The organism is Halarchaeum rubridurum, assembly GCF_014647115.1.
Classification (GTDB): domain Archaea; phylum Halobacteriota; class Halobacteria; order Halobacteriales; family Halobacteriaceae; genus Halarchaeum; species Halarchaeum rubridurum.
Genome location: NZ_BMOO01000002.1, coordinates 170,258 through 285,600, shown reverse-complemented (window position 1 = coordinate 285,600; position 115,343 = coordinate 170,258). Strand labels below are relative to the sequence as shown.

Genomic DNA, 115,343 nt, shown 5'->3' with positions numbered 1-115,343 from the left:
CCGCGAGGGGGTCCTCCGCGTCGCCCGCCAGGGGGCGCGGTGGCTCTCCACGGGCCCCGACGGGGGCTATCGGGACGCCGACGCCGCCTACAACGTCTCCGTCCCCGAGGGGTGGACCGAGACCGACCTCGACGCGTACGTCGCCGACCGCCGCGAGCGCGCGCGGTTCGACGCGCCCGGGCCCGCTCTCCTCACCGGCGTCGACCTCGCGCACTGCCGGGGCGCGCGCAGCGACCCCGTCATCGCCTACGCGACCGCCGGCGTCTCCAATCCGGCCGCGCTCCCCGTGGACGCGGGCGACGCCGACGCCGGCGTCCCCGAGACGGCCGAGGCGCACCCCGGGACGGTCAACGTCCTCCTCGTGACGACGCGCTCGCTCGACCGCGGCGCGCTCGCCGGCCTCCTCGCCACCGCCGTCGAGGCGAAGACCGCGACGCTCCTCGCCGAGACCGGCTTCCCCGGCACCACGACGGACGCGGTCGTCGCCGGCACCGACCCCGACGGGGAGCCCGCGCGGTTCGCCGGCAGCGCGACCGCCGTCGGCGCGGCCGCGCGGGCGTGCGTCCGCGACGCCGTCCGAGCGAGCCTCGCCTCGCGGTACGCCGAACGCGCCCCGCCCGACTCCGTGGCCGACGCCGAACACGGCGTGGCGACGACGCGCCGTACCGAGGTGTTCGCGCCGTGACCGGGGTCGTCCCCGGCGGTACGGCCTCCGGGCCGGACGAGACCGCCGCGACCCTCGCGGTCCGTCGCGCGCTCGCCGCCTGCCGACCCCGCGCGGCCGCGCTCGACGCCGCCTGCCGACCCCGCGCGGCCGCGCTCGACGCCGCCACCGCGCGCGACCCCCTCCGAGAACACGCGACGCTCGCGACGCACTGCCACGCCTCTACTGCGAGCGGCCCGTTCGACACCTTCATCGACCTATGAGCCACGACGATCACGACGACCACGACGACGGGGCAGCGAGCGAACGGACAGCGGACGGCACTGACGACGGCCCGGCCGCCCGCCCGACCGACGCGTCGCGCGACGACGACGGCTCCGCGGACGCGCCGCGTCGCCCGACGCCCGGCAAGGGCCGACGGCCGGACGCGCGCGCCATCGAACCCACGGCCCCCGAGGAGTTCGGCCTCGTGCAGGTCTGGTGGGGCGACGGGAAGGGCAAGACGACGGCCGCGATGGGGATGGGCCTCCGCGCGGCCGGCCACGGCTACCGCGTCCACATGCTCCAGTTCATGAAGGGCGGCGCGGACAGCGTCGAGGACACCCGCGGCGAGTACAACGCCATCGCCGCCCTCCCCGGGTTCACGTACGAGAACGCCGGCCACTACGGCTGGCACGGCCTCCGCGATGGGTCCGACGAGGACGAGCACGCCGCCGAGGCCCGCGCTGCGTTCCGCCGCGCGCGCGAACTCGTCGACGCCGCCCGTGACGTCGACGGCGCGCTCCCGCTCGACGCGCCCGCGGACCGCGGCGTCCACATGCTCGTCCTCGACGAGGTGCTCTACGCCGTCTCGCGCGGTCTCGTCGCCGAAGCCGACCTCGTCGACCTCGTGACCTCGAAGCCCGACGACCTCGAACTCGTCCTCACGGGGAGCCACGACGAACCCGACTATCTCGCCGACCACGCCGACCTCGTCTCCGAGGTGCGAAAACACACCCACCCGATCGACGCCGGCCGGCGCGCCCGGAAGGGCACCGAGTACTGATGGCGAACACCCTCCTGGTCGCCGGGACGGCGAGCCACGTCGGCAAGAGCACGGTCGTCGCCGGCCTCTGTCGCGCGCTCGCCGACCGCGGTCGCGCCGTCGCGCCGTACAAGGCGCAGAACATGAGCAACAACGCCCGCGTCGTCCCCGCGCCCGACGGTGACCCCGGCGAAGTCGGCGTCTCGCAGTACGTTCAGGCCCGCGCGGCGCGGGTCGCACCCACGACCGACCACAACCCCGTCCTCCTCAAACCCCGCGGCGACCGGGAGAGCCAACTCGTCGTCGACGGGCGCGCCGTCACGCACGTCGACACCGACGACTACTACCGCGACTACTGGTCGCGCGCCCGCGAGGCCGCCGTCGCCGCCCACGAGCTCCTCGCCGACGCCCACGACGTCGTGGTCGCCGAGGGCGCGGGCAGCATCGCCGAAATCAACCTCCACGACCGGGACCTCGCCAACCTCGAAACCGCGCGGGTCGCGGACGCCGACGTGCTCGTCCTCGTCGACATCGAGCGCGGCGGCGCGTTCGCCAGCCTCTACGGCACGCTCGAACTCCTCCCCGCCGACGTCCGCGAGCGCGTCGTCGGCGCCGCCATCACGAAGTTCCGCGGCGACCCCGCGCTCCTCGAACCCGGCATCGAGGAGATCGAGGCCCGCACCGGCGTCCCGGTCCTCGCCGTCCTCCCGTACGACGACCCGGGGCTCCCCGCGGAGGACAGCGTCTCGCTCCCCGCCGCCGACGAGTCGGCCGTCCGCGGTGCCGACGACGGCGTCCCCGACGCCCGACGCGTCACCGTCGCCGCCGTCCGCCTCCCCCGCATCTCGAACGCCACCGACCTCGAACCGCTCGCCGCCGTCCCCGGCGTCCGGGTGCGCTACGTCCCCCCGACCGGGCGAATCGCCGACGCGGACGCCGTCGTCCTCCCCGGCACGAAGAACACCGTCGACGACCTGCGCGCGCTCCGCGACGCCGGCTTCGGTGACCGCCTCCGTGCCTTCGACGGCCCCGTCGTCGGCCTCTGCGGCGGCTACCAGCTGCTCGGCGCGGCGCTCACGAACGCCGGCGTCGAGAGCACCGACGACGTCGAGCGCCTCCCGGGGTTCGGCGTCCTCCCCGTCATCACCGCCTTTTGCACCGAGAAACACCTCGAACGCGTCTCGCTCGACGTCGTCGACGCGGACCCCATCGCCGGCGCGACCGGCACCGCGACCGGCTACGAGATACACATGGGCCGCACCGAACTCACGGACCGCGGCGCGGCGCGTGCCGACGTGACGCACCCGCTCGGGCCGCGCAGCGTCGCCACCTCCGACGCCCTCGGGACGTACCTCCACGGCGTCTTCGAGAACGCGACCGTGCGCGACGCCTTCGTGGACGGGCTCTACGAGCGCGCCGGGGTCCCGCGTCCCTCACCCCCCGCCGACCGCGACTCGCCCGCCGACCGCGCCGCCGCCCTCGTCTCCGACGCCGGCCTCGTCGACGCGCTCCGCGACGCCACCGACCTCGGCGTTTAGCGACCGGGGGAATCGAGCGGTCGCCGGACCGGGCTCCCGAGACCTCGCCGTCGGCGTCGACCGAAGGGCCGAAGCCCCCGCGCCCGCGACGTCGCGGTAATGGGCTCGCCGCCGACCGACCGCCTGCTCGCCGCGCTCGACGCCGACGACGAGGCCGACGCGCTCGCCGCCCTCGAACGGTGCCGCGACGCGGACGTCGACGCGCGGAAGGCGACCCTTCGCGCCCTCCGCGAGCGCGCCGAGGACCGCCCTGACGCCCTCGCACCCCTCTTCCCCGACCTCACCGCCTTCCTCACCGACGACGACCGCGCCGTCCGACTGACCGCCGCGAAACTGTTCGCGTCGCTCGCCGCCGCCGACCCCGGGTGCGTTCGGCCGGTCGTCCCCGCGCTCGCCGAGCGACTCGCCGACCACGCCGAGTTCCGCTACGTCCGCGCGCGGAGCGCCGAGGCCATCGGCCGCGTCGCCGTCGCGTACCCGACCGACGCCGCGACGCCGGACGTCGTCGCCGACCTCCTCCTCGGACTCGACGACACCGACGACGCCGACGTCGCGGCCCGCCTCGCGCTCGCCGCCGAGTGCGTCGCGCGCGGCGACCCCTCGCGCCTCCGACACCACGCCGAGCGACTCGCCGGCCACCTCGACGGGCGCGCGGACCTGGTTCGCTATCACCTCTGCACGGCGCTCGTCGCCATCGGCACGGCGCACCCCGACGCGCTCGCCGACGTGCGCGACGCGCTCGTCGCGGCGCTCGCCGACGATGTCCCGTGGGTCCGCGCCCGCGCCGCTGAAGCGCTCGGCCTCCTCCCCCGCGCGGCCGTCGACGCGGACATCGACGGTGGTTCTTCAGACGCCCTCGACGCCGCGCTCGCCGACGACCCGCCCGTCGCGGCCCGCGCCCGGTTCGCGCTCGGCGACGCCGACGCGGGCGACGCGGACGACGTCGGGACCGTCGCCGGCCTCGACCGGACGACCGCCGACGCCGTGGCGGCGATCACGGAACCCGACGGCGAGTGCCCGAACTGCGGGCTCGCGCTCCCCGAGGCCGGCCCGCCGATGTGCCCGCGCTGCGGCGCGCCGTACTGAGCGGGTCGGCGACTGACCGGCGTCCCGGCCGCCGATACCGAAGCGGTTATACAGGATTAGGCTAGCCTAAAACCATGCCGAGTGACGAACCGACGCGGCGCGACTACCTGACGTACGGCGGGCTGGCGCTCGGTAGCGGCCTGCTCGCCGGCTGTGCGGGAACGGGGGGAGAGGAGACGACCACGTCCTCGACGGAGACGACGTCGACGTCCACGACCACGAGTGAGGACACGTCGTACACCGTGACGATGTCGCCGATGGGCGAGGTCGAGTTCGACGCCGTCCCGACACGCGTCCTCGCCGGGCAGCCGAACACGGTCGACATGGCCGTCGCCGCGGGGAAGGCCGACGCGCTCGACGCCGCGTTCTACCCGCAGTACAACGGCACGGTGCTCGACCACTTCTACGCCCACCTCGACGGCGTCTCCCTCGACGCCGACTCGCTCACCGACTCCTGGAACATGGGTCTGGAAGGGTACTACGAGCTCGACAGCGACGTCCACCTCGTCGACCCCGCCTACGCCTCGACGCTCCAGCACCTCGACGCGAACGACGTGGCGGACGTCCGCACGGACATCGGCCCGTGGTTCGGCAACTACTACAGCGGCTCGCACTCCGAGCCGCCCGAGCAGTGGGCGGACGGCTACGAGTACTACACGCTCTGGCAGGTCTTCGAGCGGGTCGCACGAGTCTTCGACGCCAGGGAGAACTACCGAGCGCTGAAGGCCGAGCACGACGCGATCCGCGAGACCATCGAGGCGGACCTCCCGTCCGAGGACGAGCGGCCCACGGTGTCGCTCGTCTTCCCCGGGCAGGACGGGACGCTCTGGGTCTACCACCTCAACGCCCCCGGGTTCCTCTGCGCGCACACGCGCCCGCTCGCCGCCGACGACGCGTTCGGCGACGCCGACTGGGCCGGGTCGACGACGCAGGTCGACTACGAAGCGATGCTCGACCGCGACCCCGACGTCCTCCTCGTCCTCTTCACGATGGCGTCGAGTTACAGCATCGCCGACGTTCGCAGCGCCCTCGAAGACGACCCCGTCGCGAGCGAGATCGCCGCCGTGCGAAACGACCGCGTCTACGCACAGGGCGTCCGCTACCAGGGCCCCATCGCGAACCTCTTCCAGTTGGAGATGACGGCGAAACAGCTCTACCCCGACGCCTTCGGCGCGTGGCCCGGGTACACGGACGGAGCGGACTACCCCGAGATACCCGAGGACGAGCGTCTCTTCGACCGCGGCGCCGTCGCCGACGCCATCGCGGGGGGGAACTGATATGCGCGACGACACGCCTCTCGCCGAGCCGACGCGGCGCGACTACCTGACCTACGGCGGCGCGCTCGTCGGCGGCGGCCTCCTCGCCGGCTGTACCAGCGGCGATATCGGCGAGACGACCACGTCCTCGACGGAGACGACGTCGACATCGACGACCACGACCGAGGACGAGTCGTACACCGTGACGATGTCGCCGATGGGCGAGGTCGAGTTCGACGCCGTCCCCGAGACGATTTTCACGCGACTGACGCACCTCGCGGGGATGGCGTTCGCGCTCGGACGCGGCGACGACGTGAACGCGCTGCACGCGCCCGACTACTACGACGCGCTCTGGAACCAGTTCACGCCGCGCCTCCCCGGCGTCGACCTCGACTGGTCGGGGCGCTACTCCTCGTGGGAGCCCTCGAAGGAGAAGCTCTACGCACTCGACAGCGACGTCCACCTCGCCGACCCGGCGAGCGTGTTCGCGCTCGACGACTGGAGCACGGCCGACCTCGACGAGATCGCACAGAACCTCGGGCCGTGGTTCGGGAACACGTTCAGCAGCGCGCACAAACGACCGCCGAGCGAGTGGCCGGGCGACTACGAGTACTACACGCTCTGGGAGCAGTTCGAGAAGGTCGCGCGGGTCTTCCGGGACCACGAGCGCTACGAGGCGCTCGCCGCGATTCACGACGACGTGCTCGCCCGTATCGAGGCGGACCTTCCCGCCGAGGCCGACCGGCCGACCGTCGCCATGGGCGGCTTCAGCGACCCCTCGGCCCCGTACGTCTACAACGTCGACACGCCGGGGTTCCTCACCGCGCACGTCCGGCCCTTCGAGCCCCGCGACGCCTTCGACGACGGCGTCACCTCGGCGTCGCGGATCGACACGGAGACCCTCCTCGAGGCCGACCCGGACGTCATCCTCGTCTTCGGGGGACTCCACCCCACCTACGACATGGCGGACATCCGCGCGGCGCTCGAAGACGACCCGGTCGCAAGCGAGGTGAGCGCCGTGCAGAACGGCCGCATCTACGCGCAGGGCGCGCGCTACCAGGGGCCCATCCTCAACCTCTTCCAGTTGGAGATGACGGCGAAACAGCTCTACCCCGACGCCTTCGGGACGTGGCCCGACTACGTCGAGGGCCCGTATCCCGAGCTCCCCGCGGACGAGCAGTTCTTCGACCGCCAGCGCGTCGCGGACGTCATCCGTGGGGAGTTCTGAGATGGGGGACGACGAGACTCGACACGGCACGCCGCGACACGACGCGACGCCACGCGACGCGGCGCGGGGCGACACGACGCGGCGCGACTACCTAGCCTACGGCGGGGCGACTCTCGCCGCCGGTCTCCTCGCCGGCTGTTCGAGCGCGAGCGACGGGACGGCGGAGACGACCACGAGCGCGACGAGCACGGACGAATCGGAGCCGACGTCCTCCTCGACGTACGAGGCGACGCTCGCGCCCGCCGGCACTCTGGAGTTCGACGCGCCGCCGGAGCGCGTGATGGTGTACAACCTCCTCTACGCGGACATGGCGGTCGCGTACGGCTACGGCGACGCCGTGAACTCCCTCGGCTTCAGCACGGAGGTCGCGGGCGCGCTCGACGCCTTCTACGCCCGGCTCGACGGCGTCTCCTTCGACGCGAGCGACCTCGTCCAGCTCAACGCCGGCGGCGGGGGGCTCACCGTCGACGAGGAGTTGTTCTACGAACTCGACAGCGACCTCCACCTCGTCGACCCGGCGCTCGTCGTCTCCTTCGACGGCTGGAGCGTCGCCGACGTCGAGGACATCCGCGACGATGTCGCGCCCTTCTTCGGGAACAACTACAGCCGCAACAACACCCAACCGCCCGAACCCTACCGCGACGCCTACGAGTACTACACGCTCTGGGAAATCGCGGAGCGAGTCGGGACCGTCTTCCGGGCGGACGACCGCTACGTAGCGCTCGAATCTGTCCGCGACGACCTCCTCACGCGCATCGAGGCGAACCTCCCGCCCGAGGACGAACGCCCGACGGTCGGCTCCGTCCTCTACATGGGCGAGACGTTCTACCCCGCGACGATCAACACCGCCGGCTTCGCGAACGCCCACACGCGCCCGATGGCGGCCCCCGACGCCTTCGCGGGGGGCGACGTCTCGTACGACTCCGCCTACGACTTCGAGACGATGCTCGAAATCGACCCCGACGTCGTCCTGCACCGCTACGGCTACTCCTACTACGACGTCGCCGCGATCCGCGAGGAGATCGCGGACCACCCCGTCGGCGGTCAGCTCTCCGCGATTCGGAACGACCGGTTCTACGCGGGCGGCAACCCCCTCCAGGGGCCGCTGATGAACCTCTTCCAGGTGGAGATGACGGCGAAACAGCTCTACCCCGACACCTTCGGCGCGTGGCCGGGCTACGACGGCGGCCCGTACCCCGAGATTCCCGAGAGCGAACGGCTCTTCGACCGCGAGCGCGTCGCCGCTATCGTCACCGGCGACGGGGGTGTCTGAGCCGTGGCGACCGACCTAGAGCGTGACGCCGCGGCGTCGGCCGATACCGACGCCGTACCCGACTACGACGTCGCCGTCGTCGGCGGCGGCCCCGCCGGCTGTGCCGCCGCCGTCTTCACCGCGCGCTACGGCCTCGACACGCTCGTCTTCGACCGCGGGAACGCCTCGCTCGCCCGCTGTGCGTACCTCGAAAACTACCTCGGCTTCCCCGCCGGCATCGACGTAGAAACCTTCTACGAGTTGATGCACGACCACCTCGCCGTCGCGGGGGCCGAGCGCCGCGACGAACTCGTCGAGTCCGTCGAGCGCCGCGACGCGGGCCTCGCCGTCGAGACCGCCGACGGGACGACCGTCACGGCGCGGCGCGTCGTCGCGGCGACGCGCTACGACGCCGACTACCTCCGCGGCCTCGACGACGAGGACGCGCTCTTCGAGACTCACGAACACGACGGGGAGACGCACCAGTACTTCGACCGGGACTACCCCGACGAGGACGGCCGCACGCCGGTCGACGGCGTCTACGTCGCCTCGCCGACGAGCACGGCCGACGCGCAGGCCATCATGGCCGCCGGACAGGGCGCGCGCACCGCCCGTGCGCTCCTCGCGGACGTCCGGCGCGAGCGCGGTCTCCCGGACGCCGTCGCCGACCACTACGACTGGGTGCGTCGCGCGGCCTCGCGCAGCGAGGAGTGGGCGACCCGCGAACGCTGGCGCGAGTGGTTCGCCGAGCGCGCCCCCGACGACCTCGACTTCGACGACGAACGCGTCGTCGAGCTCCGCGAACGCGAGATCGACCGTCGCCTCGACGCCTACCGTGAGGCGGGCGAAATCGAGGCAGCGGCGGAACGCGGGCAGAAACGACTCCTCGAACACGTCGACGACGAGTACGTCCTCGAGGCCGCCCGGGAGATCGAGGCGGCGCGCGACGACGGGGGTGACTGACCGTGGCGGGGGCGTCGCACGACGGCGAGCGAATCGGGCTCCTCCGGCGCGTCGCCGCCGACTACAGCGCGCTGGCCACGCTCTGTCTCGCCAGCACGCTCGCCGTCGTCGTCGGTGGTCTCGTGCAGGTGAGCTTCGGGTCGTACACGATGACGCTCGTGCAGGCGTGGCAGGCCGTGTTCAACCCGCACGTGCTCTTCAGCCTCGACGCGTGGTCGGCGTTCGTCTTCGGCTCGTCGGTCCCCGAGATGACTCGCGAGAGCCTCATCGTCTGGAACATCCGCCTCCCGCGGGTGTTCGTCGCGGCGCTCGTCGGGATGAACCTCGCGGTCTCCGGGGCGATCTTCCAGGCCGTCACGCGCAACGAGCTCGCCAGCCCGTACATCCTCGGCGTCTCGTCGGGCGCGGGGCTGACGATTCTGCTCGTCCTCGTGGCCTTCTCCGGCGTCACGATTGCGGTCCCGTACGTCTTCGGGACGCTCGTGCTCGGTATCTCCTCGCTCCTCCCGGTCATCGCCGCGCTCGGGGGCATCGTCGCCTTCCTCATCGTCTACGCCATCGCGTGGAAGAACGGCACGAGCCCCGTCAGGCTCGTCCTCGCCGGCGTCATCGTCGGCACCGTCTTCGGCTCCCTCCAGACCGGCGTCTTCTTCTTCGCGGACGACCTCGGCGTCGTCCAGTCCGCGATCTCGTGGACGACCGGGTCGCTCACCGGGACGGACTGGGCGCAGGTGCGCATGGTCCTCCCGTGGACGATACTCTCGATGGCGCTCGCGCTGCTCAGCGCCCGCCAGCTCAACGTCCTCCTGCTCGGCGAGGAGACGGCGCGCTCGCTCGGGATGGACGTCGAGAAAATCCGCTTCGCGCTCTCCGGCGTCGCGGTGCTGGCCGCGGCCGCGAGCATCGCCGCCGCCGGCATCGTCGGCTTCGTCGGCCTCATCGTCCCACACATGGTGCGCAACATCGTCGGTAGCGACTACCGGAAGCTCGTCGTCGGCTGTCTGTTCGCCGGCCCCGCGCTGATGGTCGTCGCCGACGTCGGCGCGCGCCTCGCGCTCAGCCCGACGCAGATTCCCGTCGGCATCGTCACCGGTATCGTCGGCGGCCCCTACTTTCTCTACCTCATGCGCAAGCAACGGGACATGGGGGCCATCTGACGACGTCGGCCGCCGCGCCATCGAGGTGTGGCCCCCACGACTCCTGCCGTCACATCCCGGCTCCTGTCGTCGCACCCCGACCCCGCGCCGGCCCTGTCGCCCCACGCTGACCCGCGACCGCACACCGATTTAACAACTTAGAGCTATCTCGATAACAATATATACCACTCGGACCCCGAATCGTAGCAGCTACATTAACAAGTGCGCTCCCCCTAGCGCCGCGTATGAACGCCGCCGACACCGACGACGGGCCCGAGGGCGACCCCGAAGGCCGCGACGCCGACACCGCGGGGGACGACGGGTCCGCCGCCGACTCCGGGGGTGAGACGGTGACGCTCCGGCTCGCCGTCCCCGACATGGACTGCGCGTCGTGCGCGGGGAAGGTCGAGAACGGCATCGAGCGCGTCCCCGGCGTACTCGACTACGAGACGCACCCGACGACCGGCCGCGTCACGGTCACCTACGACGCCGACGCGAGCGACGAGTCCGCGGTCGTCTCCGCCATCGAGGGCGCGGGCTACGCCGTCGAGCGGGTCGAACGCGACGGCGAGACCGGTGACGACTACGCCGGAAGTGACGGACACGCGGAGAGCGACGACAACGGGGAGGGCGACGGCCACGGTCACTCGCACGGCGATGGCGGCGACGTCTGGACGAGCACGCGCGCGAAGAAGACCGGCGTCAGCGCCCTCTTCCTCGCGGCCGGCCTCCTCGTCGAGCACCTCCTCGTCGGCCTGAACGCGCCGGTCGCCGCGGTCCTCGGCGAACCGCTCCACGTCGCGGACGGCCTCTTCCTCCTCGCCGTCGCGGTCGGCGGGCAGGCAATCGTCCGCAACGGCTACTACTCCGCGACGAACCGCTCGCTCGACATCGACTTCCTGATGACCGTCGCCATCTTCGGCGCGATAGCCGCGAGCGTCGCGTTCGGCCGCTCGCTCTACTTCGAGGCCGCGACCCTCGCCGTGCTGTTCAGCGTCGCCGAACTCTTAGAGCGGGCGTCGATGGACCGCGCGCGGAACTCGCTGCGCGAACTGATGGACCTCTCGCCGGACGAGGCGACGGTGAAGCGCGACGGCGGGACGGAGACGGTCCCCGTCGAGGACGTGGCCGTGGGCGACGTCGTCGTCGTCCGGCCGGGCGAGAAGATACCCCGCGACGGCCGCGTCGTCGACGGCGCGAGCGCGGTCAATCAGGCCCCGATAACGGGCGAGAGCGTCCCCGTCGACAAGACCGTGGACGACGAGGTGTACGCGGGCACCATCAACGAGGAGGGCTACCTCGAAATCTCGGTGACGTCCGCCGCGGGCGAGGACACGCTCTCGCGCGTCGTCACCATGATCGAGGACGCCCAGTCGAAGCGGACGGAGCGCGAGCAGTTCGTCGAGCGCTTCGCCGCGTACTACACGCCCGCGGTCGTCGCCTTCGCCGCCCTCGTCGTCGTCGGCAGCCCGTTCGTCCTCGGCGCGACGTGGTCGACGGCGGTGCTCCACGGCCTCACGCTCCTCGTGCTCGCCTGCCCCTGTGCGTTCGTCATCTCGACGCCCGTCTCCGTCGTCTCCGGGTTGACGAGCGCCGCGAAGAACGGCGTGCTCGTCAAGGGCGGCACCCACCTAGAAGCCGTCGGCGATGTCGAGGCCGTCGCCTTCGACAAGACGGGGACGCTCACGAAGGGCGAACTCTCCGTCACCGACGTCGTCCCGCTCAACGGTAACACGGAGGCGGACGTCCTCCGCTGCGCGCGCGGTTTGGAGGCGCGCAGCGAACACCCCATCGGCGACGCCATCGTCGAGCGGGCCGCGGCCGAGACCGCCGACCTCCCCGAGCGCGAGGTCGACGACTTCGAGAGCCTCACGGGCAAGGGCGTCCGCGCGGACCTCGACGGGACGACGCACTACGCGGGCAAGCCCGGCCTCTTCTCCGACCTCGGTTTCGACCTCTCGCACGTCCACGCGACGACCGACGGCGGGGTCGTGACGCGGACGAGCCGCGACCTCTGCGAGCGAAACGACTGCCTCGACCTGCTCTCCGAGACCGTCCCGGCGCTCCAATCCGAGGGGAAAACCGTCGTCCTCGTCGGCACCGAGGACGAACTCGAAGGCGTCGTCGCGGTCGCCGACGAGGTGCGCCCCGAGGCGTCGCGGGCCATCGAACGCCTGCGCGCGCTCGGCGTCGAACACACCGTGATGCTCACGGGCGACAACGAGCGCACCGCGCGCGCCATCGCCGAGCAGGTCGGCCTCGACGACTACCGCGCCGGACTCCTCCCCGACGAGAAGGTCGCGGCCGTCGCGGACCTCGTCGAGTCCTCCGAGGGCGGCGCGGCGATGGTCGGCGACGGCATCAACGACGCGCCCGCGATGGCGAGCGCGACCGTCGGCGTCGCCATGGGCGCGGCGGGTACGGACACGGCGCTCGAAACCGCCGACGTCGCGCTGATGGGCGACGACCTCTCGAAGCTCCCCTACCTCTACGAGCTCGCGGGGGAGACCAACGGCGTCATCCGGCAGAACATCGGCGTGAGCCTCCTCGTGAAGGCCGCGCTCGCGCTCGCCGTCCCGTTCGGGCTCGTCCCGATTTGGCTGGCCGTCCTCGCCGGCGACGCGGGCATGACCGTCGGCGTCACGGCGAACGCCATGCGACTCTCCGGCGTCGCGTCCGACGCCGACGACTGACCGCGCTCGCCCACCCCTCGACGCCGCCGCCGTGTCGGCAACCCTAAGGATTAGACCTATCTAAAACCGACCCGACAGATGGCGCTCGCCCCCTCCCGACACTTCCCCTCCCGACTCCTCCACTCTCCACCCTCTCCCGTCCACTCTCAGCTCCTCCACTTCCAACACCTCTACTCCCGACCCCCCGATTCCCGACTCCCCCTCCCGTTCTCTCCCGTCCGCTCCCCGTCTCCCGTCCGCCCCACCAGCCTCCCGGGGGTGGCCGCGTAACGTGGCACTCCCGTTCGACGCCGGCGGTGTCGGCGGCCTCGTCCAGCAGTACGAGGAGCTCGGGCCGTTCGTCGCGTCGTTCGTCACGAACTTCCTCGCCACCTTCGGCGACAAGGGCCAGCTCGCCGTCATCACGCTGGCGACCATCTACGACGCCAAACGCGTGTTCGCCGGCGCGGTCACCGCGTTCGCGCTCTGGAACGTCGTCGAGGTATCCGTCGGGGCCGCGGTGCTCGGCGCGCTCCCCGCCGGCCTCACCCCGGTCCTCACCGGCTCGCTGTTCGTCCTCGTCGGCCTCTGGACGTGCTACCAGGCGTACACGCTCTACGCGACCACCGACGGGCGCGTCGAGGGTGCCGACCTCTTCGAGGGTATCTTCCCCGACGGCGTCTACGAGCGCGTCCGGGGTTCCAGCGCGTTCGTCGTCGCCTTCGTCGCCATCGCCATCGCGGAGGTCGGCGACAAGACGCAGCTCCTCACTATCAACCTCGGCGCGACCTTTCCGAACGCGCCGCTCGCGGTCGTCGCCGGCGCGTGGCTCGGCCTCGCCGTCCGCACCGGTATCGACGCGTTCATCGGGCAGGCCGCGGAGCGCGTCCTCCCGATGGCCTTCGTCCAGGCCGCCGGGGCCGCGGTCTTCGTCGCCGTCGGCCTCTTCCAGTGGGGCCTCCTCACCGGCCCGACCGTCGTCGGCGTCGCCGTCGCCGCCGTCGCGTTCGCCGTCGGCGGCGCGATATACCGCCGCGTCACCGACCCGGAATCGCTCTGACGCTCGTTCAGCGCGCTCCCCTCGCCCGTCCCTTCGCTCGCCCGTCCCTTCGCTCGCCCGTCCCTTCGCTCGCCCGTCCCTTCGCTCGACCGGCCTCCCTGTTACTCCGGCTCGTCGAGCGTCGCCCGCTCGGCGATTAGCCGCGCGGCCAGTCCGGCCCAGTCGCCCCGTCGGACCCCGACACCCACGACGACGGCCCGCCCCGCCCACGAGAGGACGAGGCCGACGCAGACCCCGACGATACCGAGACCGAGCGTGACCGCGAGGACGTAGGAGGAACCGAGCAGGAAGCCGTACGCACCCACGAGACCAGCGTAGAACGGCGTTCGCGTGTCGCCCGCACCCTTCAGCGCCCCGGCGAGCGGGAAGTAGACGCCGATGGGGACCATGGCGACGGCGAACGCCCGGGTGAACGCGACCGCGTCGCCGGCCGTCGCGGCGTCGTCCGTGAACAGCCCGACGAGCGGGTCCGCGCCGACGAACAGCGCCGCGCCCGCCGCGCCGAGTATCAGGAGACCGAGCGCGCAGACCGCGCCGGCGACGGTCCGCGCCTCCCCTTCGTCCCCCGCCCCGAGCGCCTGCCCGACGCGGATGCTCGATACCGTCCGAAGCGCCCGGAAGAGCGGCGCGGCGAGCTGCTGGGAGAGCCGGTTGGCGATGTGGTAGGCCGCGGTCGCCTCCGTCCCGAACAGGAGGAGGAGCGCGTTGAACGGGAAGTTCGCGAGCTCGGTGCTCATCCCGCCCGCGACGTCCGGGGCGCTCACCGCGAGGAGCTGTCGCGTCACGACGAACTCCCGGGGCCACGCGAGCGAGGCCTCCGTGTTCGGACTCCGGAGCGCACCGACGAGCAGGGCGGCCTCCACCACGCGACTCGCCGCCGTCGCCGCCCCGACACCCACGATTCCGAGGCGCGGCGCGGGCCCGATACCGAGCCCGAGCGCGACCGAGAGCAGGACGTTGAGCCCCGTCGCCGTCCCGTTCGCGAGCATCGGGGTGCGGGTGTCCCCGACCCCCTGGAGGGCGCGCGCACCGACGAACCCCGTGATGCGGAACGGCGCGGCCGCCAGCACGATGGCCAGGTACTGCCCGCCGAGCAACACGACCGCGTGCTCGGCGCCGAGAACGCCGATGAGGGCCTCGCTTCCGAGCACGCCCACGGCGGTGAGCGGCAGGCCGGCGAGCGCGCCGACGAGCAGGGCCTGCGCGATGGCGCGGTCACGCGTCGCCGTCGCCCCCCGCCCGGTCTCCTGGCTGGCGACGGCGATGGCCCCGCTCCCGAGCCCCATGCCGACCCGGAGCGGGACGCGCGCGTAGAGGTCCGCGAGCCCGATCGCCGCCACCGCCGCCGGCGAGAAGAAGCCCGTAATCAGGACGTCGACGGTCCGCATCAGCGTGTTCAGCGTCTGCTGGAGCGCGATGGGCCAACCCAGCGAGACGCTCTCCCGCCAGACGGACCGAACGCGGGCCGACACGACGGTCATCGGGCGACGCTTTCGGTGGGAGCGGCAAATAGGTTCCCTCGGCGGCGCGGCCCCCACCACGTGCGTATCGTCGCATGCGGTGTATCGACTTTCGTTACCGACGTCGGCAGGTGAATTTATACGCGCCGAGTCGCCACGTGCCCGTATGGACCGCCGGCACTTCCTCGTCGCCGCGACGGCGCTGCTCGGCGGCTGCGCGGGCGGCGACGGTCCGACTCGTACGCCTTCGTCCCGACGCACCACCACGGACGCCTTCCCGGACTTCGAGCCGGTGCCGGGGAGCGACTGGGAGCGCGACGACGACCCGCCCGCGTGGGAGCGGGCAGCCGACCGACGCATCGAGCGCCACCGCCGCGGCGACGTGACCGTCTCGGTCGTCCGGGACGGCGACCCGGTCCCCGACGCGGACGTCCGCCTCCGCCTCCGACGTCACGCCTACGACTTCTCGACGGCGTACAACGTCGCGCGCCACTGGTCGAGCGACCCCGGCGACCCCTATCGGCGCTGGCTCCCCCGCCTGTTCAACGAGGCGGTCTTCGAGAACGCCTACAAGTGGCGACAGTGGACGGAGCCGGACGGCCACGAGCGGACGCACGGCGTCGTCACCTTCCTGCGCTCGAACGACGTCACCGTCGCCGGCGCGCCCGTCGTCTGGCAGAACCACGAGAAGAACGTCCTCCCGGACGAGGTCTGGGACGCCTACGAGGCCGGCGACACCGAGCGCCTCCGCACGCTCGTCGACGACCACGTCCGCTCGCTGATCGGCCACAACGCGGGCGACCACGGCGTCGAGGACTGGGTGCTGTTGAACGAACAACTCGGCTTCCACGACTTCACGGACCTGCTATCCGATGCCCCGCCGACGCGTTCGCCGCCGCTGCGCCGCTGGTTCGCCATCGCGCGCGAGGCCGCCCCCGACGCGACGTTCGCCGTCAACGACTACGACATCCTCACGCTCGACCGCCCCGACCACCGCGACCGGTACGCCGACCTCGTCACGTACCTCCTCGGCGGCGAGGCTCCGCCCGACGAGGTCGCCTTCCAGTCCCACGTCACGACGCCCGACGGCGGCGTCGGCCCCGCGGAGCAGTACGCGCGCCTCGAACGCTTCGCCGGCCTCGGCGACATCGACCTCGTCGTCTCCGAGTTCGACACCCCGGGAATCGCGGACGAGCGGGCGGCCGGCGACTACCTCTATCACACCCTCAAGACCGTCTACAGCCACCCCGCGAGCGTGGGCTTTCGGCTCTGGGGCTACTGGGACGACCAGCACTGGAAGGGCGACGCGCCGCTCTTTCGCGCCGACTGGTCGAAGAAACCCGGCTACCACGCCTACACCGACCTCGTCTTCGACCAGTGGTTCACGGACGCCCGCGGGACGACAGACGCGAACGGGGAGTTCTCGACGACCGCCGACCTCGGCCGCTACGACCTCCGCGTCGCCGCCGACGGCGACGCCGTCCGCGACGTCCGCCCCGTCACCGACCCCGACGGCGAGACGCGCCTCCGCGTCGAACTCTGAGCCGGCTCGTCGGCTCTTCCCCCGCTCCGCGCCGCGCGTCGGCGCGCCCCTCGCTCGCTCGCCCCGCACCGCTCCGGCGCCTCCCCCGTTCCGTGCCGCTCCGGGTCTTCCGTTTCTCTCTTTTCCCGCTCTTTTCCGCCGTTACGATTCCTCGTCCTCCGCGTCACCCCCGAACGCGCCGTCGCGTGCGAGCGCGCCGGGGACGTTCTGCTTCACGGAGCTGAGCGTCCCCTCCACGCGCGTCGCGCCCCGCTCTATCGCGGGCACGTCGTTCGTCTCGCCGTACGCTCTGAGCGCCGCCGCCGCCTCGTCGAGGTCGGCGACGAGCGCCCGCAACTCGTCCAGGTCGTAGTCGTCGCGCTCTTTAGACATGGTTCTCGCGTCGGTCGTCGAGTCGGTCGGCCTTCAGCTCGGGTCGGTCGAGCGACTCGTACGCCACGACGTCGACCCGACAGGTGATGCTCGTCGTCTGTTTGAGTCGCTTCCGGAGCTCGTCGCCCGCCTCCGAGGCGGGGACGCCCGTCTCCGGGTTCTCCTCGGCGACGACGGTCACGACGTCGAGGTCCGGTTTCTCCTCGTGACCGTCGATGATGACCTCGTACTCGTCGGAGACGCCGTCGTAGGAGCGCACGACGTCCTCGATGGCGGTCGGCGCGAGCAGGACGCCGTTGACCTTCGTGAGGTCGTCGAGGCGGCCGAGGACGCCGCCCTCGGCGAACCGGAACGTCCGCCCGCAGTCGCAGACGGCCGCGCTCTCGCGCAGGCCGATCTCGTCGCGCAGCTCGAAGCGGATGTACGGCTGGGCGGTGCGGTTCAGCGGCGTGATGACGATTTCGCCCGTCTCGCCCGGCTCCACGGGCTCGCCGTCCTCGTCGAGCACCTCGATGAGGAACTGGCCCTCGTTGAGGTGGAGCCCGACGCTCTCGCCGTCGCAGGAGAACCCCCACGCGCCCGCCTCCGTCGCGCCCGCGTGGTCGTAGACGTCCGCACCCCACGCCTCCTCGATGCGCGCCTTCGTCCCCGGGACGCTCGCGCCGGGCTCGCCCGCGCAGACGACCGTGTCCACCGCGAAATCCGTCGGCTCGAAGCCCTCCTCGCGGGCGACCTCCGCGAGCCGCAGCGCGTACGTCGGCGTGCTGGCGAACGCCGTCACGTCCACCTCACGCATCTTGCGCACGCGCTGCGCCGAGGAGAGGTTCCCGCCCGGCACGACCTCGGCACCGATGCGCTCGCAGGCGTAGTGCGCCGCCCAGAAGGCGACGAAGACGTTGTACGAGAAGGGGAAGAACACCCGGTCGTCGGGGCGGATGCCCTGCGCCCAGAGCACCGTCGCCCAGCAGTCGCCCCACCACTCCCAGTCGCCCCATGAGTCGGCCTGCCGGACGGGCTCGCCCGTCGTCCCCGACGTCTGGTGGTACTCCGTCACCTCCTCGGGCGACGCCGCCAACAGGTCGCCGTACGGGAAGGGCTCGCCGCCCTGCGCCTCGCGCAACTCGCCCTTCTTCGTCGTCGGTACCTCCCGGACGTCCTCGTACGTCCGGATGTCGTCCGGGTCGATGCCCGCCGCATCGAGCTTCCGCCGGTAGAACGGCGAGTGCTCGTAGGCGTGACGGACCTGCTCGCGGAACCGGTCCACCTGCAACGAGCGCAGTTCCGCGCGGTCCATCGTCTCCAACATCGGGTTCCACATCCGACTCATCGAACCCACCCCGCCGTGACCGTGTCTCGTCCCATCGCTGTCCGCACAGAGACCACCACGAACAATAATGTTTGTGACTGTTCGCCAATACTGCGCGAACGAATTACGGCCGACGGGAAAAGCCGCCCTAGAAGTTACGCGGTGCGGACTGCGGTCGCCAGCATCTCGACCGGCGTCGGCGGCCGCTCGGCGTCCGCCTCGCGGTCACCGAGCTGCGTGCGACAGGACGCGCCGGGCGCGACGACGCGGTCGCCGTCGCTCTCCTCGACCTGCTCGAAGAGGACCTCGCCGATGGCGTCGCTCATCGAGGTGTGCTCGGCCTCGTAGCCGAACGAGCCCGCCATCCCGCAACAGCCCGAGTCGAGCGGGTCCACCTCGTAGCCCGCGCGCCGGAGCGCGCCGACCGCGTGGTGGTCCTTCTTCACGGCCTTCTGGTGGCAGTGGCCGTGGTAGGTCAGCGTCTCCGCGGGGTCGCGCGTGTCGAGCTCCGCGACGAGCCGGTGGGTGTCGAGGTACTCCATCACGTCGTAGGTGTTCTCCGCGACGGCCTCGACGCGCTCGCCCGAGAGCAGGTCCAGGTAGTCGTGTTGGACCATCACGGCGTCCGAGGGCTCGACGAGCACGACGTCCCAGCCGTCCTCGACCCGCGGGTGGAGTTCCGCGACGTTCTCCGACGCCGTCGCGCGCGACTTGTCGAGGAAGCCCTTCGAGTGGGCGGGCCGGCCGCTGTCCGTCCGCTCCGCGAGGTCGACGTGGACGCCCGCCGCCTCCAGCACCTCGACGGTCGCCTTCCCCACCTCGGGGTGGCTGTAGTTCGTGTAGGTGTCGACGAAGAAGACGACGCGACGCTCGGCCTCGTCCTCGGGGACGCGCGAGCCCCCGCGCGCCTCGAACCAGTCGTGGAGCGTCTGCGCGCGGAAGGACGGCAGCGTGCGCTCCGCGGTGATTCCGAGCGTCCGTTCGAGGAGCGCGCGCGACCCCGGGAGCTTCGCCGCGAGGTTCGAGAGCGGCGCGAACGCCGAGCCGAGCTTCGAGAGCGCATCGACGTTCGCGAAGACCCTATCGCGGAGGCTCGCGCCCTCTCGCTGGTGGTACTCGTGGGTGACCTCGGCCTTCATCTTCGCCATGTCGACCTCGCTCGGGCAGTCGTTCGAACAGCCCTTACAGCCGATACAGAGGTCCATCACCTCGTGCATGAACTCGACGTCGAACTGCTCGTCGGGGAGGTCGCCGCTCATCGCCTGACGCAGGAGGTTCGCGCGCCCGCGCGTCGCCTGTATCTCCTCGTCGCTCGCGCGGTACGTCGGGCACATCACGCCCCCGCCCGTGTCCTGGTCGGTGCGACAGCCGCCACAGCCGTGACAGAGCTCGACCATCCCCTCGAAGCCGTTGTCGTTCTCCCACGCGAGCTCGGGCTCGAAGCCGGCCTCGAACTCGTAGTCGGGGTCGTAGCGGAGGTCCTCGGTCATCGAGACGCGCCGCGCGCGCTCCGGCACGCCCTCGGGCAGGGTCTCGTCCGGGTCGTAACCGCAGACCTGCCCGGGATTGAGGAGCCAGTTCGGGTCGTACGCCGTCTTCAGCTCGCGGAACGTCTCCCAGAGCTCGCGCCCGTAGAGCTTCTCGTTCCACTGGGTGCGCGCGCGGCCGTCGCCGTGCTCGCCGGAGACCGACCCGCCGAGTTCGACGACGAGGTCCGTCACCTCGTCCGCGATGCTCTCGTAGGCCGCGAGCCCCTCCTCCGTCTTCGTCGTGACGAGCGGCCGGATGTGCAGAACGCCCGGGCCCGCGTGGCCGTAGAACGCCCCGAAGGTGTCGTGGTCCGCGAGGATGTCCCGAAAGCCCTGCACGTACTCCGGGAGCACCTCCGCCGGCACCGCGCAATCCTCGATGAAGGAGAGGTGCTTCTCGTCCGTCGTCCGCGAGAGCAGGATCGGGTTGCCGGCCTTCCGGAGTTTCCAGACGCGCCCGCGCTCCTCCTCGCCGTGGGCCTCGATGGCGTCCATCGCCGACGTCCCGACGCGGTCGGCGACGAGCGCGTCCACCTTCCCGCGGCCGTCGTCGTCGCTCTCCGCGTAGAACTCCACGAGGAGCGCCGCGCGCGTCCCCTCCGGGAGCATCTCGACGACGTCGCGGAACTCCGAGGTGTCGCCCGCGAGGTCGATCAGCGTGTCGTCGATGAACTCCACGGCCGCCGGGTCGTGTTCGAGCACCTCGGTGACGTCCTCGACCGCCGCCGTCAGCTCGTCGTACGTGAGGAGCGCGACCGCTTTCGTCTCCGGGACGGGTTCGAGCGAGACGGTCGCCTCCGTGATGACCGCGAGCGTCCCCTCGCTCCCCGCGAGCAGGCGCGCGAGGTTGACGGTCGCGTCGTCGGGGAGCGTCGCGCCGTCGGCGTCCGTCTCCGCGTCCGCTTCAGCGTCCGTCTCCGCGTCCACGCCCTCCGCCGTCGCGCCGTCCCGCTCCCCGTACGCCTCCGCGACGAGCATGTCGAAGTTGTAACCCGAGACGTTGCGCTTCAGCTCGGGGTAGCGCGCGTCGATCTCGTCGCGCTCGTCTTCGAGGACGTCGAGCACCGTCGCGTGGATTCGCGACTCGATGTCGCCCTCGGCGTCCGCGCTCTCGCGGAGCTCGCCGACGGACACCTCGGCGAAACGCGTCACGCTCCCGTCCGCGAGGACGGCCTCGACCTCCTCGACGTACGCGTCCGTCTTGCCGTACTTCAGCGAGTGCGACCCCGTCGAGTTGTTCCCGATTGCGCCGCCGATGACGCTCCGGTCGCCCGCCGCGGGGTCGGGCGCGAACTTCAGGTCGTAGACGGAGAGCCCCTCGTTCAGTCGCGCGAGCGTGATGCCGGGCTGGACGCGCACCGTCCGGGCCTCGGGGTCGGCGTCCGCCGCGCCGTCCATGTGCCGCGTGAAGTCGAGGACGACCGCCTCGTTCACGGTCTGGCCCGCGAGGCTCGTCCCGCCGCCCCGCGGGAGCACCGGGACGTCCTCCGTCGCGCAGTACTCCACCACCGCCGCGACGTCCGCCGTGTTCCGCGGGAAGACGACGCCGATGGGCGTCACCTCGTACGCGCTCGCGTCCGTCGCGTACAGCTCGCGCGAGTACGAGTCGAAGCGTACCTCGCCGTCGGCGAGTCGGTCGAGCGCGTCCAACAGGTCGGGCCGCTCGACGTCCTCGCCCGCGTAGTCGTAGTTCGCGTCCGATGCCGTCGCCGGGTCCGGCGGCGTCGCGTCCGTCTGTCGCGTCGTCATGTCGTTATCGTGAGAGTGGTCGCTAGCGTTATCAAAGTGCACCGTCGGGAGACGGGAGCCGGCGCGGCGGGCCGCCCGCCTCGCTGTTCAGTACTGGCCGATGGAGACCGGCGGGCTCCCGTGCGGGCCGTATGGGGCGTCGTCGAGCCACTCGCCCGCGGGTTCGTAGTAGTCCGCCGCCGCCGCCGCGAGGCGCTTTTTCGCCTTCGTCACGGGGCTCTCCCCCTGCAGGTATTCGAGTGCCTGGGCGGCCGCGTCCTTGTTCCACTCGCCGGCGCGCTGGCGGCGCTCCGCGCACTTCCTGACCTCCGCGCGCGCGACCGCGTCGACGTCGGCGGCGAGCGCGCCCGCGATGGCCGACGCGACCGCGTCCGCGTCCGCGATCCCCGAGTTCATCCCGCGCGCGCCGAACGGCGCGAAGAGGTGGGCGGCCTCGCCCGCGAGCAGCACGCGCTCGTGCTCGTCCGTGTACGTGTCCGCGTTCACCTGCTTGAACTGGTAGGCGGACACCCACTCGACGCGGTCGCGGTAGCGCTCGCCGAGCGCGCGCGCCGTGTACTCGGAGATGACCGCGTCGCTCGTGATGTGGTCGGGGTCGTCGTCGGGCTTACACTGGATGTCGACGCGCCACCCGCCCTGGAACGGGACGATGAGGAGGTTGCGACCGCCGAGCTCGGGCGTGTCGTAGTGGAAGACGCGCTCGGTCGGGCGCGGGTCGTCCGGGACCTCCTCGATGTCCGCGATGATGAAGTAGTTCTCCGATTGGTCGCCCGCGAAGTCCGCGCCGATCTCCGTGCGGACGGTCGAACCCGCACCGTCCGCGCCGACGACGTACGACGCTTCGCGCGTCTCGCCGTCGCCCGTGCCGACCGTCACGCCGTCCGGGCGCGTCTCGACGGTCTCGACCGGCGTGTTCCAGTGGATGTCGATGCCGACGTCGTCGAGCGTGTCGAGCAGGATGTCCTCCGTCCACACCTGCGGGAGGCTGCTGAACGGCGGGAGCCCCTCGCCGGCGTCGAGCGGGTCGTCGTACGTCCGCGAGAACACCTCCTCCCCGCGGAACAGCGTTCGCCGGGTCGGCCACACCATCCCCCGCTCGGCGAGGTCGGAGCCGAGACCCGGGTGGAGGGTGTCCAGCGTCCGCAGCGTCGCGCCGTGGACGAAGATGGCACGACTTCCCGGGCGGTCGCGGTCCTCGGGGTCGGCCTCGTACAACTCGACGGGGGTACCGCGCGCCTGCAGGCCGAGCGCCGTGACCATCCCGGTCGGCCCCGCGCCCGCGACGATGACTGGGTCTTCGCTCATCTATCCCGATAGATAATCTTCGACCCACTTGGTGTTTACGCAATCACGTACTACCTACTCTAGAATGACCGACAGACGAGAAAATACCCCTTTGAGTTTACGACGGACGACTCGACGTCGCGGCGTCGCGCCCGCCCCTACTGGTCGGGGACGCCGGGGTCGGTGGCCGTGTCGATTTCGCCGTAGTGCTCTTCGAGGTACGCGCGTCCCTCCGCCGTCTCCACGAGGATGTCGTCGAAGATGGCCGCGTCCGTCTGGAACTTATGCACGTTTCGTAACACCGTGTTGTGGAAGTCGTCGAGGAAGTCGCCGTGCTCCTTGAAGAACTCGTGCACCCAGCGGCCCATCTGCTCGTCGCTGCGGAACTGCGTGACGAGATGCCAGTGGTACCGGCTGTCCGCGTTGAAGAACATGAGGACGTGGGGGTCCTCCCGGAGGTCCCAGTAACACGACTCCCACCCCTCCTCGAAGTTCGGGTAGTGGAAGGCGATTCGGAAGAGGTAGTGACGGAACATCTCCTGATTCGGGAAGATAGTCTCGCGGAACGCGCCCGAATCGGAGAGCTCCCGGAGTATCTCGTTGATGCGGTTGTGCGAGAGCTCGATTCCGTACTCGCTCTCCAGGATGTCGCTGAGCTCGCGCGTCGAGACCGTCGGATACTCGACACGCACCTTCATGATGACCACGTCGCGCGGCGAGATGTCGAGGTCGCCGTTCGAACTACTCATACGCCTCCTTCGACCCCGCCTCACGAAAACGTTCGTGATGAACCCCGCTGGCTCGTGGCGCGTGCGATGCGACCACCGCCTCGTCCACCCCTGTTCGACGCCGCGGACCCGCGGTGGCCCACTGCCGGCTGCCCCTGCCCGGCCGGCGACACCATCGGGACCGCCCGCCCGGACCGGGCGCACATACCGACCACGACGGCCACTCACTAAACGCAATCAACCACTCTGACCATACCCTTCACTCATACTGTCCAATCAAATGACCTGAGCAGAATTTACAGGCAGTATTACTGAGCAGTATTATTGGACAAAATTTCTGTTTAAGAACAATTCACCAAGTCACTACCCCGTCAAAACGGGCGACTCGGGGCCCGACCCTGTCCTCGCCTCAGATGTCGGTCACGCGCCGGTAGTCGTCGTCGAGCGCCTGCGCGTCCTCCGGGAGGAGCGCGACGGCGATGTACGGCGCGTACTCGTGGAAGTGGTCGACGAGCGCCGCAATCCGATTCGAGTCGATGGCCTCCAGCGAGTCGAGGAGCATGAACGGACACTCCTCGTACACCTCGTGGACGAGGTAGCCCGCCAGCCCGAAGACGAGGCCGATGACCTCGCGCTCGGACTCCGAGAGGTGCTCGACCGTGTCCTCGTACGCCGTCCCGTCCGCACCCGTCCGGATCACGTGGAGTCTGAACGCCGTCCGCTCGACCTTCCGGCGGCCCTCCCGCACCTGCTCGGTGGCGCGCTCGATCCAGACCCGCGAGACGTTCCCGTAGTCGAGCACGTCGAGCACCGTCTCCATGTGGTCGTTGAACGACTCGACGGCCTCCGCCTCCAGACGCTCGATCCGCGTCCGCAGCTCCGCGAGTTCGTCCGTGAGCGACTCGCGTTTCTCCGTCAGCTCCGACTTCCGGTCGACCTCCGCTTCGAGCGACGCGATCTCGGACTCGACGTCCTCCAGGTCGTCCTGGAGGTCGTTCAGTTCGAACTGGAGTTCGTTCGCCTCCCGGTGGAGGTCGAGCACGGCGCTGTGTCGGCCCGCTTCGAGTTCCTCGACCGTCTCCTCCAGTTCCTCGACGGCCTCCGCGGCCTCCTCGCGCTCCTCGGTGAGTCGCTCGACGTTCCCCTCACGCGTCTCGATCTCCTCACCGAGTTCGTCGAGGCGGGTTTCGAGGTCCTCGCGGCGCTCGACGCGCGACTCGATCTCGTTGCGCTCCGACTGGACCTCCTCGAGCTCGCTCGTCACCGACGAGCGCTCTTGGCGCTTCTCGCGGGCGAGCTCGCGCAGCGTGTCCAGCGTCTCCTCGATCTCCTCCATCGACACCTCGGAGCCGCAGGTCCAACAGCGCCCCGCGGCACTCTCCGCGCCGGCGAGGAGGGCGTCCGTCACCGCGTTCGAGTCCTCCCCGCCCTCGTCGTCCGCGAGCAGCTGGAGCACCTCGGTGTGTTCGCCCTCCAGCATCTCCTCGTTGAACTGGATGAGGCTCTGGAGCTGCGTGATCGTCGAGTCGAGCTCGCGCTTCCGGTCCCGGAGCGACGACACCTGTTCGTCGAGGTACTCCGCGCGGTCCCCCGCGACGCCCTCCAGCTCTTCGAGCGTCCCCGCGACGTCCTCGCGCTCCGAGCGCACCGACGAGAGGCTGGAGCGCTCGTTCTCCAGTCGGGAGGCGATCCGGTCCAGCTCAGCCCGCCGGTCGTTGAGGTCGTCGAGCGCGTCCTCCAGCTCGTCGCGCTCCTCGCGGGACTCGTCGACGTCCGCGTCCGCGTCGTCGATCTCCGCCTGCTTCTCCTCCAGGGCCTCGCGCTTCGCCTCGATCTCGTCGAGCAACTCGACGCGGCGCTCCTCCAGGTCGGGGATACGCCGGCCCGCGGCCTCCGCCTCCTCGATCTCGTCGTCGATCCGTTTGCGCTCCGCGAGCAACTCGTCGATCCGGTCGTTGATCGCCTCGGTGTCGACCGGCCGCATCACGAGCTCGCGCAGGTCGCCCTGCGTCGCCACCGCGCGTCGCGCCTCGTTGTCCTCCAGCAGGAACGCGAACAGGTCCGCGACCTCCGCGTCCTCGAGGATGGGGTCGCCCGAGAAGTCGACGCCGTCGCCGCGTCGCGTCAGCACGCGCGTGAACGTCTCCCCGTCGAGTTCGGCCTCGACGCGTCCCTCCTCGCTGTCGCCCTTGAGGGTGGCGCGCTCGCTACCCGCGACCGCCATCAGCGACTGGAGGAACGAGGTCCGGTTCGTCGCGTTCCGCCCGACGAGGACGTTCACGCCGGGTGTGAGGTGGACCGCGGTCTCTTCGATACCGCCGATGTTGGACACGCGCACGTCGACACCCGTGCCCGCCTCTCGGCTCGTCTGCATATAGCCGCGCTACGCCACCCGCCGACTTATAGGTACTGCAGACTCACTCGGCCGAGTCGAGCCGACAGTCGCATCCGCCGGCTTCGAGGAGGTCACCGAACTCGTGGCGTCGCCCGCACTCGTCGCAGGTCACGTGCGTCGTCACGATGACGTCGAAGCCGTCGAGCGCCACCTCCTCGCCCGCGAGCCGTTCGAGGTTGTTCGCGGCGATCTTCTCCGTGCGCGTCTCCAGCGACCCGACCGTGTTCCGCGTCGAGGCGACGCGGTCCGCCGGCTCCGGGTTCTTCTCGACGTCGAGACACTCACGGAGGTGCGTGTGTATCGACTGGTGTGAGACGAAGTCCCGCTGTACCCCCTCGACGTCCACGCCGTCGCGTTCGAGGCGGCCGATTGCCTGCGTCCGCATCCCCGCGCTCACGTCGTCGTCCGTCAGGAGCCGATACGTGTTCTCCAACTCGCCGTCGAGCACCTCGACGTTCGCCGCGCGCAGCGCCGCCTCCAGCACGCGCCGGTTGAAGTACTCCTTGAGGTCCCGGAGGCTGTACGACTCCCCGCCCTCGCCGCGCCACAGCGACGCGAGCTCGCCGTCGACGTCGTCGAGCCCGTACGCGTCCGCGACGCGCCCGACCTTACAGTCACAGGCCCCTTCGTCCGAACTCATCTATACCCCGCGTAAGCCGAGCCCCCACATAGTAGTATCGGCCGACGATTTACAAACCTATACGTGTAAGTGTTCGGAGGGCGTCTACCGGCGCCAATTGCCGGTTTATCGGTCGTACCCCCACTCCCGGAGGACGTCCGCGGCCTCGTCGAGGTGGCGCATCCCCGCGAGGTAGATAGCCTCGCGCGCGTCGAGCCGATAGACGTCCTCGCCGAGGAGCTTTTCGAGGTCGCGCTCCGCGTCGCGCGCCAGCGTATCCGTCTCGTCGCGCACGAACAACTGATGAACGTCCGGACGCTCGTCTTTCACCTTGTCCCGGCGGTAGATGTACGGGAACTCGACCGGCTCGTCCGCCCCGCCGGCCGCGTCTCCGCTCTCGCCGGCGGCCGATTCGTCGCTCGCGGCGGCGTCGGTCGTCCCCGCGTCCCCCGTGCCGTCCGCATCGTCTACGCCGTCCGCGCCGGACGCCTCCGCGGCCCCCGCGGACGGCTCGTCCGTCGGTTCGTCGGCCGCTTCGTCTTCGTCCACGGGTACTCTCTCGTCCTCCTCGTCGTCGGCGAACGGGTCGCTGGCTCCGGGTTTCATAGTCGCTCCTCCTCGGGGATGTCGTCCGCGTCGATGTCCACGTCGAACTGCGCGGAGACGTACCGCGCGAGCTCGTCGAACTGTGCGAGCGTCTCCAGTTCGCGTTCGCGGACCCGCTCACGGCCCGTGGCGAACGCGTACGGCGTCACCTGCTCGTCCCACGCGCCCTCCAGCATCGCACGGCGCTCCCGTATCTCCACGGGCGCGACCGGGAACTCCTGGGCTTCGAGGTCGGCCTCGTACTCCGCCTGCTTCTTCGTGTTCGAGACGCGGTTCGGGACGACGGCGAGCACTCCGACTTCCACGTCGTCGAGCGCCGCCTCGATGCCCTCGACGGTATCGCGCATCCCCTCCACGGACTCCCGGCCCTTCGCGGAGAGCTCCAGCGGAATCAGGAGGTTCGACGCCGCGTACACCGCGTTGTAGACGTGCTGGCCGCCCGTCGCCGGCGGGTCGATGAGGACGACGTCGTACGCCGCGGGCACGTCGTTCTCCTCCAGGACGCGACGGAGTTGGCGCTCGGGGACGAACTCCTCGCCCATGTCCTCCTCCATGCGCTGTGCGCGCAGGAGGTTTCGCTCCAGGGACTCCAGCATGTTGTGGCTCGGCACGAGGTCGATGCCGTCCGCGACTGACGTCACGAGGTCGTCGAAGTCGCCCTTTGGTCGCCCGATCATGTGGCGAACGAGGTTGTCCGCCTCCGGGTTCGCGCGCTCCTCCGTCGCGCCGAAGTGGTGGGTCGCCCCGCCGTCCTGCGGGTCGAGGTCCACGACGAGCACGCGCTGGCCGTGCCGGGCGTGCGCGGCCGCGAGCGTGACGGTGAAGGTGGTCTTTCCCACCCCACCCGCCTCGCTCCATATCGTGTATGCAATCGTCGCCATGCTCCTTCCCTCACCACCGCGGGGCAAGTATTTTTCGCCAACTTCTCCGGTCGTACTGCCCAGTATTACCAGAACGAGTCGATACACTTCATGTGACGATATACATCTACCGACCCCACTCCCGCTGCTCGCCCCCGCGATGCCGCGCGACGCCCGTCGCCCTCTCACCACAAAGTACATACGACTTCTCGTCACCTGTGTACGTATCTCATGAACGCCCAGCCCTCGGTAGCGACGATTCTGGACGACGCCGACCGTCCGCCCGCGGTGGCCTGAATGTTCGGGCGACCCCTCCGAACGGCCCTCCTCGGCGCGTTCCTCGCCTGCCTCCTCCTCGGGTCGAGCGTCGCCGGCGTCGCGCCCGTCGGCGCGCAGCAGGCGGGGAACTCCGGGCAGGTCATCGGGAACCCCGAACTCGACGTCTTCACGAACACGAAGGAGTTCGAACCCGGCACCGAAGCCACCCTCCGCCTCGGCGTCTCGAACCGCGGCGACGTCGAGCAGGGCGGCCCCTCACAGTACGAACAGCGCGTGACGACGGCCCGCGGGCTCACCGTCGACGCCCGGGCCGGCTCGGCACCCATCGAGGTGAACACCGGCACCGTCGGCGTCGGGAACGTCCCGACCGGGACGTCACCCGTCGACCCCATCGGCATCACCGTCTCGGACGACGCTGACCCCGGCACGTATCGCGTCCCGATAACGCTCTCCTACGCGTACACGCGCAGCGTGAGCTACGACGCGTACGGTGCCGAGTACCGCGACTTCGAGCGCGAGGAGACGCAGTACGTCACGGTCCGCGTTCGGGACCAGGCGCGCTTCGCGGTCGTGAACCGCTCGACGAGCGCGCAGGTCGGCTCGACCGGGTCGCTCTCCGTGACGGTCGAGAACGTCGGCACCCGCGCCGCGAGCGAGGCGAGCGCGACGGCCACCTCCCGGAGCGACGAACTCACCTTCGGCTCCGGCTCGGCGAGCTCGACCGCCCAGCTCGGCGCGTGGGAGCCCGGCGAGCGGCGGACCGTCGAATACGTCGTCGGGCTCGCGGACGACGCCGCGCTCCGCGAGTACACCGTCGACCTCGCGGTCGACTACACCGACCACAACGGAATCGCGCGCACCTCACAGACGCTGAACGTCGGCGTCGACCCGCGCGCCGAACAGGCCTTCGCCCTCGACGACGTCTCGACGTCGCTGCGCGTCGGCGAGGACGGCACCCTGCGCGCCACCGTCGTCAACACCGGCCCCGACCCCGTCCGCGACCCCGTCGTCCGGTTCTCGTCGAACGACCCGAACGTCCACGTCGACTCCGCCGAATACGCACTCGGGGACCTCGCGCCGGGCGAGCGCGCACCGGTCTCGTACACCGTCGCCGTCAGCGACGCCGCGAGCGCGAGCGTCCAGCAGTTCACCCTCACCGTCGAGTATCGGAACCAGCGCGGCGACGTCGAACGCAGCGACGGGCTGACGACGAACGCGGAGGTCGCCCCCCAGCGGGACCGGTTCGTCGTGGCGGTCGCCAACGACACGGTCCGCGCCGGCGGGTCGCGCGCGCTCACCGTCCGCGTGACGAACAACGGCGACGAACCGCTGCGGAACGTCGAGGCGAAGGCGTTCGTGCAGGACCCGCTCGGGAGCGACGACGACGAGGGCATCGTCCCGTCGCTCGCGCCCGGCGAGACCGACGAGTTCACCATCGCCCTGAGCGCCGGCGGGAGCGCGCTCGAAAAGCGCTACCCCGTCTCCGTCGACTTCCAGTACGAACTCCCCGACGGCGACACCGAGGTCTCACGGACGTACACCGTCCCCGTCACCGTCGCGCAGTCCTCGGGCGGCGGACCCCCGCTCACCCTCGTCGGCGGCGCCGTGCTCGTCGTCGCCGTCGTCGGGTTCGTCCTCTGGCGGCGCCGGCGGGAGTGACCGATGGACGTCCAGATAGACGCTCAACGCTACATCGACGCCGTCGATCACTGGATCGTCGACCGGCCGCGGACCGTCATCGTCGCCTTCCTGCTCGTCTCGGGCGTCTTCGCCCTCGGCCTCGGCGGCTCCGGCACCTCCTCGGGCACCAGCCAGTTCACCGAGGACGTCCCCGCACAGGAGGCCCTCTCCGACGTCAACGACAACTTCGAGCGCGTGACGTTCGAACCCGACACGGGGACGACGCAGCTGATTCAGTCGGGGGCGAACGTCCTCTCGAAGCCCGCACTCCTGCGGATGCTCCGCGCCCAAGAGCGCCTGCGGTCGAATCCCGATCTGCAGGTCGCAGGCACGACGAGCGTCGCGCGCACCGTCGCGCGGACGCTCGACCCCTCCGCGACGACGCTCGACGCGCAGATCGACGCCGTCGAGCGCGCGACGCCCGGCGAGATAGACGCCGCCGTCGCCACCGCGGCCGCGGAGAGCCCGGCGTTCGCGGCGAGTCTCAGCACGGACTTCAACGCCCGCTCCGCGTCCGCGTCGGCGACCATCGGGCTCGTCACCCACTCCCTCTCCGCCGAGACCGGCGACGGCGCAGGGACGAGCGGCTCCAGTCCTCTCACAGCAATCCAACAGCACGCCGTCTTCGTCGTCGACTCCGTCGGCGGCGACATCACGGTGTTCGGGAGCGGCATCCTCTCCGAGGAGTTCGCCGCGGTGATCGGCGACTCGCTCGCGCTCGTCGTCCCCGCCGCCGTCGTGCTCATCCTCTTCTTCCTCGTCATCGCGTACCGCGACCCCATCGACCTCGGGCTCGGCATCGTCTCGCTCGCCATGGCGATACTCTGGACGTTCGGCTTCATGGGTCACGCCGGCATCGCGTTCTCGCAGATGCTGATAGCCGTCCCGCCGCTCCTCCTCGCCGTCGGAATCGACTTCGGCATCCACGCCATCAACCGCTACCGCGAGGAACGCGTGCAGGGGTTCGGCGTGCGCGACTCGATGCGGACGGCGACCGACCAGCTGCTCCTCGCGTTCGTCATCGTCACCGGGACGACCGTCATCGGCTTCGCCGCGAACGCGAGCAGCCAACTCGGCCCGATCCGCGACTTCGGGCTCGTCGCCGCCGTCGGCATCGTCTTCACCTTCTGCATCTTCGGCGTCTTCCTCCCGGCGGCGAAGGTGGCCGCCGACGACCTCCGCGAGCGCGTCGGCGTCCCGCGTTTCGGCTCGCAACCGCTCGGCTCCGAGGAGTCGGTTCTCGGCGCGCTCCTCCCCCTCGGCGTCCGAATCGCCCGGGTCGCCCCGAAGCTCTTCCTCGCCCTCCTGCTCGTCAGCACCGCGTGGCTCGGCGCGTACGGCTCCGGCGTCGACAGCCGCTTCACCCAGGACTCCTTCCTCCCGCCCGAGGACAACCCCGACTACCTGGAGTACTTCCCGGAGGCCCTCCAGCCCCGCGACTACACGGTGACGGAGACGACGAACTACCTCGAAGAGCGCTTCCAGACGGGGGAGGAGGACGTCACGACGGTCTACGTCGAGGGGTCGCTGACGAACGACGGCGCGTTGGAGTCGATGTGGAAGGCCGGCGCGAGCCCCCCGGACAGCTTCGTCGTCGACGACGGCCACGCGCGCGAGACGAGCATCGTCACCGTCATCCGCGCCTACGCGCGACGGGACGCCGAGTTCGCGCGCCTCGTCGCGCGCAACGACCGGAACGCGAACGGCATCCCCGACGACGACCTGACGACGGTCTACGACGCACTCCTCGACTCGCCCGCCCGCGAGCGCGCGCTCGACTACATCACCGACGACTACACGGCGGCGCGCGTCCAGTACGCGGTCGAGGCCGACGCCTCGCAGGCCGCCGTCACGAGCGACACGCAGACCGTCGCCGACCGCTTCCGCTTCGAGGCGACCGCGACCGGCAGCGTCGTCGTGCTGAAGGCCGTCTCGGACGTCATCGCCGAATCGGCGTTCGTCAGCCTCCTCTTCGCGCTCCTCGGGACGGCCGCGTTCCTCGTCCTCATCTACGGGCTCCTCGAAGGGCGGCCGTCGCTCGGGGTCGTCAACCTCGTCCCCATCGCGGTGACCGTCGTCGGCATCGCGGCGACGATGCGCTACCTCGACATCCCGTTCAACGTCCTGACGGGAACCATCCTCTCCATCGGAATCGGCCTCGGAATCGACTACTCCGCCCACCTCGTCCATCGCTTCGCGGAGGAGTACGACGAGTCCGCGGACGTCTTCGACGCCCTCACGCGGACCGTGCGCGGGACCGGCGGCGCGCTCACCGGGAGCATGCTCACGACTGTCACCGGCATCGGCGTCCTCGCCATCGCCATCACGCCCGTCCTCGGCCAGTTCGGCCTCCTCACCGGACTCTCGATACTCTACTCCTACCTCGCGTCGCTGGTCGTGCTCCCGCCGGTCATCGTCGTCTGGGCGCGGTACGTCGACGGCCGCGACGCCCGACCCGGGAGGGAGGACGCCGCGGCGGATACCTCGACGGACTCGCCCGCGACGGGGTGACGGCGCGCGCCCGTGGCCGTCCGCGTCGCCTCAGTCCCCGTCCGTCTCGCGCACGTCGCCGAGGAGCCGGTCGCCGAACGCGACGACACAGAGCGCGCCGAGCGCGTCGAAGACGAGGTCGAGAGCGGTGTCCCGCGGCCCGTACGTGACGAGGAGCGGTTCCAGGTCGAAGCGCCGGGCGGTCCGGTGGACGGCGTACTCGATTCCCTCCCAGAGCACGCCGAGGCCGAGCGTGGCCGCGAGCACGGTTCGGGTCGTGTCGTGGCCGCGCCGTCGCGCGAACAGGTGCGCCGCCGTCCCGACGAGCGAGGCCGAGCAGAGGTGCGTGAGGTGGTCCCACCACCACGTCTCGTCGTACGGGCCGAGCATCCCGACCGCGTGGAGGAGGGCGGACGCCGACACCCAGACCCGGTGTCGGGGGCGAAAGCGGACCGCCGCCCCCCGTTCGAGCACGTCCGGGAGGAACGTCGCCGCGAGTCCGACGAGGGCGTTGACGACCGCCCCCGGGTCGCGCCGGCGGAGACCGGCGACGGCGACCGCGAGGAGGCCGAGCCGGAGCGCGCGGTCGGTCACGCGCCCGGCGCGAACGGACGGGTCCACAGTCATCACCGGGTCACTCGCGCGCCACGGTGTTAACTCCGCGGGTCGTCGAATACAGTATTACTGCTCCGTCATACTGACTGGAAAACCGAACGGTGGCTCCGGGGTCCGGTATCCGCGCCGCCGCCCGCCTCAGAAGTCGTCGAGGCGGCGCTGCGCGGCGGGGAGCGTGTCGTCGTCGCCCTCGACCGGGTCGGCACCGAGGAGTCGCGGGAGGGCGGTGTCGGCGAACGTCAGGCCGACGACGAGCAGTATCGGCGCGAGGAAGAGCCCGTAGAAGCCGAGGACGACCGGGCCGAGCGTGTACGCGAGCATCAGGAGCCCGACGTGGGTGTTCTCGCCGCTGAGAAGCGGGCGAAGCACGATGTCGGGAATCGTGTCCACGACGACGACGGCGACGACGAGGAAGCCGACGACGTAGACGAGCAGTCCCGTCCGGCCCGTGAGCGCGACCGGAATCGCGGTAATCGCCGCGAGCGGGAGGTAGACGAGCTTCATGCCGACGACGGGGACGAGGCTCGCGAGACCGGTGAGCGCGCCCGCGAGCGCCGGATACGGCACCTGAACCGCCTCGGGCGCGACGAAGTTGTACGCGCTGAACGACGCGATGGCGATGAGCGCCACCGCGATGACGTTCAGGAGGTTCCCGAAGAGGACGGCCTCGAGTTCGACGTCCGTCGCCTCCAGGTAGTCCCGGACGATGGCGTCGTCGTCGAAGCGCAGCAGCCACTCGCGGAGGCGGCCGCCGTCGACGAGCAGGTAGTAGGTGACGATGATGATGACGAACAGGTCGAGGAACAGCTCGGAGAGGAGGCTCGTGAGGAAGGCCGCGTGGTCGGTCGCGAACGTGATGAAGGGGCTGAGCTGGCCGGACTGATAGGCGGTGTAGAGGCCGTCGATGGTGAGCGGCGGGAGGGTGTCGATTCCCTCGAACCACGGGAGGCGGGCCGCGGCGACGTCGAGGAGGGCGTACTGCGTGATGAACGAGCGCGCGTCGACGACGAGGAGGACGACCGCGTAGCCGATCAGGAGGACGAGCGGGACGGCCAACGACGCGAGGACTATCGCCGCGCGGGCGCGCGAGGGGAGGTGGAGGCGTCTCAGCGACTTGTGGTAGCGCCGCGTCGAGTAGTAGAGGAAGACCGAAACGGTCAGCGGCGCGATGAACCGGTACGCGAGGAAGGCCAGGGCGGCGGCGACGAGGACGCCGAAACAGGCGACCACGAGTCGCTTCTCGTTCATGTTCTTCCGTCTCGTGCGCGCGTAGTAAAGCGTGGGGCCTATCGTGGTCACCGCCGCGACGGCGTCGAACAGCCGCGCTCGTCGGCGCGTCCGACCGCCGCCGTCGCCGCCGCCCGCCCGTCCGCACCACCGCGAACCTCGCATAGTAGGTTCCGCGCGGGGGCCCGGTAAGTGAATAGACGACGGTCTTTCTCGGCGGCGGGCACTCCGTTCGGGCGTATGCGACTCAAACTCGCCGCCATCGCACTCGGAATCGTCGTCGTCGCCTCCGCCTTCGGGGCGAGCGCGTTCACCACCGCGACCGTCGAGCGTGACGCCAGCCTCAACGTCGCCACGGACAGCGGCGGTCTCGTCGGCCTGAGCGCCGGCGACTCCGGGCTCGTCACGACGAGCAACGACCAGCTCGCCATCGACGTCACGGCCGGCACTGCCAACGGCGTCAACCCGAACTCGACGCTCACCATCGGCAACACGTCGTCGCCGGCGTTCACCATCACGAACAACTTCCCGAACGCCCACACGTTCAACATCACGTACGACATGGCGAACGACCCCGACCCGACCACGGAGAACGTCAAGTTCGAGCTCATCAACAGCAGTAGTCAAACCGTCACTACCGTGAACGAGGACACCGGCTACGAGGGCGAGCTCGGCGCGAACGAGGCGCTCGACGTCGTCGTCACCGTCGACTCCGGCGGGCAGACGAGCGGCGCCGACCTCACCGGGACGCTGAACGTCACGGCCTAAACGCTCACGCTCTCACCGTTCTTCGTGCTCCGTACCGCCGCCCTCGCCGCGCTCCTCGTCGTCGCCGCGCTCGTCGCCGCGCCGGCCGGTTCGCCCGTGCAGGTGTCCTACGTCTACTCGGACAGCATGCACCCGACCATCGGCGTCGGCGACGGCTACGTCCTCGTCCCCGCGGGCGACGTCGAGACGGGAGATATCGTGACGTTCTGGAGCGAGACGCGCGGGGCCTACACGACCCACCGCGTCGTCGCCGAGACCGCGGACGGCTTCCGCACGAAGGGCGACAACAACCCCGTCGCCGACCAGGCCGCCGGCTACCCGCCGGTCCCGCGCGACGCCGTCGTCGGGCGCGTGCTGACGTGGAACGACGAGCCGGTCGTCGTCCCGCACCTCGGGCGCGCCGTCCGCTTCGTCCACGACAACGTCGCGCTCCTCGTCGGCCTCGTCGGGCTCGCCGCGCTCCTCGGTCGCGGCCGCTCGGCCGGGCGTCCCACCCGACCCGCGAGCGCCCGCTCGGTCCTCCTCCCGCTCCTCATCGCCGCCGTGGTGGGGACGGCCGGCATCGTCGCGCTCGGCGGCGTGACGCACGCGGAGACCATCGTCGCCGTCCACGACCCGACCGGCACCGGTACGCTTCCCACCGTCGCCACGGGGTCGACGCACGCGCTGAACTACACCGTCGCCGTCCCGTCGCGGCCGTGGACCGACCGCGTCGTCCACACCGCGGGACTGCACGACGTCGCCGTCTCGCGGAACGCCACCACGCTGACGGTCGCCGGGCGGGTCCGCGCCCCCGCCGAACCCGGGGCGATACCGGTCGAGGTCGCGGTCCGGCGCTACCCCGCCGTGCTCCCGCACTCGGTGCTCGCGCGCCTCGACGCCGCCGAACCCCTGCTCGCGGCCGCCGTCTCCGCGGCGCTCGCGTTCTCGCCCGCCGTCGCGCTCGCGGCCCTCGTCGACGGTCGCGAACGCCTCCGCGGGTCGCGTTCGCGCTGGTGGCGACTCCTCACGGAGGGGTTCGAGTGAGCCGGCGACGCACCCGCTCGCGCGGGCCCTCCGGTCGCGCGCTCCTCGTCGCGGCGCTCGCAATCGCCGTCATCGTCGCCGTCGCCGTCGGCGGCGCGGGCACCGGCGCGTTCGCCACCTCGGCCGTCGAGCGCGGCTCCGCGCTCCCGGTCGCCGCGGACGAGGGCGGCGTCGTCGGTCTCGACGTGAACGACTCCGTGCGAGCGAACGACACGAGTCGCCTCGTCACCGTGACGAACACCCTGGATGCGCCCGCGAGCGCGACCGTCTCGCTCCACGAGAGCGCGCGCGACGACGCCGACCTCGTCGTGGACGACACGAGCGTGGGCGACGAGGCGACGCTCGCCCTCGACCCGGGTGCGAGCGACACCGTGGACGTCCGCGTCGCGTCCGGCACGACGCTGGACACGCTCGGCTTCGACGTCACCGCGAGCGGCGAGCGCGGCGTCACCGTCTCGGCACCCGACAGATCGACCGCGATTACCACCTGACACACCGTGCTCCCACCCCGACTCAGATACGTGCTCGCAAAGCGCGGCCCGGCCGTCGCGCTCGTCCTCGCCCTGCTCGCGCTCGCCGCGTTCGGCGCGGCCGCGTGGACGACCGCCCATCCGCCGACGACGACCGTCACGGACCGCGCGAACGTCCAGCACGTCGCGCTCGACACGTCCGGGCGTGCGACCGTCGCCGGCGACGGCGCGCTCCACGACCCTGGGACGGTCCTCGACGACCCCGCGGTCTACCCGCGCGCCGCCCCCGACCTCGTCTACACGGCGCGGACGGGGAGCACGAACGCGTCGTTCGCCCGCGTCGCGCAGAACGTCACGCTCGTCTACACGGCGACTCGTGACGACGAGACGTTCTGGACGCGCGCCGTCCCGCTCGGGTCGAACGCGACGACGGATACTGAGAGCGTCACGACGCCCGTGCGCATCGACACCGAGCGCGTCCGCGAGCGCCTCGCCGACTACCGGGCGGCCGCGGGCGACGCCGGGAGCGTGGACGTCGCCGTCAGGACCACGGCCACGTACCGCGTCGCGGGCTACGAGGGGTCGCTCTCGACGAGCGCGCCGCTCGCGTTCGGCGACGCGTGGTACGACGTCGAGTCGGCCGCGGACACCCGACGTCACGACGACGAGGTCGCGCGCACCGTCGCGGTGCCCTCGACCCGCCTCGTCCCGCCGTGGGCGCTCGCCGGCGCCGGCGGACTCCTCGCGCTCGCGGCGCTCCTCGTCGTCGGCTGGTACCGCGCGTGGCGGCCGTCGGTCCCGCGACTCGCCGAGGCGGTCCACCGACACCGCCACGACGAGTGGATATCGACCGGCCGCGTCCCGGAACCGGGGGACGCGCTCGTGGTCGAGACGGCGACGCTCGAAGACCTCGTCGACGTCGGAATCGACGCGGGGTCGCGCGTCATCCACGACCCCGAACGCGGCCGGTACGTGGTGGTCACGCCCGCGGCGCACTACCGCTACGACGCGCGCGCCGACGGCGACGACGCGTAACTCACCGCTCGAAACGGGACCGACCGATAGAAGTCGGCGGCCGAAACAGTACGGTTTGGATGACGGACGCGTCACCGACCCGACTCGCGGTGGTCGACGACGACGAGGCCTACCTCGACCTCCTCGAAACGGCGCTCGAACGGACGGACACGCCCCTCGACGTCACGGCGACGACTGACCCGACGCGCGTCCTCGACGCCGTCGAGGCCGGCACGGTCGACTGCGTCGTGAGCGACTACGAGATGCCGGCGTCGAGCGGGCTCGACCTCCTCGACGCCGTTCGCGAGCGCGACGAACACCTCCCCTTCGTCCTCCTCACGGGCGTCGGGAGCGAGCGCGTGGCGAGCGACGCCATCGACGCCGACGTCACCAGCTACCTCTCGAAGTACGCCGAGGAGTCCATCGCGGCGCTCGCCGAGCGCGTCGCCGAGACCGCCACCGACGCCGCGAGCGCGTACTACCGCCGGCGCGCGCTCGACGAACACCTCGCGTTCGTCGAGTCCGTCCTCGGCGCGCTCGACGACGTCGTCTACGTCGTCGACGCCTCCGGGACGCCGCTCTACTGGAGCGACGCGCTGCGCGACGTCACCGGCTACGGCGACGACGACCTCTCGCACCTCACGGTCTACGACATCGTCCCCGAGGCCGAACACGAGACGCTGACGGCCGCCCTCGACACGGTCCGGGGCGGCGCGTCCGTCACGGTGCGCCTCCCGCTCGCCCCGCGCGAGGGCGACTCCGTCCCCTTCGAACTCAGCGCCGCACCGCTCTACGGGGACGACGGCGACGTCGTCGGCATCGCCGGCATCGGGCGCGACCTCACGGAGCGCGAGCGCTACGAGCGCGGCCTCGAAGGGCTCCAACGAACCACGAGTCGCCTCCTCGACGCGGACGACCCGGACGGCGTTGCGGTCGCCGTGACCGAGGCCGCCGAGTACGTCGCCCCGGACGCCTACGGCGTCGTCTACCGACACGACCCCGCGAGCGGGACGCTCGTGCCCGCGGCGGCCACCGACGGCATCGACGACGCGGCCTTCACCTACGACGTCGCGGAGGACGTCCCGGCGGCGCGCGTGTATCGCTCCGGCGACCCGGAGCGCGCCGCCACCGCGGCCATCGACGACGGCCGGGACCGCGGGGCCGTCGACAGCGTCGCCGCCTTCCCACTCGGAGCGCACGGCGTCCTCGTCTTCGGCTTCGACGAGACCGACGACGACGCGGCGCGCGCGTGGACGCTCGCCGGCATCCTCGCCGCGAACGCGACCGCCGCCCTCGACCGCCTGGAGCGGACCGCGGCCCTCCGCGACCGGGAGCGCGTGCTCGCCACGCTCCACGCCCGCTCGGCGGAGCTGGCGCGCGCGACCGACCCCGAGGCCGTCGCCGAGACAATCGTCGACGCCGCGCGGAGCGTCGTCGACGCGCCCGGGTTCGCGGTCTACCGCTGGGAGGACGCGGCGGGGCGACTCGTCCCCTCCGCGGTCGCGGGCGACGTCGACCCGTCGGTGGTCGACGCGACGGCCGACGGGTGGCTCGTCTGGGAGGCCTTCGTGGAGGGGGAGACGACGGCCGCCGCCGACCTCGCGGACGACCCCTCGCGGGCCCCGTGGCCGGGCGCGCGCAGCGCCGTCGCGGCCCCGCTCGGCGAACACGGCGTCTTCGTCGCCGCCGCGCCCACCCCGGACGCCCTCGACGACCGCGACGTCGAGTTCGTCGACCTCATCGTGACGTACGCGACGAGCGCGCTCGAACGCGCCGCCCGCGAGGCCCGCCTCCGCGAGACCGAGGACGAACTCCGCGATCGCAACGCCGAACTCCAGCGTCTCAACCGCCTGAATCGGGTGATACGCGACATCACGGGCGCGCTCGTCGACGCCGAATCGCGCGGCGGCGTCACGCACGCCGTCTGCGAGAACCTCGCCGCGGACGACCGCTACGCGCTCGCGTGGATCGGCCGCCACGAGGGCGACGAGACCCGCGTCGAGGCGTGGGCTGGTGCCGGCGAGTCGTTCCTCGATCACGTCGTCGAGCGCGGTGTGGACCATCCGCTCGCGCGGTCCGGGAAGGAGGCGAGGACGGACACCGCCCCGCGCGAGCGCGCGACCGTCGTCGACGACGTGCTGCGCGACCCCGCGTTCGCCGACCTGCGCGACGAGGCGATGCGCCGCGGCTTCCGGAGCGCGATACGCCTCCCGCTCTCCCACCGCGACCGGCGCTACGGTTTTCTCGAACTCTACGCGCGCGTCCCCGGCGCGTTCGGGGGCGAGGAACGCGAGGTCCTCGACGAGCTCGCCGCGCACATCGCGGACGCGCTCGCCGCCGTCGACCGGACGGAGACCCTCCTCTCCGGGCGGTCGCTCGAACTGCGCTTCTCGCTGACCGCGACCGACGACCCGCTGTTCGCGCTCGCAGAGCGGGCGGGGCGCGCGCTCGATGTGACGTCCATCGCCCCGCACGACGGCGGGTGGCTCCTCCACGCGTCGGTCGCGGGCGAACCCGCGCCGGTCGTCGAGGCCGCGACGGGACGCGTCGCCGTCGCCGACGCCGAGGTCGTCCGCTCCGACGACGACGGGTCGATGCTCGCCATCGTCGTCTCCGACTCCCCGGTCCTCAGCGCCTTCGCGGACCGCGACGCGACGATTCGCCGCCTCCGCGCGACGCCGACCGGTGGAACCGTCACGGTCGCGGTCAGTCCCACGACCGACGTCCGGGCGTTCGCGGACGCGATTGGCGAGCGCCTCCCGAGCGCGGACCTCAGCCGCCGCGCGCCCGCGGGCGACACCGCGGCGAATGCCCTCCGCCACGACCTCTCGGAGGTCCTGACGGCCAAGCAACTGCAGGCGCTCCGGACCGCGTACGCCCGCGGCTACTTCGAGTGGCCCCGCGAGACGACGGGCGAGGTCGTCGCGGACGAACTCGGCGTCGCCGGGCCGACCTTCCACCAACACCTCCGCAAGGCGCTCGGTCGCCTCCTCGACGACGCCCTCGGGACGCCGCGATGAGTCGGCCGCCGCGCCCGCTGCGCCTGCTGCGCCTGCTGCGCCCGTTGCACCCGTCGCGCCCGTCGCACCCGTCTGCCCGCCACGTCCGACCGCGGGGCCTTTCACCGCCCGGTTCCTTCCCGGCGTATGAACCCCGAGGACCCCACGGACCCCGAGACCGCCGAGGACCCCGAGGCCGTCCGCGCGGACTGGGCCGAGCGCGAGGGCGAGTTCTCGCCGACCTACTACGCCCATCTCGGTCCGAACGAGGTGAGCGAGACGATCCGCGACGCCCTCGACCACTACGTCTCGACGGACGCCGCGATTCTCGAAGTCGGCTGTAGCTCCGGGCGACACCTCGAACACCTCCGCCGCGGCGGCTACGAGAACCTCACCGGTATCGACCTCAACGACGAGGCCTTCGACGTGATGGAGTCGGAGTTCCCTGCGCTCGCCGACACCGGGACCTTCCGCGTCGGCGCCATCGAGGACGTCGTCCCCGAGTTCGACGACGACGCCTTCGACGTCGTCTACTCCGTCGAGACGCTCCAGCACGTCCACCCCGACGACGCGTGGGTCTTCGAGGACCTCGTGCGCGTCACCTCCGACCTCCTCGTCACCGCCGAGAACGAGGGGAACGGCCCCCAGCGCGGCCGCGAGGGCCGCGAAGTGAGCTACGTCAACGACGATTTCCCGCTCTACCACCGCGACTGGAAGGCGATATTCGGCGACCTCGGCCTCGCTCACCTGCTGGCCGAACCCACGAAACGCGACACCATCCGCGTCTTCCGCGCGCCGTAGGGCTCCCGGCCCGACCGCCCGCCCCGCGCCCCCGCGCCACTTTTTCGGGCCCTTCGTCGCCGGCGCGCGGGCGTACCTTTTTTCGCCCGCGACGCCGATTTGCCGATATGGCCGGCGAATCCACGCGCGTGCTCGAACGCGGCGACGACGCCCCGGCGTTCTCCCTGCCGGGCGTCGACGGCGAGACGTACGCCCTCGATGACTTCGCGGACAACGAGGCGCTCCTCGTCGTCTTCACCTGCAACCACTGCCCGTACGCGAAGGCGAAACACCCCGCGCTGAACGCCATCGCGGCCGACTACGACGACGTCGCGGTCGTCGGCATCAACCCGAACGACGCCGAGGCCTACCCCGCCGACTCCGTCGAGGGGATGCGCGAGGAGGTCGAGTCGGGCCGGATCGCCTACGACGCCTACCTCCGCGACGAGTCGCAGGACGTCGCGGCGGCCTACGGCGCGGTCTGCACTCCCGACCCCTACCTCTTCGCCCGCCGCGGCGACGCCTTCGAGCTCGTCTACCACGGCCGCCTCGACGACGCGCTGACCCCCGACGCGGACCCGTCGGGCGACCCCGGCTTCGAGATGCGCGACGTCATCGACAGCGTCCTCGCCGGCGGGGACGTCGACGCCGACTTCCGGCCGTCGCGGGGCTGCACGATCAAGTGGCGCGAGGGGAACGAACCCGACTACTGGGACGATCTCTGAACGAAAATACTCGGCAGAACAGAACTAGCTGGGAGCCGACACCACTCATAGGATACGTCCATTGAGAGGCTCCCGGGACGACGTTAGCGGGCTTGGGAGGCAAGATGACGACTACACCAATCGACAGTATCGGAGACCTATCGGACACACTCGATACCCGCTCCTCCGCCATCGCTCGCGTCTCGCCTCGCCGTTCGCGTCGTCCCGTCCGGCACGCGCCGGCACGGAAGGACCTATACGGCGAGCGATAGAACCCCGTGACATGACACAGGAGTCGGCGACCGTCACGCGCGTCGAGTTCGACATGGAGTGGCCGCCCGGCCACGTCGCGGTGTACGTCCTCGACGGCGCGGAGACGATCCTGTTCGACGGCGGCGTCCCGCCCGAGCGCGTCGACGGCGCGTCCTTCGCGGAGCGCAGCGGCTACGCCCTCGCGGACATCGACCACGTCTTCCTCACGCACCCCCACCCGGACCACATCGGCCACCTGCGCGCGGTCGTCGAGGCCGGCGACCCCGTCGTGCACGCGCCGCTCACCGCGAGCGACCGCGTCCGACGCCCCCCCGAGGTCGTCGCCGAGCGGACGCGACAGACAATCGCCGCGAGCGGTGCCGACGCGGACACGCGGGCGACGATGCGTGAGGAGGAGCGCTCGATTCGCGACCGCATCCGCCGCGACTTCCCGCTCGACGCGGTCGACGACTGGGTCGTGGACGACCAGCGCGTCACCGTCGGCGAACGCGCCATCGACGCCGTCTGGACGCCGGGTCATCAGGCCGACCACCTCTGCTACGTCACGGACCTCGGCGACGAGCGCGTGGCGTTCTCGGGCGACATCGCCATCGAACCGTTCCGTCCCGCGCTCCTCAACGACCGCCTCGATCTCGAACGCCACCGCGCCGTCGCGGACTTCCGGCGGACGCTCGACCGACTCGACGACCTGTCCCTCGACCGCGTCTACCCCGGCCACGGCCCGGTCCACGAGTCGTTCGCGGCGACGCTCGAACGCGACCGCGGGAGCCTCGAACACCGAATCGACGGCGTCCGAGCAGTGCTCGCGGACGGCCCGGGGACCGCCGTCGAGGTCGCGGACGCCGTCGTCGGCGACCACGACCTCGTCTACCTCTTCCCGGAGGTGCTCGCCGCGCTCTGCGACCTCGTCAACCGCGGGGTTGCCGTCCGCGAGGCCGGACCGGACGGCGACCGGTATCGGCTCGCCTGAAGCGCACCGTTCTCGCCCTCTCTTCGGCCGCCCGGTTCTGCTTCGTCTCGCGTCTCACGGACGTTCGTGCGGCCCGTCCGCGACGAACCGCTCGCCGAGGTCGACGTAGTGACGCCAGTTCTCCTCGATCCCCTCGCGCTGGGCGTCGGTGAGCGGCTGGGTCTCCGCCGGGACGCCGGAGGCGAGGTGGCCCGACGGCACCGTCTGGTCCCGCGTGACGACGGCGTTCGCGGCGACGATGCACTCAGACTCGACGCGCGCGCCGCCGAGGACGCGACTCCCCATCCCGACGACGACGTCGTCCTCGACCGTCGCGAAGTCGACCGTCGCCCCGTGTCCGACGCTCACCCGGTCGCCGACGTCGGCCCCGTGGAGCATCGCGAACTCCTGGACGTTCGTGTCGCTCCCGACCGTCACCGGCCCGCGGTCGCCGCGGAGGCAGGCGAACGGCCAGAGGCTCGCGCGCTCCCTGACCGCGACGTCCCCGACGACGGCGGCCATCGGTGAGACGGACGCGCTCGACGCGAGGATCGGCTCGACGCCCTCGAAACTGTGTCGCACGCTCCGAGCGTGCGTCCCCGGCCGACAAAGAGTTTGCTCCGTCGTCGAAGGACACGAACTATCGACACGGACCGACGTGATTTAAGAGGACGGGGGTGAACGTTCGAACGCATGAAGTTCGTCACGTTCGACGGCGACAGACTCGGCCTGGTGAGCGAGGACGGCGACGGCGTCGTCGACCTCACGGATCGACTCGGTCTGGGAAGCGAGGAACCGCTCGTCGAGTACATGGAGGGCGACTACGACGCGAGCAAGTACGCGGACGCCGACGCCGACCACGCGCTCGACGACGTCACGGTCGAAGCGCCCGTCGAGCGGCCGGGGAAGGTCATCGCCGCGCCGCTCAACTACGAGAAGCACATCGAGGAGGCCATCGCCGACCAAGACATCACGACCGACGAGTGGTTCTCCATCGAGGACAAGGGCTACTTCCTCAAGGCCCCCTCCAGCGTCATCGGCGTCGAGGAGAACATCGTCATCCCGTTCGACGACCGCCGGATAGACCACGAGGTCGAACTCGGGTTCGTCATCGGCGAGGAGACGAAGGACGCCGACAACGACGAGGCCTGGGAGAGCATCTTCGGCTACACGATTCTGCTCGACATCTCCGTGCGCGGCGACCAGGACCGCTCGAACCGCAAGTCCTACGACACGTTCACCGTCGTCGGCCCGTACGTCGTCACGCCCGACGAGGTCGGCGACCCGCAGGACCTCGACCTCGAACTCGCCGTCAACGGCGACGTCCGGCAGTCCGCGAACACGAGCGACATGGTCTACACGTGTGCGGACGTCGTCCAGTACGCCTCCATCGGCGCGACGCTTGAAGCCGGTGACGTCATCACGACCGGGACGCCGGAGGGCGTCGGCCCGCTCCGCGACGGCGACACCGTCGACGCCGAGATTGAGAACGTCGGCTCGCTGACCGTCGGCGTCGAGGAACGCGACGTCTCCTTCGCCGACGTCGACGTCGAGAAGCACGGCAACGAATAACGCGACGACCGTCGTTTTTCGGTGCGTCGGTACGGCGGTACGACGCGACGGCAGAACCGAGCGGAGAGGGCCGTGACGGGTCGCGACGAGCCCTGTGGGCGCGAGGCCTCAGGTCGTGTTCTCGCCCTCCGCGTGCGCGCCGCCGTCGCCGACCGCCGAGAAGTACGTCTCCTCGACCGTCGAGCGTTCGAGCGTCCCCGTGTCGGTCCGCGGGAGCTCATCCGTCGTGACGACGTAGCGACGCGGGCGCTTGAAGTTCGCGAGCGAGCCGTGGTCGACGCAGAACTGGTCGAGTTCGTCCGCCCCGACGTCACTGCTGGTGGAGACGACGGCCGCGACGACCTCGCCCCAGTGGTCGTCGTCGAGGCCGACGACGCCGACGTCGTCGACGCCGTCGTGTTCGAGCAGAATCTGCTCCACCTCCTGGGGATAGACGTTCTCCCCGCCGCTGAGTATCATGTTGTCGACCCGGTCCACGATGTAGAGGTAGCCGTCCTCGTCGACGTCCGCGACGTCGTGCGTGCGGAGCCAGCCGTCCACGAACAGCTCCTCTTCGGCCTCGGGGTTGTCGAGGTAGCCCTCGCACATCCCCTCACAGCGCGCGAGAATCTCGCCCGTGCCGCCGGGCTCGACGACGGCCTCGGGGTCCGGGTCCTCGTCCGGCGGGACGGAGTCGACGACGCGGAGTTCCCACGCGTAGGACTCCTTGCCGACGGTGCCGGTGTGTTCGTCCTGCACTTCGGGGTGGGCGTACGCGAGGTTCGGACCGCCCTCCGTCATCCCGTAGCTGTTGTAGACGTTCTCCGTGAGGTGTTCGGCGGCGCGCTCGATCAGCCGCGCGCTGACGACGGCTCCGCCGGTCCGGATGTAGTCGAGCGTGTCGATGTCGAGGCCGCGCTCGGCCTGCCGGTCCGCGAGGACGTTGAGCTGCGTCGGGACCGCGAGCATCCCCGTGACGTCGTGTTCGGCGACGAGGTCGAGCGCCTCGTCGGGCTCGAAGGTCGGCTGGATGACGAGCGTCGCGCCCGTGAGGAGGTGCGGGAGAATCCACGCGTCGGACGTCACCATGTGGTACCACGGCGTCGTCACGAGCGCCGTGTCGGTCGGTTCGAGGCTCATCTCCATGACGACCTGCGTCGCGCCGAGCCACATCGACTCCTGGTCGAACGGCACGCCCTTCGGCCGGCTCGTCGTCCCGCTCGTGTAGAAGATGCCGTACTCGTTCGTGTCCGCCCGCTCGACGACGCGTTCGTCCGCCGCCGCGTCGAGGAACGCGTCGTAGGAGACCACGCGACCGCCGTCGAGTGACGCGTCGCCCGCGTGAATCGCCAGGTCCAGGTCCGCCCGCTCGGCGACGTCGAGCGCTAAGTCGGCGTTCGCGTCGTCGAAGAGGATACCGCCGACGTCCGCGTCGTCGACCATCCGCACGAGCTCGTCCACCCCGGCGCGGTAGGGCAGCTGGACGTTCCCGCGCCCGCGCTTCTGGCCCGCGAGCATCGACGCGACCGTCTCGATGCCGTTGAGCGCGAGCGTCGCACACCGCTGTTCGGGAATCCGCTCGTGGACCGCGTTGGCGAGCGCCGTGCTCTCGCGGTCGAGTTCCTCGTACGTCCGCTCCCCGCCGTCCGCGCTGACGAGCGCAGTCTCCCCGCCGTAGCACCGCACCGTTCGTTCGAACCCGTCGATGTAGTTCATGGTCTTTGAGTACGAACCAATCCAGCACGATAATACATAATGGCTCGGGTACGCACACGCGGGTCGAAACCGCCCGACGCGACGCTACCGGCAGATGGTGCCGAAACACGTTCGCTGTAGGGGAACAAGAGTGGTCCGAGACCGCCCCAGTTCGTCGGAGTGGGACGACCGATTTACACGAATATGGACGTAATAGCGTGTCCGATTCACCGTCCGTCCGGGCGTCGTCACACGGTCGAGAAAATCTGTTCGCTCCTGGAGAACACGCTGTGGACACACCGACGAAGGGCCTAAGTAGCCGCTCGTACCTGAATTCGATATGGCTCGGAACGGAACCGACGGCGCGACGGTCGGGTCGGACGAGACGCTGTTCGCCATCATAGAACAACTTCGGGAGCGCGACGGTGCCGGCGTGACGGAACTCGCGGCGGGGCTCGGGTTGGCGAAGAGCAGCGTCCACAAGCACCTCCGGACGATGGTCGAACACGGCTACGCGGTCAACCGCGACGGGACGTACCACGTCGGCCTGGAGTTCTTCCGCGCCGGCGAGTACGCCCGCGACCGCTACGACATCTACCACGCGGCCAAGGACCCCGTCGACGACCTCGCCGCCGAGACCGGCGAGATGGCGTGGCTCATCGTCGAGGAGAACGGCCGCGCGATGTACCTCTACGGCTCCCGGGGCGACGCGGGCGTCAGCGTCGAGGCCATCGTCGGGACGTGGCGCCACCTCCACGTCAACTCCGGCGGGAAGGCGATACTCGCGCACCTCCCCGACGACGAGGTCGAGCGGATACTCGACGCTCACGGCCTCCCGGCGCGCACCGAGAACACCGTCACGGACCGCGGGGAACTGCGCGCCGAACTCGACCGCATCCGCGAACGCGGCTACGCCGTCAACCGCAGCGAGGACCTCCACGGCATCCACGCCATCGGCGCCCCGGTTCGTCACGACGGGGCCGTCCGCGGTGCGCTCGCCGTCGCCGGGGCCGCCCGCCGACTCGCCCGCGACGACCGCGAGGCCGACCTCGCGGAGCGCCTGCTCACCGCGACGGACGACGTCGAGGTCAACCTCGCCTACCAGTAGCGCCGCGTCGCGTGCGACGCGCCTCCCGTCCGCCCGTCGCCCCGCCCCCGACGGCCCGCCGGCGGCACGCTTTTGTCGCTCGCCCCGTCAGTGGTACTCATGGCGGAGTTCGACAACATCTACAGCGAGTCCGACCCGTTCGTCCGCGCGCACTTCGACTGCCTCGACTGCGGCGGGAAACTCTGGGAGTACGCCATCCAGGGCCGCATGGTCTGCGAGGACTGCGGCGCGCTCTTCGACTCCGACGACGTCTTCGACGCGCAGGTGGAGGCCTGACCCACTCTCGACTCGTGGCCGCCCACCCCGATATTTATTATTGATGATGTACTAACGACGAACATGGCCCAGCAGGAGTCACACGAAGACCCGGAGGACCTCCTCGAACTGAGTGACGACACGCGGAGCCTCCTCGACGAGAACGACCTCCGGCCGCTGTGGGAGGTCGAGGACGACCTCGGGAACGAGACCGAGGACCTCGAGGCCGACATCTGGAAGTGGGAGGACATCCAGGCCGCCATCGACGGCATCGAGCGCGACGTCCCCATCGCCGACCTCCCGCCGGGCTTCCAGCGCCGCGTCGCCGTCCCCCTCAACACCGGCGGCTACAACAACGCCATCTCGAACACCATCTACGTCGGCGTCCAGACCGTCTCTCCCGGCGAGACCGCTCCCTCGCATCGCCACTCCGCGAACGCCCTCCGTTTCACCATCGACGGCAGCGAGGACATGAAGACGGTCGTCGCCGGCGAGGAGTTCCCGATGCGCGACGGCGACCTCATCACGACGCCGCAGTGGGAGTGGCACGACCACGTCAACGACTCCGACGAGACCGCGACGTGGCTCGACGTCCTCGACCTCCCGCTCGTCCTCGACTCGCTCAACACCCGGCAGGCCTTCGAGAACCACGAGCTCGAACGCCAGCCCGTCACGAAGTCCCAGGGCTACTGGGAGTCCCAGTACGGCCGCGCGCGCCCCACGGAGTCGCGAACGCAGAGCGACATCCCGGGTCCGTTCCAGGGCAACCGCGAGGCGACGCCGCCGTATCGCTTCAGCTGGCAGGACACCCTTCAGACGCTCCGCCAGCGCGCCGAGAACGACGACCCCGACCCCCACGACGGCTACAGCGTCTCCTACGTCAACCCCGCGACCGGGAGCCCGCCGCTCTTCCCGACGATGTCCTTTCGCGCCCAGCTCCTCCAGGAGGAGACCGACCCCCACTTCCACAACACCGTCGACATCTACTTCGTCATCGAGGGCGAGGGCGTCACCCACGTCGGCGACGAGGCCTTCGAGTGGAGCGAGCGCGACATCTTCGTCGTCCCCCGCGACGCAATCCACCACCACGACCCCGACGGCGAGGCCATCCTCCTCGGCATGACCGACCGTCCGGTCTTCGAGTCGTTCAACCTCTACGCGGAGGCCCAACCGAACTAGCGACGGCGGCTCTTTCCCTCTCTCCGTCTCTCGCCGCTCGTCTCTCCTCTCATCAGCCGTCGAGCGCGTCGCTCGCCGATACGCGACCGCCCCGTCCGCGTCGTTCTGCTTTATGTCGATACCCTGTAGCGACGCCGATGGCGCGACGCCACCGAGTACCGCCTCCGAAACGACGCGTTCGGCCCTCCGTCGCGCCGCTGGTCCGAGCGCCACTGTGGTCCGACCGCCCTGATTTGATATAGCTACATACAGTATATCGGATTTCGGTCGCCGAGCGCTCCACATCTGTCTTGCGCGGTTGTCTGGCTGCGGACAACGGTACAAGACAACTACTAAGTCCGCTGACCGTCTCTCGCTATCCAGCGAAATCGCGCGGCTTGAACGGCCGCCACCCCACCGTTTCCGCCATGACCGACCGATACTCGACGATGGATCGCGCCGACTGCGCCGCCTTCCTCCGCGAGACCGTCGTCCCCGAGATGCGCACCGACCCGGACTGCGACCGTCGCCCGGACGAGGACCCACCGACGTACCGCTGGCTCAACGGCCGCTACCCCGGCTTCGTCAAGCACCTCCAGCGCGCCTTCGACGCCTCGCCCGCCGCGTTCTACCGCGAGCGCGTCCTCGACGGCGACGACGAGTCCGCCGACGGCTACGACTGGGGGCTCCCGTCGGGCGACGCCGCCGCGCGCACGCGCGAGCGACTGAACGCGCACCTCGACGAACTCCGCTACCGGGGGCATCCGGAGACGACGATTCGCCCCTACCGCTCGCGGCTGAAGAAGTACGTCCGGCTCTACTGCGACCTCCACGGACCCGACCTGCTCGATGGCCTCCGCGACGAGTCCCGACGCGCCGCGGAGATCGACCGCACCTTCGCGGTCTGCAAGGTGCTCGACCGGACGCTCGACACGCCGGCGGCGCGGCGCAAGTACGTCGAGGACGTCCGGCGATTCTACCGCGAACTCCGCGACGCCGGCTACGTCTCCTACAACCCGATGCGGCGCATGGAGACCCGCCTCGGTCTCGACGTCCCCGAGTGGGACAACCCCGCGCTCGCCGCCGCGGACGTCGAGGCGCTCTGGGAGGCGGCCGACTCGGTCCGCGAGCGCCTGCTCGTCGTCGGCCTCTGCGGGTGGGGGTTGCGACCCTCCGAGCTCGCGGCGCTCCACGTCCGGCAGGCCGTCCTCGACCCCGCGGACGACGACTACCCGTACCTCGACTTCCGCGACGGCGACCGGAAGAACGGCCCGGGGACGGTGGCGATGCTCGCCGGCGACGGGGTGCTCGACCGCCGCCTCGACGCGGTCGCCGACTGCGAGGGGTGGACGGGCTACGTCTTCCCGTCCGACGCCGCGGCGAGCGGTCACGTCCACGTCGATACCCTGCGGCGGTGGTTCGCCGACCTCGTCGCGCGCGCGGACGTGACGGTCCGCGACGAGCCCCCGACGCCGAAGTACGGCCGACGCTTCTGGTACGCGCGCTACGGCGAGGCCGTCGTCGAGGTCGCCGAACGCTTCACGCCGGTCGCGGAGGCGCAGGGCTCCGCGGACGCCTCCGTCGTGGTCGAGAACTACCTGAGCGAGGCCGACCGGCGGATGCATCTCCGGCGCGTCATGGCCGACTCCCTCGCCGACCTCTTCGTCTGACGGCTCTCTCGACCCGCGTGCGAGCGGCTCGTGCCCCGCGCCGTTCCTTGCCCACTCTCGGCACCCGTATCCTACACAGACAATCATAGTCTTTATCTTCTTCTACCACAATCTTTCGTTCAGGATGACTTCGAGAGACGGCGCGCTGGGACGGCGCGCGTACCTGAAGACGAGCGGAATCGCTGGCGTCGCGGGACTGACCGGATTGGCCGGCTGCACCCTCGGCGGTGGCGGTGGGAGCGGCGGCGGTGGCGGCGGGAGCGACACCATCACCATCGGCGGGACCGTGCCTCGGACGGGACGGTTCTCCTCGCTGGGCGAGGACCTCGAACAGGGGTACCGCCTCGGCGTGCAGCTGATGAATCAGAACGGTGGTATCGACGGCCAGGAGGTCGAACTCGTCCTCAAGGACGACGAGAGCGACCCGAAGAAGGTCCGTTCGAGCCTCCAGTCGATCACCAGTAGCAACGACGTCGACATGCTGTGGGGGAGTTTCTCCAGCCTCCTCGTCACCGCGGGGAGCGCCTTCGCCGAGCAGCAGGGGATTCCCTTCGTCGGCACCGCGTTCGCCTACATGGCTCCCCACATCGAGAAGAACTACGAGTGGACGTTCGCGCCGATGGCGAAGTCGCGCGACGTCGCCGCAGCGACCGTCGGGATGCTCGGAATGCTCCCCGACGACCAGCAGCCGACGAACATCGGCATCTGGGAGCCCAACACCGGCTGGGGCGAGGAGCAGTCCAACTACTGGGACGACGCGCTCTCGTCCGCCGGCTACGACGTCGTCCTGCGCGAGAAGTACAGCCTCGGAACGCAGGACTTCTCCACGCTCATCTCGCAGTCGAAGAGCGCGAACGTCGAGGTCCTGCTCTCGGTGCCGACGCCGCCCGGCGCCATCACCGCGATGAAGCAGATGAAGTCCAGCGACTTCTCCCCGACGGCCGTCCAGTTCGTCCGCGGCGCGGACCCGAACGCCTTCTGGTCCGCGCTTGGCAGTACCGGCGAGGGCGTCACGATGTGCCCCGGGTGGGTGCCCGGTCTCACCGGCAACGGCAACGACACCCTCCAGGAACTGCACGCGCAGACCTACGACTACCCCGACGACAAGCTCCTGCCCGTGATGGTCGGTTCCTCGTTCAACGTCGCGCAGGTCGCCGACCAGGCCTTCCGCGCCGCCGACTCCACCGAACCCGCCGCGCTCCAGGAGGCCCTGCGGTCCACGACGTTCGAGACCGTGATGGGTACCTTCGGCTTCGAGGACAACGGCCTCCCCGAGAAGGGCCAACTCACCGCGCCCATCGGCCAGTGGCGCGACGGCGGCCAGCACCTCGCCTACCCGGACACCGAGGGCGACGCGGCCGTCGACTTCGAGTACCCGCTCACGCCGTGGAGCGAGCGCTGACGACGACGCGGCGGCGATGACCCGGACGCGGGCGTGGCTCGCCACCTGCCTCGGCGTCGCGCTGGCCGCCGCCGTCGTGTTCGCGGCCCCGATGCCGACCGCGCAGGCGCGCGTCCTCGCTATCACCCTTTTCGCCATCGTCGCCTGGATCGCCGCGCCCGTCCCGCCGTGGGTCACGGGGCTCACCGCCATCGGCCTCATCGGCCTGGCACAGACGCCAGCGCTCGCCCTCTCGGGCTTTGGCTCGCCCGCCACCTGGCTCATCGTCTTCGGTCTCGTCGTCGGCGAGGCGACGCGCCGCAGCGGCCTCGCCACCGCGACGCAGGCGTTCGTCTTCCGGCACCTCGACGTCGACGGCGCGGACCCGCGCGGGCTCTACTATCGGCTACTCGCCCTGCTGTGCGCGGTCGGCCTCGCGTTCGCGCTCCTCCTGCCGGCGGCGCTCGTCCGCGTCCTCATCGCCATCCCCGTCCTCGTCGAGGTCGGGTCCGTCTTCGAGGACCGCCGGCCGCGCCTCGGCGTCTTCTTCGCGCCGCTGTTCGCCACCTACTACGGCGCGTCGGGCATCCTCACCGCGAACCTCCCGAACGTCATCATCACGGGCATCGTCGAGTCCATCGCCGGCGTCTCCATCACGTGGAGCCAGTGGTTCGTCTCGCTCTTCCCCGTGATGAGCCTCGGGCGCGTCCTCCTCATCTTCGCGGTCGTCGGCGTCCTCTACCGGCCGGCCGCCGACGCCGCGCTCTCCCCGCCCACCGCCGCGGACGTCGAGACGGGTGACGCCCGCCGGATGCTCTGTCTGCTCTTCGTCGGCGTCGTCTTCTGGGCGAGCGACGCCGTCCACGGCCTCCACCCGATGTTCGGCGCGCTCCTCGTCGCCGTCCTCGCCCTCCTCCCCCGCGTCGGCGTCATGAACTACGACGCGGTCGAGGACGTCGATTTCTCCGTCGTCTTCTTCGTCGGCGCGGTCTTCGCCGTCTCCGCCGCACTCGCCGAGACGGGCTTCACCGAGACGGCCGCGAACGCCCTCCTCCGGTTCATCCCCGCCGACGCGCCGAGCGCCGTCGTCCTCGCCTGCGTCTTCTTCGTGACGACCGCACTCACCTTCGTCATCGAGGGTGTCGCGGTGTCGAGCGTCCTCACGCCGATACTCGTGACGTTCGCCGCGAGCGCCGGCATCCCCGTCGACCACGTCGCCTACGTCGAGGCGAGCGCGCTCGCTACGTTCTTCTTCCCGTACCAGTCCGCGGTCCTCGTCGTCATCCTCCGCGCCGACCTCGTGGAGACCCGAGACGTCGTCCGCACCGCGTCCGTGCTCTCGCTCGCCACCATCCTCCTCCTCCTCCCCGCGGAAATCGGCTACCTCACTCTCTGAGGGCCGACCCCGTGGGGACGGCACGGCGAACTGAGGGAAGAAGAGGGGCGGGTGGGATGGGATGGGGTGGGGGTTTTTGCCGCTGGCCGACGCAACCCCGAACGATGTCGACACGCACCATACTCGTCGCCGTCTCGCGCGACGAGGACGACGCGATTCGCGTCAGCGAGACCGTCGAACGGCTCTACGAGGCCGACGAGGTCGAGATCGGCCTTGTCCACTGTTTCACCGAGAACCCCGAGGGCGCGAGCGCCGCGCAACTCTCCTCGGTCAGACACGTCAGCGAGTACCTCGAAGAGGCCAGTTTCGACGTCGAGGTCCACGAGCGAAGCGGGGAACCCGCCTCGGAGGTGCTGGAGGCCGCCGCTGAACTCGACGCCGACCTCGTCTGTCTGGGCGGCCGCCGGCGCTCCGCGGCGGGGAAGGTCATGTTCGGCAGCACCGCACAGGCGATTCTCCACGACGCCGACCGTCCGGTCGTCCTCGCTCCCGGTCCGACGTAGCGACGCGATACCGCGGGCGACGGAACCGGGACCGGTACGCCCCGACGGCGCGTCGGTCCGCCCGCGCGCCGCCCCCTCACCGCTCGGGTCGCGAGCCGCCGTCCCGCCTCAGATGAGGTCGCGGAGGTTCCCCGCGTAGACGTCCTCGCGCGCGTCCCCGTCGAGGCGCATGTCCTCGACGGCCTCGATGGTGAGCTCGACCGTCTCGCGGCCGCGCTCGGGGCTGAACGGGTAGTCGGTTCCGAATATCACGTTCTCGGAGCCGAAGAAGGAGGACGCGCAGTCGAGCGCCGGCGCGGAGCCCGACACCGCGGTGTCGGCGTGGAAGCGCTCGAAGTACTCCTCGGCGGGCTTCGAGAGCTCGGCCGCGTTCTCGTGGAAGCCCGCGTAGTTCTCCGGGTAGTTCTGGCGCTGTCGGTAGAACATGGCGATGCGCTCGCCGTAGAAGGGGACCATCCCGCCGCCGTGATGCGAGACGAGGTCGAGGGACGGGAACTCCTCCATCACGCCGCCGAAGACGAGCCGCGAGAGCGCGAGCGTCGTGTCGAACGGCCAGCCGAAGAGCCGGTGCTCCATGTACTCGGAGGCCCAGTCGTACCAGTCCCAGAGCTGGGGGTGCATCCAGAGCGGCGTGTCCGTCGCGGCCGCGCGCTCGAAGAGCGGTCGAAACTCGGGGTCGTCGAGCGGCCGGCCGTCGATGTTCGAGAACATCTGGATGCCGACCATCCCGAGGTCCTCGACGCAGCGCTCGAACTCCGCCATGAACTCCTCGCTGACCTTCGGAATCGTGCCGACGGGGATGAACTCCTCGTGCTCGTCGGCGAGTCGTCGAATCTCGTCGTTGGCGAGCTTCGTTATCTCCAGCGCGAGGTCGTGCTCCATCCCCTGGAACATCGTCGGGAGCGCGAGCGTGATGACCTGCTTGTCGACGCCGTAATCGGCCATGTCGACCTTGCGCTGCTCGATGTCCCAGAGGAACTCGGGGCGGCCATCGAGGCCCTGGAAGCCGAACTCCTCGGTGATCGTGTCGAAGAACTCCTCAGTCAGCACGTGGGTGTACCCGTCGATTATCTCCGGCATACCTCACGCTAAACCAAACGCGGGCATAGTTCTTTGGCCTCCCTTGCGACGTGGACGCGCGCGACGGTCGCGTGCGCCGCGAGTCACCGACGGCAGGAGTGACGCGGCGACGACGCTCTACTCGTCGGGGTACGCGAGCCCGTCCCAGCCGGGGCCCTCGCCGATGAACTGGTGGCTCGTCTCGCCGCCGATTTCGGACTCGTGCCACTCGATGGGGTCCCAGTCGGGCTCGAAGTTGAGGTAGCCCGGCCCGGCGAAGAACTCGATGCAGAGCCCGCTCGCGGGGTCGGTGACGTAGAGGTAGTCCGCGCTCGTGATCGCGTGCTTGCCCGGCCACGCGTCCGGCTCGATACCGTGTTCGGCGAGCACCTTCCCGGCCTCCCAGAGGTCGTTGAGGCTGTCGAGGTGGTAGGAGAGGTGGTCGAACATCGGCTCTGCACCCGCCTCCAGGCGGTGGATGGCGAAGTCGTGGGGGAGCGGCGTGACGGAGAACCACCAGCCCCACGTCTCGTCGTCGTCGGTGAGGTACTTCTCGTTGAGCTGGAAGCCGAGGTCGTCCTGCAGCCAGTCGGCGTGCGCGGGCGAGACGGAGTCCTGCACGTGCGCGTGGTCGATGCGTCGCGGGGCGATGCGGTTGCCCGAGGCCTCGCTGTAGACGCGGTTCTTCAGGCGGGAGCGCTCGCCCTCGGGCGCGGGCGGCTTCTCGACGTCGTAGTAGAACTCGAAGGGGTGGCCGAACTTCTCGACGCGGATCGCCTCGCCCTGCCCCGTCTCCTCGCCGGCCTCGACGTACGTCACGTCGTCGCCGTTCGCCTCGAAGGACTCCGCGAGGTCGTCGACGGCCTCCGGCGTCTTCGTGCGGAAGGCGATGTGGTCGACGCCGGTCTGCCCGGAGTCGATGACGGCGAGCGTGTGGTGTTCCCAGTCGCGCAGTCCGCGGAAGTACGCGACGCCGTCCTCGCGCTCCGTGAGCTTGAGTCCGAGCACGTCGCGGAAGAACCAGATCGACTCATCGAGGTCCGTCGTGTGCGTCGCCACGTGGCCGAGCTTGGCGATGGGCGACTCCCACCGGCTCATTCGTCTCCCTCCCGGTGCGGCCGCGTGTTCCTCCCGCTGGTCGTGGACGTGGCTTTCGCCGTACCCGTGGTCATATGTCTCAGTAGTCCCGACGATCTATAATAAATATTGTGTGTGCGACGCGCCCGTGGCGGGTGAACCCGGTCGATTTATCATCGGTGCTCGTCTCCGCCCGGACATGGACGTGTTACACAGCGCCCTGTGGGTGTCGGACCTCGAATCGACCCTCGAGTTCTACGAGACCGAGATCGGCCTGACGAAGCTCACCGAGTTCGAGGGCGGCGACGGCGCGACGAACGTCTACCTCGAAGGCGACAACGGCGTCGTCCTCCAGTTCAAGTACCATCCCGACCACGACAACGACGAACCCATCGAGCCGACCGCGCTCGACCACCTCGCCTTCGGCGTCGACGACGTCGACGCGACCGTCGAGCACCTCGTCGAGGAGGCGGGCTGTACGCACGTGCGCGGCCCGCTCGACTCCGAGGGCGCGGGCGCGCGCATCGCCTTCATCGAGGACCCGAACGGCTACGGCATCGAACTCATCGACGACGACGCGTTCGACGGCTGAGGCGCTCGCCTCAGTCGTCGGCTTCGACGGCGTTCCCCTGTTCTTCCGCGAGTCGCTCCGCGACGTCCGTGATGAGGTCCTCCTGGCCGCCGACGACCTCCATCTCGCCGAGTTCGACGAGGATGTCGCGCGGGTCGACGCCGTAGCGCTTCCCCTCGCGGCGCGCGTGCCGGAGGAACGAGGAGTAGACGCCCGCGTAGCCGAGCATCAGCGAGTCGTTGTCGAGCTCGGGCATCGTGTCGTCGTCGAGCATCGGCAGCAGGACCTCTTCGGCGGCGTCCATCGTGCCGTAGAGGTCCGGGCTGACGTCGTAGCCGGCCCGGTCGAGCGCGCCGACGAGCACCTCCATCTGGGTGTTGCCCGACCCCGCGCCGAGGCCGCGCAGACAGCCGTCGACGGTGACCGCGCCCTCGTCGAGCGCGGCGAGGGTGTTGCCGACGGCGAGCCCGAGGTTGTTGTGCGCGTGGAAGCCCACGTCGATGTCGAGGCCGTCGACGAGCAGGCTGACGCGCTCGCGCACGTCCCCCGGGAGGAGCGCCCCGGCGGAGTCCATGAGGTAGACGGCGTCCGCGCCGTACTCCTCCATGAGCTGGGCCTGCTCTAAGAGCGTCTCCGGCGTCGCCATGTGCGAGAGCATCAGCAGGCCGTTGGCCTCCAGACCGCGCTCTTTGACGTACTCGAAGTGGTCCTGCGAGATGTCGGCCTCGGTGGCGTGCGTGGCGATCCGGCAGATGTCCGCGCCGTGGTCGGCCGCCATGTCGAGTTCCTCGACGGTGCCGATGCCGGGGAGGAGGAGGACGGAGAGTTCGGTGTCGCTGAGCTGGGGGGCGACGGCTTCGAGGTACTCCTCGGTGGAGGCCGCGGCCATCCCGTAGTTGATAGAGGAGCCGCCCATCCCGTCGCCGTGCGAGACCTCGACGACGTCCATGTCGGCGGCGTCGAGCGCGCCCGCGATCTCCGCCATCTGGTCGGGCGTGAACTGGTGGTCGACGGCGTGCATCCCGTCGCGCAGCGTCATGTCGACGACGCGCGGCGAGTTAGTCATCCTGCCCACCCCCGACGGCCGCCTCGGTCTCCCACTGCTCGGCGACCCGCTCGGCCGCGCCGAGCGCCGCGCTCGTCATGATGTCGAGGTTGCCCGCGTACGGCGGGAGGTGTTGGCCCTCGCCCTCGACTTCGAGTTGCGTCGTGAGGATGACGGTGTCGCCGAGGTCGAAGCCGACGTCGTCCTGGTCCTTGACGGTCGGTTCGAGCGTGACCTCGTAGCCGGGGACGTAGGACTGTATCTCCGCGGCGATGTCCTCGACGGAGTCCCGCACTTCCGCGACGTCGACGCTGTCGGTGACCTGGGTGTGGACGGTGTTGCGCATCATGATCGGTGGTTCGGCGGGGTTGAGCGTGATGATCGCCTTCCCGTCGTCGGCACCGCCGACCTCTTCGAGGCCGGCGGCGGTCGTCTGCGTGAACTTATCGATGTTCTGCCGCGTGCCGGGGCCGGCGGACTTCGAGGCGATGTGCGAGACCATCTCGGCGTACTCGACGTCCGCGACGCGATCGACGGCGTGTACCATCGGGATGGTCGCCTGCCCGCCGCAGGTGACCATGTTGATGTTGTTCGTCTCGCCGAGGACGTCCTCGACGTTCACGACCGGCACCGTGTAGGGGCCGACGGCGGCGGGCGTGAGGTCGATGGCGAAGAGGTCGAGTTCCTCGTACACCGGCGCGTTCTGCTCGTGGACGCCGGCGCTCGTCGCCTCGAAGACGACGTCGAACTCGTCGGCGTGCTCCCGGACGCTGTCGATGCCCTCCGTCCCGACGTCGATGCCCTCGTCGACGGCGGCCTGGAGCCCGTCCGACTCCTCCACGGGGAAGATGCCGATCATCCGCTGGAGGTTGACGCGCTCCCCCCGGTCCAATATCTTGTACATGAGGTCGGTCCCGATGTTCCCGGGCCCGACGATAGCCGCGTCTACGGTCATGTATAAGGTATATTTATGAGACTTTCTCATAAATCTGCCGGTCACGCGAGACGATGTCCGCGGAACCGGGCGCGTCGACCCCGCTCGATAGCGACGAGCGGCGACGGCGCGGTGCAGGGGGCGGAAAGCGGCCCGCGCCGGTCGCGGACGTGGAAGTGGCGGACGCCGAGGACGCGGACGTAGTGGAAGTGGAGAGTGTCACACGCACGCGGCCGAGGGCCGCGTCGTGGACGGCGTCGGCGTTAGAACGGGTAGCCGCGGTCCTCGCGCTGGACCGACGTCCACTTGACCTCGGTGAACTCGTCGATGATGTACTCGCCGTTGTAGCGGCCGATGCCGGACTCCTTCATGCCGCCGAAGGGCATGTGGGGCTCGACGTTGACCGTCTGGTCGTTCACGTGCATCATCCCGACGTCGATCTGGTCGGCGACGTCGCGCGCGCGGCCGAGGTCGCCCGAGTGGACCGAGCCGGCGAGGCCGTACTCGGTGTCGTTGGCGATTTCGACGGCTTCCTCGTCGTCGCTGAAGGGGATGACGGGGACGATGGGGCCGAAGTGCTCGTTGCACGCCGCCGCCATGTCGTTCGTGACGTTCGTGATGACGGTCGGCTCGACGAACAGGCCGTCGGCCTCGCCGCCGGCGAGGACCTCGCCGCCGGCCTCGACGGTCTCCTCGACGTACTCCATCATCTGGTCGCGCTGGCTCTCGTTGATGATCGGGCCCACGACGACGTCGTCGTCGCCCACGGGATTCCCGACCTTCAGCTCCTTCGCGCGCTCCGCGAGGCGCTCCGCGTACTCGTCGTAGACGTCCTCGTGGACGATGTGGCGGTTGATGGAGATGCAGACCTGCCCCTGGTTCCAGAAGGAACCGAAGGTCCCGGCGTCCACGGCCTTGTCGAGGTCGGCGTCTTCGAGGACGACGTGGGGGTTGTTCCCGCCGAGTTCGAGCGCGGGGAAGCCGAAGTGATCGACGACGTTCTTCCCGACGATACGGCCGGCCCGCGTCGAGCCGGTGAACGCCATGACGTCGCAGTCGGGGTGGGAGGCCGCCTGGTCGCCGGCGGTCGCGCCCTCGCCCGGGACGACGTTCAGGACGCCGTCGGGGAGGCCGGCCTCCTCGAAGAGGCGCGCGAGGAGCAGGCCGCCGGAGATGGACGTGTCCTCGGCGGGCTTCAAGACGACGCTGTTCCCGGTGGCGATGGCGGGCGCGACCGCGCGGAACGAGAGCTTCAGCGGGACGTTCCACGGCGAGATGACGCCGACGACGCCGACGGGCTTTCGCTCGACGATGTTCTCCTTGCCGGGAATCTGGGACTGCGCGTGGCGGCCGTCGGCGCGATACGCGTACTGCGCGGCGTCGTAGCCGAAGGAGACCGAGCCGCCCCACTCGATGTCCTGCTTGGACTTCGCGCTGCCGCCCTCGGCGGCGAGAATCTCGCGGACCTCGTCCTCGTACTCCTCGAGGAGCTTGGCGACGTTGCGGACGACCGACGCGCGCGCTTCGAGGGAGGTGTCCTCCCACTCGACCTGCGCTTCCTTCGCGGCCGCGAACGCCTCGTCGACGTCGTCGCGCGAGGCCGCGGGGACCTGCGTGATGACCTCGCCGGTCGAGGGGTTGGTCACGTCGATGCGCTCGCGCCCCTCCAGCCGTCGCCACTCACCGTCGATGTAGGCGGCGTTCCAGTCGGCGTCCAGTGCGATCTCGCTTCCCTCCACGGTCGAGGCTGCGTCACTCATCTTCGTGTTCGTACCTCGGAACTCACGCATATAGGGATACCGGAAGCCACGATTCCCGTCGAGGAACGCGGACGGTACGATTAAGTACTGGCTCCGGCCACTGTGCCGTATGGCTCTCAGCCAGTCGGAGCTCGACGAGCTCGCCGACACACTCTACGAGGCGTACGACACGAAAGACCCCATCGAGCCCCTCAGCGACGAGACGGAGTTCACCACCGAGGAGGCCTACGAGGTCCAGGAGCGCGTCTTCGAGCGAATCAGCGATGGCGGCACGCTCGGCCACAAGCTCGGCCTCGTGAGCGAGGCGAAACAGGAGCAACTCGGCATCCCCGAGCCCATCTTCGCGCCCGTCGTCGAGGAGACCCTCCTCGAAGGTCCCGTTCAGGTCGACGAGATGATCGCGCCGCGCATCGAGGCCGAGATCGGCCTCGTCCTCGGCGAGGACCTCGAAGCGCCCGTCACGCCCCTCGACGTCGTCACGGCCACGGACGCGGTCGTCCCCGTCGTCGAGATTCTCGAGAGCCGCTTTGCGGGATGGGCGATTCCGTCCGCGCAGGACGTCATCGCCGACCTCACCTCCGCCGGCGGCGTCATCCTCGGCGAGTCGATGAAGGACCCCTCCGAGGTCGACCTCGTGATGGAGAGCATCGCCGTCTCCGTCAACGGCGAGCTCGAATCGACGGGCATCGGCGGCGACATCATGGGCAACCCCGCGCGCGCCGTCGCGTGGCTCGTCAACCGCCTCGCCGACCGCGGCGAGAAACTCGAAGCCGGCGAGCTCATCATGACGGGCGGTATCCCCGCCGCCATCGACATCGAGCCCGGCGACGTCTACGAGGTCGAGTTCGCCAACATCGGCTCCATCTCCGTCCGCGCCGAGTAACGACTCAGCCGTCGTAGCGGTATTTGAGGTCGAGCGCGAGTTCGTTCGCGGTGCTCTCGACCTCCCCGACTATCTCCTCGTCGAACCCCTCGTTTCCGAGTCGCTGGGTCGGTGCGGAGATGCTGATCGCGCCGAGAATCTCGTCGTCGAGGCGGATCGGCGCGGCGATGCACGCCAACCCCTCGGTGCGCTCCTCGTGGTCGGTCGCGTACCCGCGCGCGCGGATGCGGTCGAGTTCGGCGTGGAGTTCCCCCCGGTCCGTGATGGTGTTCTCCGTCTCCATCGGAAGCCCCCACTCGTCGACGATTTCGTCGACGCGCTCGGGGTCGAGGTACGCGAGGATCGCCTTCCCGACGCCCGTGTAGTGCAGGCGGATGCGGTAGCCGACGTGCGTGTCGAGGTTGACGGCGTAGTCGCCGCGGGCCTGGTAGAGGTAGACGCCGCGGCCGTTCTCCTCCGTGACGAGGTTCGTCAACATCCCCGTGTCGGCGGCGAGCTGGTCGGCCTTCGAGCGCCCGTAGCGGTAGAGCGGCGTCCGGCCCCGTGTGTACCCGCCGAGCGTCAGGAACTGGAGGCTCAAGCGGTACTCCTCGCCCTCCTTCGTGACGTAGCCGTGCTCGCGCAGGGTGCTCAGGTGGTTGTGCACCGCGCCCTTGCTCAGCTCCGCGACGCCGACGAGGTCGCGGATCCGCGCGCCGTCCGCCTCGCGCAACCGCTCGATCAGCGCCAGCGACTTCTCGGTCGTCCGGACGGGGTGGTTCGCTTCCTTCGCCATACCGGACCCCAGACGCCCCGCGCGTAAATAGGTTGTTTTCGATGTGAAAACACTCCGCGCTCGTGCTTACTCCTCGCCGATGCGCGTCGTCACGGAGCCGATGGAGGTGAACTCCGCGGTGAGGACGTCGCCGGCCGCGATGTCGGTGGCGGGCGTGAGTGAGCCGCTGAGCACGAGGTTCCCCGCTTCGATCCGCTGGTCCATCTCGTCGAGGGTGTTCGCCAGCCACGCGACGGCGCGCGCGGGGTGGCCGAGGACGGCGCTCCCGACGCCCGCGTCCGCGACGGTGCCGTTCCGGTAGAGCTTGACGCCCTCCAGCGAGAGGTCGAGGCCGTCGACGGGCGTCAGCGTCTCGCCCGTGAGGTAGAGCGCCGAGGAGGCGTTGTCGGCGACCGTGTCCTCGATGTCGATGTCCCAGTCGCGCACGCGGCTGTCGATGATCTCCAGGACGGGGAGGACGCCGCGGGTCGCCTCCAGCACGTCGAGGTACGTCACGGGCGGCTCCAGCGTCTCCGCCATGACGAAGCCGACTTCGGGCTCGACGCGCGGCGCGATGAGGTCGCCGGCGGGGACGCTCCCCTCCTCGACGAACATCGTGTCGAGCAGCCGCCCGAAGTCGGGTTCGTCGACGCCGAGCTGGGTCTGGATGCCCTCGCTCGTGAGGCCGACCTTGTGGCCGACCACGCTCGCGCCGTCCGCGACGTGGTCGTCGATGACGCGCGACTGGATCTCGTAGGCGTCGGAGACGTCGAAGTCGTACTCGTCGGTCAGCTTCGGTACCGGCTCGCCGCTCCGGTACGCCTCGTACAGCGACTCCGCGATGTCGTCGATGGTGCGGTCGTCGAGTGTCACGATCTATCAGAGACCCGCCGCCCGCAAAGACGTTTGTGGTCGCGGGCGCGCCCCGGTCGTTTTGTACGTGAAAACGGATTGCGCTCCGAGAACGATTACGCCGATACGCGTGTAAAACGAGGTCGTCGGTGCCGCGACTCGACCGTCGTTCGGCCGATCCACATCCTCCTTCCTCCGGCGGCCGGCACGTTGACCCAATACGTTTTCACGTACAAAACGAATCGTCCTTTCGCGCCGTCGAGGCGCGCGCAGGCGGCGCTCCGGGCGTCGTCGCTCGCGCGCGGCGAGAGGAAAAAGTGTACGGGACCGACGGACGCGGTCTCAGCTACTCGTGGCGGTGTCGCCCTCCCGGCGCTGTGCGACGTACGACTTGAGGTAGCCGTAGATGCCGTTCGGGAGGAAGATGACCACGAGGATGATGATGATGCCCTCGACGGTCGTCGCCAGGCCGCCGAGCACGCTCGCCAGCCCGTTGTCGATGATCATGAAGATCACCGTCCCGAACAGCGGGCCGGCGACCGTCCCCATGCCGCCGAGGATGACGATGACGAGCGTGTCGACCGTCCACGTCACCGCGAGCGTCGACGTCGGGTTGATGTAGAGGGAGTTCAGCGCGTACGCCGCCCCCGCGAGCCCCGCGACGAACGCGGAGATGAGGAAGGCGTACATCTTGTAGCGCAGGGGGTCGACGCCGAGGCCGCTCGCGGCGGTCTCGTCGTCGTGGATCGCGCGCATCCCGAGACCGAGGCGGCTGTTCACCACGAGATAGACGCCGATTGTGGCGAGCGCGGCGACGACGACCGTGAGGAGGTACGTCGGGATCTCGCCCATCCCCGCGTTGAGGTAGTAGCCGGTCGACCCGCCGCTGATCGAGCGCTGGTCCGTGAGGATGAGCCGGATGATCGCCGCGAGCGCGAGCGTCCCGATGGCGAAGTAGTGTCCGCGCAGGCGGAACATCACGGGCCCGGTCACGAGTGCGACGAGCGCTGCGCCGACGCCGCCGAGGACGAGCGCGACGACCGGGTGCGAGAGCGGGAAGGGGATCGCGGGGAGGCCCGCGGCCGACGGCGTCGTGAGCCACGCGGCGACGTACGCCCCGAGGCCGAAGAAGGCCGCGTGCCCGAGCGAGATCTGCCCCGCGTAGCCCGCGAGGAGGTTCCACGAGACGCCGAGCATCAGGAAGACGAGCGCGGTCATCGCCAGCCCCGTGTAGTACGACGTCGTCACGAAGGGGACGACGAGCATCGCCGCGAGCACGACGAGCGAGGCGGCCACGGTCCGCTTCGAGGACGGCACGCCGAGCATGAAGCGATCCGTGTTCATTCGCCACCACCCCCGGTACCGAAGAGCCCCTCGGGTTTCAGCAGGAGGACGAGGAGGAAGATCGTGAACGTCATCACGTCGCGGTAGCTCCCGCCGAGGAACAGCGCGGTGACGTTCTCGGCCGTGCCGAGGATGACGCCGCCGACGAGCGTCCCGATGATGCTCCCGACGCCGCCGAGGACGACCACGGCGAAGGACTTCAGGAGGTACGACCAGCCGACGTAGGGGTCGATCGGGAACAGCATCGAGAGCAGCGAGCCGGCCGCGCCGGCCAGCGCCGCGCCGATCCCCATCGTCAGCATGTAGATCCGGTCGGTGTCGATGCCGACGTACCGCGCGGCCGCCCGGTTCTGCGACGTCGCGCGGATCGCGTGGCCCGTCGAGGTGTATTCGAGGAACAGCCACGTCAGCACGACGAGCAGGACGGCGATGACGAACGTCACCGTCCGCGACGGGGAGAGCAGCACGGACCCGAGGTTCAGCCCGCCGAGACCGAGCGTCAGCTCGGTGGACTGGGCGTCCGAGCCGAGGAAGTGCTGCCCGAGGTTCTGGAAGACGAGCGCGACCCCGAAGAGCACGAGGATGGGCTGTTCGATCCCCTCGTCGACGACGCGTTCGAGCAGGGCGCGCTGGAGGACGATGCCGATGACGAACAGCACGAGCATCGCCGCGAGCATCCCGACGAGCGGGGAGAGGCCGGCCATCGTGAACAGCACGATGGCGACGTACCCTCCGAGCATCAGCAGGTGGCCGTGCGCGAGGTTGACCACGTCCATGATCCCGAAGATGAGCGAGAGCCCCAGCGCGGCGAGCGCGTAGATCCCGCCGAGGAGGATGCCGTTACTGACTGTCTGTGCGAGGAGGTCGATTGATACCATGGTTTCGTTGGGTGGTTGGTGTCTGCGTGGCGGTGCGGCGGGACTGCGGGTCGGTCGCGGACGCCCGAAGCGCGGGCGACGCGACCGTGCGTCGCGTGCGCGGCGTGTGTCGTGCGTCGGTGTACGGTGCGCTCACGGCGTCACTCACCGAGGTAGGAGGCCTCGACGCGCTCGTCGCCCGCGAGCTCCTCGGCGCTCCCGGAGAGTTCGATCCGGCCGCTCTTGAGGACGTACCCCCGGTCGGCGACGCGCAGGGCGTTGTGGATGTCCTGTTCGACGAGGAAGACCGTCGTCCCCTGGTCGTTGATCCGCTGGATGGCCTCGAAGACGTCGTCGACGAGGACGGGCGCGAGCCCGAGGCTCGCCTCGTCGAGGAGGAGGAGGTCGGGTTCGCTCATCAGGCCGCGCCCGATGGCGAGCATCTGCTGTTCGCCCCCGCTGAGCGTGCCGGCGCGCTGGCCCGCGCGCTCCTCCAGTCGCGGGAAGATTTCGTAGACCCGCTGTAAGTTCTCCGACATCGCCCCGCGGTTCGTGTACGCCCCGAGCTGGAGGTTGCGCTTGACCGTGCTGTCCGCGAAGATTTCGCGGCCCTCGGGGACGTGTGCGATTCCGCGTCTGACGGCCTCCTCGGGCGCGATACCGGTTATCGACTCGCCCTCGTAGACGACGTCGCCGTCGAGCGGCGAGAGCACACCGCAGATGGTCTTGAGTATCGTCGTCTTCCCCGCGCCGTTCGCGCCGAGGAGCGCGACCGTCTCCCCGGTGTCCACGGAGAAGTCCACGTCCCAGATGACGTGGATGTCGCCGTACGCCACGTCGAGGCCCTGGACGTCGAGGAGCGCCATCTACGCCTCGCCCCGCGTCGGCCCCTCGTCGCGCTCCGCGCTCGTCCCGAGGTAGGCCTCGATAACCTGCTCGTCGTTCTGTATCTCCGCCGGCGTCCCCTTGGCGATGAACTCGCCGTTGTTGAGGACGAAGACGCGCTCGCTGACGTTCATCAGCGCGCGCATCACGTGGTCGATGAGGAACACCGTCTTGCCCCGGTCTTTGATGTCGCCGATGAGCGAGACGATCTCCTCGGTCTCCTCGGGGTCGAGCCCGCCGGCCACCTCGTCGAAGAGGAGGATACCGGGGTCGGTCGCCAGCACGCGCGCGATTTCGAGGCGCTTGAGCGCGCCGACGCTGAGTTCGGTCGGCGTCTCGTGGGCGCGCTCGTCGAGTCCGACGAACTCCAGGGCCTCGTACGCGCGCTCCTCGACGTTCTCGGGGCGACGACCGCCGAACTCCGCGCCGACCTCGACGTTCTGGTGGATGGAGAGGTTCTCGAACGGACGGACGATCTGGTGGGTCTTCACGAGCCCCTCGTGACAGATGTCGTGCGGGCTCCACCCCGTGATGTCCGTCCCGTCGTAGTGGACGCTCCCCTCCGTCGGCGCGTGCGACCCGGTGATGACCTTGAAGAGCGTGGACTTCCCGGCCCCGTTCGGCCCGATCAACCCCACGGTCTCCCCCCGTTCGACCTCGAACGAGACGTCGTCGAGCGCGACGACCCCGCCGAATCGTTTCGTGACACCGTTACAGTTCAACAATGACATCGACTATCGTGAACATATGGTTTCCCCGGTATAAACCTATCCCACTCGTGGTCGATAGTTCATGACGTTTTTCGAATCGCGGAACCGGACGGCCGGCCTTTATCGACGATAGAGTAAACGATAAAATGATATGTATTTTTAGTTGCTAATTCTTTCTCTCTCCTCCAGATGGACCGTCTTACACCACGCGCTCGGTCGGGACCGCGTTGCCCCGTCGGGCCCCGGCCGGGAGGAGCGACGACGACGCAGACTCGTACCGGTAGACAGGTCCGTAAGGACCGATTTACCGTGGACCACGACGATCCACCGACGCCGCCGGCCATCCGTACGACTCGCTCTTGACGACCGACCGCCGCTCCCGGCTTGACACCCTTCTGCCCGTCTCTCTTCTCTATTCATTTATTCTGTCCTTTCTTCACTCTAGTAACTATACTTATAAATATGGGTTCCCGACGCGCCGTCGGCGTCCGTGTCGCCGTTCGTGGGGGACGCCCGCCGTCGCGCGTCGGTGCTCCAACGTTTATGCGACGGCCCGCGTACGTGCCCGTATGAGCGACAGCAGCGACCCGCGGTGGCGGGTGATCGGCGAGGAGCGACACCCCGGCCCGCTCACGATGGCGCTGGAGGAGGTGGCGGCCGAGACGGCCGTCGACGGCGGGCCAGCGACCGTCCGCGTCTACCGGTGGCCGGACACCCTCTCCCTCGGCGTCGCGCAGGACGCCGCGAGCGTCGACTGGGGCTTCTGCCGGCGCGAGGGCATCGGCGTGACGCGCCGCCAGACGGGCGGCGGCGGCATCTACCACGACGCCGTCGGCGACATCTCGTACAGCGTCGTCGCGCCGAGCGACGCCGTCGCCGGCGACCTCCTGGAGAGCTACCGGGACATCTGCGACCCCGTCTTCGACGCGCTCGCCGCCCTCGGCGTCGACGCCGACTTCGTCGAGGGTCCCCGCGACGAGATATACGAGCCCGCCTGCTACCTCCGCGGGCTCAACCCCGCCCACGACGTCGTCGGGCCCGACGGGCGGAAGCTGAGCGGGAACGCGCAGTACCGGCCGCTCGACGCCGTCGTCCAGCACGGCTCCATCTCCTTCACGCGGCGCGCCGAGCGCCACTGCGACTGCTTCGACGCGGCCCTCGACCCCGACGCGTTCCGCGAGCGCGTCGGTGCCATCGACGACTACGCGGACGTCACGCGCGCGGAGGCGGTGGACGCCCTGCTGTCGTCGCTCGCGTCGTGGGCGGACGCCGAGGAGGGGTCGTGGACGTCCGACGAACTCGACCGGGCGCGCGCGCTCGCCGACGCGAAGTACGGCGCGGAGTCGTGGGTGCGACACCGCGAGGGGTGAGCGGGGCGCGGCGACGCGAACGGAGACAGGTATTTGTGGCTCTCCGTGTTCGGTGGGAGCATGGAGTCTCGCGCGCGGAAGCCGGATTGGCTACGTATCCGTCCGCCCGGCGGCGAGCGGTTCGCGGAGATAGAGCGCGTCCTCGACGACCACGACATCACCACGGTCTGCGAGGAGGCGAGCTGCCCGAACCGCAGCGAGTGCTGGAGCGGGCGCGACGGCCCGGGAACGGCGACGTTCATGCTGATGGGCCATCGCTGCTCGCGCGGCTGTAACTTCTGCGACGTCGCCACGGGCGGGATGGAGCCCCTCGACCCGGACGAGCCCGAGGAGGTCGCGGCCGCGGTCGCGGAGATCGGCCTCGACTACGTCGTCCTCACCTCCGTCGACCGCGACGACCTCGACGACCAGGGGGCCGCGCACTTCGCGCGGACCGTCCGCGAGATAAAGCGCCGCGACCCCTCGATACTCGTCGAGACCCTCATTCCCGACTTCCAGGGCGAGGAGGCTCTCGTCGGCGAAATCGTCGACGCCGGCCCGGACGTGATAGCGCACAACGTCGAGACCGTCGAGCGCCTCCAGCGGCCCGTGCGCGACCCCCGCGCGGGCTACGAGCAGTCCCTCTCCGTCCTCCGGCAGGTCGAGCGCGACGCCGACGTCTACACGAAGACGTCGCTGATGCTCGGCGTCGGCGAGCGCGACCACGAGGTGTACGAGACGCTCGTCGACCTCCGCGACGCCGGCGTCGACGTCGTCACGTTCGGCCAGTACCTCCAGCCCTCCGCGAGCCACCTCGACGTCGAGACCTACGTCCACCCCCACAAGTTCGAGACGTGGAAGGCCGTCGCGGAGGAGGAACTCGACTTCCTCTACTGCGCGAGCGGCCCGATGGTCCGCTCGTCGTACAAGGCCGGCGAACTGTTCGCCTCGGCGCTCATCCGGGACGGCGCGTCCGTCGCGGAGGCCCGAGCGCGTGCCGAACGCGCGCGCACGGACGATACGGGACGCGACCGCGATGTGTGACGATACCGACCGCGACGCGTGACGCGGCGCTCGGGAAACCTTTACCACCGCCGACGCGGTCGTCTCCGCCATGCTGGAGAGCGACTTCACGCTCACCGACGTCCTCGACCGCGCGGACTCGCTGTTCGCCGACCGCGAGATCGTGAGCGCCCGCCCGGACGGGAGCCGTCATCGCTACACGTACGGCGACGCCGCGGACCGCATCGCCCGCCTCGCGGGCGCGCTCGACGACCTCGGCGTCTCCTCGGACGCCCGCGTCGGCACCCTCGCGCGCAACCACCACCGGCACTTCGAGCTCTACTTCGCGCCCGCCTGCGCCGGCCGGAGCCTCCACATGGGGAACGTTCGGCTCCCCGCGGCCGACCTCGCCGCGACGATCCGGGACGCCGGCGACGAGGTGCTGTTCGTCGACCCCGCGTTCCTCGAACGGGTCGAGGCCGTCGCCGACGACCTCGACACCGTCGAGCAGTACGTCGTCCTCGCCGAGTCGGTGCCGGAGACGACCCTCGACCCCGTCGTCGCCTACGAGGACCTGCTCGCCGGGCAGTCGCCGACCTACGACTGGCCGACGCTCGACGAGGAACGGGAGTGCGGGCTCTGCTACACGACGGGCACCACGGGTCGGCCGAAGGGCGTGACGTACACGCACCGCGCGCTCGCCCTCCACACGATGATGAACGGCCACGTCGACACGTACGCCATCGGCGCGCGCGACACCGTCTGCCCCGTCGTCCCCATGTTCCACGTCAACGCGTGGGGGTTCCCGTACGCCGCGGCGTTCGCCGGCGCGGACCTCGTGCTCCCCGGCGCGCAGACCGACCCCGAACCGCTCGCCGACCTCCTCGCCGGGGAGGGCGTCACGGTCGCCGCCGGCGTCCCGACCGTCTGGCGACGCCTCGCCGCGCACCTCGACGAGACGCCCGCGGCCGACCTCGACCCCGTGGAGCGCCTCGTCGTCGGCGGCGCGTCCGTCCCCGCCTCGCTCATCCGCACCTACGACGACGCCCACGACGTCACCGTCCAGCAGGGGTGGGGGATGACGGAGACGTCGCCGCTCGGGCTCCTGACGCCGCTCGACCCCGAACCGGGCGACGGGACGCCACCGCGGACGACCGAGGGACGGCCCGTTCCCGGTATCTCGGCGCGCGTCGTGGACGACGACGGCGAGCGGGTCGCCCGCGACGGCGAGGCGATGGGCGAACTCCAGGTCCGGGGGCCGTGGGTGACGGACGGCTACGCCTCGCGGACGCGCGAGGTCGAGTCGCCGCTCACCGACGACGGCTGGCTCCGCACGGGCGACGTGGCGACGTGGAACGCCGACGGCTACGTCGACGTCGTCGACCGCACGGACGACCTCATCAACTCCGGCGGGGAGTGGATATCGAGCATCGAACTGGAGGACGAGCTGATGGCGCACGCGGGCGTCGCCGAGGCGGCCATCGTCCCCGTGGCGGACGAGACGTGGGGCGAGCGCCCGCTCGCCGTCGTCGTGCCCCGCGACGGCGACGACCCCCCGGGAACGGACGCGCTCGACGCGCACCTCCGGGAGTCGTTCCCCTCGTGGTGGCTCCCCGACCGCTACGTCGTCCGCGAGTCCATCCCGCTGACGACGACCGGGAAGTTCGACAAGCGCGCGCTCCGCGAGCGCTTCGAGGGGACGGACGCGGGTGGTGACGACGCGAGCGAGGGAGACGTGTAGACGAGACGAGCGAGGGAGACGTGTAGACGAGACGAGCGACGGAGACGCGGAGACGACGCGTGGGCGGGGCAAGATTCACGGTCCCGCTGGGCGCAGAACGGGTATGGCAGTTCTCACCGCGGTCGACGGCGAGTCGATTCCGAGCAACCCGGTCCGCGAGGGCCAACTCCTGGCGGACCGCTTCGAGGAGCCACACGTCGTGTTGCACGTGATGCCCCAGGACGTCTTCGAGGAGTTCCGCGGGTCGACCGGGAGCGGCGGCGCGCCGTTCGCCTCGTCAGCGTCGTACGGCGAGGGCGACGGCGCGGTCGGCGGCGGGCGCGGCGGGGAGTACACGGTCGAGGACGCGGAGCGCCACGCTCGCGGGGTCGCCCGCGACGTCGTCGAGGGGACGTTCGACGACGCCGACGACCGGGCCCTCGTGATTCAGGGTCGCGTCGGCGACCCCGTCGCGGAGATACTCGCGGAGGCCGACCGGCGCGACGCGCGCTACCTCGTCATCGGCGGCCGCAAGCGGACGCCGGTCGGGAAGGCGCTCTTCGGGAGCACGACGCAGTCGATACTCCTCGACGCCGAGCAACCCGTCCTCACCGTCATGTCCGAGACCTGAGCGACCGACAGAGCTAACCCCGCCGGACCTGTGCCATCGTTTATGACAGTACGGGAAGTGAGTCGCTTCGAGTCGTCGCTCGACGCGGCGGGCGTCGCGGCGACCCGCGTCGAGGCGGCCGACCTCGCCGACGCGCTCGACCGCCTCGTCGAGCCGCCGGCCGTCGGCGTCCCGCTCGGCATCGACGGCGTCTCGCTGGACGAGACGGTCGTCGAGACGCCGCCGACGCCGCGTCGCCTCAAACGCGCCGAGACGGGCGTGACCCCCGTCGCGGCCGGAGTCGTCGAACACGGGACCTTCGTCCTCCGGAGCGACGCGAACGGCTCCGAGCCGGTGAGCCTCTACCCGCCGACGCACGTCGGCGTCGTCCGGGCGAGCGACCTCCACGCGGACTTCACGGCGGCCTTCGACGAGCTGGAGGGGTCGCTCGCGGGGGGCGAGAGCGCGATTCTCGCCACGGGCGCGAGCGCGACCGCGGACATGGGCGAACTCGTCCACGGCGTCCACGGCCCCCGAACCGTCCGCGCCGTCCTCGTGGAGGACCGCTGAGATGAGCGGGGAGTCGACGCGCGCCGCGAAGGCCGCGCGCATCCGCGCCCTGCTCGAAACCGAGGGCGACGCCGTCCACGAGAACACCACGCACCTGAACCGCGTGCGCTACGAGGCGAACGCGGCCGGCGGGGACATCGACGCCCTCCGCGCGGAGGCGCGCGCCATCAAGGAGGACGCCATCGAGCGCCTCCCGGAGCTCGTCGAGCGGGTGCGCGAGACCGTCGCGGCGAACGGCGGGGAGGTCTACGTCGCGGACGACGCCGCGGACGCGAACGCCTACATCGAGCGCGTCTGCGACGACGCGGACGCCGACTCCGTCGTGAAGTCGAAGTCGATGACGACGGAGGAACTCGGCGTGAACGACGCGCTCCTCGACGCCGGCGTCGACGTCCACGAGACGGACCTCGGGGAGTTCGTCGTGCAGGTCGCCGACGAGGCCCCCTCGCACCTCGTCGGCCCCGCCATTCACAAGTCGCGCGAGGAGATAACCGCGCTGTTCAACGAGGTGTTCGACCCGGACGTGCCCCTGGAGACCGCGGCGGACCTCACGCGCTTCGCCCGCGACCACGTCGGCGAACGCATCGAGCGCGCGGACGTCGGGATGACGGGCGCGAACTTCGTGCTCGCCGACTCCGGGAGCATCGCGCTCGTGACGAACGAGGGGAACGCCCGCAAGTGCGCCGTCACGCCCGACACGCACGTCGCGGTCGCGGGCGTCGAGAAACTCCTGCCCTCCGCGGCCGACCTGCCGCCGTTCGCCGAACTCATCGCCAAGGCCGCCGGCGGGCAGGACGTCGCCACGTACCTCTCCCTCCTCACGCCGCCCGTCGACTCGCCGACCATCGACTTCGACGCGCCGGACGAACCCCTCGGCGATCCCGCGGACCGGTCGTTCCACCTCGTGCTCGTCGACAACGGCCGCCTCGACATGCGCGAGGACGACCAGCTGAGGGAGACGCTCTACTGCATCCGCTGTGGGGCGTGTGGCAACTCGTGCGCGAACTTCCAGCACGTCGGCGGCCACGCCTTCGGCGGTGAGACCTACACGGGCGGCATCGCCACCGGCTGGGAGGCCGGCATCCGCGGCGAGGACGCGACGGACGACTTCAACGACCTCTGTACAGGGTGTTCGCGTTGCGTCGACGCCTGCCCCGTCGAGATCGACATCCCGTGGATAAACACGGTCGTCCGCGACCGGCGCAACCGCGGTGCCGACCCCGACGCGTTCGACCACCTCGTCTCCGGGCTGACGCCCGACGACGACCCCGCGGGCGTCGACCTCCAAAAGCGCCTCTTCGGGAACTTCGGGACGCTCGCGCGACTCGGGAGCGAGACGGCGCCCCTCTCGAACTGGCTGTCTCGGCGCGCACCCGTCCGCGCGGCGATGGACCGCTGGCTCGGCGTCGACCGCCGGCGCGACCTCCCGACGTTCGAGCGCGAGACGCTCGCCGACTGGTTCGCCGCGCGCGACCCCCTCCCGAGCGCCGGCACCGCGGACCGCGCGGCCGTCCTCTACCCCGACGCCTACACGAACTACGCGCTCACCGAGCGCGGGAAGGCGGCCGTGCGGACGCTCGAGGTCCTCGGCGTCGACGTGACGCTCGCGCCCTGCCACGAGAGCGGGCGCGCGCCGCTCAGTCAGGGGATGATCGAGACGGCGCGCACGCAGGCCGAGCGGGTGAGCGACGCGCTCGCGCCCGCCCTCGACGACGGCCGGGACGTCGTCGTCGTCGAACCCTCGGACGTCGCCATGTTCCGCGGCGAGTACGAGAAACTCCTCGACGACGCGACGCACGAGCGCCTCGCCGCGAACAGCTACGAGATTATGGAGTACGTCTACGGCCTCCTGGAGAACGGCGCGGACGCGGACGCGCTCGTCGGCGGCGACGACGTCGCCTACCACGGCCACTGCCAGCAGCGCACCCTCGACCTCGCGGGCTACACCGAGGCCGTCCTCCGGCGGGCCGGCCACGACGTCGTCACGAGTGACGTCGAGTGCTGCGGGATGGCGGGGTCGTTCGGCTACAAGTCGGAGTATTACGAGCTCTCGATGGACGTCGGGGCGGACCTCCGTGAGCAGTTCGAGCGCCCGGACGCGGCGGGTCGCCGCGTCGCCGCCAGCGGGGCGTCCTGTCACGAACAGCTCCTCGCGCTCGCCTTCGACGGCGTTCCCCACCCCGTCGAGCTCGTCGCGCCCGGCGGTCGCTGACGCGGGGCACGACGCAGTCACGTCCCTTCGCCGTCACCGTCGCGCCGTCGCCACCGCGTCGTCGTGCCGCCACCGGAATTTGGCTGACAATAGTGAACAAATTTTATACCCCCGCTGATGTATGTCGCTACTGTGTTAGAGAGTACGAGGGTCGTCTGTGGGGTACCCCTGCAGCGACCGCCCGCTATCGAGGACGCGAACCGTCGCACCACGGACGGCCGACGCCGGGCGGCCGCCGGTGGCGCGACCGAACCGACCGTACGTGGGGGCCGGTGATGGACGGCAGCATCGGCATCTCGAACCTCGAGAAGGTGTACGGCGAGGGGACCGAACGCACGAAGGCCATCGACGACCTCTCCTTCGACATCGACGGCGGCGAGTTCGTCAGCGTCGTCGGCCCCAGCGGCTGTGGGAAGAGCACCCTCCTCTACATCATCGCGGGGTTCCTCGACATCACGGACGGGACCGTCTCCGTCGACGGCACGCCCATCGACGGGCCGGGGACCGACCGCGGCGTCGTCTTCCAGGACTACGCGCTCTTCCCGTGGCGGACGGTGAAGGAGAACGTCCTCTACGGGCTGGAGGAGGCCGGCGTCCCGGACGAGGAGGCGGACGCGACGGCCCAGCGCTTCATCGACATGATGGACCTCTCCGGGTTCGAGAACAAGTACCCCAAGGAGCTCTCCGGGGGGATGAAACAGCGCGTCGCGCTCGCGCGGACGCTCGCCTACGACCCGAAGATACTCCTGATGGACGAGCCCTTCGGCGCGCTCGACCAGCCGCTGCGCGAGACGCTCCAGGACCAGCTCATCGACATCTGGGGCGACCTCGACAAGACGGTCGTCTTCATCACGCACGACGTCGAGGAGGCCGTCTACCTCTCCGAGCGCGTGATGATAATGACCCGCCACCCCGGGACGAAGAAGACCGTCACCGAGGTCGACCTCGACCGTTCGGGGCCGCGCGAGGACATCGTCACGTCCGACGAGTTCACGCGGAAGAAGAACGAGGTCTGGCGCTCCCTCCGCGAGGAGACGAAGTCGGAGGTGCAACCGTAGCGTGGCGACCAACGAGCTCTGGACCCCCGAGCGGATTCCCGACCCGTTCGCGGGCGTTGCGAAGCTCCTCTTCGACTGGATTCCGCTGCTCCTCCTGGTGCTCGGCTGGGAGGTCGTGAGCGGGCGCGCGGTCTCCGAGTCCGTCCTCCCGCCGCCCACCGCCGTCGCCGCGGCGACCGTCGACCTCTTCGCCACCGGTGAGGTCGTCCCACACCTCGCCGTCTCGCTCCTCCGCGTCGGCGTCGGGCTGTCGCTCAGCATCGTCGTCGGCGTGCTCCTCGGCATCGGGATGTCCCAATCGGAGGCCGTCGAGAACTTCTTCGACGTCTTCCTCTCGCTCATCTACCCGCTCCCGAAGACCGCGCTCGTCCCGCTCGCGCTTCTCTGGCTCGGCATCGGGACGAAGACGGCGGTCCTCATCGTCTTCCTCGCGTGTCTCCTCCCCATCGTGATGAACGCGAACAACGCCGCCGAGAACGTCGACCGAAACCTCATCCGCTCCGCGCGGATGATGGGGACGAGCGACCGCCGGCTCTTCTGGAAGGTCGTCATCCCGGCGACGATTCCGGAGATACTGACCGGCATCCGGCAGGCGATTCCCTTCGCCTTCATCTCGCTCATCAGCGCGGAACTGATCGCCTCCGAGCAGGGGATGGGGCGTCTCATCCGCGACGCCGGGTCGCTCGGGCGCTACCCCGCGATGTTCGCCACCATCGTCATCATCTCCGCGGTGGCCTACACCGCGGTGTACGGGTTCGAACAGGTCCGTGAACGGGTGTTAGTATGGACGTAGACGTCCGCTCGCTCGGCGCGTCGTCCATCGTGGACTCCCTCAAGTCCATCTACTCGCTCGTCCTCCTCCTCGTTCTCTGGGAGGCCGTGACGCGGATGGGGTTGATATACCCGTACTTCCTCCCGCAGCTCTCCGTCGTGATCCACGAGTTCGTGGTGCTGGTGTCGACGGGACAGATGATACACGCCGCGTACCTGACGCTGATGCGCGCGTTCGTCGGTCTCGCGGGTGCCGCCGTCGCCGGCGTCGCCGTCGGGATACTCTGCGCGCGCAACGCGCTCTTCGAGTGGTTCTTCGACCCGCTCATCAAGATCGGCTACCCGGTGCCCGTCATCTCGCTCGTCCCGGTGTTCATGCTCTGGTTCGGCATCGGCGACGTCTCGAAGATAATCATGGTCGCCGTCGGGACGTTCTGGCCCATCGCGGTCAACGCCCGCGACGCCACTCGGCAGGTCGAGCAGAACCTCATCCGCTCCGCGCGGATGATGGGGACGGGTGACCGGCGTCTCCTCTGGCGCGTCATCCTCCCCGCGGCCTCGCCCGGCATCTTCACGGGCCTGCAGATAGCCACGCCCATCGCGCTCATCATCACGTTCGTCTTCGAGATGGTCGCCGGTGGCGGCGGTCTCGGCGCGCTCGAAATCGCCGGCGTTCGCGGCTTCAACTCCGCGCAGACCTACGCCGTGATCTTCGCCATCATCGCCATCGGCCTCGTGCTCGACCGGCTCCTCCGCGCCGCCCGGACCCGTCTCCTCGACTGGACCTGAGCGGCCACTCACTCCCTCTCTCCGTTCCCGCCCGTCCGCTTTCGCCGTCGTTGCGCTTCGCCCGTCGCCATTCGGCCGCTTCCATCGTCACCCCCGACTCCACCCGCCGCGTCGCTCGCCGTCGCGTCGCGGCGCGTTCGCTCGTCGACCGGAGAAAAAGCGGGAACGAAGGGAACGGCGAGACGGCCGCGGTGCGACCGCTCAGCCCTGGTACTCGTTCGTCGAGTGCTCCGTGACGTCGAAGGAGTCGTCGATGAAGTCGAGTTCGACGAGGTCGTCGATGATGAACTGGAGGGCGTCCTGGTCGACGGTGAGGTCGCGGTGGTAGTCGTTCTCGGTGAAGAAGTACGACTCGACGGTCTCCGTCGGGAGCTCGAAGTGGTTCGCGGCGGCGGTCGCGGCCTCGCTGCGGTTGTTGCGGACGTACTCGAAGAGCGCGCCGTAGTCCTCCGCCCACGCGGCCATGGCGTCGGGTTTGTTGTTGAGCGCGCGCTTCGCGGCGGTCGCGTACGTGAAGGGGTACTGCTGCGACCAGACGTCAGCGGAGCCGAAGACGTGGTTGAACCCCTCGGCGCGCGCGCCGACCGCGAAGAGCGCGGGATAGATGCCCGCGTCGATCTTCCCCTCGTTGAGCGCCGCGGTGTACGTCGGGAAGCCCATCTCGACGAACTCGACGTCGTCGCGCGTGAGCCCGGCGCTCCGCAGCCCCTTGACGTAGACGGAGTGGACGCCGGTCCCGAGGGCGTTGACGGCGACCGTCTTGCCCTCGAGGTCCGCGACCTCCGTGATACCCGAGTCCGGTGCGGAGAAGACCGATACGTCGTAGTTCTCGGGTGAGGCGTCCCAGAAGTCGACGCCGACGACGGAGATTCCCTCCGGGATGGCGTTCTGGTTGACCGCCGAGGCGAAACTCACCGTGGAGGTCATCACGACGTCCGCGCTCCCCGCCGCCATCTGGTTCAGCGAGGTCGGCGTCCCGGAGTTCCGCGTGACGTTGAGCTCGTAGGCCGAACCGGCGTTCGGGAGCTCGCTGCGAATCTCCGGGACGGCGAGCAGCGACGCCGCGTTCTCGATGGGGACGACGTAGTTGAAGTTGATAGTCGGCGTGCCGCCGCCACCGCCGCCACCGCCACCTGTGCATCCCGCGAACCCGGTGAGGCCGGCCGCACCCGCGATTCCGGCCGCCTTGAGGTAGTCGCGCCTGTTGTATCGAGACATCGTACTCGACGATACCTACTGATTTATAATAAGCTTTTGCCCCGCGCCCCCCCGCGTGGACGACGCGAGACCGCGCGTCCCGTCAGTCCGTCTGCACGTAGACGACGCCGTCGCGGACGACCACGTCGTACGTCGGGACGACGTAGCTGTCGTCGCCGATGTGTTCGCCCGTATCGAGGTCGAACGACCACCCGTGCCACGGACAGGAGACGATGCAGTCGTCGCCGTAGCGCTGCTCGACGCGCTCGCCGGGGCCGCCCCACTCGCCGACGAGGCGCTTTTCGACCTTCCCCTCACAGGTCGGGCCGCCGTCGTGCGGACACTGGTTCCGGAGCGCGTAGAACTCCCCGTCGGCCCTGATGACGCCGACCTCGGCGCGTCCGACCTCGACGATTTCCACGTCGCCGTCGTCGAAGTCGTCCGCCGCGCCGACCGCGATTTCCCCGTCGCTCACAGGTCGAACACCTCCGCGGCGTTCCGCCCGAGGATGTCCTTTCGCTGCTCGTCGTCCAGCATCGGGAGGTCCGTGATGATGCTCGGGCTGTCGTAGTCCCAGTGGGGGTAGTCGGAGGCGTAGAGGAGGTGCTCCGTGCCGAGCATGTCGAAGCAGATTTCGAGGAGGTCGGGGCGCGCGGACTCCTCCAGGGGCTGGGTGCCGAAGTAGAAGTCGCTGATGTAGTCGCCCGGCGGGGCCTCCAACAGCGGCGCTTCCTCGGCGCGCTTGAGGTACTCCTCGTCGAGGCGGCTGATGAGCCCCGGGAGGTAGGTGACGCCGGACTCCATGAAGACGATGTCGAGGTCCGGGAACTTCTCGGGGACGCCCTGGCAGGCGACGCTGACGATCTGGGACATGTTCGATTCGAGGAAGCCCAGCGTGTGCGTCTCGATCATCTCCTCGTAGCCCGCCCGGACGTAGTCGTCGAGGCCGGAGCCGCCGGTGTGGTAGACGACGGGGAGCCCGAGGGCCTCGCAGCGCTCGTAGATCGGGTCGTACTTCCGGTTCCCGAGCGGCGGGCTCGCGCCCGCGGTGACCATCACGACGCCCTTGAACGTCTCCTCGTCCTCGATTCGGTCGAGGACGTCCATCGACGCGTCGATGTCGTGGTAGGGGAGCGGCGCGAGGCCGTAGATGCCCGCGTCGGGGTCGAGCACCTCCGCGAGCATGTAGTCGATGTACCCCTTGATGAACGACTCGACGCGACGGTCGTCGGCCGTGACGCCGCCCATCGCCAGGATGAGATGGGAGATTTGGAGGGTGGCGTCGACGTCGAGGAACTCCATCCCCTCGACGACGTCCGCCTTGTCGTCGCCGCCCTGCGGGTACTCCGAGAACTCCCGGTCGATCTTCCCGTAGTTCGACCGGTTCCCCGTCGACGTCGGGAAGAACGCGCTCAACCCCTGATTCACGCCCGTGCTGTCCCACCCGCTGTTCCGGAACTTCGTCTTCCACGGCTCGGGCATGTACGGGGCGACCTGTTCGAAGGTGTCCGCGTAGTGCCAGTCGCAGTCGACGACGAGGTGCTCCGCCGGTTCGATCATCTGTGTCTCACCGTCATGTGTCGTAGTACCACCACGTCTGTACCCTGGACGACATAATAAATCTTCGTGAAGGTTAGGGGGCGACGACTATCCTTCGACCCCCTCGACCCCCTCGAATACCCCACGATTTTAATACGACTTACTCACAACCTTCCGGCCGTCGAATGACTGATAGACAGCGAACCGACCTCACTCCACCGGAGCCGGAGTCGTACGGTGGGCCGGTCGAGTACCTCTCGCAGGACGACCTGCGGGTGCCGACTCACCAGCTCGTCACGCCGGACGGGGAGTACGACGAATCGTCGATCCCGGACCTCGACGACGAGGCCTTCCGGGACCTCTACCGATGGATGGTCTCCGACCGGGTGTTCAACCGCCGGATGGTGAAGATTCAGCGTCGCGGCGAACTCGGCACGTTCGGGACGACGCGCGGCCAGGAGGCCAGCATCGTCGGGAGCGCGTACACCATCGCGCCCGACGACTGGATGTACCTCGGGCGGGCGTGGACCGCGATGTTCATGCGCGGCGTCCCGATGCGCGACATGATTCTCTTCTGGCGCGGCATCGAGGAGAGCCAGCAGTCCTTCGCGGAGCACAACTCCCAGGTCGCCATCGCCGTCGGCGCGCACCTCCCGCTCGCCGCCGGTACCGCGTGGGGGATGGACATCCGCGACGCCGATGAGATCACGATGGCGTACCTCGGCGACGGCGCGACGAGCACCGGCGTCGTCCACGAGGGGCTCAACCTCGCCGGCGCCCTCGAAGTCCCCGCGCTGTTCTTCTGCCAGAACAACCAGTACGCGATCTCGATGCCGTTCTCCGAGCAGACCGGCGCGAACACCATCGCGCAGAAGGCGCTCGGCTACGGTATCGACGCGATTCGCGTCGACGGCCAGGACGTCCTCGCCGTCTACGACGCCGTCATGGAGGCCCGCGAGCGCGTCAAGCGGGGCGAACCGGTCTTCATCGAATCCGTCACCTACCGCCTCGACGCGCACACGACCTCCGACGACCCGCATCGCTATCGCACGGAGGAAGAAGAGCAGGCGTGGGAGGAGAACGACCCCATCGAGCGCTACCGCTCGTTCCTCGAATCCGAGGGGCTCTGGGACGACATCGACCACGACGCCATCGTCGAGGAGATAAACGACGAGTTCGACGCGGCGCTCGCGGCCGCGAACGACTTCGCCGAGCGCGACGTCTCCGAGATGTTCGCGCACGTCTACGAGGAGCTCCCCCCGGAACTCAGACGCCAGCTCACCGAGTTCGAACAGTTCCTCGAGGAGCACCCCGAGGCGTACGACTACATCGACCAGCGGCCCAAGGGATAAATGAACGCGACTATCGTAGAGGCGGTCAACGACGCACTGCACACGGAGATGGCGGCCGACGAGCGCGTGCTCGTCTTCGGCGAGGACGTCGCCCGGAGCGGCGGCGTCTTCCGGGCCACCGAGGGCCTCATGGAGGAGTTCGGGAACGACCGCGTCGTCGACACGCCGCTCTCCGAAATCGCCATCATCGGGAGCGCGACCGGGTTGGCGATGTACGGCTACCGCCCCGTCGCGGAGATTCAGTTCTCCGGCTTCCTCCCGCCGGCGTTCGACCAGCTCGTCTCGAACGCGAGCCGGATGCGCTGGCGGACCCGCGGGGAGTTCACGGCCTCGATGGTCGCCCGGATGCCCTACGGCGCGGGCGTCCGCGCGCTCGAACACCACTCCGAGAGCATGGAGGGCAGCTACGCCCACATCCCGGGGCTGAAGGTCGTCATCCCGAGCACCCCGAGCGACACGAAGGGGCTGCTCACGGCCGCGATCCGCGACCCCGACCCCGTCCTCTTCATGGAGCCAAAGCGCATCTATCGCTCCTTCCGCGAGGAGGTCCCCGAGGGCGACTACGAGGTCCCCCTCGGCGAGGCCGCGGTCCGCGAGGAGGGCGAGGACGTCACCGTCGTCTCCTGGGGGTCGATGATGCCGATGGCCGAGGAGGCCGCGGCGAACGTCGAGGCCGACGTCGAACTCGTCGACCTCCGTACCATCTCGCCGATGGACTCGGAGACGGTCGTCGAGTCCGTGAAGAAGACGGGCCGCGCGGTCGTCGTCCACGAGGGCCCGCGGACCGGCGGCGTCGGCAGCGACGTCGTCGCCCGAATCAACGACGAGGCGCTGATGTACCTCGAAGCCCCCGTCGAGCGCGTCACGGGCTTCGACACGCAGGTGCCGATGCTCTCGATGGAGGACTTCTACTTCCCGAACCCGCCGCGGATCGCCGCGGGCATCGAGCGCGCCCTCGACGTCTGAGCGGTCGCGATCCGTCTCATTTCGTTCTCGCCTCGCTCTCGCCTCGTTCTCGTCCCGCTGCCGGGTCGCTCCCGTTTCGCCCCCGACCACGGGCCCGATCCCGCCGATCAGCAGGGAAACACTAAAAGGGATTTGCGTTGACCTTGCGTTCATGGTCGAGCAATCGTTCGAACTGCCGGACTTAGGCGAGGGTATCGCGGAGGGCGAGCTGGTGGCGTGGGCCGTCGCGCCCGGCGATCACGTCGAGCAGGACCAGGTGATCGCGGAGGTCGAGACGGACAAGGCGCTCGTTGAGGTCCCCTCGCCCTACGACGGGACGGTGACCGAACTCCACGCCGAGGAGGGCGAGATGGTGCCGGTCGACTACGTCATCGCCACGTTCGAGATCGACGCGAGCGACGCCGAACCGGCCGGGACCGAGGCGGAGACGGACGAGTCGAGCACGCCTGTGGACGCGGGGACCGTCGAGGCCGAATCCGCGGAGCTGGAGACGGCCGAGGCGACGGAGGGCGGCGCGGAGGCGTCCGAGGCGGGCGGCGCGCCCGGCGGACGCGTCTTCGCCGCACCGAGCACGCGCTCGCTCGCGCGCGACCTCGACGTCGACATCGAGACGGTCGAGGGCACCGGCGCGGGCGGGCGCGTGACGGAGTCGGACGTCCGGCGGGCGGCCGAATCGGCGTCCGAGTCGGGTGCGAGCGAACCGGCGTCGGGTGCCGACGCGACGCCGAGCGAGGCGGAGCCGGTCGTCGTGGAGAGCGCGGGCGGGACGAAGCGCGAGCGGACGCTGGCGATGCCGGCGACGCGACGGCTCGCCCGCGAGCGCGGCGTCGACATCAACGACGTCCCCGCGAGCGAGGAGCGCGAGGGCGAACCGTTCGTCACGCCCGCGGACGTCGAGGCGTACGTCGAGTCGGGCGGGTCGGCGGCGGAGACGGGCGCGAGCGCGGAACGGGGTGCGAGCGCGAGCGCCGGCGCGGCGGCCGGCGGGACGGGCGCGGGCACGAACACCGGCGACGCGGGCGCGGCGGCGTCGCCCGGCGGCGAGCGCGTCCCCTATCGGGGCATCCGGCGGACCATCGGCGAGCAGATGGCGCAGTCGAAGTTCACGGCACCGCACGTCACCCACCACGACGAGTTCGACGCCTCGGGGCTCGTCGACCTCCGCGCGGAGCTCGCGGAGATCGCCGACGAGGAGGACGTGAACCTCACCTACCTCCCGTTCGTCGTGAAGGCCGTGACGTCGGCGCTCAAGGAGGTGCCGTACCTCAACGCGAGCCTCGACGAGGAGGCGGGCGAGATCGTCCTCCACGACGAGTACAACATCGGCATCGCGGTGGCGACCGACGACGGCCTCCTCGTGCCCGTCATCAAGCACGCGGACCGGAAGGGGCTGAAGGAGCTCGCACGCGAGATCGACGAGCTGGCGACGCAGGCGCGCGAGCGCTCGCTCCCGCGCGAGGCGATGCGCGGCGGGACGTTCACCATCACGAACATCGGCGTCATCGGCGGCGAGTACTCCTCGCCCATCATCAACTACCCGGAGGCCGGCATCTTCGCCATGGGGCCGATCAAGAAGCGCCCGTGGGTCGTTGACGACGAGGTCGTCGCGCGCAAGACGATGACCATCTCGATGTCCGTCGACCACCGGCTCGTCGACGGCGCGGAGGCCGCGCAGTTCACCAACCACGTCCAGACGCTCCTCGCGGACCCCGCGCGCCTCGTGCTGGAGTGACGCCGGCGTGACGGGTCGACGAACTGGGTGACGGGCCGACCGCGGTCGGGTGACGGGTTGACGGCCCGACGACCCGACGGGGGCCACCATCTCGGCACCTGCCGGCCCCGCGAAACCGGGTGAACTTTTTACACAGGAACGCGACTGGCGAGGTATGGTAATGGGCGACATTACGACCGGGACCGACGTGGTAGTCATCGGTGGCGGTCCGGGCGGCTACGTGGCCGCGATCCGCGCGGCACAGCGCGGCCTCGCGACGACGCTCGTGGAGAAGGACCACTACGGCGGGGCGTGCCTGAACCACGGCTGTATCCCCTCGAAGGCGTTCATCACGGCCGCGGACGTCGCCGACGAGGCGGCGAACGCGAGCGGGATGGGCGTCTACGCCGACCCCGAGGTCGACATGGGCGAACTCGCGGCGTGGAAGGACGACGTCGTCGACCGTCTGACGGGCGGCGTCGAACAGCTCTGCGAGGCGAACGGCGTCGACCTCATCGAGGGGACGGCGGCGTTCGAGGACGAGCACACCGTCCGAATCGCACACGGCGGCGAGGGGCAGGGGATGGAGACGGTCGAGTTCGAGCAGGCCATCGTGGCGACCGGCTCGCGGCCCGTCGAGATTCCGGGGTTCGACTTCGCCGACGAGCCGGTCTGGTCGTCGCGCGACGCGCTCGCGGCCGAGACGGTACCGGACGACCTCGTCGTGGTCGGCGCGGGCTACATCGGGATGGAGCTCTCGACGACGTTCGCGAAGCTCGGCGCGGACGTGACCGTCGTCGAGATGCTGGACGACGTCCTGCCCGCCTACGAGGAGGACGTGTCGAGCGTCGTCCGCCGACGCGCGGACGACCTCGGAATCGACTTCACCTTCGGCGAGGGCGCGAGTGGCTGGGAGGAGACGTCTGACGGCCGAATCGCCGTCCACACGGAGACGGAGGACGGGACCGAGTCGACCTACGAGGCCGACCGCGTGCTCGTCGCGGTCGGACGCGAACCCGTGACGGACACGCTCGAACTGGAGGAGATCGACCTCGCGCCGGACGACGATGGCTTCCTCCGGACGGACGACCGGGCGCGGACCGACCTCGACCACGTCTTCGCCGTCGGCGACGTCGCGGGCGAACCGATGCTCGCGCACAAGGCCAGCGCGGAGGGCATCGTCGCCGCGGAGGTCGCCGCGGGCGAGAACGCGGCGTTCGACGCCCGCGCGATTCCCGCGGCGGTCTTCACGGACCCCGAAATCGCGACGGTCGGGCTGACGGAGGCCGAAGCCGAGGAGGCCGGCTTCGACCCGCTCGTGGGCGAGATGCCGCTGCGCGCGAACGGCCGCGCCCTCACGATGGACGAGACGGAGGGCTTCGTGCGGATCGTCGCCGAGGCGGACGCGGGGTTCGTGCTCGGCGCGCAGATCGTCGCCCCGGAGGCCAGCGAACTGATCGCGGAGGCCGCGCTCGCCGTCGAGATGGGCGCGCGCCTCGACGACCTCGCGGGCACGATACACACGCATCCGACGCTCTCCGAGACGCTGCTGGAGGCCGCCGAGAACGCGCTCGGTGAGGCGATTCACACGCTGAACGAGTGAGCTGAGAACCCGCGACGTCCGCGGCACACGCGACACACGCGACGCACGCGTCGACCGAGGCGAGGGCTTATCGCGGCGGCGTGCGAGCGGGTGGGTATGGCGACCTCAACCGACCTCGACCGCGTAGCGATCCACGACTGGGGCTCTCACCCCTGCTACCCGAGCGACCTCCGCGACCTGCTCGCCGCGGCCGACGACGCGCGCGAATACGTCGTCCGCGAGGCCGACGCGCTCGACGACTGCGACGCCGTCGTGACGCTCTACCACCACGACGCGTTTCCCGACGCCGTCGAGTGGGTCCACTGCGTCCGCTCGGGTTACGACGACTTCCCTCTCGACGCGTACGAGGACGCGGGCGTTCTGTTGACGAACAGCACCGGCGTCGCTGGCGACCTCGTCGGCGAGTCCGCCATCGCGCTCCTCCTGTCGCTGGCGAAGGGGTTCCACCTGTACCGCGACCAGCAGGCGGCCGGCGAGTGGGCGCGCCTCCCCGTCGAGCGCCCGTTCGAACTCGGGCGCTCGTCGGTCTGCGTCGTGGGTCTCGGCCAGCTCGGCGAGAGCGTCGCGTCGCGGGCGAACGCGCTCGGGATGACCGTCACGGGCGTCGACGTGCGCCCCGTCTCCCAGCTCGGCTTGGAGGCCGTCCACGACGTGACGGACCTCGAACACGCGGTCGCCGACAGCCGCTTCGTCGTGCTCACGACGCCGCTGACGCCCGACACGCGCGGGCTCGTCGACGCGGACGTCCTCGCGGCGATGCGCGACGACGCCTACCTCGTGAACGTCAGCCGCGGCGAAGTCGTCGAGGAGGACGCGCTCCTCGCGGCCCTCGAAGCCGGCGAACTCGCGGGCGCGGCCCTCGACGTCTTCGAGGCGGAACCGCTCCCCGAGTCGTCCCCGCTCTGGGAGCGCTCCGACGTCGTCGTCACGCCCCACGCCGCCGCGCAGTCGTCGAACCACGGCGAGAAACTCGCCCGCCTCGTCGAGACGAACGCGACGCGGCTCGCGGCCGGCCGCGAGCCGTGGAACCGCGTCGTCTGAGTTCGTCAGCGACGAACTCGGCGTCGCACGACACGAAGACGGCCCCGACTGCCGATGAGCTACACGCGTCCGTTCCCGAATGGCTCGTTATCGTTCGGTAAAGACGAACTGAGAATGCTCCTGGACGAACTGCCACTCGTGCGTGCCGGTCCACCGGTGCTCCATCACTACCGACGGAGCAGATTACAACGATATGTGTGTAAAATTTGGCGCGTTCGCGGGGGGCATCGCGGAACGCGGACACACGCATCCGGTCGTCTCCGCGTGCCACCGACGACACCCGTCAGCTCGTTCGGCTCTCGGGAACGGACGTGCGCTTTCGACGACTCAGGAGTACGCGCGGTTCAGCTCGATGACGTTGACCGCGTCGCGGAGTTGTGGAAGCAGTTCCTCCTCGATGCGCTCGTCGCCCATCCGACTCGTCGGCCCGGAGACGCTCACCGCCCCGAGGACCTCCTCGTCGGAGAGCACGGGGACGGCGACGCACTTCAGGCCCCGAACCCCCTCCTCGCGGTCGTACGCGACGCCGTGCTCCCTGACCTCCGCGAGTTCGGCTTCGAGCGTCTCGCGGTCCGTAATCGTCGCCTCCGTCTTCGCGTCGAGCTCGTGACGCGCGAAAATCTCGTCGCGGCGCTCCGCCGGGAGGTGCGCGAGGATGGACTTCCCGAGCGCCGTCGTGTGCAGCGGGACGCACTGGCCGACGTGGGAGTTGACGCCGACGGCGTTCTCGCCCTGCGCGCGCAGGAGGAAGACACCGAGGCCGTGCTCCTCGACGAGGAGGTTCGCGTGCTCGCCCGTCCGCTCCGCCACCGATTCGAGTTCGGGCTTCGCGACGGTGTAGAGCGGCTCCCGCGTCCGGGCGTGCGCGCCGAGGTCGAGGAAGCGCAGCCCCACTCGGTACTGCTGGTCCTCCTTCACCACGTACCCCTCGTGTTCGAGCGTCCGGAGGTAGTTGTGGGCGCTGCTCTTCGGGAGGTCGAGGTCGTCCGCGACCTCCGTGACGGTCGCGCCGTCGCGCTCCTTCAGCGCCTCGACGACCCGGAGCGTCGTCTGCGCCGTCTTCACCGGCGACCGCGGCGAGGCGTCGTCGTCCATACGTGACGTACCGTCGTCCACGGTGAAGTACCTGCTGTTCGTCAGACGCGACGGACGCTCCGTCTCTCGAAGACGGTGGCCCGATATGGACGCACCGCGCCGGCGCGGACCCGTCGTCCTCGACGGCCACTTTGGCCGGCGTGAAAATCATCGGAAATAAGACCCTTCTTACGATTTATCTGATTTCTATTATATACTTTAGGAGGAGATACGCGGGTAAAAGATATTTGAATCGCTAAAATCCGGAGAGATGCCAACCACGGTTTCTCAACGGTCTGGTAGATATACATATCAAAATGACATTCTTATTTTGATATGGGTCCTTCTACTGAGGGGGAGGGGGTGCTCTCACCGTCGGAGCGTCAGGAGGACGTACGCGAAGACGCCGGCGGTGAGGACGACCGACCCCCAGACGACGGCGGCGAACCCGAGCGTCGAAATCACCGTTCGTTCACCTCCGTGAGGCGCTCGCCGACGCGGCGGAGCGCGCGCACGTCGTACTCGTCGCGACCGAGGGCGGCCGCGAGGAGTGTGAGCCCGACGGAGACACCCGTGGAGCCGACGAACACCCAGAAGAACGAGGGTGTGATGGGGACGCCGAGGGCGGCGAGCGCGCTCCCGATTCCGAGACCGGGGAAGTACGTGAGACCGACGACCAACCCCGAGACGGACGCGAGGAGCGCGCCGCGTTCGCCGAGCGTCGGGAGGTAGAGGCCGAGGACGAACGGCGCGAAGGTAGCGGCACCGAGGAGGTCGGCGAGGAAGAAGAGCGTGAGGACGTCGTAGCCGCGCGCGCCGACGACGATGGCGGCGAGGGCGACGACGACGGTGGCGGCCCGGGCGGTCCGCGTGAGCGTCTCGGCGTCGGCGTCCGTGAACGCCGCGAGGTCGACGGTGACGACGCTTGCGATACCGTTCAACACGGTGTCGGCGGTGCTGGCGACGAGGAGGACGGCGAGCACGACGACGCCGAGCGCGAGCGGCGTCGAGAAGACGTCGTTCACGACGAGGAAGAAGGAGACGCCGGCGTTGCCGTCGACGAGGCCGCGCGCGGCGGCGACGACGCCGAACACGCCCGCGAGGACGATCATCGGGACGACGGCGACGGCGCTGACGCCGAACGCGCGCTTCACCGAGCTCGTGCTTTCGGCGGCCCAGATGCGCTGCCAGACGCCCTGATGGAGGACGTTCGCGCCGAGGACGGCGAAGACAACGTAGAAGCCGAAGGCGAGCGCGGCCGGGTTCGTGAGCGTGATGAGCTGGGGGGCCTCGCTCGCCGCGGTCGCGTGGACGGCGTCGGTCCCGCCCAGCCGCCAGAGCGCGCCGACGGCGGCGACGACGAGGAGTGGGAGCGCGACGGCGGTCTGGACGGTGTCGGTGACGAGGCTGGCGACGAGGCCGCCGTAGGCGGTGTAGGCGAGGACGAAGCCGCCGATGACGACCGCGGTCGCCCACGCGGGGACGCCGGCGACGAGCGCGAGCGCCGCGGTGACGCCCGTCATCTCCGCCGCGAGGAAGACGAACATGTAGAAGACGGAGACGACGACGACGAACAGGTAGAAGGTCGTCCCGAAGCGCGCGCGGACGTACTCCGTGAGCGAGTGGCCGTCCGGCATCACGTCGCGGACGCGCGCGGCGACGGGGACGAAGAGGAGGAGCGGCGCGGCGCTCCCGAGCGCGTAGCCGAGGACGGCCGTGAGCCCGCCGTAGGCCGCGCCGGCCTCCGCGGGGCTGAGGAGAATCCACGCGCCCATCACGGAGCCGACGACGGAGGCGACGGTCGTCCCCTCGCTCGCGCTCCCGCGCGCGGTCAACAGCGCGTCGAGCGACAGGTCGCCCCGCTTGGCGTACCACACCCCGACGAGGGCCGTGAGGGCGAGCGCGGCGACGACGACGCCGAGCGTGAGCGTCGCGTCGATCATCGCTCCCCACCCGCCATCGCGGCGTCGAAGAACGCGACTTCGAGGTCGACGGCCCGCGTGAAGAAGCGCTCGACGCGCGCCCGTCGGCGCTCTCCGACGTCCGCGAGTTCCCGTTCCAGCTCCTCGCGGAGCCACGCGACGAGCGACCGGAACGCCTCGTTGTCGTGCAACTCGACCCACTCGCGGTGGTAGACGGCCTCGGGGTCGCCCTCGATTCCGCTCGCCCAGTCGAGGTAGGCCCACTCGACGGGGACGAGGACGGCGAGCGTCTCCGCGTAGCCGCCGACGCTCGCGGCGTGTGCGAACAGGTCCGCGAAGGCGTCGCCGACGTCGCCGCCCTCGATGGTCGCGTCGGCGAGCGCCGGGCCGGGGAGGGCGTCGAACGACCGGGCGAAGTAGTCGTCCTCGGGGCCGACGACGGTGGCGAGGAAGTCCGCGAACCGCCGCTTGCGCGCCATGTCGGGGGCGTCCGCGACGGCGTGCCCCAGGTGGCCCGCGAGGGTCTCGACGAACGCGTAGTCGCGTTCGAGGTAGTCCCGGAAGACCGCGTCGTCGAGCGTCCCCGCCTCCAGTTTGGCGACGAACGCGTGCTCGACGGCGTCGTCCCACGCGCTCGCGGCGCGCAAGTCGTCGGTGTGGCTCACGCCTCCCACCCCTCCTCGCGCCACGCGGCGTCCCAGAAGCGGTACTCGTAGCGCGCCGAGGTCTCGAATATCTCGCGGTAGCGCTCGCGCTCGGCGTCGCTCGACTCGGCGGCGACGTCGTCCATGAGGTCCTTGCACCACGCGGCGAGCTCGGCGAACTCGTCGCCCGCGTAGGTGCGGACCCACTCGGCGTAGCGCTCGTCGTCCGGGAGGCCGCCGGCTTCGAGGCGCTTTGCGGTCTCGTTGAACCCCCACATGCAGGGGAGGAGCGCGGCGACGAGGTCGCCGAAGGTGCCCGTCGCGGCGGTGCGGACGAGGAAGTCCGTGTACGCCCGTGTGGTCGGCGACGCCTCGGTCGCCTCCAGTTCGGCCTCGGTGATGCCGAACTCCGCGGCGTACTCGCGGTGGAGCGCCATCTCGGTCTCCGCAGTCTCGCCGAGCAGCTCGGCGAAGCGCCGCAGGGTGGCGAGGTCGGGCGCGCGCGCCGCCCCGTACGCGAACACGCGGCAGTACTCGACGAGGTAGACGTAGTCCTGTCGCACCCAGTACCGGAAGGGCTCGACGTCGAGCGTGCCGTCGCCGAGCCCCGACACCATCGGGTGCGCCTCGATGGCGTCCCAGATCGGGTCGGCGACCTCGGCCAGCGTCTCGGTGTATCCCATATCGGTCCCCTCGCCATCGTCACCTATATAATTTAGTGGTATAACTGGATTATCACCGATGGCAACGACACGCGACGACGGGCTCGTCCTCCCCGCCGAGGTGATCGCCGACGAGTTCGTCCCCACGATGCGCGTCGAACTCGCCCGCGCGCTCGCCGAGCGCGGCTGCTCGCAGCGCGAAATCGCGGGCTTCCTCGGCGTCACGCAGGCCGCGGTGAGCAACTACCTCGCCGGCGAGGCCCGCACGACCGACCGACTCGCGGACGACGAGCGCTTCGCGTCGACGGTCGAGCGCGTCGCCGACGGCTGGGTCGCGGACGAGCTCTCCGGCTACGACGCGCTCGTCGAGGTCCGCGAGCTCCTCGCCGCGTTCGTCGACCGCGGGCCGGTCTGCGCGCTCCACGAGGACGCGATGCCCGCCCTCGACGGCCGCGAGTGCGACCTCTGCGTCCGCGGGCGCGACGGGGCGGCCGCGCGCGAGCGCGAGACGCTCCGCGACGTCCGCACGGCCGTCCGGCGCTTCGCCGCCGCGGACGCGACGCCCGCCCACGTCCCCAACGTCGGGACGAACGTGGCGAGCGCGCTTCCCGAGGCCGCCGACCCCGCGGACGTCGCCGCCGTCCCCGGCCGACTCCACGCCGTGCGGGGGCGGGTCGAGGTCCCCTCCGACCCGGCGTTCGGGGCGTCGCATCACGTGGCGAGCGCGCTCCTCGTCGCGGCCGACGTCGGCGACACCGTCGGCGGCGCCCTGAACCTCGCCACGAGCGACGCGCTCCTCGACGCCGCCCGGGCGCGCGGACACGACCCCGTCGCGTTCGACGCCGGCTACGAGGACCGCGCGGCCGAACTCCGCGACGCGTTCGCCGACGGCGTGCCGACCGTCGCCTACCACGACGGCGCGTACGGCATCGAGCCCGTCTGCTACGTCTTCGGCGCGGACGCCCGCGACGCCGTCGAGCGCGCGCTCACGCTCGTCGATGCCGCGGACGAGTGATGCCCCCTCCCCGAAGCCGCTGACTGCTTCGCGTCACCGGGTCCCCGAACGGTTAAGCCGCTCGCCGCACCGCTCACGGACATGACGGACACGCTGACCGACGCGACGGCGCTCGTCACGGGCGCGAGTTCCGGCATCGGCGCGGCGACCGCCCGCGAACTCGCCTCGCGCGGCGCGAACGTCGTCCTGAGCGCGCGCCGCGAGGAACGCCTCGAAACGCTCGCGGCCGAGATAACCGACGACCACGGCGCTGAGGCCGTCGCCCACCCGACGGACGTGACCGATGCCGTCGCCGTCGAGGCGCTCGTCGACGCAACCGTCGAGCGCTTCGGCGGTCTCGACGTCGTCGTGAGCAACGCCGGCCTCGGGCGCACCGAGACGGCCATCGAGGACCTCGACCTCGACGCCTACCGGCAGATGATGGACGTCAACTGCGACGGGATGTTCCACGTCGCGCGCGCCGCCATGCCGCACTTGACGGAGTGTTCGGGGAACCTGCTCTTCCTCGGGAGCATGGCCGGCCAGTATCCGCGCCCCGGCGCGCCCGTCTACGCCGCGACGAAGTGGTGGACGCGCGGGTTCGCGCTCAGCCTCCAGGGCAGCGTCGGCGACGCGGGCGTGGGCGTGACGGTCATCAATCCCACCGAGGTCCGGACGGAGTTCGGGAGCGAGGACGGCGAACAGTTCGCCGACGCCATCGACCCCGGCGAGGCCGCCGAACCCGCTGACGTCGCGCGCGCCATCGCCTTCGCGGCCGCCCGGGAGGACCCGAACGTCGTCCAGGAACTCGACCTCTTCCGCCGCGACAAGTTTATCGACTGGTAGCGTTTCCGGCTACTGCGGCTTCTACCCCCGAGTATCGGGCCCGCAACGCGGTGAGACGTGTCGGCCACTCCGTCGGAACGAACCGCGAAAATAGCATTTCTGGGCAGTAACACCAGACAGTATTACTGGACAGACTGCTCAAAAGCTCGATCGACTGCGTCGCGGTCACCGTCTCAGTCGTCGAGAAATCCGAGGTCGCGTGCGACGAGGTCCGCGAGTTGGTCGGCGACGTCGGGATCGACTGCGTCGCGGTCACCGTCTCAGTCGTCGAGAAATCCGAGGTCGCGTGCGACGAGGTCCGCGAGTTGGTCGGCGACGTCGGGGTCGACTTCGGCCTCCGCGGCCCCGTCGTGGACGCGCTCGTTGTGCCGCTCGACGGTCTCGGCGACCTCAGAGAGCGGCACGCGATTCGTGGTCCCGCACGCCTCGCAGACGACCGGGGCGGTCGGCGGCTCGTCGTCACTCGTCATGTGCGCGCTTCGCGGGAGGGCGACACAAGCGTTTCGCCTCCCGCGGCCGAGCCGTCCGCTCGGGTCGGGACGGTCGTCGTGTCCCGTCGCTCGCTACGCCGAGGCGTTCGTCGTGTTCGTCGCGTTCGACGCACCCGACGCGTCAGACGCGCCCGACGAACCGCCGAGGGCACCCGTCCCGCGGGTCGTGAGCGCGCCCGGTCGAACCGTCGGGCCGCCCGACCCGCCCATCGAGCCGGTCTTCGTCCCGCTCACGAGGAAGTCGGCGACGTTCCCGACGAGGACCTCGTTGTCCGCGACGGTCGCGCCGTCCGGCGAGAGGAACCACGTGTCGCCGATCGCGGCGACGTTCCCGCTCCGCACCGCGACGGCGTACGTCCCGGTCGTCCGCGTGCTCTCGCGGCTGACGTTCTCGGCGCTGATGGCCGCGGTCGCCGCGTCGCCGTGTGTCACTGCTACCGCGGCGTCGAAGACCGTGCGGTCGACGCCCGCGGCGAGGCCGCTCTCGCCACTCGGCGACCCGTAGACGTACTGGAAGTTGTTCGCGTTCTCCGTCATGTCGTAGAGGTAGTCGGCGTTGAACGACAGCCCGTGCCGGGCGGCGACGGCGTTCGGCTGCCCGCTCCCGGCCGTCGTCGCGCTCGTCGAGAGCCCGAGGAGCGACGACGTGCTCGTCGCCGTCGTCGGCGTGTCGCCGAGCAGGAGGACCCGCCCGCCGTCGTCCGCGAACGCCGAGACGGCGTCCGCCTCGCTCGAACTATACGCCGCCGCGGGGTCCGCGACGACGAACGCGTCCGCGTCGTCGAGCGTCTCGTTCAGCGCCGACGTCCCCGACGCCGAGATGAGCGACGAGGAACCCCCACCCGTGTAGAAGCGCACCTCGTGGCCGCCCTCGACCAGGGCGTTCACGAGCGGTTGCATGTCCGCGCGCCCGACGGCGTTCCCGTGGGCGGCGTCGACGATCACGGTCTTCTGCGTCCCCGCGTCCGCAACCGGGACGGCGCCGCCGTCGTCCACCGGCGTCGGCAGGAGGTCGCTCGTGTCGTACGCGGGCGCGTCGGGTTGTGTCGTGTCGCGTCCGCCGAGCGCGTCGCTGGCGACGCCCGCCCCGGCCGTCACGACGACGGCGGCGAGGAGGACGGCGACGAACGCGCCGAGGCCGCGTCGCAGTTCAGGCGCTCGCATTCGCGACCACCTCCGTCTTCGGGGCCGCGACCGAACCGTGGAGCATCAGGTAGTGGACCGTCTCGACGCCCTGATTGCCGAACGTCGCGCTCGCGCTCGCCGTCCCGTCCGCGTCCGCGCTCAGGCCGAGTTGGCTGAGGACGCTCGGGGTCGGCGACTCCATGCGCACCACGCGGTACTCCGAGAGGCCGGCGTCGCTCGCCGCCGCGCGTATCGCGGTGTCGATTCCGCCGACGGAGTCCGCGAGCCCCAACTCGACGCCGCGCGCGCCCGAGTAGAGCTTCGCGTAGGAGAGTTCGCTCGCACTCAGCGCGAGCGAGTCGTTTCGCTCCGCCACCACGCTCCCGACGAACGCCCGCCGGAGCGCCTCGACGCGCTGGCGGACCTCCGTCCGCGTCGCCGTCGAACCCTTATCCGGGCCGGTGACGATTTCGCCCGCCGGCACGCCCGCGGTCGGGATGGTCGCCCGAACGCCGACGCTCCCGACGCTGCTCGCGGGCGTCACGTAGATTTCGTCCGAGGCGACCGCGGTGTAGTAGCCGCCCGAGGCGGCCATCCCCGTCACGCTCGTCACGACGGGCATCACCTGCTTCGTGCGTTTGACCGCGAGGTAGAGCTGCTCGCTCGCCGCCGCCGCACCGCCCGGGCTGTCGATGTCGAGGACGACGGCCTCGATGGAGTCGTTCTGTCTCGCCTCGCGGAGGTTGTCGATGACCGTGCTCGCGGTGTCGCTCGTGATCGTCGAGTGGAGCTCGACGACGGCCACGCTCCCGTCCGGGCCGCTCGCGCGGTCCCAGACGGTGGGTGCGACCGCCGCGCCGACGAGCAGCCCGATCACCGCACCGACGAGGACGACGCGCCCGACGCGCGAACCGTCGGCGTCGCTCACGTCGCGCTCACCGTGTTCCGTGCCGTCGCGTCGGTCGCGTCACCCGTCTCGTGTAGGGTCACGTTCTCGTAGCTGACCGTCTCCGTGACGCTCGTGCCGTCCGCCGCCGTCCACGTCGTCTCGACGCGCAGCGGAATCCGGCGCTCGGTGTCGACCCAGACGCGGCGCTCGACGCCGGCCGACCCCTCGGTCGTCGCGTTCGCGTCCGCGCCGGCGTTCTCGCGTGCGGGGGCGAGCGAGACGACCGCGGTCCGGTGGCCGTCGAGTATCGCCGTCCCGTCGAGCGAGACGTCACTCGTCCGGACGAGCGAGGCCGCGAGCGCGCCGTACGTCGCGTCGCGGGTCGCGGCGTCGTGTCGCCCGGTCGAGAGGACGGGCGCGCGCGTCGCCGTCTCGTATCGCACCGTCGTCCCCGCGTCGGGGCCGCTCCGGTACGTGACGGTCGTCGCGCCGTCCGTGTCCGCCGAGACGTGCGCGCGGAGCGTCGACGTCCCGTCCGTCGTCTCGACCGTCTTCGTGACGGTCGCGCTGTACTCCTCGATGGTGTTGTAGCGATGCTGGACCTGGTCGCCGACCGCGTCGGCGTCCAGGCCGCCCGTGGGAAGCGTCGAGCAACCGGCGAGGAGGAGGGCGCCGACGAGCCCGAGGGCGAGGGCACATCGTTTCGTGCTGCGGGGCATCCGTCTACATGGCTCGGGGCGTCTGGCATAATAGTTCGTGTCGGGTCGTGGTCGGTCGCTCGACCACCCGCTCGGCCCCGGCGGTTTTCTACCCCCGGGGGCTACTGCCACGCGTGACCGAACGGACCGCCCGGCGATACGGACACGGCGAGGAGACGACCCTCGGGTCGGTCCGACGGTGGATACTGCTCGATGGCGACCGATGGGTGCTCGCGGGCGCGCTCGCGTGTACGCTCTTCGTCGCGCTCGTCCTCCTCGGGACGCTCGACGGTGGCTTCCGCGCCGCCGTCGCCGCGAAGGACCCCATCGAGACGGTGTTCGCGGGCCTCGCCACCGGCATCATCACCGGCGTGACGCTCGTCGTCACCATCGACCAGCTCGTCCTCTCCCAGCAGCTCGCGCCGCTCGCCGACCAGCGCGAACAGCTCGACGAGTCCCTCCAGTTCCGCCGCGAGGTCGAGACGCTCGTCGAGGACACGAGCCCCGCGGAACCCGGCGCGTTCATCGCCGCGCTCGTCGACACGGCCGACCGGCGCGCCGACGACCTCCGGCGGGCCGCGACCGGCGGGGACCCGGCGTTCGAGGCCGCCGTCACGCGCTTCGTCGCCGGCCACGCCCGCGCCGCGACCGCCGTCGACGCCCGCCTCGACGCCCGGTACCTCCGCTTCGGCGCGCTCCGCGCCGCCCTCGAATACGACTACGCCTACCGGGTGAACGAGGCCCGCCGCATCCGCCACGAGTTCGAGAGCGTGATGACCGACCGACAGCGCGACGCCGTCGACGACGTCCTCGACGCGCTGCGCTTCCTCGGCCCGGCCCGCGAGCACGTCCGCGGGCTCTACTTCCAGGCCGAACTCGTGAAGCTCTCCCGGGTCATCCTCACCGCCGCCGTCCCCGCGCTCGGCATCGCGCTCGCCGCCGTCTTCTTCCTCGACGCCGCGGACCTCGTCGGGAGCGTCCTCGGGGTCGACCTGCTCCTGCTCGCCGTCGCCGCCGCCGCGACGGTCGCCGTCGTCCCCTTCCTCGTGCTCGTCGCGTACGTCCTCCGCATCGTCACCATCGTCGAGTGGACGCTCACGACGGGCGAGTTCGTCCTCCACGAGGCCGAGCGCCCCGACGAGCGCTGACGGCCCGCGGACGCGGCCGTCCTTCGAGGGGCGCGCTCGCCATATATCGACCGGTTCGGCGGCCGTACGGGGCGTTCGGCAACCGATACCTTTTGGCCGGCCCAACCCCAACGAACGCGTATGACGACAGGAGTCATCCTCCTGAACTTCGGCGAACCGTCCGAGCCGACGCGCGAGGAGGTCGTCCCCTATCTCGAACGCATCTTCTACAACAACCGCTTCCTCGAAGGCGACATGCCCGAGGCGCAGGCCCGCGAGCGCTCGCGCGAACTCGCGGAGAAGCGCGCCCCCAGCCTCATCGAGGAGTACGAGGACATCGGCGGCTCCCCGCTGAACCCGCAGGCGAAGGCGCAGGTCGACGCCGTCGTCGACGTCCTCACCGAGCGTGGCTTCGACGTCACCGGCTACCTCGGCACGCAGTTCTCCGAGCCGACCATCGCGGACGCCGTCGCGGCCGCGAAGGCCGACGGCGTCGACCGCCTCGTCGGGCTCCCCATCTACCCGCTCTGTGGCCCCTCGACGACCGTCGACGCCCTCGCGGACCTCAACGGCGCCGTCGCGGACGCCGACTGGGACGTCCCCGTCGAGCGGGTCTCCGGCTGGCACCGCCACCCGGCGTACACCCGCCTGCGCGCTGACAACGTCCGCGCGTACGCCGAGCGCGAGGGCCTCGACCTCGACGACGACGACACGGCCGTCCTCTTCTCCGCACACGGGACGCCGACGCACTACCTCGAGGAGGGCTCGCGCTACGACGTCTACGTCGACGAGTTCACGACGGCGCTCGCCCACCTCCTCGGCGTTTCGGAGTACACCGTCGGCTACCAGAACCACGAGAACCGCGACATCCCGTGGACCGAACCCGAGACGGAGGACGTCGCCGTCGAAATCGACGCCGAGCGCGTCGTCGTCGAGCCGGTGAGCTTCATGCACGAGCAGTCCGAGACGCTCTCCGAACTCGACATCGAGCTCCGCGAGGAGGTCGAGGAGGCGGGCAAGGAGCTCTACCGGGTGCCGGTCCCGCACGACGACCCGCGCTTCGCGGAGCTGCTCGCCGACCTCGTCGAGCCGTTCGCGGCCGACGTCGACCCCGAGTACTACCAGCTCCGGGAGTGTCAGTGCGCAGCCGAGGAGGGCGCGATGTGTCTGAACGCGCCGCGCGCCGAGTCCGAGTAACCGTGCCCGCAGGCGCGGGCGCGAGTGCGAGCGACGCCGATGCGCGCGACGCCGCGACCGACGGCGGGTCGGACGCCGCGACCGACACCGACGTCGTCGTTATCGGCGCTGGGATAACCGGCCTCGCGCTCACGCACGCCCTCGCCGAGCGCGGCGTCCCCTGCGTCACGCTCGAAGCCGGCGACGAGGCCGGCGGCGTCATCGACTCGAAACCCCTCGACGACGGCCTCGTCGCCGAACGCGGCCCGAACCGCATCCGGCTGACCGACGGAATCGAGGCGCTCGTCGAGGCCGCGGGGCTCCGCGCGGACCTCGTCGTCGCCGACGACGATCTCCCGCTCTACGTCTACGCGGACGGGGCGCTCCGCGAGGTCCCCTTCGACCTCTCCACCTTCCTCCGCACCGACCTCCTGCCGTGGCACGCGAAACTCCGCGTCCTCGCCGAACCGCTCACGGGCGACGTTCGTCCCGACGAGTCCGTCGGGCGCGCGATTCGGCGGGCCTTCGGCACCACGGCCTACCGCAACCTCGTCGAGCCCATCTACGGCGGGACGTACGGTTCCGACCCCGACCGGATGCCCGTGAAGCGCGCCCTCCCGGCGCTGTTGCGGATGCAGGACGAACACGGCAACCTCCTCCGCCCGCTCCTCCGGCGCGCGACCGGCGAGCGGGAGGCCCCGCCGCCGGTCACCATCGCGGGCGGCCTCCAGCGCCTCCCGCGCGCGCTCGCCGAACGCCACGCCGACCGCGTGCGCCTCGACACGCCCGCGACCGGAATCGAGCGCGACGGCGAGCGCTATGCGGTGTCGACGCCCGACGGGGAGATTCTCGCGGACGACGTCGTGCTCACCGTCCCCGCGCCCGCCGCCGCCGATCTCTTGGAGGGCGTCGCGCCCGATTCGGCGGCCGCGCTCGCCGAACTCCGGTACAACCCGCTCGCCGTCGTGACGATGTACTCGGACGCGCGCCGCGACGGCTTCGGCTACCAGGTGCGACGCACCGAGTCGCTGCGGACGCTCGGCGTCTCGTGGCACCACAGCCTCTTCGGGCGCACCGGGCAGTACACGGCCTTCCTCGGCGGGATGGAGGACGAGCGGATCGTCGAGGCGGCCCCCGACGACATCGGCGACATCGCCGCCGACGAATTCGAGGCCGTGATGGACGCCGCCGCGCACGTCCGGGACGTCTGGGTCGACCGGCGCGCCCTCCCCGCGTACGACGAGTCGTGGGCGGCGCTCGACCGCCTCGCCCTCCCTGCGGGGCTCACGCTCGCCACGAACTACACGGCACGCGTCGGCGTCCCCGGGCGGGTCCGGGAGGCCGAGCGCGTCGCCGACGACCTCGCGTAACCTCGTTTTCGGTCGGTCAGTACTCCCACTCCTTCGCCGTCTCGACGAACGCCCGGACGCTCTCCATCGGCGTGTCGGCGTGGACGCCGTGGCCAAGGTTGAGGACGTGTCCGCGCGGGCCGGCGGCCTTGATGACCCGCTCCGTCTCCGCGCGGACGAACGCCTCGTCGCCGAAGAGGTACTGCGGGTCGAGGTTGCCCTGCACGGCGACGTCGCCGAGTTCCTCGCGGGCGTCGGCGATGTCGACCGTCCAGTCGAGGCTCACGGCGTCGGGGTCGGCGTCGGCGAGCGCGTCGAGGCGGCCCGCCATGTTGCGCACGAAGAGGATGACGGGCGCGTCGACGCCCGCGCAGATACGGCGGTGGAGCGGCTGGAGGAACTCGCGGTAGTCCGCGGGCGAGAGCTCGCCCGCGTAGGTGTCGAAGAGCTGGACGACGTCCGCGCCCTGCTCGACCTGGTACTGCAGGGAGTCGAGGACGGCGTCCGCGATGACGTCGAGGAGCGCCGCGAAGGCCTCGGGGTGGCGCGCGCGGAACTGTCGAATCTCGTCGTGGCGCGAGGAGCCGCCGGCGACGATGTAGGAGGCGAGGGTGAACGGCCCGCCGGCGAAGCCGATGAGCGCCGCCTCGTCGCCGACGGCGCGTTCGAGGCGGCCGAGGAGGTCGCCGACGTAGCCGAGTTCGTCCGGAATCGGCGCGTAGTCCTCGGGGACGTCCGCGGGGCCCGTGAAGGGGTCCTCGATAACGGGGCCGACGCCGCTCTCGATGCGGTAGTCGAAGCCCAGCGGTTCGAGGACGGTGAGGATGTCCGAGAACATCACGACGCCGTCCGGGCGGTAGTGCTCCCAGGGGAGGAGGGTGATCCGCTCCGCGACCTCCGGGGTCTTGATGGCCTCCAGGAAGCTGTACTCCTCGCGTATCTCGCGGTACTCGGGGATGTGCCGTCCCGCCTGGCGCATCAGCCAGACGGGCGGGCGCTCGACGTCTTCCCCCCGGACCGCCCGCACGAGAAGCTTCTCCATACAGGAGTGAGCGCCACGCGGCAAGTAACTCTGTTGTTCCCGCGCGACCCCGAACGTTACGTATCCCCCCGTCGAACCCACCGCCCGCATGTACGACACCATCCTGCTGGCGACCGACGGCACCGTCGCGTCCGCGGACGCCACCTCGCACGCCATCGAACTCGCGCAAGCGCACGACGCCGCCCTGCGCGTCGTCTACGTCGTCGACGAATCCGTCTACACGGCGTACAGCGGCGACGAGTACGTCGACGAGGCCGAGGGGCCCGAGCACGGCCTCGAAGAGGCGGGCGAGGAGGCCATCGACGCGGTGCGTCGGGAGGCCGAAGCCGCGGGCGTGGACGTCACGGGGGACCTCCGCCACGGTGACCCCGCGGAGGCGGTGGTCGCCCACGCGGACGAGGTGGACGCCGACCTCCTCGTGCTCGGGACGCGACAGCGCCCGGACGAGTACCGCGCGCTCCTCGGGAGCGTCACGGACCGCGTGCTCCGGTTGGCGAACCGGCCGGCGATAGTCGTGAAGACCGAGGCGGACGCGGCGGAGTAACTACCCGTCGACGCCGTCGCCGCGCGCGAACGCGAGGTCGAAGCGGTCGGTGGTGAGGAGTCCCGCGACGAGCGCGGCGGTGCAGAGCACGGGCAGCCAGTTCGCGTAGACGAGGTTGACGAGCCCCCAGAGGACGACGAAGCTCACGAGGTCGTCGAGGGCGAACGGGCAGGCGTCGAGGCGCGCGCGGAGCGCGCGGTGGTCGAAGGCGACGTCGAGCGCGACGACGGCGACGCTCCCGGAGAGCACCCAGCCCGCGAAGTTCGAGAGCGGGACGCCGTAGTAGACGCCGCCCTCCGCGTACGCCCAGAAGCCGAGCGCGACCGCGCCGGGGTCGAGCACGCAGTCGACGAGGAGGACGACGGCGACCGTCGCCGGCAGTCTGAGCAGGGGGTTCGCGGCGCGTTCGCCGAGCAACAACACGGTGAGGAGGTAGGCGTTGCAGACGAGCGGGAGGAAGAACAGCGGGAGCGCGAGGGGGACGCCCGCGACCATCGGCCCGAGCTCGACGCCGTAGCTGAACGCGCCGTACGGCCAGCCGGTCGTCACGCCGACGTACTCGATGAGGTAGGTGTAGCCGCAGAGCGCGCCGAGCGCGGCGAGCGCCCGCCGGTCGAGTTCGGGGAGGACGGCGGCGACGAGCGGGAGGCGGAGCATCGCGGTGCCACAGAGGAGGAGGACGGCGTTGAACGCGAGCCACCGCGGGACGTAGCCGAGCGAGCCGCCGACGAGCGACGCCGCGCCGACCAGCGGCGCGACGACGGCGATACCCGGTCGGTTCGCGGCGACGAGGGCGTCGAGGCGCGCGGAGAGCGTCGCGCTATCCACGCAGGACACCCCACAGGCCGGCGCAGGCGAGGACCCCCCCGACGACCGTGTTGAGGGCGGGGAACCACCAGTAGGCCCGCGAGAGGTCCACGTCCCCGAGGTCGAGCGCGAGCGCGAGCACCGGGTAGAGCCCGAAGAGGAAGCCCGCGCGGAGGTCGAGGAGCGCGAACGCGCCCGCGGCGCAGAGCCAGCACGCCCCGCAGTAGGCGAGCGCGCGTCGCTCGCCGAGGACGGTCGCGGTCGTGTCGATGCCGGCGCGTCGGTCGGGGGCGATGTCGGGAATCGCGGAGAAGGTGTGCATCGCCATCGTCCACAGCCAGCCGCCGGCGACGGCGAGGAGCGGCGGGAGCGCCCCGCCGACGGCGGCGTACGCGGCGACGCCCGGCAGGACGTAGAGGCCGTTCGAGAGCGAGTCGAGCGGCGGCTTCGTCTTCAGACGCGGGGGCGCGCTGTACGCCCATCCGAGCGCGAGGAACCCCAGTATCCACGGGGCGGCGCGCGGGAGCCACGCGGCGAGCCCGAGGCCGAGGACGCCCGTGAGCGCGACGAGCGCGACGACGCCGCGCTCCCCGCGATAGCGCACCTCTTTGTTCTCCTTCTTCGGGTTCTCCGCGTCGACGTCGGCGTCGTAGACGTCGTTGACGCCGTAGAGGTAGACGTTCGCGGGCACGAGGAAGTACGCGACGAGCGCGAGCGCGGGGAGCGAGCGGAGGTCGGCGACCCCGTCGGCGGCGTAGGCGACGCCGACGAGCGCCGGGCCGGCGAGGTAGAGCCAGAAGCGCGGCCGCGAGCGCGCGAGGACGCGCCGGACGTCGAGTCGGGTCACGCGAGGTCGTCGCACACCGCCCTCGCGGCGTGTTCGCCGCTGATGAGGCACATCGGGACGCCGATGCCGGGCCGCGTGAAGCCGCCGGTGAAGTAGAGGCCGTCGAGCGCCGACGAGCGGTGGTCGGGGCGCAGCGGGCCGGTCTGCCGGAGCGTGTGCGCGAGCCCGAGCGCGCTCCCCTCGGTGGCGTTGTACCGCTCGGCGAAGTCGGACACGCAGAAGTCCTCCTCGACGACGATGCGCTCGCGGAGGTCGAGGCCGGTGTGTTCGGCGACGTCGTCGAGGAGCAGGTCGCGGTAGTCGGCGCGAACCGCCTCGCCGTCGTCGAGGCCGGGCGCGATGGGGACGAGTGCGAACAGCGCGCTGTGGCCGTCGGGCGCGACGGCGTCGTCCGTCTCCGAGGGCGCACAGAGGTAGTAGGCGGGGTCGTCTGGCCACGCCGGGTCGTCGAAGATGGCGTCGAAGTGCTCGTCCCACGCGTCCGGGAGGACGAGCGTGTGGTGGGCGAGCGGGTCGAGGTCGCCCTCGACGCCGAGGTAGAGGAGGTACGCCGAGGGCGCGTAGGTGCGCGACTCCCAGTAGTCGGCGTCGTACTGGCGGTCGTCGGGGTCGAGGAGTTCCTGCTCGGTGTGGGCATAGTCGGCGTCGGAGACGACGGCGTCGGAGCGGAGGATTTCGCCGTTGGCGAGCTCGGCGCGCATGTCGCCGCGCTCGCCGCGTATCGCCGCGACGGGCGTGCCCGTGCGGTACGTCACGCCCAGGTCGTCGCCGAGCGAGGCGAGCGCGTCGACGACGGACGCGAGGCCGCCCTCCGGGTAGTGGACGCCGAGGTTGAAGTCGACGTGGCTCATGAGGTTGTAGAGCGCGGGCGTGTTCGAGGGCGACCCGCCGAGGAAGACGAGCGTGTACTGGACGAGCTGCTGGAGGCGCGGGTGCTCGAAGTAGTCCGCGACGTGCTCCTGCATCGTCCCGAGGAGCCCGAGGCCGCGGGCGTTCCGGACGACGTCCCAGTCGACGTAGTCCCGGAAGTTCGGGCGGTCCGTGTAGACGAAGTGCTCCATGCCGACCTCGTAGGTCTCCTCGGATTTGGCGAGGTAGCGCTCGAAGGCCTCGCCCGCACCGTCCTCGTAGGACTCGAAGAGCGCCTTCGTCCGCTCGATGTCGCCGTCGACGTCGACGCGCTCCGCGTTCGCGTTCCCAGCCATCGCTCGCGCTCGGCCGCCGGCCATCGCGCCCGCGCCGTCCGTCGCGGCGTCCGCGTCGGTCCCGCTCCCGGCCTCGCTCGGCGGGTCGCGCGCCCCCTCGCCGTCCTTGAAGAACACCCGGTAGTGCGGGTCGAGGTGGGTGAGGCCGTAGTAGTCCTCGGGCTCGCGCCCGAAGTAGCCGAAGAAGCGCTCGAAGACGTCGGGCATCAGGTACCACGACGGCCCCATGTCGAAGCGGAAGCCGTCGCGTTCGAGGACGCTCGCGCGCCCGCCGAGCTGGTCGTTTCGCTCGACGACCGTCACGTCGCAGCCGGCGTCCGCGAGGTAGCAGGCCGCGGAGAGGCCGCCGAAGCCGCCCCCAACGACCGTGACCGACCGGCTCACTCGCGCACCCCCAGGAAGGAGGTGAGAGCGGAGGCGGCCGAACGCGCGCGCGTCCGCACCGACTCGTTGCCGGGGCGCGTCCGACTCGGTCCCGCCTCGTTAGTCGCGTCGACGACGCTCGCGGCGTAGAACGCCGCCTCGGGGTCGCCGGTACGCTTCCAGTGGTACCACGTCCGCGCGACGAGCGCGAGCCGGCGGGGCGTCGAGAGGGTCGGGCGCTCGCTCAGCGTGTCGTACCCCCGCTGGCGGATGAGGCGGTGGTGGTCGGCGTAGAGCACCGCCGCGCACAGCACGCCGAACTGGCAGGACTCGGGGAGGTAGCGGATGCCGGCGACGCCCTCCCGGTAGCGGCGTTCGGTGCGCCGGAGTTCGGCGCGCATCGCCGCCGCGAACCGCTCCGAGAACGCACACGCGCGTATCTCCGCCTCCGGGACGTCGTAGCGTTCGAGCGTCTCGCGCGGGATGTAGATGCGGCCGTAGTCGCGGACGTCCTCGCGGACGTCGCGCAGGAAGTTCGTGAGCTGGAAGGCCTCGCCGAGCGCCTTCGCGTGCGGGCGGGCGCGCTCGACCGTCTCGTCGTCCATTCCCTCGATGTCAGCCATCACGGTCAGCATCATGTTGCCGACGGCGACGGCGGAGCCGCGGAGGTAGGTCTCCAGTTCGTCGTGGGTCTCGTAGCGCCGGGTGTCGACGTCCATCTCCATGGCGTTGAGGAAGGTCTCGATCTCCTCGTCGGCGATGTCGTAGGCCTCGACGAGGTCGCGAAAGGCGCCGAGGACGGGGTCGTCCGTCTCCGTCTCGCCGAGGGCGGCCGCGCGGAGGCGGGCGAGCTCGCGGCGTTGCTCGGCCGGGGTGGCACCCTGCGGGTCGTCGACCACCTCGTCGGCGACGCGGAAGAACGCGTAGAGGACGTAGGTGGCGCGCCGGGCGCGTTCGGGGAGGACGCGGGTCGCGGCGGCGAAGGTCTTGCCGGTCCGCTGCTGTATCGCCTTGCTCGTGGCGACGTCGTCGGGGGAGATCATGGTGACAATCGACCCACGGGCGTCCGGTCGTGACCGACCGGTCGGTGGCTCTCGTCACCCGATACTCCACCCGCGAACAAAACCCCCGTACCTGACTGGTCAGGTATCCCGGTCGAAGATGGCGGCGAACACCTTCCGCTCCGCGGCCCGGAGGTGCTGGTGGAAGGTCGCCCGGGAGACGCCCATCGCCGCCGCGAGCTCGTCGCCCGTCGCCGTCCGCGTCGCGTCGTAGTAGCCGGAGAGGTACGCGCGCTTGAGCGCCGCGTGCTGGCGGTCGGTCAGGCGCTCCTCGACGGCGGCGACGAAGTCGCGCTCCGTCGTCGGCGGGCGCTCCGTCTCCCGATAGCGGACGAGTTCGACGTCGTCGTAGCGCTCGCGGACGCGCTCGACGACCGACCTGGTGTCCACGCTCATCGGGAGTTCGAGTTCGACGCGCGCCCCGCCGTCAGCGGCGCTGACTCCCTCGATTCGGACGCCGCGGGCCGCGAGGTCGTCCGGGAACGACGACGCCGGTAGGCGGAACTCGAACAGCGGTGCCTCGTCCGCCCCGCCGACCACGGTCGCGTCCTCGATTCCCGGCGACTCCGCGGCGGCCGCGAGGACGCGCTCGGCGTCGGCGTCCGCCGTGAAGAAGAGCACCGGCGTCTCCCCGCGGTACACCTCCCCGCGGTACGTCAGCGACCCCGGGAGGCGCGCCGCGAGGTCGACGAAGAACAGTTCGCGGTCCCGCACGTCGAAGGCCACCGACACCACCTGGTCCGTGGCGGCGAGTCGGCGCGACTCGTGGGCGTTCAGCGCCGTCGCCACCGTCCGGCCGAGTGACTCCAGTACCGCCGTCTCGCGTTCGTTCAACGCGTCGGCGTCGGTCGCGTACACCGCGAGCACCCCGTACGTCGTCCCGCGATAGCGTAACGGCACCGCGGCGACGCCGTCGACCGCGTCGATGCCCGTCGGGACGGCCGTCTCCCCGTCGCCGAGCGCGACGCGCCCCTCGTCGAGCGCGCGCACCACGGGGTGGGCCGTGTCGTCGCGCGCCACCGCGAGGTCGGCCGCCCGCACGCCGTCGGCGTCTCCCGCCCACGCACGCGGCCGGACGACGCCCTCCGCGAGGTCGACGTCGCCGAGCCACGCGAGCGCGTACGTCTCCACCGCCGCGAGGCGCTCGCAGACCTGCCGCTCGATGGCCTCCCGGCTCTCCGCGTTCACGACCGCCTCCGTCACGTCGCCCAACAGCCCGTCGACGCGGTCCAGGACGTGTTCGAGGTTCGCCCGCTCGCGTCTCACCGCGCGCTCCGAGCGCGTGCGCTCCGTGACGTCGCGCTGGAACCCGACGAAGTAGCGGACGTCGCCGTCGTCGTCGCGGATCGGCGCGATCTTCACCTCGTTCCAGAACGGCTCGCCGTCCGCCCGGTAGTTCCGGAGTTCGACGACCGTCGGCTCGCCCGCCGCGACCGCGCGGCGCATCTCGTCCACGCGCGCCGCGTCCGTCTCCGGCCCCTGCAGGAACCGGCAGTTCCGCCCGAGGACGTCCTCGCGCGCGTAGCCGGTGATACGCTCGAAGGCGTCGTTGACGTAGACGAGCGGGTTGTCCGGCCGGGTCGGGTCGGTCATCGTGATACCCACCGGCGCTTCGTCCATCGCGCGCTCCTTCACCGCGTCCGGGAGCGGCGGGTCGTCGTCCATCCCGTGTCGGGGTGCCATCTCGACGTCCCACCGTCGAACGCGCAGACGTAAGAGCGCCGCGCCACGAGTGGCCGTATGCCCGCATCCGCCACCGCCGTCGGCGTCGACTGGGGGGTGAACGGCTGGGTCGCCGCCGTCCGCGACGGCGCGGGGTGGGACACGCGCCTCCACCCCTCGCTCCTCTCCGTCTGGCACGCCCACCGCGACGCCGACGCCGTCCTCGTCGACGTCCCGGTCGGCCTCCCCGAACGCGGCCGACGCGCCTGCGACGAGCGCGCCCGCGAGGTCCTCGGGAGCCAGCGCCGCCGCGTCTTCCTCGCCCCGCCGCGCGCCGCGCTCGACGCGCCCACGTACGCCGCGGCGAAGCGTCGCGTCGAGGCGCGCACGGACGGGTCGCTCACCACGCAGACGTGGAACGTCCTCCCGCAGGTCCGCGACGCGGACGTCCTCCTCGCCGAACACCCCGACGCCCGCGGCGTCGTCCGCGAAGCCCACCCGGAGGTCTGTTTCGCCGGCCTCGGCGACGGCCCGATTGCCCCCGCGAAGACCGACGACGCGGGCGTCGAGGCGCGTCTCGACGTCCTCGACCGGTACGACGACGCCCGCGCCGCCTACGAGCGCCTCGTCGCCGAGCGTATCGACGACCCGCCCGCACACGGCCGGCGCTTCCGCGCCGACAACCGCGACGACCTCCTCGACGCGATGTGCCTCGCTCTCACCGGGTGGACGGACCGCGGGACGCTCCGCACGCTCCCCGACGACCCCCCGCGCGACCCCGAACGCCGCGTCCCCATGGAAATCGTCTATCGGGACGTCCCGTAGCCCGGGTCGGCGAGTGGACGGTCAGGAGTCCGTCACGTCGACGCCGCCGATTTCGAAGCGCGCGCCGCCGGCCGCGCTCTCGGCGATGGTGAGGTCCCAGCCGTGGGCGTCGGCGATCTCCGAGACGATCTTGAGACCGAGGCCGGTGCCGTCGTTGCTCGTCGTGTAGCCGGTTTCGAGGACGTCCGCGCGCTCCTCGGGGGGGATGCCGGGGCCGTCGTCGGCGACGTAGAAGCCGCCGTCGTCGAGGCCGACCCTGACGGTGACGTCGTCACCGCCGTGGTCGTGGGCGTTCCGAAAGAGATTCTCCAGGAGCTGCTGGAGGCGCGCGGGGTCGGCCTCGACCGTCGGCTCACCGTCGACGTCGAGGACGGGCGCGTCGTCGTCGGTCTCGACGGTCCGCCACGCGCGCTCGACGACGTCGCGGAAGGCGACGGGTCGGCGCTCCTCGACGTCGGTCTCGCGGACGAGCGAGCGGACGCCGTCGACGAGGGAGTCGATGCGGTCGAGCGAGCCGTCGATGACGTCGAGGTGGTCGGCGGCCGGGGCGTCCTCGTCGACCGCGGGCTCGACCATCGGGAGGCGGGCCTTGGCGACCTGGAGGGGGTTTCGCAGGTCGTGGGTGACGATGCTCGCGAACTCCTCCAGTTGCCTGTTCGTCTCGTGGATCGCCGTGACGTCGTGCATGACGACGACCGCGGTGGGTTCGCCCGCGACGGTGTCGTTGCGCACGCGGAGCTCGGCGTGACGTGTGTCGCCGTCGGCGTCGCGGTACGTGAGCGTCTCCGCGGCGCTCGTTCCGTCACCGTCCGAGCCGGTCGCGTCGAGGCGGTCGTGGAGTCGCGCGACGGCGTCGTCGTCGAAGACCGGGAGGTCGTCCGGTCGTCGGTCGACCACGGCGGCGTACGTCAGGCCGGTCGCGTCGAGGAACGCGTCGTTCACCTCGGTGATCGCGCGCTCGGCGTCGAGGACGAACGCGGGGTCCGGAATCGCCTGAAAGAGCCCCTCGAAGCGCGTCTCGCTCTCCTCGTAGCGCCGCGCGAGCGCGATGGACTGGTTGCGCCGGACGAGGAGGTTCTCCAGGCGGCGAAAGAGCGAGGCCTTGTCGACGGGGGCCTCGACGACGTCGTCGACGATGGCGGGGCCGCCGTCCGCGTCCGGGAGCGAGAGGTCGACGTCGATACGGGTGTCCTCGCGGCGGACGAGCAGCGTCGGCGCGAACGTCGGGTGGACCGCGTGGCTGTGTTCGAGGAGCCGGTCGCGGTACGTCGGGAGCGTCCGGTCGTCGACGACGTGGAGGTCGACGTCGCGGAGGTCGCCTTCGTCGTCCACGACGACCGCGTAGCGCTGCTCGAGGAGCGACCTGAGCGCCGCGCGATTCCCCTCGTCGTCGACCAGCAGTTGGATTCGGTTCGTCATGGCTCCCTCCCGCGTCGCGTCGTCGCCCGATTCGTGCTCGCGGACCGCCACGTCAGCGCTCGTCGATACGCGTGGGGCTCCCTTCGAGGACGCCTTGGACGCCCTCGACGGGGCCGGCGATGCGGATGCCCCCGTCGGTGATGTCGAACTCGTGGATGGTCGGGTCGAAGTCGCTGACGCGCTTCTTGAGGACGCCGAGGACGCGTCTGAGTTCGCCGTCCATCTCGACGTAGCTCAGGAGGACGATGTTGTCCGCAATGTAGCTGACGTTCGCGCCGGTCGCGGTCGGGAGGCCCGTGATGTCCTTGATTTCGTCGAGCAGGATGACGGTCACGTCCATGTTCGTGAGGTAGCGCACGAGCGCGTGGAGCTTCTCGGCGAGCGCCTGCTCGTCGCCCTGGAGGGCGACCTTGTAGCCGTCGATGCCGTCGATCATGACGACCTGCGAGCCCGCCTCCTCGACCTGACGCTGGACGCGGCGGGCGAACTCCTCGGCGGAGAGCGTGAGCGGCTCGACGGGCTCGACCGTGAGGTCGCCGCGCTCGCGGAGTTCGGTGATGGGGAGCCCGAGCGCCTCGGAGCGTTTCGTGAAGGTTTCGAGGGATTCCTCGAAGAGGTAGGCGACGGGGGCGAGGCCGTCGGCGGCGGCCTGCGCGACGAACTGCGCGCCGGTCGTCGACTTCCCGATGCCGGTCGGGCCGCTGACGAACGTCGCCGTCCCGCGCTCGATGCCGCCGCCGAGCAGTTCGTCGAGGTCGGGGACGCCGCTCGTGACGAGTCCGCCGCCGAGTTCGTCGCCGTGGAGCGGCGGGACGAGACTCGGGTACACCTCGATGCCGCCCTCGCGTATCTCCATGCCGTGCGTGCCGTCCTGCTGGCCGACGCCGCGGTGTTTCGGGACGCGTGCGCGCCGACCGCCGCCGCCGCGTTCGAACTCGATGATGCCGTCGCTGAGCGACGCGATCTCGTCGTCGCTCGGCGCCGAGTCGTACTGCGTGCGCGTGGCGAGGACGGTCGTCCCGCGGTCCTTCAGGAAGCGCATCAGGGAGATGAGCCGCTTGCGGAACTGATAGTCGCTCGTCTCGACGTACTGGAGCTGCGTGATGGGGTCGATGCAGACTCGCGCGGGGTCGAGGTCCTCGATGGCGTCGCGGATGTCGTCGATGAACTGCTCGCTCTCGACGTCCTGCGGGTCCACGAGGTCGTACGTCCGGTCCTGGCTGAAGAAGTCCGACTCGGGGCCGAGGTCGAGGAACGCGGCGTCGTCGAGGTCGATGCCGAGCGCGGCCGCGTTGGCGACGATGTCGTCGCGCGACTCCTCACCGTGGATGAAGAGGACGGTCTCGCCGTCGTCGAGGCCGTCGCTGAGGAACTCCATGCCGAGGAGGGTCTTCCCCGTGCCGGGCTTCCCGCGGACGAGGTACATGCGCCCGCGGACGACGCCCCCGTGGAGGAGCTCGTCCAGTCCGGACACGCCGGTGCTTATCGCGTCCAACCCCCTGTTCATACCGTCGTACGGCGCCACGGGCGTAAAACGATATTGGCTCTCGACTCGGGACCGTCCCTTCCGGCTCGGTCCGGAAAGGGGCGCTCGCCGCCGTCAGGGTACATCTATTTCTATCGTGACTGTCTATCATATCGACGCGTACCATGAAAGGAGTTGTTTACCAAGGGGAGCACCACGTCGAGGTCCAGGACGTGGACGAACCGGAGCTACAGGGACCGAACGACGCGATTCTCGACATCACGACGACCTGCATCTGCGGGTCGGACCTGCACATGTACGAGGGTCGGACGGACGCCGAACCGGGAATCGTGTTCGGCCACGAGAACATGGGCGTCATCGAGAAGGTCGGCGACGGCGTCGACGACCTCGAAGTGGGCGACCGCGTCGTCGTCCCATTCAACGTCGCCTGCGGGCACTGTAAGAACTGCGAGGAGGGGAAGACCGGCTTCTGCCTCAACGTCAACCCCGACGGCGGCGTCCCCGCCGGCGGCGCGTACGGCTACGTCGGCATGGGCCCCTATCAGGGCGGCCAGGCGGAGAAGCTCCGCATCCCCTACGCGGACTTCAACGCCCTCAAACTCCCCGGCGAACCGGAGGACGAGTACGAGGAGAGCTTCGCGCTCCTCGCCGACATCTTCCCGACCGGCTGGCACGGCACCGAACTCGCCGACCTCCAGCCCGGCGAGTCCGTCGCCATCTTCGGTGCCGGCCCCGTCGGCCAGATGGCCGCCTACAGCGCGAAGATAAAGGGCGCGTCCAAGATATACATCGTCGACCGCGTGGACGCGCGCCTCGACCTCGCCGCCGAGCACGCCGGCGCGACCCCGATCAACTTCGAGGAGGGCGACCCGGTCAAACAGATAGAGGCCGACTTCGGCGGTGAGGTCGACAAGGGCGTCGACGCCGTCGGGTATCAGGCCCTCGACCCGGACACGGACGTCGGGAGCGACGCCTACGACCCCGCCCGCGAGAACCCGGCGGTCGTCCTCAATCAGCTCATCGACGTCGTGAAGCCGAAGGGCCAACTCGGCATCGTCGGCCTCTACGTCCCCTCCGACCCGGGCGCGCCCGACGAGATGGCCGCGCAGGGTCGCCTCGGCATCGACTTCGGGAAGCTCTTCGAGAAGGGCCAACAGCTCGGCACCGGCCAGTGTGACGTGAAGAAGTACAACCGCTACCTCCGCGACCTCATCGCGGAGGACGTCGCCGACCCGAGCTTCGTCGTCACCCACGAGGCCGGTCTCGACGAGGCTCCCGACCTCTACGAACGCTTCGACGACCGCGACGAGGACGTTCTCAAGGTCCTCCTCAAGCCCTGAGGGCCCGAGGCGACCCTCGACGACCTCGACAGCTTTTTAACCGGTTGGTAAGTATCGGACGATAGCCGCGGCCGCGAGCGTTCCCGCCGCGAGGCGGACGCGCGGCTTTTCGCTCTCAGTATCGTAACACTTTAGTAATTTTTAGGCTAGCCTAAACCCGTATGACACAGCGACGGACCTTCCTGAAGACCGTTGGATTGGCGACGGGGACGGCCCTCGTCGGGTACGGAGCGAGCGAATCGAACGCCATCGGCGACGCGAGCGCGCAGGCGTCGAGCGGCGACGCGCCGCTGACGGGCGTCGAACGGGCGGTACCCTATCAGCGCAACGTCGAGGAGGTCAAGGGCCACCTCGAGGCGTCCGCGTACCTCCTCTCCGAGAACGACGACGCCGGCGACGCCGCGGACGGCGCGACCGCCGCGTTCCACGCGAAGCACGCCGGCGACTACTACGCGGCCATCATGCCGCGCCTCCGCGACGCCGACCCGCAGCTCGCCATGGAGCTGCGCGCTACGCTTGCCGACATGCTGGAGCACTGCCGTTCGATGGACGCCGGCGCGTACGACGACTACGTCCACGACGACGTCTTCTCGCTGCTCGACCGGGCGTCCGCAGCGGTCGTCTCGGGCGACCTCCGCGGGACGACGTCGTTCACCGGCCGCGTGATGAACGCGCTCGCGCGCCGCCTCAACGAGGAGTACGGTCGCGGCGTCGTCACCGAGGGCGGCGCACTCGCGTCCGCCGGCGAGTACTGGGACGCGTGGGGCTTCGCCGTCCGCATCCAGACGCTCTACGACGGGAACGAGTCGGCGTTCGTCGACGCGACGGGCGACGCCGTCGGCGCGATTCGCTCGCAGATCGAGGACGAGGTTTCGAACGTGACGGTCCGCGAGACGACGCTCCGGATTCGCGCCTCCGCGGAGGGCGCGCTCGGCTTCCCGAGCGCGAGCGTCGAGGGCCGCGAGGACGCCCTCACCTACGCCCGGAACGTCGAGGAGGTCAAGGGCCACCTGCTCTCCGCGAGCAAGCTCAAGCAGCTCGGTGACAGCTCCGGGATGGCGTTCCACGCCCGCCACGCCCCCGACTACGCCATGACGGTGCTCCCGCCGCTCTACGCGTCCGACGCCGGCCTCGCGGACGACGTCCTCGCACACATGACGTCCGCGGTCGAACGCGGGCACTCCCTCGACGCCGACGCGTACACCGACTCCCTGACCGGCGAGACGTTCGACCTGCTCGACGACGCGATGGCGAGCGCCGTCTCCGACGAGTTCCGCGGGACGACGTCGTTCAGCGCCGCGCTCATCCTCGCGCTCGCCGGCCGCATCGAGGAGGAGTACAGCGCGGCCGTCCCCGAGGGCGAGACCGTCGACCTCTACGGCGAGTACTGGGACGCCCGCGGCTTCCTCCGCCGCGTCGAGACCCACTACGCCGCCATCGAGTCCGACCTCGACGCCGAGACGCGGGACGCCGCGGGGAGCGCACTCGACACGCTCCGGACGAACCTCGATACCGTCTCGACCGCCGACGAACTCTCGAGTACGGTGAGCGACCTCGAAGCCGCCCTCTCGCCGGTCGCCGGCGGCAACTGAAGCCGCGCGCACCTCCTCACCTCACCCCACCTCACCCCACCTCACCTCCGTTCCCCCTGCACGCGCGACTCGCGCCTTCCCGCGCTCGCCTCCCCCGTTCTTTCGCCGCCTCTTCACTTCCGCCGCTCGCTCTCCGCGTTCTCAGCTCTCGTGCCCGTCACGTCCACATGGTACTGCACTCGTCAGTTCCCGTGTTCGCCCTCCCACCCGTATCCGGTCCGGCCCGCGCGTTCAGTCGTCGCGCCGGCACGCGTCGGCGGCGAGGGCTCCGACTTCGGCGAGGACCCGCCACAGCTGTCGCGCGACGATGGCCGCGTCGAGCGCGAGCGAGCGCCGGCGGATGTACTCGACGTCGTAGCGAACCTTCTCCTTTGGCACCTCGCTCGACGCGTCGTGGAGCTGTGCGAGCCCCGTGAGCCCCGGCTTGACGAACCAGCGCTTGCGCCACGCGCTCGTCTCCGCGAGGAGGAGTTCCTCCTCGTCCGTCCACGCCGCGCGCGGACCGACGACGCTCATCCGACCGCGGAGGACGGCCCAGAACTGCGGGAGCTCGTCGACGTGCGTCCGTCGCAACAGCCGCCCGACGCGAGTGATGCGGTCGCCGTCGTCGCCGGGTGTCGCGGACTCGCTCGCCGGGCGCATCGTCCGGAACTTGTAGACGTCGAAGGTGTCGCCGAACAGGGTCGTGCGCTCCTGCGTGTAGAAGACCGGCCCGCCGTCCTCCGACGTGACCGCCAGTGCCGCGAGGGCGAGGACGGGGAGCGTCGCACAGAGGACGAGCGCGGCGAAACAGACGTCGAAGGCGCGCTTGCCGAGTCGAGCGCCGACGCCCCACGGTTCGAGGTCGATGCGGTCGAACCCGGGCTGGCGCTCGGGGCTCCCGTCCGCCGCGAGGAGGACGTCGCCGCCGTGGTCTTCGGGGACGGAGACCGCGACGCCGTGTCGCCGGCAGACGTCGAGGATGCCGAAGAACTCCGCGCGGTCGGCGTGCGGGAGGGCGGGGACGACGGTGTCGACGTCAGCGTCCGCGAGCAGGTCGTCGAGCCGGGAGAGCCCGCCGAGGCGCTCGTGCTCGGCGAGCGTGGTCGCCACGGAGTCGTCGCCGCCGTCCGTGTCGACCTGCCTGTCGGCGGCCGGCCCGCTGGGCCACGAGACGGCGGACGCGTAGCCGACGACGGGGCGCGTGGTCGCCTCCAGCGCGGTCGAAATCTGGCGCGGGTCGGCACCGACGACCAACGTTCCCCCCTCCCGGTTCCGCCCCCGGTCGAGGGCGACGAACCACGCGGGGAGGAGGACGGCGAGGACGGCGACGGTGCCGACGAGCGTGGTCCGCGGGAGTCGGTACGGGACGTCGAGATAGCCGAGCGCTGCGAGCGCGAGCGCGGCGACGCCGAGCGCGCGGAGCGTCGCGGCGGCGGTCTCGTGGGGCCGTCGCGCGCCCGGTTCGCGGAGCGCGTGGACGACGAGCACCGTGACGATGAGCGCCGCGCCGAGGCGGGCGAGCAGGCCGACGCCGCCGAAGGAGAGCGCGACGAACCGGGACCCGGGAAGTCGGGCGAGGGCGGTCTGGACCGGCGCGGCGTTGGCGAGGAGGACGGCGAGCGTCGTGAA

At 70.5% G+C, this 115,343-nt stretch carries 101 protein-coding genes (2 of these 101 running past the window's edge); 56 read left to right on the top strand and 45 right to left on the bottom strand.

Features of this window, described 5'->3' with window-relative positions; translation table 11 throughout:
* The 12 genes from IEX84_RS04815 to IEX84_RS04760 all read left to right on the top strand — a co-directional run.
* A protein-coding gene (locus tag IEX84_RS04815; protein WP_188870391.1) for an adenosylcobinamide amidohydrolase crosses the window boundary here: on the top strand, positions 1–685 show its 3' portion. It extends 17 nt beyond the left edge of the window; the window shows 685 of its 702 coding nt (coding positions 18–702); the start codon falls outside the window, past its left edge; the stop codon is at positions 683–685.
* Positions 682–927: a hypothetical protein gene (locus IEX84_RS04810; protein ID WP_188870389.1), complete on the top strand. Its 246-nt coding sequence runs from the start codon at positions 682–684 to the stop codon at positions 925–927. The genes IEX84_RS04815 and IEX84_RS04810 overlap by 4 nt, the downstream gene beginning before the upstream one ends.
* A complete protein-coding gene (locus IEX84_RS04805; RefSeq protein ID WP_188870387.1) occupies positions 924–1,709 on the top strand; it encodes a cob(I)yrinic acid a,c-diamide adenosyltransferase in 786 nt (261 codons plus the stop codon). The genes IEX84_RS04810 and IEX84_RS04805 overlap by 4 nt, the downstream gene beginning before the upstream one ends.
* Entirely contained in the window at positions 1,709–3,226 is a 1,518-nt protein-coding gene (locus IEX84_RS04800; protein WP_188870385.1) for a cobyric acid synthase, read from the top strand. Before IEX84_RS04805 ends, IEX84_RS04800 begins: the two co-directional genes overlap by 1 nt.
* Before the next feature lie 99 nt (positions 3,227–3,325).
* The gene (locus IEX84_RS04795; protein ID WP_188870383.1) at positions 3,326–4,312 is read left to right on the top strand and encodes a serine/threonine-protein kinase; all 987 of its coding nucleotides are present in this window, start codon (positions 3,326–3,328) and stop codon (positions 4,310–4,312) included.
* Between the two features lie 74 nt (positions 4,313–4,386).
* Positions 4,387–5,589, top strand: coding sequence for an ABC transporter substrate-binding protein (locus IEX84_RS04790; RefSeq protein WP_188870381.1), 1,203 nt, complete (start codon positions 4,387–4,389; stop codon positions 5,587–5,589).
* A 1-nt stretch (position 5,590) separates the two neighbouring features.
* Positions 5,591–6,796 carry an ABC transporter substrate-binding protein gene (locus IEX84_RS04785; RefSeq protein WP_188870379.1) on the top strand — a complete coding sequence of 402 codons (1,206 nt, stop codon included), beginning with the start codon at positions 5,591–5,593 and terminating at the stop codon, positions 6,794–6,796.
* Between the two features lies 1 nt (position 6,797).
* Positions 6,798–8,069 carry an ABC transporter substrate-binding protein gene (locus IEX84_RS04780; protein ID WP_209590326.1) on the top strand — a complete coding sequence of 424 codons (1,272 nt, stop codon included), beginning with the start codon at positions 6,798–6,800 and terminating at the stop codon, positions 8,067–8,069.
* 3 nt (positions 8,070–8,072) lie between these two features.
* Positions 8,073–9,011, top strand: a complete 939-nt coding sequence (locus tag IEX84_RS04775; protein WP_188870377.1) for an FAD-dependent oxidoreductase — start codon at positions 8,073–8,075, stop codon at positions 9,009–9,011.
* 32 nt (positions 9,012–9,043) lie between these two features.
* Positions 9,044–10,168, top strand: coding sequence for a FecCD family ABC transporter permease (locus tag IEX84_RS04770; RefSeq protein ID WP_407647590.1), 1,125 nt, complete (start codon positions 9,044–9,046; stop codon positions 10,166–10,168).
* A gap of 224 nt (positions 10,169–10,392) precedes the next feature.
* Positions 10,393–12,840 (top strand): heavy metal translocating P-type ATPase, encoded by a 2,448-nt coding sequence (locus tag IEX84_RS04765; RefSeq protein ID WP_188870372.1) that lies wholly within the window; start codon positions 10,393–10,395, stop codon positions 12,838–12,840.
* 271 nt (positions 12,841–13,111) lie between these two features.
* Positions 13,112–13,879, top strand: coding sequence for a TMEM165/GDT1 family protein (locus IEX84_RS04760; protein WP_188870370.1), 768 nt, complete (start codon positions 13,112–13,114; stop codon positions 13,877–13,879).
* 101 nt (positions 13,880–13,980) lie between these two features.
* On the opposite strand, the gene IEX84_RS04755 is transcribed toward IEX84_RS04760, so the two are convergent.
* A complete protein-coding gene (locus IEX84_RS04755; protein WP_188870367.1) occupies positions 13,981–15,360 on the bottom strand; it encodes an MATE family efflux transporter in 1,380 nt (459 codons plus the stop codon).
* Between the two features lie 145 nt (positions 15,361–15,505).
* On the opposite strand from IEX84_RS04755, the gene IEX84_RS04750 reads away from it, so the two are divergent.
* Entirely contained in the window at positions 15,506–16,882 is a 1,377-nt protein-coding gene (locus IEX84_RS04750; RefSeq protein ID WP_188870365.1) for an endo-1,4-beta-xylanase, read from the top strand.
* A gap of 141 nt (positions 16,883–17,023) precedes the next feature.
* Here the strand turns inward: IEX84_RS04750 and IEX84_RS04745 are convergent, their stop codons facing one another.
* From IEX84_RS04745 to IEX84_RS04705, 9 genes are all read right to left on the bottom strand, one after another.
* On the bottom strand, positions 17,024–17,254 hold the full coding sequence (locus IEX84_RS04745) for a hypothetical protein (protein WP_188870363.1): 231 nt from the start codon (positions 17,252–17,254) through the stop codon (positions 17,024–17,026).
* Positions 17,247–18,581, bottom strand: coding sequence for a phenylacetate--CoA ligase family protein (locus IEX84_RS04740; protein WP_229732307.1), 1,335 nt, complete (start codon positions 18,579–18,581; stop codon positions 17,247–17,249). Before IEX84_RS04740 ends, IEX84_RS04745 begins: the two co-directional genes overlap by 8 nt.
* 134 nt (positions 18,582–18,715) lie before the next feature.
* Entirely contained in the window at positions 18,716–21,838 is a 3,123-nt protein-coding gene (locus IEX84_RS04735; RefSeq protein WP_188870361.1) for an FAD-binding and (Fe-S)-binding domain-containing protein, read from the bottom strand.
* A gap of 87 nt (positions 21,839–21,925) precedes the next feature.
* Complete coding sequence (locus IEX84_RS04730; protein WP_188870359.1) at positions 21,926–23,143, bottom strand: FAD-dependent monooxygenase; 1,218 nt, start codon at positions 23,141–23,143, stop codon at positions 21,926–21,928.
* 137 nt (positions 23,144–23,280) lie between these two features.
* Positions 23,281–23,871, bottom strand: coding sequence for a helix-turn-helix domain-containing protein (locus IEX84_RS04725; RefSeq protein ID WP_188870357.1), 591 nt, complete (start codon positions 23,869–23,871; stop codon positions 23,281–23,283).
* Between the two features lie 388 nt (positions 23,872–24,259).
* The gene (locus tag IEX84_RS04720; RefSeq protein WP_188870355.1) at positions 24,260–26,224 is read right to left on the bottom strand and encodes an archaea-specific SMC-related protein; all 1,965 of its coding nucleotides are present in this window, start codon (positions 26,222–26,224) and stop codon (positions 24,260–24,262) included.
* A gap of 43 nt (positions 26,225–26,267) precedes the next feature.
* A complete protein-coding gene (gene rdfA, locus IEX84_RS04715) occupies positions 26,268–26,885 on the bottom strand; it encodes a rod-determining factor RdfA (RefSeq protein ID WP_188870353.1) in 618 nt (205 codons plus the stop codon).
* A 105-nt stretch (positions 26,886–26,990) separates the two neighbouring features.
* A complete protein-coding gene (locus IEX84_RS04710) occupies positions 26,991–27,470 on the bottom strand; it encodes a hypothetical protein (RefSeq protein WP_188870351.1) in 480 nt (159 codons plus the stop codon).
* Complete coding sequence (locus IEX84_RS04705) at positions 27,467–28,351, bottom strand: ParA family protein (RefSeq protein ID WP_188870349.1); 885 nt, start codon at positions 28,349–28,351, stop codon at positions 27,467–27,469. The genes IEX84_RS04710 and IEX84_RS04705 overlap by 4 nt, the downstream gene beginning before the upstream one ends.
* Before the next feature lie 276 nt (positions 28,352–28,627).
* Between IEX84_RS04705 and IEX84_RS04700 the strand changes: the two genes are divergently transcribed.
* Together IEX84_RS04700 and IEX84_RS04695 are read left to right on the top strand one after the other, a co-directional pair.
* On the top strand, positions 28,628–30,268 hold the full coding sequence (locus IEX84_RS04700; RefSeq protein WP_229732306.1) for a COG1361 S-layer family protein: 1,641 nt from the start codon (positions 28,628–28,630) through the stop codon (positions 30,266–30,268).
* A 3-nt stretch (positions 30,269–30,271) separates the two neighbouring features.
* Positions 30,272–32,800 carry an efflux RND transporter permease subunit gene (locus IEX84_RS04695; protein ID WP_188870347.1) on the top strand — a complete coding sequence of 843 codons (2,529 nt, stop codon included), beginning with the start codon at positions 30,272–30,274 and terminating at the stop codon, positions 32,798–32,800.
* 30 nt (positions 32,801–32,830) lie between these two features.
* On the opposite strand, the gene IEX84_RS04690 is transcribed toward IEX84_RS04695, so the two are convergent.
* Positions 32,831–33,406, bottom strand: coding sequence for a hypothetical protein (locus IEX84_RS04690; protein WP_188870345.1), 576 nt, complete (start codon positions 33,404–33,406; stop codon positions 32,831–32,833).
* A 126-nt stretch (positions 33,407–33,532) separates the two neighbouring features.
* Complete coding sequence (locus tag IEX84_RS04685) at positions 33,533–34,642, bottom strand: AI-2E family transporter (protein WP_188870343.1); 1,110 nt, start codon at positions 34,640–34,642, stop codon at positions 33,533–33,535.
* 219 nt (positions 34,643–34,861) lie between these two features.
* Between IEX84_RS04685 and IEX84_RS04680 the strand changes: the two genes are divergently transcribed.
* The 8 genes from IEX84_RS04680 to IEX84_RS04645 all read left to right on the top strand — a co-directional run bounded on the left by IEX84_RS04680 (position 34,862) and on the right by IEX84_RS04645 (position 43,625).
* A complete protein-coding gene (locus IEX84_RS04680; protein ID WP_188870341.1) occupies positions 34,862–35,389 on the top strand; it encodes a hypothetical protein in 528 nt (175 codons plus the stop codon).
* A 24-nt stretch (positions 35,390–35,413) separates the two neighbouring features.
* Positions 35,414–36,415 carry a signal peptidase I gene (locus tag IEX84_RS04675; protein WP_188870339.1) on the top strand — a complete coding sequence of 334 codons (1,002 nt, stop codon included), beginning with the start codon at positions 35,414–35,416 and terminating at the stop codon, positions 36,413–36,415.
* Positions 36,412–36,906: a hypothetical protein gene (locus IEX84_RS04670; protein WP_188870337.1), complete on the top strand. Its 495-nt coding sequence runs from the start codon at positions 36,412–36,414 to the stop codon at positions 36,904–36,906. Before IEX84_RS04675 ends, IEX84_RS04670 begins: the two co-directional genes overlap by 4 nt.
* Positions 36,907–36,936: 30 nt before the next feature.
* The gene (locus tag IEX84_RS04665; protein ID WP_188870335.1) at positions 36,937–37,920 is read left to right on the top strand and encodes a DUF5305 family protein; all 984 of its coding nucleotides are present in this window, start codon (positions 36,937–36,939) and stop codon (positions 37,918–37,920) included.
* Positions 37,921–38,009: 89 nt separating this feature from the next.
* Positions 38,010–40,919 (top strand): GAF domain-containing protein, encoded by a 2,910-nt coding sequence (locus IEX84_RS04660; RefSeq protein WP_188870333.1) that lies wholly within the window; start codon positions 38,010–38,012, stop codon positions 40,917–40,919.
* A gap of 126 nt (positions 40,920–41,045) precedes the next feature.
* A complete protein-coding gene (locus IEX84_RS04655; protein WP_188870331.1) occupies positions 41,046–41,699 on the top strand; it encodes a class I SAM-dependent methyltransferase in 654 nt (217 codons plus the stop codon).
* Between the two features lie 107 nt (positions 41,700–41,806).
* Entirely contained in the window at positions 41,807–42,403 is a 597-nt protein-coding gene (locus IEX84_RS04650) for a thioredoxin family protein (RefSeq protein WP_188870329.1), read from the top strand.
* 262 nt (positions 42,404–42,665) lie between these two features.
* On the top strand, positions 42,666–43,625 hold the full coding sequence (locus tag IEX84_RS04645) for an MBL fold metallo-hydrolase (RefSeq protein ID WP_188870327.1): 960 nt from the start codon (positions 42,666–42,668) through the stop codon (positions 43,623–43,625).
* A 54-nt stretch (positions 43,626–43,679) separates the two neighbouring features.
* On the opposite strand, the gene IEX84_RS04640 is transcribed toward IEX84_RS04645, so the two are convergent.
* Complete coding sequence (locus IEX84_RS04640; protein ID WP_188870325.1) at positions 43,680–44,186, bottom strand: gamma carbonic anhydrase family protein; 507 nt, start codon at positions 44,184–44,186, stop codon at positions 43,680–43,682.
* A 111-nt stretch (positions 44,187–44,297) separates the two neighbouring features.
* Between IEX84_RS04640 and IEX84_RS04635 the strand changes: the two genes are divergently transcribed.
* Positions 44,298–45,176 carry a fumarylacetoacetate hydrolase family protein gene (locus IEX84_RS04635; protein ID WP_188870323.1) on the top strand — a complete coding sequence of 293 codons (879 nt, stop codon included), beginning with the start codon at positions 44,298–44,300 and terminating at the stop codon, positions 45,174–45,176.
* Between the two features lie 108 nt (positions 45,177–45,284).
* Here IEX84_RS04635 and IEX84_RS04630 read toward each other — a convergent pair whose 3' ends face one another.
* Positions 45,285–46,871: a class I adenylate-forming enzyme family protein gene (locus IEX84_RS04630; protein WP_188870321.1), complete on the bottom strand. Its 1,587-nt coding sequence runs from the start codon at positions 46,869–46,871 to the stop codon at positions 45,285–45,287.
* 319 nt (positions 46,872–47,190) lie between these two features.
* Between IEX84_RS04630 and IEX84_RS04625 the strand changes: the two genes are divergently transcribed.
* The 7 genes from IEX84_RS04625 to IEX84_RS04595 all read left to right on the top strand — a co-directional run bounded on the left by IEX84_RS04625 (position 47,191) and on the right by IEX84_RS04595 (position 54,321).
* On the top strand, positions 47,191–47,958 hold the full coding sequence (locus tag IEX84_RS04625) for an IclR family transcriptional regulator (RefSeq protein WP_188870319.1): 768 nt from the start codon (positions 47,191–47,193) through the stop codon (positions 47,956–47,958).
* 99 nt (positions 47,959–48,057) lie between these two features.
* Entirely contained in the window at positions 48,058–48,234 is a 177-nt protein-coding gene (locus IEX84_RS04620) for a hypothetical protein (RefSeq protein WP_188870317.1), read from the top strand.
* Between the two features lie 63 nt (positions 48,235–48,297).
* Positions 48,298–49,392 (top strand): cupin domain-containing protein, encoded by a 1,095-nt coding sequence (locus tag IEX84_RS04615; RefSeq protein WP_188870315.1) that lies wholly within the window; start codon positions 48,298–48,300, stop codon positions 49,390–49,392.
* Positions 49,393–49,799: 407 nt separating this feature from the next.
* Positions 49,800–51,041 (top strand): integrase, encoded by a 1,242-nt coding sequence (locus IEX84_RS04610; RefSeq protein ID WP_188870313.1) that lies wholly within the window; start codon positions 49,800–49,802, stop codon positions 51,039–51,041.
* 124 nt (positions 51,042–51,165) lie between these two features.
* Positions 51,166–52,443 carry an amino acid ABC transporter substrate-binding protein gene (locus tag IEX84_RS04605; protein WP_188870311.1) on the top strand — a complete coding sequence of 426 codons (1,278 nt, stop codon included), beginning with the start codon at positions 51,166–51,168 and terminating at the stop codon, positions 52,441–52,443.
* A 16-nt stretch (positions 52,444–52,459) separates the two neighbouring features.
* The gene (locus tag IEX84_RS04600) at positions 52,460–53,818 is read left to right on the top strand and encodes an SLC13 family permease (protein WP_188870309.1); all 1,359 of its coding nucleotides are present in this window, start codon (positions 52,460–52,462) and stop codon (positions 53,816–53,818) included.
* A gap of 104 nt (positions 53,819–53,922) precedes the next feature.
* Entirely contained in the window at positions 53,923–54,321 is a 399-nt protein-coding gene (locus tag IEX84_RS04595; RefSeq protein WP_188870307.1) for a universal stress protein, read from the top strand.
* A gap of 108 nt (positions 54,322–54,429) precedes the next feature.
* Here IEX84_RS04595 and IEX84_RS04590 read toward each other — a convergent pair whose 3' ends face one another.
* Positions 54,430–55,401 carry an amidohydrolase family protein gene (locus IEX84_RS04590; protein ID WP_188870305.1) on the bottom strand — a complete coding sequence of 324 codons (972 nt, stop codon included), beginning with the start codon at positions 55,399–55,401 and terminating at the stop codon, positions 54,430–54,432.
* A 117-nt stretch (positions 55,402–55,518) separates the two neighbouring features.
* Positions 55,519–56,478, bottom strand: a complete 960-nt coding sequence (locus IEX84_RS04585; protein WP_188870303.1) for a VOC family protein — start codon at positions 56,476–56,478, stop codon at positions 55,519–55,521.
* 178 nt (positions 56,479–56,656) lie between these two features.
* On the opposite strand from IEX84_RS04585, the gene IEX84_RS04580 reads away from it, so the two are divergent.
* Positions 56,657–57,049 (top strand): VOC family protein, encoded by a 393-nt coding sequence (locus tag IEX84_RS04580; protein ID WP_188870301.1) that lies wholly within the window; start codon positions 56,657–56,659, stop codon positions 57,047–57,049.
* 10 nt (positions 57,050–57,059) lie between these two features.
* Here the strand turns inward: IEX84_RS04580 and dmpG are convergent, their stop codons facing one another.
* From dmpG to IEX84_RS04565, 3 genes are all read right to left on the bottom strand, one after another.
* On the bottom strand, positions 57,060–58,094 hold the full coding sequence (dmpG, locus tag IEX84_RS04575) for a 4-hydroxy-2-oxovalerate aldolase (protein ID WP_188870300.1): 1,035 nt from the start codon (positions 58,092–58,094) through the stop codon (positions 57,060–57,062).
* On the bottom strand, positions 58,087–59,028 hold the full coding sequence (locus IEX84_RS04570; RefSeq protein ID WP_188870298.1) for an acetaldehyde dehydrogenase (acetylating): 942 nt from the start codon (positions 59,026–59,028) through the stop codon (positions 58,087–58,089). The genes dmpG and IEX84_RS04570 overlap by 8 nt, the downstream gene beginning before the upstream one ends.
* A gap of 242 nt (positions 59,029–59,270) precedes the next feature.
* A complete protein-coding gene (locus tag IEX84_RS04565) occupies positions 59,271–60,767 on the bottom strand; it encodes an aldehyde dehydrogenase family protein (protein WP_188870296.1) in 1,497 nt (498 codons plus the stop codon).
* Positions 60,768–60,876: 109 nt separating this feature from the next.
* Here IEX84_RS04565 and IEX84_RS04560 point away from each other — a divergent pair, with 109 nt between their 5' ends.
* Complete coding sequence (locus IEX84_RS04560; protein WP_188870293.1) at positions 60,877–61,650, top strand: 2-keto-4-pentenoate hydratase; 774 nt, start codon at positions 60,877–60,879, stop codon at positions 61,648–61,650.
* 4 nt (positions 61,651–61,654) lie between these two features.
* Here the strand turns inward: IEX84_RS04560 and IEX84_RS04555 are convergent, their stop codons facing one another.
* From IEX84_RS04555 to IEX84_RS04530, 6 genes are all read right to left on the bottom strand, one after another.
* The gene (locus IEX84_RS04555; RefSeq protein WP_188870291.1) at positions 61,655–62,425 is read right to left on the bottom strand and encodes an IclR family transcriptional regulator; all 771 of its coding nucleotides are present in this window, start codon (positions 62,423–62,425) and stop codon (positions 61,655–61,657) included.
* Positions 62,426–62,491: 66 nt separating this feature from the next.
* Entirely contained in the window at positions 62,492–63,277 is a 786-nt protein-coding gene (locus tag IEX84_RS04550; protein ID WP_188870289.1) for a 2-keto-4-pentenoate hydratase, read from the bottom strand.
* 321 nt (positions 63,278–63,598) lie between these two features.
* Complete coding sequence (locus IEX84_RS04545) at positions 63,599–64,600, bottom strand: branched-chain amino acid ABC transporter permease (protein ID WP_188870287.1); 1,002 nt, start codon at positions 64,598–64,600, stop codon at positions 63,599–63,601.
* Complete coding sequence (locus IEX84_RS04540) at positions 64,597–65,478, bottom strand: branched-chain amino acid ABC transporter permease (RefSeq protein ID WP_188870285.1); 882 nt, start codon at positions 65,476–65,478, stop codon at positions 64,597–64,599. The genes IEX84_RS04545 and IEX84_RS04540 overlap by 4 nt, the downstream gene beginning before the upstream one ends.
* A 140-nt stretch (positions 65,479–65,618) precedes the next feature.
* Positions 65,619–66,323, bottom strand: coding sequence for an ABC transporter ATP-binding protein (locus IEX84_RS04535; RefSeq protein WP_188870282.1), 705 nt, complete (start codon positions 66,321–66,323; stop codon positions 65,619–65,621).
* Complete coding sequence (locus IEX84_RS04530; protein WP_188870280.1) at positions 66,324–67,073, bottom strand: ABC transporter ATP-binding protein; 750 nt, start codon at positions 67,071–67,073, stop codon at positions 66,324–66,326.
* A 548-nt stretch (positions 67,074–67,621) separates the two neighbouring features.
* Between IEX84_RS04530 and IEX84_RS04525 the strand changes: the two genes are divergently transcribed.
* The 9 genes from IEX84_RS04525 to IEX84_RS04485 all read left to right on the top strand — a co-directional run bounded on the left by IEX84_RS04525 (position 67,622) and on the right by IEX84_RS04485 (position 77,133).
* Positions 67,622–68,422 carry a lipoate--protein ligase family protein gene (locus IEX84_RS04525; RefSeq protein WP_188870278.1) on the top strand — a complete coding sequence of 267 codons (801 nt, stop codon included), beginning with the start codon at positions 67,622–67,624 and terminating at the stop codon, positions 68,420–68,422.
* A gap of 60 nt (positions 68,423–68,482) precedes the next feature.
* Positions 68,483–69,445, top strand: coding sequence for a lipoyl synthase (gene lipA / locus IEX84_RS04520; RefSeq protein ID WP_188870277.1), 963 nt, complete (start codon positions 68,483–68,485; stop codon positions 69,443–69,445).
* Positions 69,446–69,515: 70 nt separating this feature from the next.
* Positions 69,516–71,144: a long-chain fatty acid--CoA ligase gene (locus tag IEX84_RS04515; protein WP_188870274.1), complete on the top strand. Its 1,629-nt coding sequence runs from the start codon at positions 69,516–69,518 to the stop codon at positions 71,142–71,144.
* Between the two features lie 103 nt (positions 71,145–71,247).
* On the top strand, positions 71,248–71,754 hold the full coding sequence (locus tag IEX84_RS04510) for a universal stress protein (protein ID WP_188870272.1): 507 nt from the start codon (positions 71,248–71,250) through the stop codon (positions 71,752–71,754).
* 42 nt (positions 71,755–71,796) lie between these two features.
* A complete protein-coding gene (locus IEX84_RS04505) occupies positions 71,797–72,303 on the top strand; it encodes an LUD domain-containing protein (RefSeq protein WP_188870270.1) in 507 nt (168 codons plus the stop codon).
* Between the two features lies 1 nt (position 72,304).
* Positions 72,305–74,515, top strand: coding sequence for an LUD domain-containing protein (locus IEX84_RS04500; RefSeq protein WP_188870268.1), 2,211 nt, complete (start codon positions 72,305–72,307; stop codon positions 74,513–74,515).
* Positions 74,516–74,790: 275 nt separating this feature from the next.
* Positions 74,791–75,573, top strand: coding sequence for an ABC transporter ATP-binding protein (locus IEX84_RS04495; protein WP_188870266.1), 783 nt, complete (start codon positions 74,791–74,793; stop codon positions 75,571–75,573).
* A gap of 1 nt (position 75,574) precedes the next feature.
* Positions 75,575–76,366, top strand: coding sequence for an ABC transporter permease (locus tag IEX84_RS04490; protein ID WP_188870264.1), 792 nt, complete (start codon positions 75,575–75,577; stop codon positions 76,364–76,366).
* Positions 76,357–77,133 (top strand): ABC transporter permease, encoded by a 777-nt coding sequence (locus tag IEX84_RS04485; protein WP_188870262.1) that lies wholly within the window; start codon positions 76,357–76,359, stop codon positions 77,131–77,133. The genes IEX84_RS04490 and IEX84_RS04485 overlap by 10 nt, the downstream gene beginning before the upstream one ends.
* A gap of 201 nt (positions 77,134–77,334) precedes the next feature.
* Here IEX84_RS04485 and IEX84_RS04480 read toward each other — a convergent pair whose 3' ends face one another.
* The 3 genes from IEX84_RS04480 to IEX84_RS04470 all read right to left on the bottom strand — a co-directional run bounded on the left by IEX84_RS04480 (position 77,335) and on the right by IEX84_RS04470 (position 79,890).
* Positions 77,335–78,351 (bottom strand): ABC transporter substrate-binding protein, encoded by a 1,017-nt coding sequence (locus tag IEX84_RS04480; RefSeq protein WP_188870260.1) that lies wholly within the window; start codon positions 78,349–78,351, stop codon positions 77,335–77,337.
* 82 nt (positions 78,352–78,433) lie between these two features.
* The gene (locus IEX84_RS04475; protein ID WP_188870258.1) at positions 78,434–78,805 is read right to left on the bottom strand and encodes a Rieske (2Fe-2S) protein; all 372 of its coding nucleotides are present in this window, start codon (positions 78,803–78,805) and stop codon (positions 78,434–78,436) included.
* A complete protein-coding gene (locus IEX84_RS04470; RefSeq protein ID WP_188870256.1) occupies positions 78,802–79,890 on the bottom strand; it encodes an amidohydrolase family protein in 1,089 nt (362 codons plus the stop codon). Before IEX84_RS04470 ends, IEX84_RS04475 begins: the two co-directional genes overlap by 4 nt.
* A 164-nt stretch (positions 79,891–80,054) precedes the next feature.
* Between IEX84_RS04470 and IEX84_RS04465 the strand changes: the two genes are divergently transcribed.
* The 5 genes from IEX84_RS04465 (at position 80,055) to IEX84_RS04445 (ending at position 86,542) form a co-directional block, all read left to right on the top strand.
* Positions 80,055–81,221, top strand: a complete 1,167-nt coding sequence (locus IEX84_RS04465; protein WP_188870254.1) for a thiamine pyrophosphate-dependent enzyme — start codon at positions 80,055–80,057, stop codon at positions 81,219–81,221.
* Entirely contained in the window at positions 81,222–82,187 is a 966-nt protein-coding gene (locus IEX84_RS04460) for an alpha-ketoacid dehydrogenase subunit beta (protein ID WP_188870252.1), read from the top strand.
* Between the two features lie 151 nt (positions 82,188–82,338).
* Entirely contained in the window at positions 82,339–83,919 is a 1,581-nt protein-coding gene (locus tag IEX84_RS04455) for a 2-oxo acid dehydrogenase subunit E2 (RefSeq protein WP_188870251.1), read from the top strand.
* Positions 83,920–84,073: 154 nt separating this feature from the next.
* On the top strand, positions 84,074–85,501 hold the full coding sequence (gene lpdA, locus IEX84_RS04450; protein ID WP_188870250.1) for a dihydrolipoyl dehydrogenase: 1,428 nt from the start codon (positions 84,074–84,076) through the stop codon (positions 85,499–85,501).
* Between the two features lie 96 nt (positions 85,502–85,597).
* The gene (locus IEX84_RS04445) at positions 85,598–86,542 is read left to right on the top strand and encodes a D-2-hydroxyacid dehydrogenase (protein ID WP_188870249.1); all 945 of its coding nucleotides are present in this window, start codon (positions 85,598–85,600) and stop codon (positions 86,540–86,542) included.
* Positions 86,543–86,869: 327 nt separating this feature from the next.
* Here IEX84_RS04445 and IEX84_RS04440 read toward each other — a convergent pair whose 3' ends face one another.
* From IEX84_RS04440 to tenA, 4 genes are all read right to left on the bottom strand, one after another.
* A complete protein-coding gene (locus IEX84_RS04440; RefSeq protein ID WP_188870248.1) occupies positions 86,870–87,637 on the bottom strand; it encodes an IclR family transcriptional regulator in 768 nt (255 codons plus the stop codon).
* A gap of 440 nt (positions 87,638–88,077) precedes the next feature.
* The gene (locus tag IEX84_RS04435; protein ID WP_188870246.1) at positions 88,078–89,559 is read right to left on the bottom strand and encodes a sodium:solute symporter family transporter; all 1,482 of its coding nucleotides are present in this window, start codon (positions 89,557–89,559) and stop codon (positions 88,078–88,080) included.
* Positions 89,556–90,203: a TenA family protein gene (locus tag IEX84_RS04430; protein ID WP_229732305.1), complete on the bottom strand. Its 648-nt coding sequence runs from the start codon at positions 90,201–90,203 to the stop codon at positions 89,556–89,558. Before IEX84_RS04430 ends, IEX84_RS04435 begins: the two co-directional genes overlap by 4 nt.
* Positions 90,200–90,865: a thiaminase II gene (tenA, locus tag IEX84_RS04425; protein WP_188870242.1), complete on the bottom strand. Its 666-nt coding sequence runs from the start codon at positions 90,863–90,865 to the stop codon at positions 90,200–90,202. Before tenA ends, IEX84_RS04430 begins: the two co-directional genes overlap by 4 nt.
* 58 nt (positions 90,866–90,923) lie before the next feature.
* Between tenA and IEX84_RS04420 the strand changes: the two genes are divergently transcribed.
* Positions 90,924–91,859 carry a thiamine-phosphate synthase family protein gene (locus IEX84_RS04420; RefSeq protein WP_188870240.1) on the top strand — a complete coding sequence of 312 codons (936 nt, stop codon included), beginning with the start codon at positions 90,924–90,926 and terminating at the stop codon, positions 91,857–91,859.
* 81 nt (positions 91,860–91,940) lie between these two features.
* Positions 91,941–92,684 (top strand): SDR family oxidoreductase, encoded by a 744-nt coding sequence (locus IEX84_RS04415; RefSeq protein WP_188870238.1) that lies wholly within the window; start codon positions 91,941–91,943, stop codon positions 92,682–92,684.
* Between the two features lie 260 nt (positions 92,685–92,944).
* Here IEX84_RS04415 and IEX84_RS04410 read toward each other — a convergent pair whose 3' ends face one another.
* The 4 genes from IEX84_RS04410 to IEX84_RS04395 form a co-directional block, all read right to left on the bottom strand.
* Positions 92,945–93,154: a hypothetical protein gene (locus tag IEX84_RS04410; protein WP_188870236.1), complete on the bottom strand. Its 210-nt coding sequence runs from the start codon at positions 93,152–93,154 to the stop codon at positions 92,945–92,947.
* A 93-nt stretch (positions 93,155–93,247) separates the two neighbouring features.
* Positions 93,248–94,339 carry a motility-associated ABC transporter substrate-binding family protein gene (locus tag IEX84_RS04405; protein ID WP_188870234.1) on the bottom strand — a complete coding sequence of 364 codons (1,092 nt, stop codon included), beginning with the start codon at positions 94,337–94,339 and terminating at the stop codon, positions 93,248–93,250.
* Positions 94,326–95,228, bottom strand: a complete 903-nt coding sequence (locus tag IEX84_RS04400) for a S49 family peptidase (RefSeq protein WP_188870231.1) — start codon at positions 95,226–95,228, stop codon at positions 94,326–94,328. The genes IEX84_RS04405 and IEX84_RS04400 overlap by 14 nt, the downstream gene beginning before the upstream one ends.
* Complete coding sequence (locus tag IEX84_RS04395) at positions 95,225–95,908, bottom strand: LolA family protein (RefSeq protein ID WP_188870229.1); 684 nt, start codon at positions 95,906–95,908, stop codon at positions 95,225–95,227. The genes IEX84_RS04400 and IEX84_RS04395 overlap by 4 nt, the downstream gene beginning before the upstream one ends.
* A gap of 113 nt (positions 95,909–96,021) precedes the next feature.
* Here IEX84_RS04395 and IEX84_RS04390 point away from each other — a divergent pair, with 113 nt between their 5' ends.
* From IEX84_RS04390 to hemG, 3 genes are all read left to right on the top strand, one after another.
* Positions 96,022–97,035 carry a hypothetical protein gene (locus IEX84_RS04390; RefSeq protein WP_188870226.1) on the top strand — a complete coding sequence of 338 codons (1,014 nt, stop codon included), beginning with the start codon at positions 96,022–96,024 and terminating at the stop codon, positions 97,033–97,035.
* 120 nt (positions 97,036–97,155) lie between these two features.
* Entirely contained in the window at positions 97,156–98,211 is a 1,056-nt protein-coding gene (hemH, locus tag IEX84_RS04385; protein WP_188870224.1) for a ferrochelatase, read from the top strand.
* Positions 98,212–98,213: 2 nt separating this feature from the next.
* Positions 98,214–99,560: a protoporphyrinogen oxidase gene (gene hemG, locus IEX84_RS04380; RefSeq protein ID WP_188870222.1), complete on the top strand. Its 1,347-nt coding sequence runs from the start codon at positions 98,214–98,216 to the stop codon at positions 99,558–99,560.
* Positions 99,561–99,576: 16 nt separating this feature from the next.
* Here hemG and hemE read toward each other — a convergent pair whose 3' ends face one another.
* Entirely contained in the window at positions 99,577–100,581 is a 1,005-nt protein-coding gene (hemE, locus tag IEX84_RS04375; RefSeq protein ID WP_188870220.1) for a uroporphyrinogen decarboxylase, read from the bottom strand.
* Between the two features lie 88 nt (positions 100,582–100,669).
* Between hemE and IEX84_RS04370 the strand changes: the two genes are divergently transcribed.
* Entirely contained in the window at positions 100,670–101,125 is a 456-nt protein-coding gene (locus IEX84_RS04370; RefSeq protein ID WP_188870218.1) for a universal stress protein, read from the top strand.
* On the opposite strand, the gene cruF is transcribed toward IEX84_RS04370, so the two are convergent.
* From cruF to IEX84_RS04345, 5 genes are all read right to left on the bottom strand, one after another.
* On the bottom strand, positions 101,126–101,962 hold the full coding sequence (gene cruF, locus IEX84_RS04365) for a bisanhydrobacterioruberin hydratase (protein ID WP_188870216.1): 837 nt from the start codon (positions 101,960–101,962) through the stop codon (positions 101,126–101,128).
* Complete coding sequence (locus IEX84_RS04360; RefSeq protein ID WP_229732303.1) at positions 101,946–102,779, bottom strand: prenyltransferase; 834 nt, start codon at positions 102,777–102,779, stop codon at positions 101,946–101,948. The genes cruF and IEX84_RS04360 overlap by 17 nt, the downstream gene beginning before the upstream one ends.
* Positions 102,776–104,368 carry a phytoene desaturase family protein gene (locus IEX84_RS04355; protein WP_188870212.1) on the bottom strand — a complete coding sequence of 531 codons (1,593 nt, stop codon included), beginning with the start codon at positions 104,366–104,368 and terminating at the stop codon, positions 102,776–102,778. Before IEX84_RS04355 ends, IEX84_RS04360 begins: the two co-directional genes overlap by 4 nt.
* Complete coding sequence (locus tag IEX84_RS04350) at positions 104,365–105,390, bottom strand: phytoene/squalene synthase family protein (protein WP_188870210.1); 1,026 nt, start codon at positions 105,388–105,390, stop codon at positions 104,365–104,367. The genes IEX84_RS04355 and IEX84_RS04350 overlap by 4 nt, the downstream gene beginning before the upstream one ends.
* Before the next feature lie 99 nt (positions 105,391–105,489).
* Positions 105,490–107,091, bottom strand: coding sequence for a bacterio-opsin activator domain-containing protein (locus IEX84_RS04345; RefSeq protein WP_188870208.1), 1,602 nt, complete (start codon positions 107,089–107,091; stop codon positions 105,490–105,492).
* A 57-nt stretch (positions 107,092–107,148) separates the two neighbouring features.
* On the opposite strand from IEX84_RS04345, the gene IEX84_RS04340 reads away from it, so the two are divergent.
* Positions 107,149–107,895, top strand: coding sequence for a DUF429 domain-containing protein (locus IEX84_RS04340; RefSeq protein ID WP_188870206.1), 747 nt, complete (start codon positions 107,149–107,151; stop codon positions 107,893–107,895).
* 21 nt (positions 107,896–107,916) lie between these two features.
* Here the strand turns inward: IEX84_RS04340 and IEX84_RS04335 are convergent, their stop codons facing one another.
* A complete protein-coding gene (locus IEX84_RS04335; RefSeq protein WP_188870204.1) occupies positions 107,917–109,314 on the bottom strand; it encodes an ATP-binding protein in 1,398 nt (465 codons plus the stop codon).
* 52 nt (positions 109,315–109,366) lie between these two features.
* Positions 109,367–110,821, bottom strand: coding sequence for an ATPase domain-containing protein (locus IEX84_RS04330; RefSeq protein WP_188870202.1), 1,455 nt, complete (start codon positions 110,819–110,821; stop codon positions 109,367–109,369).
* A gap of 143 nt (positions 110,822–110,964) precedes the next feature.
* Here IEX84_RS04330 and IEX84_RS04325 point away from each other — a divergent pair, with 143 nt between their 5' ends.
* The gene (locus IEX84_RS04325) at positions 110,965–112,140 is read left to right on the top strand and encodes a glutathione-independent formaldehyde dehydrogenase (RefSeq protein WP_188870200.1); all 1,176 of its coding nucleotides are present in this window, start codon (positions 110,965–110,967) and stop codon (positions 112,138–112,140) included.
* Between the two features lie 161 nt (positions 112,141–112,301).
* Positions 112,302–113,732 (top strand): twin-arginine translocation signal domain-containing protein, encoded by a 1,431-nt coding sequence (locus IEX84_RS04320; RefSeq protein WP_188870198.1) that lies wholly within the window; start codon positions 112,302–112,304, stop codon positions 113,730–113,732.
* Between the two features lie 231 nt (positions 113,733–113,963).
* Here IEX84_RS04320 and IEX84_RS04315 read toward each other — a convergent pair whose 3' ends face one another.
* Positions 113,964–115,343: the 3' portion of a sugar transferase gene (locus IEX84_RS04315; RefSeq protein WP_188870196.1), read on the bottom strand. It continues 54 nt past the right edge of the window; 1,380 of the gene's 1,434 nt are visible here — the last part of the coding sequence; the start codon falls outside the window, past its right edge; it ends in the stop codon at positions 113,964–113,966.

Coding starts and splice junctions, on each gene's coding strand:
- IEX84_RS04805 (WP_188870387.1), top strand. CDS start 924: ATGAGCCACGACGATCACGACGACCACGACGACGGGGCAGCGAGCGAA.
- IEX84_RS04800 (WP_188870385.1), top strand. CDS start 1,709: ATGGCGAACACCCTCCTGGTCGCCGGGACGGCGAGCCACGTCGGCAAG.
- IEX84_RS04795 (WP_188870383.1), top strand. CDS start 3,326: ATGGGCTCGCCGCCGACCGACCGCCTGCTCGCCGCGCTCGACGCCGAC.
- IEX84_RS04790 (WP_188870381.1), top strand. CDS start 4,387: ATGCCGAGTGACGAACCGACGCGGCGCGACTACCTGACGTACGGCGGG.
- IEX84_RS04785 (WP_188870379.1), top strand. CDS start 5,591: ATGCGCGACGACACGCCTCTCGCCGAGCCGACGCGGCGCGACTACCTG.
- IEX84_RS04780 (WP_209590326.1), top strand. CDS start 6,798: ATGGGGGACGACGAGACTCGACACGGCACGCCGCGACACGACGCGACG.
- IEX84_RS04765 (WP_188870372.1), top strand. CDS start 10,393: ATGAACGCCGCCGACACCGACGACGGGCCCGAGGGCGACCCCGAAGGC.
- IEX84_RS04755 (WP_188870367.1), bottom strand. CDS start 15,360: ATGACCGTCGTGTCGGCCCGCGTTCGGTCCGTCTGGCGGGAGAGCGTC.
- IEX84_RS04750 (WP_188870365.1), top strand. CDS start 15,506: ATGGACCGCCGGCACTTCCTCGTCGCCGCGACGGCGCTGCTCGGCGGC.
- IEX84_RS04745 (WP_188870363.1), bottom strand. CDS start 17,254: ATGTCTAAAGAGCGCGACGACTACGACCTGGACGAGTTGCGGGCGCTC.
- IEX84_RS04740 (WP_229732307.1), bottom strand. CDS start 18,581: ATGAGTCGGATGTGGAACCCGATGTTGGAGACGATGGACCGCGCGGAA.
- IEX84_RS04735 (WP_188870361.1), bottom strand. CDS start 21,838: ATGACGACGCGACAGACGGACGCGACGCCGCCGGACCCGGCGACGGCA.
- IEX84_RS04730 (WP_188870359.1), bottom strand. CDS start 23,143: ATGAGCGAAGACCCAGTCATCGTCGCGGGCGCGGGGCCGACCGGGATG.
- IEX84_RS04725 (WP_188870357.1), bottom strand. CDS start 23,871: ATGAGTAGTTCGAACGGCGACCTCGACATCTCGCCGCGCGACGTGGTC.
- IEX84_RS04720 (WP_188870355.1), bottom strand. CDS start 26,224: ATGCAGACGAGCCGAGAGGCGGGCACGGGTGTCGACGTGCGCGTGTCC.
- rdfA (WP_188870353.1), bottom strand. CDS start 26,885: ATGAGTTCGGACGAAGGGGCCTGTGACTGTAAGGTCGGGCGCGTCGCG.
- IEX84_RS04710 (WP_188870351.1), bottom strand. CDS start 27,470: ATGAAACCCGGAGCCAGCGACCCGTTCGCCGACGACGAGGAGGACGAG.
- IEX84_RS04705 (WP_188870349.1), bottom strand. CDS start 28,351: ATGGCGACGATTGCATACACGATATGGAGCGAGGCGGGTGGGGTGGGA.
- IEX84_RS04700 (WP_229732306.1), top strand. CDS start 28,628: ATGTTCGGGCGACCCCTCCGAACGGCCCTCCTCGGCGCGTTCCTCGCC.
- IEX84_RS04695 (WP_188870347.1), top strand. CDS start 30,272: ATGGACGTCCAGATAGACGCTCAACGCTACATCGACGCCGTCGATCAC.
- IEX84_RS04690 (WP_188870345.1), bottom strand. CDS start 33,406: ATGACTGTGGACCCGTCCGTTCGCGCCGGGCGCGTGACCGACCGCGCG.
- IEX84_RS04685 (WP_188870343.1), bottom strand. CDS start 34,642: ATGAACGAGAAGCGACTCGTGGTCGCCTGTTTCGGCGTCCTCGTCGCC.
- IEX84_RS04680 (WP_188870341.1), top strand. CDS start 34,862: ATGCGACTCAAACTCGCCGCCATCGCACTCGGAATCGTCGTCGTCGCC.
- IEX84_RS04655 (WP_188870331.1), top strand. CDS start 41,046: ATGAACCCCGAGGACCCCACGGACCCCGAGACCGCCGAGGACCCCGAG.
- IEX84_RS04650 (WP_188870329.1), top strand. CDS start 41,807: ATGGCCGGCGAATCCACGCGCGTGCTCGAACGCGGCGACGACGCCCCG.
- IEX84_RS04645 (WP_188870327.1), top strand. CDS start 42,666: ATGACACAGGAGTCGGCGACCGTCACGCGCGTCGAGTTCGACATGGAG.
- IEX84_RS04635 (WP_188870323.1), top strand. CDS start 44,298: ATGAAGTTCGTCACGTTCGACGGCGACAGACTCGGCCTGGTGAGCGAG.
- IEX84_RS04630 (WP_188870321.1), bottom strand. CDS start 46,871: ATGAACTACATCGACGGGTTCGAACGAACGGTGCGGTGCTACGGCGGG.
- IEX84_RS04625 (WP_188870319.1), top strand. CDS start 47,191: ATGGCTCGGAACGGAACCGACGGCGCGACGGTCGGGTCGGACGAGACG.
- IEX84_RS04620 (WP_188870317.1), top strand. CDS start 48,058: ATGGCGGAGTTCGACAACATCTACAGCGAGTCCGACCCGTTCGTCCGC.
- IEX84_RS04615 (WP_188870315.1), top strand. CDS start 48,298: ATGGCCCAGCAGGAGTCACACGAAGACCCGGAGGACCTCCTCGAACTG.
- IEX84_RS04610 (WP_188870313.1), top strand. CDS start 49,800: ATGACCGACCGATACTCGACGATGGATCGCGCCGACTGCGCCGCCTTC.
- IEX84_RS04605 (WP_188870311.1), top strand. CDS start 51,166: ATGACTTCGAGAGACGGCGCGCTGGGACGGCGCGCGTACCTGAAGACG.
- IEX84_RS04600 (WP_188870309.1), top strand. CDS start 52,460: ATGACCCGGACGCGGGCGTGGCTCGCCACCTGCCTCGGCGTCGCGCTG.
- IEX84_RS04595 (WP_188870307.1), top strand. CDS start 53,923: ATGTCGACACGCACCATACTCGTCGCCGTCTCGCGCGACGAGGACGAC.
- IEX84_RS04590 (WP_188870305.1), bottom strand. CDS start 55,401: ATGCCGGAGATAATCGACGGGTACACCCACGTGCTGACTGAGGAGTTC.
- IEX84_RS04585 (WP_188870303.1), bottom strand. CDS start 56,478: ATGAGCCGGTGGGAGTCGCCCATCGCCAAGCTCGGCCACGTGGCGACG.
- IEX84_RS04580 (WP_188870301.1), top strand. CDS start 56,657: ATGGACGTGTTACACAGCGCCCTGTGGGTGTCGGACCTCGAATCGACC.
- dmpG (WP_188870300.1), bottom strand. CDS start 58,094: ATGACTAACTCGCCGCGCGTCGTCGACATGACGCTGCGCGACGGGATG.
- IEX84_RS04570 (WP_188870298.1), bottom strand. CDS start 59,028: ATGACCGTAGACGCGGCTATCGTCGGGCCCGGGAACATCGGGACCGAC.
- IEX84_RS04565 (WP_188870296.1), bottom strand. CDS start 60,767: ATGAGTGACGCAGCCTCGACCGTGGAGGGAAGCGAGATCGCACTGGAC.
- IEX84_RS04560 (WP_188870293.1), top strand. CDS start 60,877: ATGGCTCTCAGCCAGTCGGAGCTCGACGAGCTCGCCGACACACTCTAC.
- IEX84_RS04555 (WP_188870291.1), bottom strand. CDS start 62,425: ATGGCGAAGGAAGCGAACCACCCCGTCCGGACGACCGAGAAGTCGCTG.
- IEX84_RS04545 (WP_188870287.1), bottom strand. CDS start 64,600: ATGAACACGGATCGCTTCATGCTCGGCGTGCCGTCCTCGAAGCGGACC.
- IEX84_RS04540 (WP_188870285.1), bottom strand. CDS start 65,478: ATGGTATCAATCGACCTCCTCGCACAGACAGTCAGTAACGGCATCCTC.
- IEX84_RS04535 (WP_188870282.1), bottom strand. CDS start 66,323: ATGGCGCTCCTCGACGTCCAGGGCCTCGACGTGGCGTACGGCGACATC.
- IEX84_RS04530 (WP_188870280.1), bottom strand. CDS start 67,073: ATGTCATTGTTGAACTGTAACGGTGTCACGAAACGATTCGGCGGGGTC.
- IEX84_RS04525 (WP_188870278.1), top strand. CDS start 67,622: ATGAGCGACAGCAGCGACCCGCGGTGGCGGGTGATCGGCGAGGAGCGA.
- lipA (WP_188870277.1), top strand. CDS start 68,483: ATGGAGTCTCGCGCGCGGAAGCCGGATTGGCTACGTATCCGTCCGCCC.
- IEX84_RS04515 (WP_188870274.1), top strand. CDS start 69,516: ATGCTGGAGAGCGACTTCACGCTCACCGACGTCCTCGACCGCGCGGAC.
- IEX84_RS04510 (WP_188870272.1), top strand. CDS start 71,248: ATGGCAGTTCTCACCGCGGTCGACGGCGAGTCGATTCCGAGCAACCCG.
- IEX84_RS04505 (WP_188870270.1), top strand. CDS start 71,797: ATGACAGTACGGGAAGTGAGTCGCTTCGAGTCGTCGCTCGACGCGGCG.
- IEX84_RS04500 (WP_188870268.1), top strand. CDS start 72,305: ATGAGCGGGGAGTCGACGCGCGCCGCGAAGGCCGCGCGCATCCGCGCC.
- IEX84_RS04495 (WP_188870266.1), top strand. CDS start 74,791: ATGGACGGCAGCATCGGCATCTCGAACCTCGAGAAGGTGTACGGCGAG.
- IEX84_RS04485 (WP_188870262.1), top strand. CDS start 76,357: ATGGACGTAGACGTCCGCTCGCTCGGCGCGTCGTCCATCGTGGACTCC.
- IEX84_RS04480 (WP_188870260.1), bottom strand. CDS start 78,351: ATGTCTCGATACAACAGGCGCGACTACCTCAAGGCGGCCGGAATCGCG.
- IEX84_RS04470 (WP_188870256.1), bottom strand. CDS start 79,890: ATGATCGAACCGGCGGAGCACCTCGTCGTCGACTGCGACTGGCACTAC.
- IEX84_RS04465 (WP_188870254.1), top strand. CDS start 80,055: ATGACTGATAGACAGCGAACCGACCTCACTCCACCGGAGCCGGAGTCG.
- IEX84_RS04460 (WP_188870252.1), top strand. CDS start 81,222: ATGAACGCGACTATCGTAGAGGCGGTCAACGACGCACTGCACACGGAG.
- IEX84_RS04455 (WP_188870251.1), top strand. CDS start 82,339: ATGGTCGAGCAATCGTTCGAACTGCCGGACTTAGGCGAGGGTATCGCG.
- lpdA (WP_188870250.1), top strand. CDS start 84,074: ATGGTAATGGGCGACATTACGACCGGGACCGACGTGGTAGTCATCGGT.
- IEX84_RS04445 (WP_188870249.1), top strand. CDS start 85,598: ATGGCGACCTCAACCGACCTCGACCGCGTAGCGATCCACGACTGGGGC.
- IEX84_RS04440 (WP_188870248.1), bottom strand. CDS start 87,637: ATGGACGACGACGCCTCGCCGCGGTCGCCGGTGAAGACGGCGCAGACG.
- IEX84_RS04435 (WP_188870246.1), bottom strand. CDS start 89,559: ATGATCGACGCGACGCTCACGCTCGGCGTCGTCGTCGCCGCGCTCGCC.
- tenA (WP_188870242.1), bottom strand. CDS start 90,865: ATGGGATACACCGAGACGCTGGCCGAGGTCGCCGACCCGATCTGGGAC.
- IEX84_RS04420 (WP_188870240.1), top strand. CDS start 90,924: ATGGCAACGACACGCGACGACGGGCTCGTCCTCCCCGCCGAGGTGATC.
- IEX84_RS04415 (WP_188870238.1), top strand. CDS start 91,941: ATGACGGACACGCTGACCGACGCGACGGCGCTCGTCACGGGCGCGAGT.
- IEX84_RS04410 (WP_188870236.1), bottom strand. CDS start 93,154: ATGACGAGTGACGACGAGCCGCCGACCGCCCCGGTCGTCTGCGAGGCG.
- IEX84_RS04405 (WP_188870234.1), bottom strand. CDS start 94,339: ATGCGAGCGCCTGAACTGCGACGCGGCCTCGGCGCGTTCGTCGCCGTC.
- IEX84_RS04395 (WP_188870229.1), bottom strand. CDS start 95,908: ATGCCCCGCAGCACGAAACGATGTGCCCTCGCCCTCGGGCTCGTCGGC.
- hemH (WP_188870224.1), top strand. CDS start 97,156: ATGACGACAGGAGTCATCCTCCTGAACTTCGGCGAACCGTCCGAGCCG.
- hemE (WP_188870220.1), bottom strand. CDS start 100,581: ATGGAGAAGCTTCTCGTGCGGGCGGTCCGGGGGGAAGACGTCGAGCGC.
- IEX84_RS04370 (WP_188870218.1), top strand. CDS start 100,670: ATGTACGACACCATCCTGCTGGCGACCGACGGCACCGTCGCGTCCGCG.
- IEX84_RS04350 (WP_188870210.1), bottom strand. CDS start 105,390: ATGATCTCCCCCGACGACGTCGCCACGAGCAAGGCGATACAGCAGCGG.
- IEX84_RS04345 (WP_188870208.1), bottom strand. CDS start 107,091: ATGGCACCCCGACACGGGATGGACGACGACCCGCCGCTCCCGGACGCG.
- IEX84_RS04340 (WP_188870206.1), top strand. CDS start 107,149: ATGCCCGCATCCGCCACCGCCGTCGGCGTCGACTGGGGGGTGAACGGC.
- IEX84_RS04335 (WP_188870204.1), bottom strand. CDS start 109,314: ATGACGAACCGAATCCAACTGCTGGTCGACGACGAGGGGAATCGCGCG.
- IEX84_RS04330 (WP_188870202.1), bottom strand. CDS start 110,821: ATGAACAGGGGGTTGGACGCGATAAGCACCGGCGTGTCCGGACTGGAC.
- IEX84_RS04325 (WP_188870200.1), top strand. CDS start 110,965: ATGAAAGGAGTTGTTTACCAAGGGGAGCACCACGTCGAGGTCCAGGAC.
- IEX84_RS04320 (WP_188870198.1), top strand. CDS start 112,302: ATGACACAGCGACGGACCTTCCTGAAGACCGTTGGATTGGCGACGGGG.